General features: G+C 72.0%; 76 protein-coding genes and 1 tRNA gene (2 of these 77 cut by a window edge). 39 read left to right on the forward strand and 38 right to left on the reverse strand.

Going from position 1 to position 115,343, the window contains the following annotated elements:
- Positions 1-197, forward strand: the final stretch of a protein-coding gene (locus tag WMF29_RS12825) for a dihydrofolate reductase family protein (protein WP_437329108.1). It extends 364 nt beyond the left edge of the window; 197 of the gene's 561 nt are visible here — the last part of the coding sequence; its start codon lies off the left edge, out of view; its stop codon occupies positions 195-197.
- Between the two features lie 282 nt (positions 198-479).
- Here WMF29_RS12825 and WMF29_RS12830 read toward each other — a convergent pair whose 3' ends face one another.
- The 13 genes from WMF29_RS12830 to WMF29_RS12890 form a co-directional block, all read right to left on the reverse strand.
- Positions 480-1,118, reverse strand: coding sequence for a glutathione S-transferase family protein (locus WMF29_RS12830; RefSeq protein ID WP_437329109.1), 639 nt, complete (start codon positions 1,116-1,118; stop codon positions 480-482).
- A gap of 50 nt (positions 1,119-1,168) precedes the next feature.
- Positions 1,169-2,812 (reverse strand): cyclic peptide export ABC transporter, encoded by a 1,644-nt coding sequence (locus tag WMF29_RS12835; protein ID WP_437329110.1) that lies wholly within the window; start codon positions 2,810-2,812, stop codon positions 1,169-1,171.
- Positions 2,809-5,190 (reverse strand): carbamoyltransferase HypF, encoded by a 2,382-nt coding sequence (gene hypF / locus WMF29_RS12840; RefSeq protein WP_437329111.1) that lies wholly within the window; start codon positions 5,188-5,190, stop codon positions 2,809-2,811. The genes WMF29_RS12835 and hypF overlap by 4 nt, the downstream gene beginning before the upstream one ends.
- The gene (gene hypE, locus WMF29_RS12845) at positions 5,162-6,190 is read right to left on the reverse strand and encodes a hydrogenase expression/formation protein HypE (protein ID WP_437329112.1); all 1,029 of its coding nucleotides are present in this window, start codon (positions 6,188-6,190) and stop codon (positions 5,162-5,164) included. Before hypE ends, hypF begins: the two co-directional genes overlap by 29 nt.
- 88 nt (positions 6,191-6,278) lie before the next feature.
- Positions 6,279-6,869 carry a cysteine hydrolase family protein gene (locus tag WMF29_RS12850; protein ID WP_437329113.1) on the reverse strand — a complete coding sequence of 197 codons (591 nt, stop codon included), beginning with the start codon at positions 6,867-6,869 and terminating at the stop codon, positions 6,279-6,281.
- A gap of 106 nt (positions 6,870-6,975) precedes the next feature.
- Positions 6,976-18,453 (reverse strand): amino acid adenylation domain-containing protein, encoded by an 11,478-nt coding sequence (locus WMF29_RS12855; protein WP_437329114.1) that lies wholly within the window; start codon positions 18,451-18,453, stop codon positions 6,976-6,978.
- Positions 18,450-19,517 carry an AMP-binding protein gene (locus tag WMF29_RS12860; protein WP_437329115.1) on the reverse strand — a complete coding sequence of 356 codons (1,068 nt, stop codon included), beginning with the start codon at positions 19,515-19,517 and terminating at the stop codon, positions 18,450-18,452. Before WMF29_RS12860 ends, WMF29_RS12855 begins: the two co-directional genes overlap by 4 nt.
- A gap of 46 nt (positions 19,518-19,563) precedes the next feature.
- Positions 19,564-20,553: a 2,3-diaminopropionate biosynthesis protein SbnB gene (sbnB, locus tag WMF29_RS12865; protein ID WP_437329116.1), complete on the reverse strand. Its 990-nt coding sequence runs from the start codon at positions 20,551-20,553 to the stop codon at positions 19,564-19,566.
- Between the two features lie 15 nt (positions 20,554-20,568).
- Positions 20,569-21,534 carry a 2,3-diaminopropionate biosynthesis protein SbnA gene (gene sbnA, locus WMF29_RS12870; protein WP_437329117.1) on the reverse strand — a complete coding sequence of 322 codons (966 nt, stop codon included), beginning with the start codon at positions 21,532-21,534 and terminating at the stop codon, positions 20,569-20,571.
- Positions 21,535-21,636: 102 nt separating this feature from the next.
- Positions 21,637-23,640, reverse strand: a complete 2,004-nt coding sequence (locus WMF29_RS12875; RefSeq protein ID WP_437329118.1) for a carbamoyltransferase family protein — start codon at positions 23,638-23,640, stop codon at positions 21,637-21,639.
- Positions 23,634-24,875 (reverse strand): acyl-CoA dehydrogenase family protein, encoded by a 1,242-nt coding sequence (locus WMF29_RS12880; RefSeq protein WP_437329119.1) that lies wholly within the window; start codon positions 24,873-24,875, stop codon positions 23,634-23,636. The genes WMF29_RS12875 and WMF29_RS12880 overlap by 7 nt, the downstream gene beginning before the upstream one ends.
- A 171-nt stretch (positions 24,876-25,046) precedes the next feature.
- A complete protein-coding gene (locus WMF29_RS12885) occupies positions 25,047-27,020 on the reverse strand; it encodes a carbamoyltransferase C-terminal domain-containing protein (RefSeq protein ID WP_437329120.1) in 1,974 nt (657 codons plus the stop codon).
- Positions 27,021-27,152: 132 nt separating this feature from the next.
- Positions 27,153-28,217: a sigma 54-interacting transcriptional regulator gene (locus WMF29_RS12890; RefSeq protein ID WP_437329121.1), complete on the reverse strand. Its 1,065-nt coding sequence runs from the start codon at positions 28,215-28,217 to the stop codon at positions 27,153-27,155.
- Positions 28,218-29,087: 870 nt separating this feature from the next.
- Here WMF29_RS12890 and treY point away from each other — a divergent pair.
- From treY to WMF29_RS12925, 7 genes are all read left to right on the forward strand, one after another.
- A complete protein-coding gene (treY, locus tag WMF29_RS12895; protein ID WP_437329122.1) occupies positions 29,088-32,282 on the forward strand; it encodes a malto-oligosyltrehalose synthase in 3,195 nt (1,064 codons plus the stop codon).
- A 1-nt stretch (position 32,283) separates the two neighbouring features.
- Positions 32,284-34,128, forward strand: coding sequence for a malto-oligosyltrehalose trehalohydrolase (gene treZ, locus WMF29_RS12900; RefSeq protein WP_437329123.1), 1,845 nt, complete (start codon positions 32,284-32,286; stop codon positions 34,126-34,128).
- Entirely contained in the window at positions 34,122-34,931 is an 810-nt protein-coding gene (gene tsaA / locus WMF29_RS12905; RefSeq protein ID WP_437329124.1) for a tRNA (N6-threonylcarbamoyladenosine(37)-N6)-methyltransferase TrmO, read from the forward strand. The genes treZ and tsaA overlap by 7 nt, the downstream gene beginning before the upstream one ends.
- Before the next feature lie 235 nt (positions 34,932-35,166).
- Positions 35,167-37,548, forward strand: a complete 2,382-nt coding sequence (locus tag WMF29_RS12910; protein WP_437329125.1) for a PAS domain S-box protein — start codon at positions 35,167-35,169, stop codon at positions 37,546-37,548.
- A gap of 114 nt (positions 37,549-37,662) precedes the next feature.
- The gene (locus WMF29_RS12915; RefSeq protein WP_437329126.1) at positions 37,663-41,160 is read left to right on the forward strand and encodes an HAD-IC family P-type ATPase; all 3,498 of its coding nucleotides are present in this window, start codon (positions 37,663-37,665) and stop codon (positions 41,158-41,160) included.
- Positions 41,157-41,441, forward strand: a complete 285-nt coding sequence (locus tag WMF29_RS12920) for a hypothetical protein (RefSeq protein ID WP_437329127.1) — start codon at positions 41,157-41,159, stop codon at positions 41,439-41,441. The genes WMF29_RS12915 and WMF29_RS12920 overlap by 4 nt, the downstream gene beginning before the upstream one ends.
- Positions 41,438-42,049, forward strand: coding sequence for an HMA2 domain-containing protein (locus WMF29_RS12925; protein ID WP_437329128.1), 612 nt, complete (start codon positions 41,438-41,440; stop codon positions 42,047-42,049). The genes WMF29_RS12920 and WMF29_RS12925 overlap by 4 nt, the downstream gene beginning before the upstream one ends.
- 216 nt (positions 42,050-42,265) lie before the next feature.
- On the opposite strand, the gene WMF29_RS12930 is transcribed toward WMF29_RS12925, so the two are convergent.
- Complete coding sequence (locus tag WMF29_RS12930; RefSeq protein WP_437329129.1) at positions 42,266-42,406, reverse strand: hypothetical protein; 141 nt, start codon at positions 42,404-42,406, stop codon at positions 42,266-42,268.
- A gap of 761 nt (positions 42,407-43,167) precedes the next feature.
- On the opposite strand from WMF29_RS12930, the gene WMF29_RS12935 reads away from it, so the two are divergent.
- Positions 43,168-44,493: a collagen-like protein gene (locus WMF29_RS12935; RefSeq protein WP_437329130.1), complete on the forward strand. Its 1,326-nt coding sequence runs from the start codon at positions 43,168-43,170 to the stop codon at positions 44,491-44,493.
- 293 nt (positions 44,494-44,786) lie between these two features.
- On the opposite strand, the gene carB is transcribed toward WMF29_RS12935, so the two are convergent.
- From carB to WMF29_RS12960, 5 genes are all read right to left on the reverse strand, one after another.
- A complete protein-coding gene (gene carB, locus WMF29_RS12940) occupies positions 44,787-48,059 on the reverse strand; it encodes a carbamoyl-phosphate synthase (glutamine-hydrolyzing) large subunit (RefSeq protein WP_437329131.1) in 3,273 nt (1,090 codons plus the stop codon).
- Positions 48,060-48,061: 2 nt separating this feature from the next.
- A complete protein-coding gene (gene carA, locus WMF29_RS12945; RefSeq protein WP_437329132.1) occupies positions 48,062-49,228 on the reverse strand; it encodes a glutamine-hydrolyzing carbamoyl-phosphate synthase small subunit in 1,167 nt (388 codons plus the stop codon).
- 367 nt (positions 49,229-49,595) lie between these two features.
- On the reverse strand, positions 49,596-51,314 hold the full coding sequence (locus tag WMF29_RS12950; protein ID WP_437329133.1) for a carbamoyltransferase family protein: 1,719 nt from the start codon (positions 51,312-51,314) through the stop codon (positions 49,596-49,598).
- Between the two features lie 173 nt (positions 51,315-51,487).
- The gene (locus WMF29_RS12955) at positions 51,488-52,705 is read right to left on the reverse strand and encodes a molybdopterin molybdotransferase MoeA (RefSeq protein ID WP_437329134.1); all 1,218 of its coding nucleotides are present in this window, start codon (positions 52,703-52,705) and stop codon (positions 51,488-51,490) included.
- A complete protein-coding gene (locus WMF29_RS12960; RefSeq protein WP_437329135.1) occupies positions 52,702-53,238 on the reverse strand; it encodes a MogA/MoaB family molybdenum cofactor biosynthesis protein in 537 nt (178 codons plus the stop codon). The genes WMF29_RS12955 and WMF29_RS12960 overlap by 4 nt, the downstream gene beginning before the upstream one ends.
- A gap of 228 nt (positions 53,239-53,466) precedes the next feature.
- Between WMF29_RS12960 and WMF29_RS12965 the strand changes: the two genes are divergently transcribed.
- From WMF29_RS12965 to rodA, 8 genes are all read left to right on the forward strand, one after another.
- Positions 53,467-54,420 (forward strand): prolipoprotein diacylglyceryl transferase, encoded by a 954-nt coding sequence (locus tag WMF29_RS12965; protein WP_437329136.1) that lies wholly within the window; start codon positions 53,467-53,469, stop codon positions 54,418-54,420.
- Between the two features lie 522 nt (positions 54,421-54,942).
- Positions 54,943-55,881, forward strand: coding sequence for an RNA recognition motif domain-containing protein (locus tag WMF29_RS12970; RefSeq protein WP_437329137.1), 939 nt, complete (start codon positions 54,943-54,945; stop codon positions 55,879-55,881).
- A gap of 195 nt (positions 55,882-56,076) precedes the next feature.
- On the forward strand, positions 56,077-56,238 hold the full coding sequence (rpmG, locus tag WMF29_RS12975; RefSeq protein WP_012235039.1) for a 50S ribosomal protein L33: 162 nt from the start codon (positions 56,077-56,079) through the stop codon (positions 56,236-56,238).
- A gap of 113 nt (positions 56,239-56,351) precedes the next feature.
- Entirely contained in the window at positions 56,352-57,386 is a 1,035-nt protein-coding gene (locus tag WMF29_RS12980; RefSeq protein WP_276598056.1) for a rod shape-determining protein, read from the forward strand.
- Positions 57,387-57,535: 149 nt separating this feature from the next.
- Positions 57,536-58,393, forward strand: a complete 858-nt coding sequence (gene mreC, locus WMF29_RS12985) for a rod shape-determining protein MreC (protein WP_272103238.1) — start codon at positions 57,536-57,538, stop codon at positions 58,391-58,393.
- A 4-nt stretch (positions 58,394-58,397) separates the two neighbouring features.
- On the forward strand, positions 58,398-58,922 hold the full coding sequence (locus tag WMF29_RS12990) for a hypothetical protein (RefSeq protein WP_272103239.1): 525 nt from the start codon (positions 58,398-58,400) through the stop codon (positions 58,920-58,922).
- Entirely contained in the window at positions 58,919-60,874 is a 1,956-nt protein-coding gene (gene mrdA, locus WMF29_RS12995; protein ID WP_437329138.1) for a penicillin-binding protein 2, read from the forward strand. Before WMF29_RS12990 ends, mrdA begins: the two co-directional genes overlap by 4 nt.
- A complete protein-coding gene (gene rodA / locus WMF29_RS13000; protein WP_272103241.1) occupies positions 60,871-62,007 on the forward strand; it encodes a rod shape-determining protein RodA in 1,137 nt (378 codons plus the stop codon). The genes mrdA and rodA overlap by 4 nt, the downstream gene beginning before the upstream one ends.
- Positions 62,008-62,028: 21 nt before the next feature.
- Here rodA and WMF29_RS13005 read toward each other — a convergent pair whose 3' ends face one another.
- The 3 genes from WMF29_RS13005 to WMF29_RS13015 all read right to left on the reverse strand — a co-directional run bounded on the left by WMF29_RS13005 (position 62,029) and on the right by WMF29_RS13015 (position 65,260).
- The gene (locus WMF29_RS13005) at positions 62,029-63,330 is read right to left on the reverse strand and encodes a GTP-binding protein (RefSeq protein WP_437329139.1); all 1,302 of its coding nucleotides are present in this window, start codon (positions 63,328-63,330) and stop codon (positions 62,029-62,031) included.
- Between the two features lie 130 nt (positions 63,331-63,460).
- Positions 63,461-64,162 (reverse strand): PA14 domain-containing protein, encoded by a 702-nt coding sequence (locus WMF29_RS13010; RefSeq protein ID WP_437329140.1) that lies wholly within the window; start codon positions 64,160-64,162, stop codon positions 63,461-63,463.
- Between the two features lie 93 nt (positions 64,163-64,255).
- A complete protein-coding gene (locus WMF29_RS13015) occupies positions 64,256-65,260 on the reverse strand; it encodes a rhomboid family intramembrane serine protease (protein ID WP_437329141.1) in 1,005 nt (334 codons plus the stop codon).
- A gap of 367 nt (positions 65,261-65,627) precedes the next feature.
- On the opposite strand from WMF29_RS13015, the gene WMF29_RS13020 reads away from it, so the two are divergent.
- The 10 genes from WMF29_RS13020 to WMF29_RS13065 all read left to right on the forward strand — a co-directional run bounded on the left by WMF29_RS13020 (position 65,628) and on the right by WMF29_RS13065 (position 76,984).
- Positions 65,628-66,245, forward strand: a complete 618-nt coding sequence (locus WMF29_RS13020) for an RNA polymerase sigma factor (protein ID WP_231864806.1) — start codon at positions 65,628-65,630, stop codon at positions 66,243-66,245.
- Positions 66,242-67,096 carry a hypothetical protein gene (locus WMF29_RS13025; protein ID WP_437329142.1) on the forward strand — a complete coding sequence of 285 codons (855 nt, stop codon included), beginning with the start codon at positions 66,242-66,244 and terminating at the stop codon, positions 67,094-67,096. The genes WMF29_RS13020 and WMF29_RS13025 overlap by 4 nt, the downstream gene beginning before the upstream one ends.
- Positions 67,096-67,698 (forward strand): hypothetical protein, encoded by a 603-nt coding sequence (locus WMF29_RS13030; protein WP_437329143.1) that lies wholly within the window; start codon positions 67,096-67,098, stop codon positions 67,696-67,698. Before WMF29_RS13025 ends, WMF29_RS13030 begins: the two co-directional genes overlap by 1 nt.
- Before the next feature lie 84 nt (positions 67,699-67,782).
- The gene (locus WMF29_RS13035; protein ID WP_437329144.1) at positions 67,783-69,594 is read left to right on the forward strand and encodes a DnaJ domain-containing protein; all 1,812 of its coding nucleotides are present in this window, start codon (positions 67,783-67,785) and stop codon (positions 69,592-69,594) included.
- Between the two features lie 160 nt (positions 69,595-69,754).
- Positions 69,755-71,584, forward strand: a complete 1,830-nt coding sequence (gene dnaK, locus WMF29_RS13040; protein ID WP_272103249.1) for a molecular chaperone DnaK — start codon at positions 69,755-69,757, stop codon at positions 71,582-71,584.
- Between the two features lie 34 nt (positions 71,585-71,618).
- Positions 71,619-72,953 carry a hypothetical protein gene (locus WMF29_RS13045; protein ID WP_437329145.1) on the forward strand — a complete coding sequence of 445 codons (1,335 nt, stop codon included), beginning with the start codon at positions 71,619-71,621 and terminating at the stop codon, positions 72,951-72,953.
- A 106-nt stretch (positions 72,954-73,059) separates the two neighbouring features.
- Positions 73,060-75,087, forward strand: a complete 2,028-nt coding sequence (locus tag WMF29_RS13050; protein WP_437329146.1) for a M1 family metallopeptidase — start codon at positions 73,060-73,062, stop codon at positions 75,085-75,087.
- On the forward strand, positions 75,084-75,998 hold the full coding sequence (locus WMF29_RS13055; protein ID WP_437329147.1) for a hypothetical protein: 915 nt from the start codon (positions 75,084-75,086) through the stop codon (positions 75,996-75,998). The genes WMF29_RS13050 and WMF29_RS13055 overlap by 4 nt, the downstream gene beginning before the upstream one ends.
- 96 nt (positions 75,999-76,094) lie before the next feature.
- Positions 76,095-76,167 (forward strand) — tRNA-Phe (locus WMF29_RS13060).
- A gap of 331 nt (positions 76,168-76,498) precedes the next feature.
- A complete protein-coding gene (locus tag WMF29_RS13065; RefSeq protein WP_272103253.1) occupies positions 76,499-76,984 on the forward strand; it encodes a response regulator in 486 nt (161 codons plus the stop codon).
- 115 nt (positions 76,985-77,099) lie between these two features.
- Here WMF29_RS13065 and WMF29_RS13070 read toward each other — a convergent pair whose 3' ends face one another.
- From WMF29_RS13070 to WMF29_RS13100, 7 genes are all read right to left on the reverse strand, one after another.
- Positions 77,100-77,447 carry a hypothetical protein gene (locus tag WMF29_RS13070; RefSeq protein WP_437329148.1) on the reverse strand — a complete coding sequence of 116 codons (348 nt, stop codon included), beginning with the start codon at positions 77,445-77,447 and terminating at the stop codon, positions 77,100-77,102.
- A 345-nt stretch (positions 77,448-77,792) separates the two neighbouring features.
- Positions 77,793-78,284, reverse strand: a complete 492-nt coding sequence (locus WMF29_RS13075) for a hypothetical protein (RefSeq protein ID WP_437329149.1) — start codon at positions 78,282-78,284, stop codon at positions 77,793-77,795.
- A gap of 203 nt (positions 78,285-78,487) precedes the next feature.
- Complete coding sequence (locus WMF29_RS13080) at positions 78,488-79,402, reverse strand: SH3 domain-containing protein (RefSeq protein WP_437329150.1); 915 nt, start codon at positions 79,400-79,402, stop codon at positions 78,488-78,490.
- Between the two features lie 69 nt (positions 79,403-79,471).
- Positions 79,472-81,811: a DUF4340 domain-containing protein gene (locus WMF29_RS13085; RefSeq protein ID WP_437329151.1), complete on the reverse strand. Its 2,340-nt coding sequence runs from the start codon at positions 81,809-81,811 to the stop codon at positions 79,472-79,474.
- On the reverse strand, positions 81,811-83,505 hold the full coding sequence (locus WMF29_RS13090; RefSeq protein ID WP_437329152.1) for a GldG family protein: 1,695 nt from the start codon (positions 83,503-83,505) through the stop codon (positions 81,811-81,813). The genes WMF29_RS13085 and WMF29_RS13090 overlap by 1 nt, the downstream gene beginning before the upstream one ends.
- Positions 83,505-84,251 (reverse strand): ABC transporter permease, encoded by a 747-nt coding sequence (locus WMF29_RS13095; RefSeq protein WP_012235062.1) that lies wholly within the window; start codon positions 84,249-84,251, stop codon positions 83,505-83,507. The genes WMF29_RS13090 and WMF29_RS13095 overlap by 1 nt, the downstream gene beginning before the upstream one ends.
- Positions 84,248-85,327, reverse strand: coding sequence for an ABC transporter ATP-binding protein (locus WMF29_RS13100; protein ID WP_437329153.1), 1,080 nt, complete (start codon positions 85,325-85,327; stop codon positions 84,248-84,250). The genes WMF29_RS13095 and WMF29_RS13100 overlap by 4 nt, the downstream gene beginning before the upstream one ends.
- A 295-nt stretch (positions 85,328-85,622) precedes the next feature.
- On the opposite strand from WMF29_RS13100, the gene WMF29_RS13105 reads away from it, so the two are divergent.
- Entirely contained in the window at positions 85,623-86,090 is a 468-nt protein-coding gene (locus WMF29_RS13105; RefSeq protein WP_012235064.1) for a DUF3293 domain-containing protein, read from the forward strand.
- A 129-nt stretch (positions 86,091-86,219) separates the two neighbouring features.
- On the forward strand, positions 86,220-86,660 hold the full coding sequence (locus tag WMF29_RS13110) for a hypothetical protein (protein WP_272103261.1): 441 nt from the start codon (positions 86,220-86,222) through the stop codon (positions 86,658-86,660).
- 75 nt (positions 86,661-86,735) lie between these two features.
- Here the strand turns inward: WMF29_RS13110 and WMF29_RS13115 are convergent, their stop codons facing one another.
- The 3 genes from WMF29_RS13115 to WMF29_RS13125 are packed head-to-tail and all read right to left on the reverse strand — an operon-like array spanning position 86,736 to position 89,885.
- Positions 86,736-87,440 (reverse strand): response regulator transcription factor, encoded by a 705-nt coding sequence (locus WMF29_RS13115; protein ID WP_044968357.1) that lies wholly within the window; start codon positions 87,438-87,440, stop codon positions 86,736-86,738.
- A gap of 49 nt (positions 87,441-87,489) precedes the next feature.
- On the reverse strand, positions 87,490-88,515 hold the full coding sequence (locus WMF29_RS13120; RefSeq protein WP_437329154.1) for a sensor histidine kinase: 1,026 nt from the start codon (positions 88,513-88,515) through the stop codon (positions 87,490-87,492).
- A gap of 59 nt (positions 88,516-88,574) precedes the next feature.
- Complete coding sequence (locus tag WMF29_RS13125) at positions 88,575-89,885, reverse strand: thymidine phosphorylase (protein WP_437329155.1); 1,311 nt, start codon at positions 89,883-89,885, stop codon at positions 88,575-88,577.
- A 146-nt stretch (positions 89,886-90,031) separates the two neighbouring features.
- Between WMF29_RS13125 and WMF29_RS13130 the strand changes: the two genes are divergently transcribed.
- From WMF29_RS13130 to WMF29_RS13145, 4 genes are all read left to right on the forward strand, one after another.
- On the forward strand, positions 90,032-91,420 hold the full coding sequence (locus tag WMF29_RS13130; RefSeq protein ID WP_437329156.1) for a cytochrome ubiquinol oxidase subunit I: 1,389 nt from the start codon (positions 90,032-90,034) through the stop codon (positions 91,418-91,420).
- Positions 91,410-92,438, forward strand: a complete 1,029-nt coding sequence (locus WMF29_RS13135) for a cytochrome d ubiquinol oxidase subunit II (protein WP_437329157.1) — start codon at positions 91,410-91,412, stop codon at positions 92,436-92,438. Before WMF29_RS13130 ends, WMF29_RS13135 begins: the two co-directional genes overlap by 11 nt.
- Positions 92,439-92,738: 300 nt before the next feature.
- Positions 92,739-94,604, forward strand: coding sequence for an IgGFc-binding protein (locus tag WMF29_RS13140; protein WP_437329158.1), 1,866 nt, complete (start codon positions 92,739-92,741; stop codon positions 94,602-94,604).
- Between the two features lie 343 nt (positions 94,605-94,947).
- Positions 94,948-96,381 (forward strand): FG-GAP repeat domain-containing protein, encoded by a 1,434-nt coding sequence (locus WMF29_RS13145; protein ID WP_437329159.1) that lies wholly within the window; start codon positions 94,948-94,950, stop codon positions 96,379-96,381.
- A 205-nt stretch (positions 96,382-96,586) separates the two neighbouring features.
- Here WMF29_RS13145 and WMF29_RS13150 read toward each other — a convergent pair whose 3' ends face one another.
- A complete protein-coding gene (locus WMF29_RS13150; protein ID WP_437329160.1) occupies positions 96,587-97,366 on the reverse strand; it encodes a formylglycine-generating enzyme family protein in 780 nt (259 codons plus the stop codon).
- A 761-nt stretch (positions 97,367-98,127) separates the two neighbouring features.
- On the opposite strand from WMF29_RS13150, the gene WMF29_RS13155 reads away from it, so the two are divergent.
- Positions 98,128-99,858, forward strand: coding sequence for an OmpA family protein (locus WMF29_RS13155; RefSeq protein WP_437331114.1), 1,731 nt, complete (start codon positions 98,128-98,130; stop codon positions 99,856-99,858).
- A 154-nt stretch (positions 99,859-100,012) separates the two neighbouring features.
- Here WMF29_RS13155 and WMF29_RS13160 read toward each other — a convergent pair whose 3' ends face one another.
- Together WMF29_RS13160 and WMF29_RS13165 are read right to left on the reverse strand one after the other, a co-directional pair.
- Entirely contained in the window at positions 100,013-103,651 is a 3,639-nt protein-coding gene (locus WMF29_RS13160; protein WP_437329161.1) for a PHP domain-containing protein, read from the reverse strand.
- Positions 103,652-103,662: 11 nt separating this feature from the next.
- Positions 103,663-104,985, reverse strand: a complete 1,323-nt coding sequence (locus WMF29_RS13165; RefSeq protein ID WP_437329162.1) for a porin — start codon at positions 104,983-104,985, stop codon at positions 103,663-103,665.
- 217 nt (positions 104,986-105,202) lie between these two features.
- Here WMF29_RS13165 and WMF29_RS13170 point away from each other — a divergent pair, with 217 nt between their 5' ends.
- The 4 genes from WMF29_RS13170 (at position 105,203) to WMF29_RS13185 (ending at position 111,644) form a co-directional block, all read left to right on the forward strand.
- Positions 105,203-106,882, forward strand: coding sequence for a hypothetical protein (locus tag WMF29_RS13170; protein WP_437329163.1), 1,680 nt, complete (start codon positions 105,203-105,205; stop codon positions 106,880-106,882).
- 215 nt (positions 106,883-107,097) lie between these two features.
- Positions 107,098-109,158, forward strand: coding sequence for a MopE-related protein (locus WMF29_RS13175; RefSeq protein WP_437329164.1), 2,061 nt, complete (start codon positions 107,098-107,100; stop codon positions 109,156-109,158).
- Between the two features lie 143 nt (positions 109,159-109,301).
- Positions 109,302-109,934, forward strand: coding sequence for a hypothetical protein (locus WMF29_RS13180; protein ID WP_437329165.1), 633 nt, complete (start codon positions 109,302-109,304; stop codon positions 109,932-109,934).
- 264 nt (positions 109,935-110,198) lie between these two features.
- On the forward strand, positions 110,199-111,644 hold the full coding sequence (locus WMF29_RS13185) for a WYL domain-containing protein (protein ID WP_437329166.1): 1,446 nt from the start codon (positions 110,199-110,201) through the stop codon (positions 111,642-111,644).
- A 54-nt stretch (positions 111,645-111,698) separates the two neighbouring features.
- Here WMF29_RS13185 and WMF29_RS13190 read toward each other — a convergent pair whose 3' ends face one another.
- Both WMF29_RS13190 and WMF29_RS13195 read right to left on the reverse strand, forming a co-directional pair.
- Positions 111,699-113,084 (reverse strand): KamA family radical SAM protein, encoded by a 1,386-nt coding sequence (locus WMF29_RS13190; protein WP_437329167.1) that lies wholly within the window; start codon positions 113,082-113,084, stop codon positions 111,699-111,701.
- A gap of 227 nt (positions 113,085-113,311) precedes the next feature.
- Positions 113,312-114,013, reverse strand: a complete 702-nt coding sequence (locus tag WMF29_RS13195; protein ID WP_437329168.1) for a transglycosylase SLT domain-containing protein — start codon at positions 114,011-114,013, stop codon at positions 113,312-113,314.
- 210 nt (positions 114,014-114,223) lie between these two features.
- On the opposite strand from WMF29_RS13195, the gene WMF29_RS13200 reads away from it, so the two are divergent.
- A complete protein-coding gene (locus WMF29_RS13200; RefSeq protein ID WP_272103287.1) occupies positions 114,224-114,709 on the forward strand; it encodes a hypothetical protein in 486 nt (161 codons plus the stop codon).
- An 84-nt stretch (positions 114,710-114,793) separates the two neighbouring features.
- Here WMF29_RS13200 and WMF29_RS13205 read toward each other — a convergent pair whose 3' ends face one another.
- Positions 114,794-115,343: the 3' portion of a CPBP family glutamic-type intramembrane protease gene (locus tag WMF29_RS13205; RefSeq protein WP_437329169.1), read on the reverse strand. 464 nt of this gene lie beyond the right edge of the window; only the last 550 of its 1,014 coding nucleotides appear in the window; the start codon falls outside the window, past its right edge — the gene reads right to left on this strand; it ends in the stop codon at positions 114,794-114,796.

A 115,343-nucleotide genomic window follows, 5' to 3' on the forward strand; every position in this document is an offset into this window, starting at 1 on the left:
TGGGGAGCGGCAGCATCGTCTCCCAGCTGACCGACGCGCGTCTGGTCGACGAGTATCAGATCGTGGTGAACGCGCTCGTCCTCGGCAGCGGAAGGACGCTGTTCGAGGGGGTCAAGGAGAGGGCGGACCTCCGGCTGAAGAAGACGCGCAGCTTCAGCAACGGGAACGTCGTGCTCTGGTACGAAGCGACGGCGTGACAGGGCCTGACGGAGGCGCGCCGCGCCGGCAGGCTGCGGCCTCTAGCTCTACTGCGGGAAGTTGGTGCAACCCGACTAGGCCGGGGACAGACACCTAGTTCCGCGTGCCACAAATCCCGCCAGGGATCTGTCTCGCAAAGGAAGAGAGATTTGACGCAAAGGCGCCAAGGTCGCAAAGACGCAAAAATACAAATAATCTTCTCTTTTTTGCGACTTTGCGTCTTTGCGACTTTGCGTTGAAATCTCCCTCCGGATCCCTGGCCGGACCTCTGGCGGGCGGAACTAGCCGGCCAGCGACTCCGTCTGTGCAGCCGCGACCCACTCCGCGAGGCCAGGGTGCCGCCACATCGTCTCGGCGTACGCTGCCGCGGCGCCCGCGAGCGGGACGGCGTACGTGCGGAAGCGCGTGACCACCGGCGCGAACATGGCGTCGGCGATCGTGAAATGCCCGAAGAGGTACTCCCCCTTCTGGCCATGGGCCCGCCGGCACTCGGTCCAGATCGACGTCACACGGTCGATGTCCGCATCCACCGCGGCGTCGCGCGCGATCGGGGCGATCTCCCGGCGTAGATCCATGGACATCGCGTTGCGGAGCGCCGTGAACCCGGAGTGCATCTCGCTCGACACCGACCGGGCGAGCGCGCGCGCCGCACGATCGCCCGGCCAGAGCCGCGCCTCGGGGAAGAGCTCGGCGACATACTCGCAGATCGCGAGGGAGTCCCAGAGGACAAGGTCGCCGTGCCGCAGCGCCGGCACGCGCCCCGAGGGGGAGCGCCGGAGGAGCGCCTCGCGCGACCCCGGCTGGTAGAGGGCGATGACCTCCTCCGTGAACGGAGCGCCGGTGTGCCTCAGCGCGAGCCAGGCGCGGAGCGACCAGGTCGAATACGTCTTCGTACCAAGATACAGCACCAGCGGTTCCATGACACCTCCCGTCGGCTCGCCGTCGGACGACGAACGCGCCGGTTTCTAACTCAGGCGCTGGCGTATGTCTCGTCCGATCTCACGGTAACCTGGGCGTCGCCCACGAGCTGGCCGAAGTCCATCTTGAGGACGCGATCCGCCAGCCCGAAGTACTTGTCGTCGTGGCTGATGACGAGGATCGTCTTGCCGCTGGCCCTGAGCTCCGGGAGGATCTGGCGGTAGAAGACGTCCTTGAACACCGGATCCTGGTCCGCCGCCCACTCGTCGAACAGGTAGACCGGCCGGTCTTCCAGGTAGGCCGTGAGCAGCGCGAGGCGCTTTCTCTGCCCCTGCGACAGCGACGTCGTGGAGAGCACGCCGCCCTCGACAGAGACCTTGTGGTCGAGCTGGAGGCGAGAGAGGTAACCCCGCGCGCGCTGGGTGAGCTCGGGAGAGTCGAGCCCGATCAAGCTCTCGAACAGGTGGAAGTCGAAGAACACCACCGAGAAGAGCTCACGGTACGCCTGCCGGTTCCGATCGGTGATCGCCTCGCCGTCGAGCCGGATCTGGCCCGACTCGGGCGCGTAAAGGCCCGCGATCAGCTTCGCGAGGGTCGTCTTGCCGCTGCCGTTGCCTCCGACGAGGAAGATCAGCTCGCCGCGCCGCACGCTCAGGTGGATGGGGCCCAGCGTGAAGGTGTCGTCCTTTCCCTCGGACCTGTAGGCGTGCGTGACCCCGGCGAGCTCCAGCCGTTTCCACCTCTCGGGGAGCGGGGCCCCTGCCTCTGCCCCGCTCGCCTCGACCCGGAGGCTCGCGCCGAGGTCCTCGACCTTCTGCACGGCGATGCCCGCGCGGCTCAGGGCCGGGAGCGCGCCGATGAGGACCTGCATGGGCGTCATCAGGTAGAGCAGGACGAGGGCGTAGCCTATCGACGCCTCGGAGCTCGCCTCCTGGAAGAGCGGCACGACGAAGAGCGTCACGCCGATGATGGTGAACACCATCCCCTGTCCCCACCCGTTCGCGGCGGTGAGCGCGACCATGCCGCGCAGGTTGCTCGCCTGGACGACGCCGGCCTCCCCCTCGAGCGACGTCGCGAGGAACGCCTCGCGGCGCCGCGCGTGGAGCTTCAGCTCCTTCACGCCGCGCGTGAGCGCGCGGAAGGTCTTCATCAGCTCCTCGGTCGCCTCGCGCGCGCGGCGGAAGTGCCGTGTCGCCCGGCTCATCGGGAGCTGATACCCGACGATGCCAAGGACGATGAGCGCCAGCACCGAGGCCAGCATGACAGGAGACATCCACCCCATGTAGAGCAGGCCTCCGACCACGATGACCAGGTTGATGCAGACGATGGGGATCTGCATCAGCGCCGTGGTGATCACGGGGACGTCGTCCGTGAGCGCGGTCAGCGCCCGTGACGGGCCGATCTCCTCGATCTGGCGGAGGGGCGCGCCGAGGATCTTCCGGCAGATCTTCACCCGGAGATCGAAGAGCGCCCCCTGGCTGAGGCGCGTGAGCAGGATCTCCGAGTGGTAGCGGGCGAACGGGAGCAGCAGGCACACCGCGGCGAAGCTCCACATCACCGCGCCGCGCTTGCGCTGCAGCGCCTCGTTGATCAGCACGAGGAGCGCCGTGTTGCAGGCGCCGCAGAGCGCCCCCGCGAGGATCGCGAGGACGAGGATCCGCCGGGAGTAGCCGGCGACGAACGCGAGGAGCTTCATGGATGCTCGGTGGTGGTGGGGCGCTCCCCTCGCGCCGACGGGCCGCGGGCGGCCGCGACAAGGATCTGGCCGAGCGATATCCCGCCGTCGTTCGGCGGGACCAGCCGGTGGCAATACGGGGTGAGCCCCTCGCTCTTCAGGCGTCGGAGCGCGTTGATCAGGACGAACTCGTTCATGAAGACTCCGCCGCTCATGACCACCCGGCGCACGTCGAACTTATCGGCCAGGCGCAGGCACATCGCGGCGATCACGTCCACGATCGTCGAGTGGAACCGGCGGCTGAGGTGCGCGGGCGTGGCGTCCGGCTCGTCGAGGGCGCGCAGGAGATCCCGGACGAGAGGCCGGTAATCGACCACGAGGCGGCCGTCCCGCTCGTCTATCCCGTACTGGAGCGGCGGCGCCGTCCCGAAGTCCCTGTCGAGCAGCGCCTCCATCTCGATGGCGGCCTGCGCCTCGTACTCGACCTCGTGGCAGATGCGGAGGAGCGAGGACACGCCGTCGAACAGCCGGCCCATGCTCGTCGTGGCCGTCGCGTTCAGCCTCCGCTGCGCCATCTTCACGAAGACGTCGCGGCGCTCCTCCGCGATATCCATGAACGCCGGGACGCGGATCCCGCCGAGCTCGTCCCCGAACGTCTCCACGAGCAGCGAGATCGCGACGCGGATGGGCTCCTTGACCGCCTTGTCGCCGCCGAGGAGGTACATCGGCCGGACGTTGCCGGCGCGCACGAATTCACGGTAGTCGCCGACCAGGAACTCGCCGCCCCAGATGGTGTCGTCGAGGCCGTAGCCGGAGCCGTCGAAGATGACGCCGATCACCCGCTCGTTCAGGCCGTTCTCGGCCATGCAAGCGGCCATGTGGGCGTGGTGGTGCTGCACCGTCGCGACCTCCGCGCCGGCCTGGCGCTTCGCCGCCCGCGTGGAGCGGAACGCCGGGTGCATATCGCAAGCGACCGTGTCCGTCTGCACGGACAGGAGCCGCTGGACGTGCGACGAACAGTCGATGTGGGCGCCGAACGTCGCGTCGTTCTTGAGATCGCCGATGTGCTGGCTGATGAAGACCTGGTTGTCCTTGCCGACGGCCACGGTGGTCTTCAGCTCGCCGCCGAGGGCGACGACCGCGCCGACGTCCTGCGGGAGGTGGATCGGATACGGCGCATAGCCGCGCGAGCGGCGGATGAACGAGACGAGCGGCGCGTCGAGCCCCTCCGCCTCCGTGAGCCGGACGACGGAGTCGTCGACGCGGGTGCGGATATCGCGGTCGTGCAGGACGAAGTAATCCGCGATGTCGCGCAGCTGCGAGAGCGCCGTGTCGTTGTCGAACGCGATGGGGTGTCCGGAGAGGTTCCCGCTCGTCATGACGAGGACGTCGAGCGCAGGGTCCTCGAGCAGGAGGTAGTGCAGCGGCGTCGAGGGCAGCATGACGCCGAAGCTCGGGTTCCTCGGCGCGATCGCCTCGGACAGGGCGCCTGGCCGCCTGCGCAGGAGCACGATGGGGCGCTGCCGGCTCTCGAGCAGCGCCCGCTCCGGGTCGCTGAGCGAGACATGGCGGCTCGCCGCCTCGGCGTCGGCCACCATGATCGCGAACGGCTTGGCGTCGCGGCGCTTGCGCCGGCGCAGCTCCCGCACCGCCGCCTCGTTGCGCGCGTCCGCGACGAGGTGGAAGCCGCCGAGGCTCTTCACAGCGAAGAGCGCACCCTCGCGGAGCCGCTCGATGGCGAAGCGCACCGGATCGTCCGCTTCGATCGGCGCGCCGAGCCGATCGGTGAGCGTGAGCCGGGGGCCGCATACGGGGCACGCGTTCGGCTGAGCGTGGTAGCGCCGATCCTCGATGTCCTCGTATTCGCCCGCGCAGGCGGGGCACATCGGGAAGCTCTTCATCGTGGTCTGCGGCCGGTCGTACGGCATGTCGCAGATGATCGAGTAGCGCGGCCCGCAATGCGTGCAGTTGATGAACGGGTAGCGGTGGCGGCGGTTCGAAGGGTCCCTGAGCTCCCGCAGGCACTCGGCGCAGACGTCCGAGTCGGGCGGGATGAGCGTGTCGGTGCTGCGCAGATCCACGCTGCCGCGGATCTGGAAGTCGTCGTATCGAGGGGCGGGCTCGGCGAGCGCCTCCTCGCGGACGCCCGTGATCCGGGCGAGCGGCGGCGGCGACTCGACGAGCGCGCGCAGGAACGCCTGGATCGCCTCGTCGCCGGCCTGCAGCTCGAGCAGCACGCCGCGGGAGTCGTTGAGGACCCAGCCGCGCGCCCCGACGGCGCGGGCGAGCCGGTGCACGAAGGGCCGGAAGCCGACGCCCTGGACGATGCCCGAGACCCGGAATCGGCGGGTCACGATCACCGGCCGCGCGTCAGCAGAGTCGGGGGAGTTCGGCTCCATAAAGCTCCTCGAGCAGGGTTTGAGTCCCATCGGGCTCGGTCATGGACACGACGGGCTCCGTCGCGGCCTTGACCTCCCCGATGACCGCCGCGTTGCGGCCGTAGGGGTGCGCGCGGAGGATCCCGAGCACGTCACCCGCCTTGTCCGCCTCGACGAACAGGCAGAGGCACCCCTCGTTGGCGAGGTGGATGAGGTTGATGCCGAGCATGTCGGCGGCCATGACGGCCTCCGGCAGCACGGGCAGCGCCGCGCGCGCGAAGGAGAGCTCGGCGCCCGACGCGCGGGCGAACTCGTGGAGGACGGCGCACAGGCCGCCGCGCGTCACGTCGCGGATGGCCGCCACGGCGCCCTGGGGCACGCCCTTGAGGACCGCGTCGATGAGCCCGTTGAGCGGCGCGCAGTCGCTCTGCACCCGCTTCTCGAAGCCGAGCCCCTCGCGCACGGAGAGCAGGTGGATCGAGTGGTTGCCGAGATACCCGCTCACGATGATCTTGTGCCCCGGCCGCACTGCGCGGCTCACGAGCGGCGGGCGCTCGAAGACGCCCACGCCGGTCGTGTTCATGAAGAGCCGGTCTGCCTCGCCCTTGCCGACGACCTTGGTGTCGCCGGCGACGATCTTCACCCCGGCCTCCCTGGCCGCGTCGCGCGCCGACTCGAGGGCTCGGACGAGCAAGGGGATCGGGAAGCCCGTCTCGATGATGAGGCCCAGGGTCAGGTAGAGGGGCCTCGCGCCGCTGACCGCGAGATCGTTGACGGTGCCGCAGACGGCGACCTTGCCGATATCGCCGTTGCCGAAGAACAGCGGCGTGACCACGAACGAGTCCGTGGTGACGGCGATCCGGCCGGTGGGCACCTCCAGGATCGCGCTGTCCTCCATCGCGCCGATGTACGTGTCGCCGAGCGTCGCGGCGATCCGCTCGACGAGCTCCCGGCTCAGGCGGGCGCCCGTCCCGTGGTCGAGGACGACCTCTTCGTTCTCTTTCGCGTGTTCTTTCGTCATGTGAGGCTCCAGCGTTGGCACCGCAGAGCTGCGGTGAGGGTCGAGAAAGAGACGAGGCCGCCCGGGTCCGCGGCCTCGTCGTGCCGTGTCAGCCGAGCAGCTCTTCCCGGCTCGGCAGGTCGTCGCTCTGGCGCAGGCGCTTGATGATCTCCGCGCCGGGGGCGATCGCCGCGCAGTACGACGCCATCCACTCGAGGGAGCGCTTCTTGTCCTCCTCCTTGAGGGAGAACACGCCATCCTCGGGGACCCACACCTTGTACCCGCGGAAGAAGCCGTCCGCCGCCGTGGTCTGCACGCAGATCTGGGTCTGGATGCCCGTGACGAGGATCGTCTTGACGCCGAGCTCCTTCAGCTTGTCGTCGAGCGGCGTCTCGTAGAACCCGCTGTCGCGGTGCTTGACCATCACGATGTCGGACGGATGGACGAAGTCCTTGATCAGCTCGGCGTTGGGCGTGCCCTTGATCGCCGGGATCTCCTTCCCGCGGAAGCGGCGCTGGATCTGGGGATCGGCCGGATCATTGATGAGCTGGAGGTGGACGACGACGTGCCCCAGGGCGCGGATGGCGCCGAGGAACATGTTGAACTGCGGCGCCACCCTGGAGAGGAGCTCGCGACCTCCCGGCATCTTGTCGATGAACTCGTACTGAAGGTCGTTGGTGAGCACTGCGATGTTGGGCATGATGATCCTCTTGGATTCGGTTGATGGATTCGAGACGAGTCAGTCAAAGGCCCTTGCCTGGCAACGAGCGCGGCAGGGCGGCGAAGCGCGGCGGCGCGAGCGCCGATCACCCCGGCGGCCGCGCGGCTCCGGCGCCTTCGCGCGGGGCGCCGGGGTCCGCCTCGAGCAGCGCGGCCCGGATGCGCTCGGCGAGCGCGCCGACGTGCGGTCTGCGGAGCAGCGTGTAGTGGTCGCCGGTCGCGACGTGGCTCCGCAGGCCGGGGGCCCACTTCGCCCACGCGGGCCGCGGATCCCTGCGCGGTGAGGCCTCGGCGCGGAAGAGCTCGACCCGGGCCGAGACCTCGCCGGGGGCGTAGCGCGCGAGCAGCGCCGCGTTCCGCTGGAACGCGTCGAGCAGCGCCTCCAGCTCGCCGAGCGTCGTCCCGCGGGGCAGCGCGCCGAGCTCCTGCGCGCGTGCTAGCAGCCACGCGGCGTCGGCCGCGCCGCCGTCCGGCCCGGCGAGCGCCGCGGCGGCCGGCGCGCCCGCGATCCGCGCGAGATCCGCGGCGAACTGAGCGATCGGCGGGAGGTCGTCGCCGGGCTCGTCGAACGGGGGGAGGTACGCGTCCACGAGGACGACGGCGGCCACGCTGCGCCCGCCGCGCTCGAGGACGCGCGCCATCTCGAACGCCACCACGCCGCCCATCGACCAGCCGCCGAGCAGGTACGGCCCCTCGGGCTGGACGCGGCGGAGCTCCTCGCAGTACGCCTCGGCCATCTCGCCGACGCTGGCGAGCGGCCGCGGGGGGGTCTCCAGCCCGAACGCCTGGATGCCGTAGAAGGGCCGATCCCGCCCGAGCTCGCGCGCGAGATCCGCGTAGCAGAGGACGTTGCCGCCGATGGGGTGGACGAAGAAGAGCGGCGCGCGGGCGCCCCCTTCGTGGAGCGGGACCACGACGGAGGCGCGGCCCCGCGGCGCTCCCCGATCCTCGCGCAGGAGCGCCGCGAGGCCCTCCACGGTCGGCGCGCGGAACAGGCTGGTGAGCGGCAGATCGCGGCCGAAGCGCCCGCGGATCTCGGCCATGAGCCGCACCGCGAGCAGCGAGTGCCCGCCGAGCGAGAAGAAGTCGTCGGTCACGCCGACGCCGCCCTCGCCGAGGAGCTCCTCGAACAGCGCGCAGAGCTCCAGCTCGAGCCCGGTCCTCGGCGGGACGCGCGCTCCGCCCGCGAGCGCCGCGAGCGCCGCGGGGACGGACGCGGCGAGGGCCCGGCGATCGATCTTGCCGCTCGGGGTCTGCGGCCACCGCTCGACCGGCGCGATGACCGGCGGGACCATGTAGTCGGGCAGCCGATCGGACAGGTACCCGCGCAGCGCGTCGCTCGCCGCGGCGCGCCCGCCGCGCGGGATGAAGAAGGCCGCGAGCCGCACGTCGCCCGGGGCGTGCTCCCGCGTGACCACCGCCGCCTCGGTCACGTCGGGGTGCGACGCGAGCACCGCCTCGATCTCGCCGAGCTCGATCCGGAAGCCCCGGATCTTGACCTGCTCGTCGAGCCGGCCGAGGAAGTCGATCTCGCCGCTCGGCAGCCACCGCACGAGATCGCCCGTGCGGTAGAGCCGCGCCCCCTGCGCCTCGGGGAACGCCGCGCGCACGAAGCGCGCTGCGGTGAGGTCGTCGCGGTTCAGGTAGCCCCGCGCGAGGCCGATCCCGCCGATGTGGAGCTCGCCGGGGATGCCGACGGGCGCCGGCTGGCCCCGCGGGTCGAGCACGTACGTCTGCGTGGTCGGCAGCGGGCGGCCGATCGTTGGCCGCGCGACGTCGGGCGCGTACTCGGCCGCGGTCGCGAGCACCGTCGCCTCGGTGGGGCCGTATCCGTTGACGAACCGCCGGCCGCGCGCCCACCGCCGCGGCAGCTCCGCGGGGCACACCTCGCCGGCAACGCACAGCACGCGCAGGTCCGGGAGCGTGTCGAAGCCGACCGCCATGAGCGCCGAGGGGGTCAGCGACGCCACCTGGATCCGCTGCTCGCGCAGGAGGTCGACGAGCCCCGGCCCGGGCATCAGCGCCTCGGCGCGCGCGAGGCACACGACGCCGCCCGCGGAGAGCGGCACGAAGATCTCCATCACGGAGACGTCGAAGCTCAGCCGGGTGAACTGGAGGACGCGGGTCCCCGGCTCGACGCCGAGCAGCTTGCGCTGCGCCACGGCGAACGCGGAGAGCGAGCGGTGCTCGATGAGCACGCCCTTCGGGCGCCCTGTCGAGCCGGAGGTGTAGATGACGTACGCGAGGTCCTCGGGGAGCGACCCGGCGTCGGGGGCGTCGGCCCGCTCGTGCGGGAAGGCGGGCTCGCTCTCCCCGAGCCGCACGACAGGCGGCAGCGCCGCGGGCAGCGCGGCGAGGAGCTCCGGCTGGGCGATGAGCAGCGCGGGGCGCGCGTCCTCGATCATGAAGGCGAGCCGATCGCGCGGGTACGTCGGGTCGAGCGGCACGTACGCGCCGCCGGCCTTGAGCACCGCGAGGAGCGCGACGATCATGTTGGGCGAGCGCGGCAGGCACACGCCGACCAGCGCGCCGCGCCGCACGCCGCGGGCGCGGAGGTGGTGCGCGAGCTGGTTGGCCCGGCGGTCGAGCTCGCCGTAGCTGACCGTCGCCCCCTCGAAGAGGAGCGCGGCCCGCCCGGGCGCCTCCCTGGCCTGCGCCTCGAACAGGCGGTGCGCGCACGCGGCCTCCGGGGCGGGCTGCGCCGATCGGCCCCCGCTGAACGCGTGCACCACGAGGTCGCGCTCGTCGCGCCCGAGCAGCGGCAGGTCGCCGACGCGCAGCTCGGGCTGCGCGGCGCTCGCCGCGAGCAGCGCCTCGAGGTGGCCCCGCCAGCGCTCGATCGTGGCCCTGTCGAACAGATCGGCGCTGAACTCGATGCCGCCGGAGACGGCCTTGTCGTCCTCCTCCAGCGCGAGCAGGAGGTCGAACTTCGCTGTCGCCGTGTCGACCTCGAACGGCGAGGCATCGAGGTCGCCGAGCCTCCGCGGGCGCTCCGGCGCGCCCTGGAACGCGAAGGCCGCCTGGAAGAGCGGGGTGCGGCCGAGGTCGCGCTTGACCTGAAGGGCGTCCACGACCTGCTCGAACGGGACGTCCTGGTGCTCCTGGGCCTCGAGCGTCGCCTGCCGGACCCGCCGCACGAGCTCGACGAACGTGGGGTCGTCGTCGACGCGGACGCGCAGGACGAGCAGGTTCACGAAGAAGCCGACGAGCGGCTCCATCTCGACCTGCGTGCGGCCGCTGACCGGCGAGCCGACGGCCACGCCGGCGCGGCCCGTGTAGCGGTGCAGGAGGGCGACGAAGCCGGCGAGGAGCACCATGAACATCGTCGCGCCCTCGCGCCTGCCGAGCGCGCGGAGGGCCTCGACGAGCGGCGCGGGCAGGCTCACCGGGACGGTGTCGCCGCGGTGGGAGAGGGCGCTGCCGCGCGGCCTGTCGGTGGGGAGCTCGAGCGGCTCCAGATCGGACAGCTGCCGCTTCCAGTACTCGAGCTGCCCCCGCCACGCGTCGGCCTGGGCGCGCTGCCAGATCGCGACGTCGGCGTACTGCACCTGGAGGGGCGGCAGATCCGGCGCGTGGCCAGCCCGCGCGGCCTCGTAGAAGGCGGACAGGTCGCGGAACAGGACAGGGATCGAGCCACCGTCGCAGGCGATGTGGTGCGCCGTGACGAGCAGCACGTGCGCCTCGTCGGAGAGGCGGATCAGCGCCGCGCGGATCGGCAGGCCCGAGGCGAGGTCGAACGGCCGCCGCGCCTCCTCCTCCGCGGCGCGCTGCGCTGCCCGGTCCCGCTCGTGCCGGGGGACGGCGGACAGGTCGACGAGCCGCAGCTCGAGGCGCGCCTCGGGGAGCACGACCTGGAACGGCTGGCCGTCGCGCGCCTCGATCCGGGTGCGCAGCGCCTCGTGGCGAGCGACCAGCCGATCGAGGCTCCGCTCCAGGGCGACGCGGTTGAGCGGCCCGCGGAGCAGCACCCCGATCGGCATGTTGTAGACCGCCGTGCCCGGCTGGAGCGCCTCGATGAACCAGAGGCGCTGCTGGGCGTGGGACAGCGGCGCGTCGCCGCCGCGGGGCGCCGAGCGGAGCGGCTCGGGCGCGCCGCGGCGCCCGTCCAGCCTCGCCCGATCGATGCGCTCGGCGAGGGCCGCGATCGTCGGCGCGTCGAACGCGGCGCGCAGCGGCAGATCGACGCCGAACAGCCGCCGCGCGCGCGCGATCACCTGGACCGCGAGGAGGGAGTGCCCTCCGAGCGCGAAGAAGTCGTCGGTCGTCCCGATGGCGCCGCGGCCGAGCACCTCGCCCCAGACGCCCGCGAGGGCCTGCTCGGTCGGCGTCGCCGGCGCGCGCCGCGCCTCGCCCGCGATGTCCGGCGCGATCTCCGGGGCGATCTCCGGTCGACTGGGCGCCGGGAGCGCCTTCCTGTCCACCTTGCCGTTGGCGTTGAGCGGCCACGCGTCGAGCTCGACGAAGGCGGACGGGACGAACGGCTCCGGCAGCCGCTCGGCGACGAGCGCCCGCAGCGCCTGCGCGTCCACCGGCCGCCGGACGAGGAGGTAGGCGACGAGCCAGCGGCCCGAGGGGCCGTCGTCCCGCGCGAGCACGAGCGCCTCGCGCACGTCCGGGTGCGCCGCGAGCGCGGCCTCGGTCTCCGCCGGCTCGACGCGGAAGCCGCGGATCTTCACCTGATGATCGAGCCGCCCGAGGTACTCGAGCTCACCGCTCGCGAGCCAGCGCGCGCGGTCGCCGGTGCGGTACATCCGCGCGCCGCGGGCCTCCTCGAGCGGGCAGGGGACGAACCGCTCGGCCGTCAGCTCGTCGCGCCCCAGGTAGCCGCGCGCGACGCCCGCGCCGGCGATGTAGAGCTCCCCGGCGACGCCGACGGGCACCGGCTGCAGCCGCGCGTCGAGCACGTAGACCTGGGTGTGGTCGATGGGCCTTCCGATCGTCGGGCGCGCCGCGGCGGTCACTGTCGCGCCTGTCGAGTACGTCGTGGTCTCGCTGGGGCCGTAGAGGTTGAGGAGCCGCTCGACGTGCGGCAGCGCGAGCACGTCGCGCGCGAGCGAGGCGCGGAGCGGCTCGCCGGCGAGGCACACGGTCCGCACCGACCCGGGGATGCCCGACACCGCGAGGAGCGCCGCCGCGGCGGAGGGCACCGTGTTGACGAGCGTGACCTCGTCGCGGCGCCGGTGCGCGGGCAGCGCGAGCGCGTCGTCGGCGAGGACGATCTTGCCGCCCCAGCAGAGCGGGACGACGAGCTCGAAGACCGAGAGATCGAAGCAGGTGGACGTGGACGCGAGCACGCCCGCGAGCTCCTGGTCCGAGAACGTCCGCCTGGCCCACCACGCGAGCGCGACGGCCTGGCGGTGCTCGATCACGACGGCCTTGGGCCGGCCCGTCGAGCCGGAGGTGTAGATGAGGTATGCCGCCTGGTCCGGCCGCCCCGCCGGCAGCGCGTCGCGCGGCCCGCCCTGCGCGTCCGCTGCGTCGTCGGCGCCCGCGACGATCTCGTCGAGCAGGAGCACCTCGGCCGATCCTGCTGGCACGAGCCCCGACAGCGCGCTCTCGGTCACGAGCAGGTGCGCCGCCGCGTCCTCCAGGATCACCTGCAGCCGCTGCCGCGGGTAGCCCGGGTCGAGCGGCACGTGGACGCCGCCGGCCTTGAAGATGGCCCAGAGGGCCACGACCATGTCGAGCGTCCGCCGCACGCACAGGCCCACGCGCGTCTCCGGCCGCACGCCGAGCGCGCGCAGCCGCAAGGCGAGCGCGTCGGCGCGGCGGCGGAGCTCGTGGTACGTGAGCTCGCCGGCCTCGGACGCCACGGCCACGGCCCCGCGCGACCGCTCTGCCTGCGCGTCGAAGAGCTCGTGCAGGCACGCGGCGGGCGGCGTCGGCGCGCTCGTCGCGTTCCACGCGATGAGGAGCTCCCGCCGCTCGCTCGCCGTGAGCAGCGGGAGCTCGGCGACCCGCGCCCCCGCGTCCGAGGCCACGGCGCGGAGGATCGTCTCGTAGTGCCCCGCGAGCCGCGCGGCGGTCTCGGGGTCGAACAGATCGAGATCGAACTCGAGCGCGCCCTCGATCGCGTCGCCCGACTCGGTGAGGAAGAGCGTGAGATCGAACCGCGCCCGCTCCACGTCGAGCGGGATCGGCGACGCCTCGACGCCCGGCAGCGCGAGCGCGGGCGGGGGCACGTTCTGGAGCGCGAACATCACCTGGAACAGCGGGTTCCGGCTGAGATCACGCTCCACGGCGAGCGCGTCGACGACGGCCTCGAACGGCAGATCCTGATGGGCGTACGCCTCGAGCGCGTCCGCCTTCACGCGGCCGACGAGCTCCGCGAAGGTCGGGTCCCCGTCGAGCCGCGCGCGCAGGACAAGGGTGTTGACGAACAGCCCGATGAGCGGCTCGAGCTCGGTCCGCCCGCGGCCGGCCACCGGCGTGCCGACGCAGAAGTCCTGCTGGCCGCTGTACCGGTGGAGCAGCGCCTCGAAGGCGGCGAGGAGCGTCATGAACAGCGTGGCCCCGAGCTCCTGGCTCCGGCGCCGGAGCGCGGCGGCGAGGTCCTGCGGCAGCGCGAACCGGTGCGTGCGCCCGCGCGACGAGCGCGCCGCGGGGCGGGGGCGGTCCGTGGGGAGGTCGAGCGGCGGCGCGCCGTCGAGCCTCCGACGCCAGATCTCCCGCTCTGCCGCCAGCACCTCCGGGGTGAGCTCCTGCCGCTGCCACGCGGCGTAGTCGGCGTACTGGACCGGCAGCGGGCGGAGCGCCGGCGCCGCGTCTCTCGCGAACGCCGTGTAAGCCGCCGTGAGCTCGTGCGCGAGCACGCCGAGCGACCACCCGTCCGAGGCGATGTGGTGGAGCGTGACGACCAGCACGTGCTCGTCGCCCGCGAGCCGGAAGAGCGTCGCGCGCAGGAGCGGCCCCTTCTCCATGTCGAACGGGTTCGCGGCCTCCCGCGACGCGTCGCTTTGTAAAGTCATCTCCCGATCGCCCGCGGGGACCTCGGAGAGGTCGACGAGGGGGAGGGGCCACGCGTCGGGCGTCCGGCCCGCGCCCTGGAAGCGCTGGACAGGGCGGCCGTCGACCGCGTGGATCGTCGCGCGCAGCACCTCGTGCCGCCGCACGACCTCGGCGATCGCGCGCGCGAGCGCCGTGAGGTCGAGCGCGCCGCGCAGGCGGAGCGCCGCGGGCACGTTGTACGTGGCGCTCTCGGGATCGAGCTGATCCAAAAACCACAGCCGCTGCTGCGCGAAGGACAGCGGCGCCTCCTCGCCGACGCGCGGCGCCGGCGCGAGGGGCGCCTGCGCCCGGCGCGCCTCCCCGCGGGTCGACCGCTCGATGTGCGCGGCGAGCCGGGCGATGGTCGGCGCCTCGAAGAGCGACCGGACGCCGACGTCGACGCCGAGCACGTCGCGCAGGCGGGCCGCCGCGCGCGTGGCCGAGAGGGAGTGCCCGCCCATCGCGAAGAAGTCGTCGTGGACGCCGACCCGATCGAGGCCGAGGACGGCGCGCCACACCTCGCCGATCGCCTGTTCCAGGCCGGTGCGCGGCGCCGTCTGCGCCGCGAGCTCGCCCGGGGCGTTCCACGTGGGCGCGGGCAGCGCTTTGCGGTCCACCTTGCCGTTCGCGCTCAGCGGGAGGGCGTCGAGCGCGACGATCGCGGCCGGGATCATGTAGCCCGGCAGGCGCGACGAGAGCTGGTCCTTGAGGGCGCCCGGCTCGAAGGACGGCGCCTCGGGGACCACGTAGGCGACGAGCCGCGGCTCCCCCGGCGCGTCCTCGCGCGCGACCACGACGACATCGCGGATCCCGGCGCACCGCGCGATGACCGCCTCGATCTCGCCGAGCTCGATGCGGAAGCCGCGGAGCTTGATCTGGTGGTCGATGCGCCCCAGGAACACGAGCTCGCCGCCGGGCAGCCGGCGCACCAGATCGCCCGTCCGGTAGAGGCGCGCCCCCGCCGCGGTGGAGAACGGATCCGGAAGGAACGCCGCATCCGTGCGCTCCGGGTCGAGGAGGTACCCCCGGCCGACCCCGTCGCCGCCCACGTACAGCTCGCCGGCGACGCCGAGCGGCACGGGCTGCCGCCGTCGATCCAGCACGTAGAGCTGCGTGTTCTGGATCGCGCTGCCGATCGGCACGTACGCCGCGTCCTCCGCAGGGGGCTCGGTGATGACGTGCTGGGCCACGTCGTCCGAGCACTCCGTCGGGCCGTAGGCGTTCATCAGCGGGATCCGCGGGTAGAGCGCGAGCCACCTGCGCGCGAGATCGGGGGGGAGCGCCTCGCCGGTGAGCACGAGCCACCGCAGGCCGTCGAGGCGCGGCCGCCACGCCGGGCGCGCCTCGAGCTCGTCGAGCGCCCCGCGCAGGAGCGACGGCACGATCTCCAGGACGGTGATGCCGAGCTCCCCCACGGCGTCGAGCAGCCGCACGGGATCCGTCGCGATCTCGTCCGGCACGAGGCGGCACGTCCCGCCGGCGAGCAGCGGGGAGAGCAGCTGCCACACCGAGATGTCGAAGGTGATCGGCGCGGTCTGCGCGACGACGTCCTCGGGCCCGATGCCGAGGGAGCGCACCTTCGCGAAGAGGTGGTTGAGCATCCCCCGGTGCTCGACCATCGCGCCCTTGGGTGCGCCGGTCGATCCGGACGTGAAGATGACGTAGGCGAGGTGCTCCGCGCGCGCGGCCGGAAGCGCCCCGCGCTCCGCCGCGGCGTCGGCGAGCAGCGCGCCGGCCGGGAGCACCTCGAGCGCCCCGGCGCCCGCCGCGGCGATCTCGTCCAGCAGCGCGCCCGGGATCGCGGCACCCACGAGGAGGGGAGGGCCGCCCGCGCGCGCGAGGATGTCGGCGTTGCGCCGCGCCGGGTGCGCGGGATCGAGCGGCACGTACGCGCCCGCGGCCTTGAAGGCGCCGAGCGCGAGCAGCATGAAGTCGAGGTCGCGCCGCGTCAGCAGGGCGACAAGGCGATCGGGCCCGACGCCGCGCGCCGAGAGCGCCCGCGCCACGCGGTCGGTGGTGCTGTCGAGCTCCGCGTACGAGAGCCGCTGCTCGCCGCACGCGACGGCGATCCGCTCCGGCGTCCGGGAGGCCTGCTCCCTGAAGAGATCGTGGAAGCAGGCGTCCCGCGGGAAGGCCGCCGCGGTGTCGTTGCAGCCCGCGAGCAGGTAGCGCTCCTCCTCGGGCGGGAGCAGCCGGAGCTCGTCGATCGGGCGATCCGGCTCCGCCCCGGCCGAGCGAAGGAGCTCGCCGAGGTGGCCCGTCATGCGCTCGATCTCGTCGCGCGCGAAGCGGTCCGCGCGGAACTCCAGCGCGGCGGCGAGCTCGCCGTGGAGGCGCGCAACGCTCAGCCCCAGATCGAACTTCGCCGTGCCCTCCACGGCCCCGTCGGGGGCCCAGAGCACGGGCCGCCACAGCGCCCCCTCGACCTCCGCCGGCGGCTCCGAGGCGCTCTCCAGGACGAAGCTCGCCTGGATCAGCGCGTCCCGCTCCCCGTCCCGCCCCGCTGCCGGGGCCGCGGCGCGCGCGACCTCGTCGAACGGCAGCTCGGCGTGCTCCATCGCCTCGGCCATCGTCCGGCGCACGCGGCGGACGAGCTCGCGGTACGTCGGCCTCCCGCCGAGATCCACGCGCAGGACGACCGTGTTCGCGAAGAAGCCGACGACCCCCTGGTGCTCGGGGCGGCTCCGGTTGGCGACGACGACGCCGATCCCGAGGTCCTCCTGCCCGGTCGTGCGGTGGAGCAGCGCCGCGTAGACGGAGGCCAGCGCGACGAAGAGCGTCGCGTTCTCCGCCCGGGCGACGGCGAGCGCCGCCTCGACGTGCGGCGCCGAGAGCGCGAAGCGGACCGTCCCGCCCGCGAACGGCGACGCCGCAGCTCGCCGGCGCTCGGCGCCCAGCTCGAGCCGCGGCAGCCCCTCGAGCTTCGCCTTCCAGTAGGCCCGCGCCGCGTCCATCCGCGCGAGCGCGGCCCGCTGCGCGCGCGCGTAGTCGGCGTACCCGTACGCGTGCGGCGGCGCGTCCGCGCGGCCGGCGCCGCGCGCGGCGTAGCTCGCGGCGAGATCGCGGACGAGCACCTCGATCGACCGGCCGTCGGTCACGAGGTGGTGCTGCGCGAAGAGGAGCACGTGGTGGCGCTCGCCGAGCGAGACCAGGCACACCCGGAGGAGCGGCCCCTCCTCGAGCGAGAACGGCGCCTGGCCCCACGCCGCGGCGAGCTCGCGCAGGCGCTCCTCGCGCTCCTCCGCGCGCGCGGCGTCGTCGACAACCCGCGCGCGCGCGAGGGGCACCGCCACCTCCGGCAGCACGATCTGCCGGGGCTCCCCGGCGATCTCGCGGAACACCGTGCGCAGCGCCGGGTGCCGGCGGACGACGGCCGCGAGGCTCTCCTCGAGCCGCGCCTCGTCGAGCGCCCCGACGATCCGCGCGCCGAACACCACGTGGTAGAGCGGGCTCTCCGGAGCGAACCGGCAGAAGAACCACAGGCGGAGCTGGTGCGACGAGAGCTCCGCCGGCTCGCCGTCCGCCGCGGCGGGCGCGGGGGCCGGCCCGGCGGCCGGCGCGTCGACCGCCGCCGAGAGCGCCGCCGAGAGCTCCTCGACCGTCGTCGCCTGCCAGAGCAGCTGCGGCGGCACCGCGGCGCCGAGCAGCTCCTCGAAGCGCGCCTGGAGCTCGACGCTCGCGAGCGAGTCGAGCCCCAGCGCCATCAGCTTCGAGGTCGGGGTGACGCTCCCGAGGTCCACCCGCGCGAGCCGGGCGAGCTCCTCGCGCACCACCTCGACGAGCAGGCCCACCCGCCCCGGGGCGGGCACCGCGCGCAGCGCGAGGCGCAGCACCCGCGCCGGATCGGCCGCCGCGCGCGCGCCCTCGGCCCCCGCGGGCGCCGGCGCCTCCTGCGCCACGGACACCGCGAGCGTCTCGAGCGTCCCCTCGCGGAAGCCCTGGGCGCACGCGTGCCGCTGGACCTTGCCGCTCGACGTCTTCGGCAGGGTCCGCGGGCGGAGCAGCAGCACCGCGTGCGGCTGCACGTCGTGCTCCCTGGCGACCGCCGATCGCAGCGCCTCCACGACGTCCGGCGGCGGGTCGCCGCCGCGGCCGTCGAGCTCGGCCGCGACGCCGAGCCGCTCTTCACCGCCGACCTCGATCGAGAACGCCGCGCAGCAGCCCGGGCGAACGCGCGGGTGCGCGGCCTCCACCGTCCGCTCGATGTCGTCGGGGTACAGGTTTCGCCCCCGGATGACGATGAGGTCCTTGATGCGCCCGGTGACGAACAGCTCGCCTCCCGAGAGGAAGCCGAGATCCCCCGTCCGCAGGTACGACGCCTCGCCGTCGCCCTGGAGGCGCGCGCCGAACGCGCGCGCTGTCTCCTCGGCGCGGCCCCAGTACCCCCCGGCGACGCTCGGGCCGGCGATCCAGATCTCGCCGATCTGCCCGTCCGCGACCCGCTCTCCGCGCTCCGGCGACACGACGGCGATGCGCGCCCGGGGTGCCCCGGACGACACGAGCCGCCGCGCCCCCGCGGCGGCCGGCTCCACCGGGAGCGAGACCCCTCGCGCGAGCGCGCCGGCGTCGACGCTCACGCCGGTGGGCGGCGCGTCGCGGAGGCCCCGGAGGCGAACAGCGTCGCCTCTGCGAGCCCGTAGCACGGGTAGAACGCCTCCCGGCGGAAGCCGCAGGGCGCGAACACCGCCGCGAACCGGTCGAGCGTCTCGGCGCGGATCGGCTCCGCGCCGTTGAACGCCACCGTCCACGAGCGGAGGTCGAGCGCCGCCAGATCCTCGCGGGTCGCCTTGCGCGCGCAGAGGTCGTACGCGAAGTTCGGCCCGCCGCTCGTCGTGGCGCGGAAATGGGAGATCGCCTTGAGCCACCGGAGCGGTCTCTCCAGGAACGCGAGCGGCGACATGTGCGTGCACGGAAAGCCGACGAAGATCGGCTGCAGCACGTTCCCGATGAGCCCCATGTCGTGGAAGAGCGGCAGCCACCCCACGCCCGACGAGCCCGCGTCGTGCTCGAAGCCGGCGCGGATGGCGCGCTCGTTGGCGATCACGTTCGCGTGGCTCACCATCACCCCCTTGGGGTGCCCGGTGGAGCCCGACGTGTACTGGAGGAACGCGAGCGTCTCCCCGGAGATGTCCGGCGCGCGCCACGCCGAGGCCGCCCCGGGCTCGAGCGCGTCCGTCGCGATCCAGCGGAGCTCCGAGAGCTCGGGCGCCTGCGCCCGGAGGGCCTCCGAGAGGGAGGCGATCAGCCCGGTCGTGAGCACGAACCTCGCGCCGGCGTCGCGGGCGATCGCGCGGAGGCGCGGCAGGGTGCGATCCAGCTGCGCCGGGTTCGGCGGGTACGTCGGGACGGCGACGACGCCGGCGTAGACGCAGCCCATGAACGCCGCGATGAAGTCGAGCCCGGGCGCGTAGAGGAGCAGCGCGCGGTCCGCGGCGGCCCCCGCCGCCTGCAGCGACGCGGCGATGCCCATCGCGCGGAGGTGGAGATCGCGAAACGTCCACTCCTCGGAGCCGCCGTCCACGTCTCCGGTGGTCAGGAACCGAAAGGCGAGGGCGTCGCCCTGGGCCTCCGCGCGCAGCCGGAGGAGATCCACGAGGGTCTCGCAGCGATCCAGACCGCCCAACAACACATCACCGTTCATCGAAGCTCTCCAGCGCCCTGTCGCGCTCTGCGAAGCCCGCCTGGCGTCAGCGCGTCATGTCGAAGAAGTCGTCGATCCACACCACGTCGCCCGCCGCCTCGGCGCGCGCGTAAGCCCACCTCGCCACGGCGAGGTCGAGCGTCCCCATGCCGAACGGCGAGAACACGATCGGCTTCGTCCGCGGCGCCGCGCGCTGCCCGAGGAGCACCTGGGCGAGCGTCCCCGTCACGAACTCGCGCCCGCCGGACTCCTGCTCTGCGAGGTGCAGCGACGTCCCGGCGCTCATCACGTGCTCTACGCTGTCCACCACGTTGAACGAGGAGAGGACGACGCGCGGCGACAGGTCGCGCAGCGACAGGTGCAGCACCACCGGCGCGTGCGAGAACCAGGCCGGATCGTGGACGTGCGGCGTGGCGGCCGAGGTCGTGAAGACGAGGAGATCGCTCCGCCGCACCACCGACTCCAGGTCCTTCGCCACATGGACGTCGCGGCGCCGCTCCGGCGCGAAGGCGACCTCGCGGAACCGCTCCGGCTCCGCGGGGTTCGTGTCGAACAGGAGCACCTCCGGGATCTCCCAGCCGAGGCGCGACAGGAAGGACACCACGTACCGCGCGATGAGCCCCGTCCCGACGATGCCGAGCGTGCCCGCGCGCCGCCCCCCGGAGAGCGCCGCCGCGGCCGAGACCGCCGACGCCGCGGTGCGCGCCGCCGAGATGATCGAGCCCTCGAGGCACGCGAACGGATAGCCGTTGTCCGCCCGGTTGAGGACGATCACCGCCGACGCCCGGGGGATGCCTTGCCGGATGTTCGCCGGATAGCTGGCGATCCACTTGATCCCCGACACGGGCTCACCACCGCCGAGGTGGGCTGGAAGCGCGATGATCCGCGCGTCCGGCCGGTCGGGGAAGCGGAGGAAATAGCTGTTGGGACAGACCACCTCTCCCCGGTGGCCTGCGAGGTACACGTCCTCGACCGCCTTGACGCACTCCTCGGGGCTCTCCTCGATGAGGCGGCGGATGACATTGCCAGATACCACACCAAAGCGCATCGCTCATCCCTCGGCGTAACGCGACGCCCAAGCAGGGTTGTAAACAGTGTCCAGATAAGGCACGCCGCGGTCCGCGCAGAGGAACAGGACCTTCGGCCTCACGAGGCCGGTCGCCTTGCTGAAATAGCGCTGGATCGCGGCGTAGACCGTCCCCGTCGAGCCGCCGACGAGCAGCTTGTGGCGGTCGAGGAGGGTCCGGCACGCGGCGATCGACTCGACCTCGGGCACGATCACCACATCGTCGATCAGCGCCTCGCGGAGCAGATCCGGAACGACCCCCGCGCCGATGCCCGGGATGCGCCGCGGCCGCGGCGGGCCGCCGAAGATCACCGAGCCCTCGGCGTCCACCGCGACGATCTTCACGCCCGGGAAGTGCTCCTTCAGGCGCCGCGAGAGCCCCGCGATCGTCCCCGCCGAGCTCACGGCGACGAACACGAAATCGAGGGCCGTGAACGCCTCGCAGATCTCCCGGCCCGTCGTGTGGAAATGGGCCATCATCCCGTCAGGGTTCTTGTACTGGTTGGGCCAGTAAGAGCTCGGGAGCGCGGCGCAGAGCGACTGCACCCGGGCGAGCCGCGTCTTCAGGAATCCCCCGGTGTCGTCGCGCTCCTCCACCTTCACGACCCTCGCGCAGAGCGAGCGGAGCACGTGCTCGTTCACCGCGGAGATGTGGGGATCGATCACGGGGATGTAGTCGAGCCCGAGGAGCTGAGCGTACGCGGCGAGCGCGATCGCGAAGTTGCCTGACGACGACTCCACGACCGTCGTCCGCGGGTCGACCTCGCCGCGCTCGATCGCCGTCTTCAGGATCCAGAGCGCGGGGCGGTCCTTGATGCTCCCGACCGCGTTGCAGTACTCGAGCTTCACGGAGAGATCGAGCCGCTCGTGCTCGAGCTTCACGACCGGCGTCCCACGGAGCATGCTGACGAGCGTGGCCGCCCGCGCCAGGAGTTGCTCTTGTTTAAGCATGCAAGCTTCACCACCCTCAAGACAGCGGACAGGCGACGCGCGAGCGGACGAGGGCCCTCGCGCCAAAGGCTCATCACGAGACGACGGACAGGCGCTCTCGCTCTAGGCTCCTCGCGGGCGCAGGGAGACGAGCCGCTCCGCCCAGAGCCCCTCGAGCTCCTGGGCCGCCTTCTGCGCGCGCGCGGGCTCGTCCACGCCGGCGTCCGCGAGCAGCTCGGCCAGGGAGCGCGCCCCGTCCGCGCGCATCAGCGCCTCGCCCAGGTCGGCCGACACGCTCACCCGCGCGCCGGCGTCGTACGTGTTCCGGAGCTCGAAGGCCGTGGCCGCGCGATCCATCGCCACGAAGCGGCGGATCTGGTCCACGCGGACGTGCCTCGGGATGTCGACCGCGAGCGTCGCCACGTCCTCCCACGTCCACGCGCGCTTCTCGACGAAGAAGCCGCCGATCGCGAGGTAGTTGAGCCCGGTGGTCAGGAAGCTCGTTACCACGTCGTGCGCGGAGTCGACGATCGGCTCCACGTTGTTGTTGAACGAGGTGTTGAGCAGCACCGGCACGCCCGTCCTGTCCTTGAACGCCTTGAGGACGCCCCAGAAATGCGGGTTCGAGCCCCGCGCCACCGTCTGGACGCGGGCCGTGCCGTCCACGTGCGTCGTCGCCCCGAGGACGCTCCGCTTGTCCTCTCGGACCTTCAGCACGAAGATCATGAACGGGAACTCGCCCTCACCGGGCGGGAGCTCGAAGAACTCGCGCGCGTCCTCCGCGAGGACGGCCGGCGCGAACGGCCGGTAGGCCTCTCGCTTCTTGACCATCGCGTTCACGAGGTCCTTGTTCGCGGCCGGCCTCGGGTCGGCCAGGATGCTCCTGTGCCCGAGCGCCCGCGGCCCGAACTCCGATCCTCCCTGCGCCCAGCCGACGGCGGCCCCGGCGGCGATCACCTCGGCGACGCGCCCCGGCAGATCCTCGGCGCGCTCGTGGCGGAGGAAGCGGGACCACCCCGAGAGCTCGCGCTCGATCTCGGCCTCGCCGCCCACGTCGCGGCCCCAGAACACGTGCTCGATCCGCCTCCGCGACTTCAGCGCTCCCGCGGCGAGCGTCGTGTGCAGCGCCGCCCCGAGCGCGCAGCCCGCGTCGTGCGCCGCCGGCTGCACGAAGACGCGCTCGAACATCCCCGAATAGAGGATCTTCCCGTTCATCGTGCAGTTGTGCGCGACCCCGCCGGCCAGGCAGAGCCGCGTCTTGCCCGTGGCCTCGCGCTCGTGGCGGATCACGTGCAGCGCGAGCGCCTCCAGGGCCTCCTGCAGCGACGCCGCGACGTCGCGGTGCTGCTGGGTGAAGGGCCCGCCCTTCCTGCGCACCTCGATCGCCTGCGCCAGCGCGCCCACGCGGTCGCGGTGGATCTCGTAATCTCCGTCCGGCAAGAGCGTGTAGAGCGAGCTCATCAGCGCGCGGTACCTCGCCGGATCGCCGTAGGGCGCGAGCCCCATCACCTTGTACTCGTCGAACACCCCGTATCCGAGGAGCGCGATGACGGAGACATAGAAGTTCCCGAGCGACTTCGACTCCGGGATCGTCTTCAGCACGTCGATCCTGTCGCCCGAGCCCACGGCCACGAGCCCGGACAGGAAGTCTCCCGACCCGTCGATCGCCACGATCAGGCTGTCGTCGTACCCCGACAGCAGGTACGTGCTCGCCGCGTGCGCCTGGTGGTGCGGCACGAACACGATCTTGTCGCGGTCGATCGGGCGCCCCAGCCCCTGGCCGAGCTTCGCCGCGAGCAGCGTGCGCGCGTCGATCCGCGGCAGCGCGCCCCCGGTCAGGAGCCGCACCCGCCCGAGGAGCGCGTTGCAGTACTCCTCGCTCGCGTAGAACGCGATCCGGTCCACACGATCGATGTCGACGCCGCCCCGGGCGAGGCAGAAGCGGATCGCCTCGATGGGGAACTTGTTGGAGTGCTTGATGCGGTTGAGCCGCTCCTCCTCGATCCCCGCGATGACCTCCCCGCCGTCGACGAGCACGGCCGCGCCGTCGTGCGTGAAGCTCTTCGGGATGTCGTACATCTCCTCGTGGGCGAAGCTCAACCCGCCGGAAAGGCCCAGCGTCAGCATGTCTCCTCCTTGCCGCTCGCGCTCATCGCGCCATCGAGCCACGGCGACGACGCCGCGCCGTCGAACTCGCCCTCTCCGAGCGCTCGTCGCCCGTGGGCGCGCTCGATGACGGCGTTCACCTCCGGCCCGAGCGGGCCGAAGACGACCTCCTTGCACAGGCGCTCCAGGGCGCCGTCCCCCGCGTACGCCCGCGCGCCGACGATGCCGCGCGCCGCCGAGACGGTCTCCTCGGCGCACCTCGTCCCCGTGTACTTCGCGGCCCCGGCCAGCTCGTAGAGCCGCGGCAGCCGCTCGGCGCGGTCCCTCGCGGAGGCGATCGTGCCCATCGCCTCGCCCGCCTCGCGAACCGCCGCGCACGCGGCGCGGTAGCGGATCACGAGGCGGCCGATGTCCACGACCATGCCGTCCAGCTCGGCGAGCGGCGCCCCGTCCCGGCCGCGCACCGTACGGAGGAACCGGCGCGACTCGTCGATCGCCTGCGCCGCGGCGCCGAGGTACAGCGATGGAATCAGCACCTGGTGCCACACCATCTCGAACAGGAGGAGCTGCACCACCTCCGGCCCGGGGCCGCCGAGCAGGAGGTCCTCCTCCGGCACGAAGAGATCGTGGAACACGATCCGGCGTGTATCGGAGTCGAGCATCGCGTCCGGGAACAGGTACGGGCCTATCTCGACGGCCGGGTTGCCCCGCGGCCGCGTCATGAACACCGCGGGGAAACCCTCCTCCAGCGCCGTCGTGAAGATCAGGAGATCTCCCTCGGTCGCGAGGGACGTGTACGACGCGGCGCCGCTCACCACGTGGCCTCCGGGCACCTTCCGCGCCCGCGTCCCCACCGCGTTCACGCGGTCCGCGTGGACCCGCGAGTTCGTGTTGGCCACGAGCCGGCGCCCCTCGACGACCTCCGAGAGCAGCGCGCGCCGCCGCGCGTCGAGCCGCGCGTCGTCCGCGATGGGGAAGGTGGCTATCGCGGAGGTCACGTAGAAATGGTTCTCCACCGCGAGCGCGACAGCAGGGGAGATCCCCGCGAGCCGGTGCAGCACGTGCGCGCACGCGCGGAACAGGCCTGCTGCGTCTCCCTCGTAGATGCGCCCCAAGAAGGGCAGATCCGTCGACCGGAACACCCGGTAGAAGGCCGGCAGATCCCGCTCCGCGAGCGCCTTCTTCAGCGCTTCTGCCGCGAGCTGCGTCTGCCGATCGAGGTCGATCCTCGGGCGCGCCTTGCGTCCAGCGCTCATGGTCATGTCATCCGAGCTCACAGCGCTCTTCTCCTTGCACCCGTCGTGTCCCGAGCCCCGCGGCCGCTCCGGCCTGCGTCGTCTCTTCCCTGTGCGCCCGGCCGGCGCGCTCACTGCACGTCCGTGAGGCCGGCGCGCTCTTCACGCGCGTCTGGCTTCGGCGCCCGCTCTTCACCCGCGCTCGGCCGGCGCGAGCCGGACCAGCCGCTCCGTCCAGAGGGCCCAGAGCTCGCCCGCGACGTCGGCCCCCGCGCCGTCGAGCAGCGACGACAGCGGCCGGCTCCCGTCGGCCTTCACCAGCGCCTCGTACGCGGGGCGCGAGATCTTCCGGCGTATCCCGCGGTCGTAGCTCGTCCGCAGCTCCCACGCGTCGCCGATGCGCGTGCCGTCGAGCCACCCGCGCGTGCGGCACACCTGGGTCGAGCGCGGGATCTCCACGACCATGCCGAGCCTGGCCTCCAGCGACGGGTCCTTCTCACGGACGAGCACGTCGTCCACGAAGGCGGCCTCGAGGCGGCTCGTGAGGAGCAGCGCGACAACGTCGTCGACCGTCTCGGCGGGCGGCTCCGCCCCGTGATCGAGCGACGTCGCGAGCAGCGCCCCGACCCCGGAGATCTCCTTGAACGCGCAGAGCAGCGCGAACAGCCGGGGATCCGCCTCCTTCAGCACCACCTGCGCGCGGACCGTGCCGTCCGCGTGCAGCGCCGCGGCGAGCGCCGCGCGGCGCTCGCGCCTCACGCGGAGGGCGAAGCTCTTCCAGCGCAGCTGCTCGGCCGGGCAGGGCAGCATCAGGCACTCGGCCGCGTCCTCGGCGAGCATCGCGACCGACAGCGGCCGGTGCGGCGCGCGCCGCTTCAGCTCGTTCAGCGCCTCCCGCCGCCGCTCGTCCCGCGGATCGGCGACGATCGCGCGGCGCCCGAGCGCCACGAGCCCCATCTCCGATCGCCCGTTCGCCCAGCCCACGGCCGCGCCCCCGGCGATCAGCTCCGCGGCCTCGCGGGCCGGATCGGCCGGACGCTCCGCCGTCACGAGCGCGCCCCAGCGCCTGAGCGCCGGGATCACCGCGTCCGCGTTCCCGATGTCCGAGCCCCAGGCCACGTTGTCGAGCGGGGCGCGGCGCGGCGGCGCGTCGCTCGCGAAGAGCGCGGCCCCGAGGGCGCAGCCCGCGTCGTGCGCAGCGGGCTGCACGAACACCTCGTCGAACAGGCCGCTCGCGAGGACGCGCGAGTTGACGGCGCAGATCTGCGCCCCCCCGCCGGCCAGGCACAGCCGCCGGAGCCCGCTCTTCGTGCGGTGGTGGCGCAGCACGTGGAGCACGATCTCGGAGATCGCCTCTTCCAGCGCGGCGATCACGTCCTTGTGCGCCTGCTCCACCGGATCGCCGCGCAGCCTGCCCGGCGCCCTCGAGAGCACCGCCGCGAGGTTCTGGAAGGCGAGATCGTAGTCGCCGTCCGGCAGCAGCCTGTACACCTCGCGCATCGCGCCGCGGAGCGCGGCGGGGTCGCCCTGCGGGGCGAGCTCCATCGCCTCGGCCTCCTCGAACGGGCTGTATCCGAGCGCGCGGATCGTGCGATGGCACAGCTCGCCGAGCGACTTCTGCGGTGAGAACGCCGCGAGCGACGTGAGGCACGACCGGCTCCCGCTCGCCGACGTCCCGGCGAGGACCCCGCCCTCGTTGTCGATGACGTAGACGAGCGCCTGATCGAAGCCCGACACCGCGATGGCGCTCACCGCGTGCGTCATCATGTGCGGCACGAAGACGAGCCGCGCCGGATCGATCGCGCACCGCATCTCCCGCTGGATGGCCGCGTGCAGCAGACCGCGCGCGTCCGGCACGCCGGCGAGCTCCGGGAACGCCGCGCGCAGGCGCCCGACGAGCAGGTTGGCCGTCTCCTCGCCTGAATAATAGGCGATCCGGTCCACGTCCGAGAGCGCGACGCCTCGCTGTCTCAGGCAGGCGCGCAGCGCGTCGAACGGGAACTTGTTCGTCCGCCGGACGCGGTTCAGCCGCTCTTCCTCGATGGCGGCCACCACCTGCCCGTCCTCGACCAGCACGGCCGCCGCGTCGTACGTGAAGAACTGCGGCGAGTCGTAGCGGCAGTCGTAGACGGGATCCAAGCCTCCTGCGAGGCCCAGAGTCAGCATGCGCTCCTCCATCCTTCTCGGTCGGGACGTCCACCGCCCTCCCGGGTTCCGTCTCAGCCGTTTCGCAAGGGTCGTTCCATCGACCGGCGCGACGGTTCCGGCGGCGCCCTCGGGAGGGGGTGATCTATTTCGTTAAGATTCTTTAAGAAGCTGGAGAAATGTGGAGCGATGGGGGGCGAGCGCCGCGCGGATCTTCGCCGACGCGCGCTCGAGGATCTCGGTGCTCTGGAGATCCTTCGGCTTGATACCGAGCTTCGCGAGGCGGCTGTAAACGTACGGCAACGAGCGATCGATTCGCCGCGACAGCTCGCGCGCGTTCCTGGTCTCGCTGGCCCACGTCAGGAAAAGGAGGTCGTAGAGCTTCTCGACCTCTTGTGGGTGCACCTGGGATACCGCCGCTGTGTCGTCGTGGGGGGGCGCGCCCTGCTGGGCCAGGAGGTCGAGCGCGCACGCGGCCCGCCAGTTTTGCTCGACGGTCCGCTCCGGGTCTCGCACGAGGAAGTACCGCTCGACGGCGTTGCGGAGCTCGCGGACGTTGCCCCTGTACACTCCGTTGCTCGCGAGCTCGCCGATGGCGCTCACCTCGCGCGCGGGGAGGAGCGTGCGGTAGCGCTCCCCGAGCTCCAGGGCGAGGACCCGCGAGAGGCTGCGCAGGTCCTCCCGGCTGGGCGGCGGCACGACGATGGTGAGCACGCTGAGCCGGAAGAACAGGTCGGCTCGAAACGTCTTGTCGAGACCGGCGGCGAGGTCCCGGTTCGTGGCGGCGAGGACGCGGACGTCGACGCTCTTCTCCTCGCTGCCGCCCACGGGCCAGAACGAGCCGTCCGCGAGGAAGCGGAGGAGCTTCGCCTGCGCCTCCGCCGGCAGCTCGCCGATCTCGTCGAGGAACAGGCTGCCTCCGGACGCGAGCTCCACCACGCCGCGCTTCGATACGGTCGCCCCCGTGTACGCGCCGCGCACGTGGCCGAACAGCTCGCTCTCGAACAACGTTTGCGTGAGGGCCGCGCAGTTGACGGTGATGAGTCGGTGCTTCGAACGCTTGCTGTGCTGATGGATGTCGCGCGCGAGGATGTCTTTCCCCGCCCCGGTCGGCCCGACGATAAGGACCGAGCAGTCTGCGGACGCTGCCTGTTTCGCGAACCCGAGCGCCCTGCGCCGCGCCTCCGAGTGCGCGACGAATCTCCAAGAGCTGGTCATCAATACCTCTCCTGATCCTTCATGACGGAAACAGTTGTTGTCTCACTCCGCCCGCGAGTACGGGCATTTGGCAACATATCGTTTCCCGAGCGTGCACCTCCGGCCGCGCGCCGCCGAGCATGCGCCGGCCGAGCCATCTCGACGGCGGGCCCAGGAGACACGCGAAGAGCGGGCGCGGGCGGTGCAAACGAAAACGAACGCCGGAGCAGGAATGCGCTCGCCGTGATGTTCGCGGGGGCGGCTCCGGGGACCCGACACGGCCCGTCGTCTCAGCCCGGGCAGCGGGGCGGGGCGGGGCGGGCGACTGCGCGCTGCGTGGATGCTCTTTCGATGCCGAGAGGTTGACGTATCTGTTATCAGGACGGCGTCGCCATGGCGGCCGCCGTGTGTCACGGTCACAGCCTCACGGGATCATGACCGCATATCAGCCGATGTGCTTCAGAGCGAGGGTGCGCGCTCTTCGCAGCAAAGCTCCCACCGCGTCGAGATCGCGAAACATGCAGTCGGGCCGCCTGAACGGCGCTTGGCATTCGGGTATCGGTGCGGCCATGCACGAAGGGGTGGAACAGCAAAGGAGAACGGTGGCGATGAGGGGGTTGAGCGTTCCCATGGGAAGCGCAGCGCGCTGACGGCGACCCCTTCGACGACGGCTGAACTTGGCGACGACGGCTGAGCCTGGCGCGCGCCCGACAGCGGCTGAGCCCGTCACCCCTCCATGCCTGATGCCGGCGCTGCTGCGTTCCCCGTAGGCGCATCAGGTCTTTCCTTCGTGCCGCAGGCCGGAACGGCAGGAGCCGCGCGAGCTGCGCAGATCCGCGGATGCCTGTCGCTTCGTTCGCAGTAGATTCTGCCGCCGGAGGCAACCGAGGGATGACCGGAACGTCGGACGAACAGCAGACGAGCGGCCACGTGGACGGCGCCAACCTGCAGGCGATGGCAGCGCAGCTCGTCGACGCGGCGTGCGAGGGCGTGGCGCCTCGCCTGCCGCGCGCCACCTACCGCGTGCAGCTCAACAAGGACTTTACCTTCGAGCAGGCGCGGCAGGTCGTCGCCTACCTCGACGCCCTCGGCGTCAGCGATCTCTACTCTTCGCCGTTCTTTAAGGCGCGCCCCGAGAGCATGCACGGCTACGACCTCGTCGACCACAACGCCCTCAACCCCGCGATCGGCGAGCGCGCCGACCTCGACCGGCTCACCGGCGAGCTCGCGGCGCACGGCATGGGCCTCCTGCTCGACTTCGTGCCCAACCACATGGGCATCGGCACCTCCGAGAACGCCTGGTGGAGCGACGTCCTCCAGAACGGCCCGAGCTCGCTCTACGCGCCGTTCTTCGACATCGACTGGGCGCCGCTCAAGACGGAGCTCAAGCACAAGGTGCTGCTCCCCGTGCTCGGCGACCACTTCGGGCGCGTGCTCGAGCGCGGCGAGCTCAAGATCGAGTTCGACAGCGGCGCGTTCATGCTCCGGTACTTCGATCACGTCTTCCCGGTGAACCCGCGGACGTACGGCATGATCATCGGGCCGCTCGTGCCCGGGCTCGTCGCCGCGCTCGGCGAGGAGCACGACGCGCTCCTCGAGCTGCAGAGCATCCTCACCGGGCTCCGCAACATGCCGCCGCGGACCGAGACACAGCGGGCCAAGGTGATCGAGCGGCGCCGGGAGAAGGAGATCCTCAGGCGGCGGCTCGCGTCGCTCGTCGCGGACTCGCCCGACATCGCGGCGGCGGTGGCCGAGGGCGTCCTGCGTATCAACGGCAAGGCGGGCGATCCGCGGAGCTTCGACCCGATCGAGGCGCTGCTCGAGGAGCAGGCCTACCGCCTCAGCTTCTGGCGCACCGCCGCCGAGGAGATCAACTACCGCCGGTTCTTCGACATCAACGACCTCGCGGCGATCCGGATGGAGCACCGGCCGGTGTTCGCCGAGGCGCACCGCCTCGTCTTCGAGCTCTGCGAGCGGGGCCAGGTCACGGGGCTGCGCATCGACCACCCCGACGGCCTCTGGGACCCGATCGGCTACTTCGAGGATCTCCAGCAGGGCTACGTGCTCGAGCGCTGCCGGCGCCGCTTCCTCGCCGAGGCTGCGGGCGAGCCGGAGCTGCGGCACGACCCGCGCCGCCGCCCCGAGGCCCGCTTCGCCCGGCTGGAGCCGGCCCTCCGCGCGGCCCTCTCGGAGCGCGCCGCGCGCGGCGCGCTGAACGCGCGGCCGCTCTACGTCGTCGTCGAGAAGATCCTCGCGCGCGGCGAGACGCTGCCCGAGGCCTGGCCCGTCCACGGGACGAGCGGCTACGACTTCACCGCGCTCGTGGGCGAGCTCTTCGTCGACGCCTCGAGCGAGGGGCAGATGAACGCGATCTACGAGCGGTTCATCGGCGAGCACATACCGTTCGAGGCGCTCGTCTACGAGAAGAAGAAGGTGATCCTCCGGACGGCCCTGGCGAGCGAGCTCAACGTGCTCACCCACGCCCTGAACCGGCTCACCGAGCGCGACCGCCGCTTCCGCGACTTCACCCTGGGCTCGCTCAACGAGGCCCTGCGCGAGGTCATCGCGTGCTTCCCCGTGTACCGCACCTACATCAACGATCGGACGCCGGCGATCTCCGATCACGATCGCGTCGCCATCGGCCGCGCCGTCGCCCTCGCGCGCCGGCAGAACCCGACGATGGAGGGATCCATCTTCACGTTCGTGCGCTCGGTCCTCATGCTCGACGGCACGGATCTCTTCCGCGAGGAGGACCGACACCTCTTCTGCGACTTCGTGATGAAGTTCCAGCAGCTCACCGGGCCGGTGATGGCGAAGGGGCTCGAGGACACGTCGTTCTACATCTACAACCGGCTCGTGTCGCTGAACGAGGTCGGGGGCGAGCCCGAGCGCTACGGATCGAGCGTCCTCGCGTTCCACCGCGGCAACGTGCAGCGGCACAGGGCGTGGCCGTACTCGATGCTCGCGACGTCGACGCACGACACGAAGCGGAGCGAGGACGTGCGGGCGCGCATCAGCGTGCTCTCGGAGCTGCCGTCGGCCTGGGAGGAGGCGCTCCACCGCGCCGCCGCCGCCGCCGCGCCGCTCAAGGCCGAGATCGAGGGCCGCCTCGCGCCGGACAGCAACGAGGAGTACCTCTTCTACCAGACCCTCCTCGGCAGCCTGCCGATCGAGCCGCTGCTCGGCGGCGAACGCGAGCCACCCGGCCCGCGCGCGCCCGAGGGGGACGCGCTCTCGGCGTACGCGGACCGCCTCGTGGAGTACATGCGCAAGGCCACGAAGGAGGCGAAGGTCAACACGTCCTGGATCGACGCGCAGCCCGAGTACGACGCGGCCGTCGAGGCGTTCGTCCGCAAGGCGCTCTCGTCCGCGGAGGTCCTGGGCGCGCTCCTGCCGCTCGCGCGCGTGGCCGCGTACCACGGCATGTGGGGCTCGATCTCGCAGACGCTGCTGAAGCTCACCTCGCCGGGCGTGCCCGACATCTACCAGGGCAACGAGGTGTGGGACTTCAGCCTCGTCGACCCGGACAACCGCCGCCCGGTCGACTACGCCGTGCGCGAGCGGGCGCTCGCGGAGATCCGCGCGCGCCGGCGGCCCCGCGGAGGGGGCCGCGCGCTCGCGCGCGAGCTCTGCGCCGAGGCGCGCGACGGCCGCGTGAAGCTGTTCGTCACGCACGTCGCGCTCGAGCTGCGCCGGCGCCACCCGGAGCTCTTCGGGGCCGACGGGGACTACGCGCCGCGCGCCGTGATCGGCGAGCGCGAGGCCCACGTCGTCTCCTTCGCGCGCCGCGCGCCGGACGGGCGCTCGATCGTCGTGGTCGCGCCCCGGTTCAGCGCGCGGCTGCTCGGCGGCGCCTGCTCCCCGCCGATCGGCGCGGTGTGGGCGGGCACGTCGGTCGACGTGGAGCCCGGCCTCTACACCGATCTCTTCACGGGCGCCGAGCTCGAGGCGTCGCCCTCCGCCCCTCCGCCGCGCGGCTCGGACGCGCCGCCCGAGCCGGGCGACGGCGCGGCGCTCCCGCTCGACCGCGTGCTCTCCGACTTTCCCGTCGCCCTGCTCCTGCGGGCGGCGCAGCGAGGCCAGTGACATGAAGGCGATGCGCACGATGGGCGCGTGGATCGAGGGCGGCGCGGTCCGCTTCCGCGTCTGGGCGCCCGACCACGATCGGATCGAGATCGTCACCTACGAGGCCGACGGCCAGGAGGTCACGGGCGCGCTTCCCGCGGCCTCGACCGGCGACGGCTACTTCGAGGCGACGGCGCCGGGCCTCGGGGCCGGCGCGCTCTACAAGGTGCGGATCGACGGCGAGGGGCCGTTCCCGGACCCGTACTCCCGCGCGCAGCCGCTCGGGGTCCACGGCCCGTCGGCGATCGACGACCCCTCGTTCGCGTGGACGGACGCGGGGTGGCGGGGCGTCGCGCTCGAGGATCTCGTCCTCTACGAGGTCCACGTCGGCGCGGCGACCCCGGAGGGCACGTTCGACGCGCTCATCGGGCAGCTCGCCGATCTCCGGGAGCTCGGGATCACGGCGATCGAGCTCATGCCGGTCGCGAGCTTCCCGGGCGAGCGCGGGTGGGGGTACGACGGGGTCGACCTCTTCGCGCCGCTCGCGGCCTACGGCGGCCCGGCGGGCCTGCGCCGCCTGGTCGACGCGGCCCACGCCGCGGGGCTCGCCGTGATCCTCGACTGCGTCTACAACCACTTCGGCCCCGACGGGAACTACCTCCGCGCCTACGCGACGCGCTACTTCACCGATCGGCACAAGACGCCCTGGGGCGACGCGGTGAACTACGACGGCGCGGGCGCCGAGCAGGTCCGCGCGCTCGTCCTCGAGAACGTCGAGATGTGGATCCGCGACTTCCACATCGACGGCCTCCGCCTCGACGCGACCCACGCGATCGTCGACGACTCCGAGCCGCACATCCTCCGGGAGATCGGCGAGCGCGCGCGGGCGGCCGGCGAGGGGCGGCGCGTCCTGGTGATCGCCGAGGACAGCCACAACGACGCGCGCCTCGTGACGCCCGTCGAGCAGGGCGGGTACGGCCTCGACGCGGTGTGGTCCGACGACTTCCACCACGAGCTGCGCGTCCTGTTCGCCGGGGATCGCGACGGCTACTTCGAGGATCACACGGGCACCGCCGAGGACATCGCGGCGACGATCCGCAAGGGGTGGCTCTACGAGGGGCAGATCTCGAAGCACGCGGGCAAGCCGCGGGGCACGCCCGCGGATCCGGTGCCGCCGCCGCGCTTCGTCCACTGCATCCAGAACCACGATCAGATCGGCAACCGCGCCGTCGGCGATCGGCTCGGGGACAAGGTGAGCCCGGCGGCCTTCCGGACGATGTCGGCGCTGCTCCTGCTCACGCCGTACACGCCGCTGCTGTTCATGGGCCAGGAGTGGAACGCGCGGACGCCGTTCCAGTACTTCACCGATCACGAGGCCGAGCTCGGCCGGCTCGTGACCGAGGGCCGCCGGCGCGAGTTCCAGTACTTCGCGGCGTTCGCCGGCGAGGAGGTGCCGGATCCGCAGGACCCGCGGACGTTCCAGCGCTCGAAGCTCGAGCACGCCGAGCGGCGGCGGCCCGAGCACGCCGGCGTGCTCGCGTGGTACCGCGAGCTCCTCCGCCTCCGCGCCTCGCACCCCGCGCTGCGGAGCCGCGCGCGCGGCGCCTTCTCCGCCGACGCGCTCTCGCCGGACGCGATCTGCGTCGAGCGCCGCGGCGGCGGCGTCGCCGTGATCGCGCTCTGCGCGCTCCGGGGCGCGCTCTCGCTCGACCTCGGCCGCCCGGAGGCGCGGGCGCTCGCGTTCAGCGAGGAGCCGCGGTTCGGCGGCGCGGCGCGGCGTCCGCCGCTCGAGCGCGGCCGGGTGGAGCTCGAGGGGCCGGCGGTCCTGATCGTCGAGGTGCCCGATCCTTCCGGGGCGCCGTGCTGAAGCCCGTCACGTTCACGCCCATCGGCGTGGTGCGCACGCCGTTCTCCGACAAGGTGAGCGCGCCGCGGCAGCCCCACGCGGCGGGCAGCGCCGAGGGGACGATCGAGCTCGTGCCGGGCCTCGGTCTGGAGCACGCGCTCTCGGACATCGAGGGGTGGGACTACCTCTGGGTGGTCTTCTGGTTCCACCTCAACGAGGGCTGGCGCCCGAAGGTGCTGCCGCCGAGGAGCGCCGGCAAGCGGCGCGGCGTGCTGTCGACGCGCTCGCCGCACCGCCCGAACCCCATCGGCCTCAGCGCGGTGAGGCTCCTCGCGGTGGACGGGCTCACCCTGCGCGTCGGCGGCGTGGACATGATCGACGGCACGCCGGTGCTCGATCTCAAGCCCTACGTGCCGTACGCGGACGCCCACCCGCACGCGCGCACCGGCTGGCTCACGCCGCTCGCGGAGGAGCCGGGCGGCGGGGCGCCGGTCGACCCCGAGCCCGGCTTCGAGGTGGCGTGGTGCGCGCGCGCCGCCGAGCAGGCCGCGTGGATCGAGGAGGCGCACGGCTTCGCGCTGCGCGAGCGCGTGGACCGGGTGCTCGCGCTCGGCCCGCAGCCGCACCCCTACCGCCGGATCCGCGCCGACGGGGACGCGATGCGCCTCGCCGTGACGTCGTGGCGTGTGCGGTTCAGGGCCGAGGGGCGGCGGATCGACGTGCTGTCGGTGGCGACGGGCTACCGCGAGAAGGAGCTCGTGGGCGGCGAGGGCCCCGATCTCGAGGCGCACCGGCGGTTCGTGGAGCGGTTCGGCCGCGGCTAGCGATCGGCGATCGACCGGCGCACCGCCTGCTCGCCAGCCACGCGCAGATCGCCTGGTATTCCGCGGATCTCGCGTGACGATTCACGCGCGCGCCGCTTGCAGCATGCGCTCGAGGCGGACAAATGCTGAGTGTGCTCATCGGGGACATCTCGGGTGGTTATCGGGCCAGCGGGCCCGACGGAGACGCCTGCTGACGGTGCGGCCGGAGCGTCGTTGCAGCTCGGCTGACCAGGGGGTGAGCCCCCTTCATTGCGCGCCCTCGCCGGTTCTGTACGCGGCCTCGCCGGACGACGGCCGCGGCGACAGGGGGCAGATCGCGGGGGAGCTGCAGCTGAAGGCGGCCCTCCTGGACCGGCTCGGCGAGGCGGCCCTCGCGTGGGAGCTCGGCGGATCGAGCGCGATCGTGTACTTCGGCGCCGGGGCCGAGCAGCTCTACGGCTTCCCGGCGCGCGACGCCGTCGGGCGGTCGAGCCACGAGCTGCTGCGCACCGCCCCGCCGGCGCCGCTCGCGCAGATCGAGGCGGCGCTCCTGCGCGACGGCCTCTGGGACGGCGAGCTCCGGCGCACGACCCGCGACGGCCGGGAGATCCTCGTCGAGAGCCGCCTGCGGCTCGTGGAAGGGGTGGAGCGCCGGCGGCTCGTCCTGGAGACCGGGCGCGAGAGCACCGCCAAGCGGCGCGCCGAGGAGGCCCTGCGCGACAGCGAGGCGTGCTTCCGCAACATGGCCGATCACGCGCCCGTCATGAGCTGGATGACGGGCACCGACGGCGGGTGCAGCTACGCGAGTCGGAGCTGGCTGGACTTCTCTGGCCAGACCGAGTCGGCCGCCCTGGGCACCGGCTGGCTCGAGGCGGTGCACCCCGAGGACCGGTCGGCGGCCGAGGAGGCATTCCTGCGAGCCCACGAGCGACGCGACGCCTACAGGATGGATTTCCGCGTGCGCCGCCGCGACGGCGTGTACCGCTGGTGCATCGACTCGGCCGCTCCGCGGCTCGGCCCGGGCGGCGAGTTCCTCGGCTACGTCGGCTCGATCATCGACATCACCGAGCGCAAGGAGGCGGAGCTCCAGCTGCAGGAGCGGGAGGAGGGGCTGCGCCGCGCCATCATGGAGACCCCGTTCCCCATCATGATCCACGCCGAGGACGGGCAGGTCGTCTGCGTCAACCGCGCGTGGACGGATATCAGCGGGTACACCCACGAGCAGATCCCCACCGTGACGGCGTGGTACGACAGGGCGTACGGGGCGACGGGGGCCGCCGTCCGCGCCAGGGTGGCGTCCCTGTTCGAGCTGAAGGCGGCCTCGGACGAGAACGAGCTCACCATCATCACGGCGAGCGGCGCCAGGCGCACGTGGGTCTTCAGCGCGGCGCCGCTGGGGAAGGACGCGGCGGGCCGACGGCTCCTGGTCTCCATCGCCCACGACATCACCGAGCGGAAGCGGGCCGGCGACGCCTGGGAGGCGACGCTGAGGGAAGCGGACCAGAACAAAGATGCGTTCCTGGCGATGCTGGCGCACGAGCTGCGCAATCCGCTCGGGCCCATCCGCAATGCGGTGGAGATCCTGCGGAGCACCGGGATGGAGCAGCCATCGCTCCGGCGGGCGTGCGGCGTGATCGAGCGGCAGGTGGCGCACATGGCCCGGCTGGTGGACGACCTGCTCGACGTGTCGCGCGTGGCGCGCGGGAGGATCCAGCTGAGGAAGGAGCGCTGCGACCTGTCCCGGCTGGTCCGGCAGACCGCCGAGGACTACCGCAGCACGCTCGAGGCGAGCGGCCTGGAGCTCCAGCTGGAGCTGCCGGCCGAGCCGCTCTGGGTCTCCGGCGATCCCACGCGCCTGTCGCAGGCGGTCAGCAACGTGCTGCACAACGCCAACAAGTTCACCGACGCCGGCGGTCGGGTGACGGTCGCGCTCTCGGCGACGTCGGACGGCTCCGCCGCGATCCGCGTCCGCGATACCGGCATCGGCGTGGCGCCGGCGACGCTGGCGCGCATGTTCGAGCCGTTCAGCCAGGCCGAGCGCAGCCTGGACCGCAACCGGGGCGGGCTCGGGCTGGGGCTGGCGCTCGTGAAGGGTCTTGTCGAACTCCACGGCGGCGCGGCTTCGGCCGAGAGCGCGGGCGTCGGCCACGGGACGGAGATCGCCCTCCGCCTGCCGCTCGCGCGCGGGCCCGAGGCGTCCCCGGAGCGCGCCGCGCCGCCGCCGCGCCCCGACTCGAGGCCGGCCGGCGCCGTGAGGTCGCTGCGCGTCCTGATCATCGAGGACAACGAGGACGCCGCCGAGATGCTGCAGGTGCTCCTCACGATGAACGGCCATCAGGTCGAGGTGGCCCTGTCCGGGGTCGCGGGGGTGGAAGCGGCCCGCTCGTTCCGGCCGGAGGTCATCCTGTGCGACATCGGCCTCCCCGGCGGGATGGATGGCTGCGGCGTGGCGCGGGCCTTGAAGGCCTTGGAGGAGAGCGCGGACGTCGCCCCGTCGCTGATGATCGCGCTGACGGGTTATGGCCAGGAGCGGGACCAGCGCCGGGTCCGCGAGGCAGGCTTCGATATGCACTTCATCAAGCCGATCGATCCGGGCTCGTTGCAGAGCCTCCTGGCCTCCGTGGCGACGCGGGCGTGACGGCGACGAGGGCGCCGGCGCGCCGCCGCGCCGGCCCGGCGGCTCGATGTGGCTCGCTCGCACACAGGCGCTGGCTCGACCTTTGAAAAGGCCTCCGCCTCAGCGCGGAGGATCATGGAGCGACGGGGTACGGGCTGGATCGATCTTCGTGGCAGGCGCAGGGGCCGCAGCGGCGGCGCGCGCCGGCGCGCGCGTGCAGATCGCACGCCTGCGCGCGATCTGCACGCGCGCGCCGGGATCGCGCGGGTGCGCGCGGAGGTGGCCGGCCTCTTCGGAGACGCTGCGCGCGCCGCGCGCATCGAGCGCGACCTCGCGGCGATCCCTGGCGTCGTGTCCGCGCGGGCGAGCGCGCGCACCGGGCGGGTGCTCGTGCGCGTGGGGGAGGAGGCGGCCGACGAGGCTGCGCTCGTGCTTGGCGCCCACGCCGTGCCCGGCGCCCCGCCGCCGCCGTCCGCGCGCCGCGCCGCGCGGGCCCTGGCCGAACGCATGGGCGCGCTCGTGCACGCGGCGCGTCGCTGGGCGCGACCCCGCGAGAGCGCGGCGGGCGAGGGCGACCGCCGCGCGTGGCAGGCGCGGGCCTGGGGGAGCGAGGGCGCGGCGGCCGAGCAGGGTGAGGGCGCGCCGGCCGGGCAGGGTGAGGGCGCGCCGGCCGGGCAGGAGGAGAGCGCGCCGGCCGAGCAGGGGGAGAGCGCGCCGGCCGGGCAGGAGGAGAGCGCGCCGGCCGGGCAGGGGGAGAGCGCGCCGGCCGGGCAGGGTGAGGGCGCGCCGGCCGGGCAGGGCGGAGGCGAGCGCGCCCGCCGCGTCGACGTGGCGCTCCGCGCCCACGCGGAGGACGCGGACGAGGTCGCCCGCGCGCTCGGCGTCGATCCACGCGAGGGGCTCCCCGCCGCCGAGGCGCGCCGCCGCCTCCGCGCGGTCGGCCCGAACGAGCTCGCCGGCGTCGCGACCCGCTCGTCGATCGAGATCCTCGCCGGACAGATCTTCACGGTGCCCACGGCGATGCTCCTCGGCGCGGCGGGCCTGTCGCTCGCGCTCGGCGACCTGATCGACGCTGGCGCCGTCCTCCTCGTCGTCGGCGCGAACGCCGCGATCGGCACGTACACCGAGTCGCGCGCCGAGGAGCTCCTGCACGCGTGGGGCGAGCTCCGCGTCGGGTGGGCGCGCGTCGTGCGCGACGGGCGCGAGCAGCGGCTCGCCGCCGCGGAGCTCGTGCCGGGCGACGTGCTCGCGCTGCGCGCAGGCGAGCCGGTCGCGGCGGACGCGCGCGTCGTCGAAGCGCACGGCCTCGCCGCCGACGAGAGCACGCTGACCGGCGAGAGCGAGCCCGCCGAGAAGCGCGCCGCGAGGGTCGGCGGCGTCGCGCCGCTCGCCGAGCGCCGCAGCATGGTGTACGCGGGCACCACGATCGCCTCGGGCGAGGGGGCGGCGGTGGTCGTCGCGACGGGCCGGTGGACCGCGCTCGGGGACATCCAGCGCGCGCTCTCCCGCGAGTCCGATCGCACCCCGCCGCTCGAGCAGGAGCTCGCGTGGATCGGCCAGCGCCTCGCGACCTTCGCGCTCGCGAGCTCGTCGGCGGTGATGGTCGTCGGCCTCGCGCGCCGGAGGCCGCTCCACGCGCTCTTGCGGAGCGCCGTCGCGCTCGGCGTCGCCGCCATCCCCGAGGGGTTCCCCACCGTGGGCACCACGGCGCTCGCGCTCGCGAGCCGCCGCCTGCGCGGCTCCGGCATCGTGATCCGCCGCCTCGCCGCGGCCGAGACGCTCGGCGCGGTGAGCGTCGTCTGCGCCGACAAGACCGGCACGCTCACCGAGAACCGGATGCAGGTGGCCGAGATCTTCCTCCCCGGCGAGGGCGCGCTGCGCGTGGAGCGCGGCGCCCGCCGGGGCGACGGCGCGGGGCCTGGGCGCCGGATCGCGCTGATCGGCGAGGACGGGCGCGAGGTCGACGCCGCCGCCCCGCGCGTGCACGCGCTCGCGCGCATCGCCGCGCTGAACGCCGACGTCGAGCTGAGCGAGGCGGGCAAGGTCGTCCAGGGCAGCGGCACCGAGCGCGCCCTCGTGGAGTTCGCGCTCGCCGCCGGCTACCCCGTGTCGGCGCGGCGCATCGCGGCCCGGCGCGTGAGCGAGGCGCGACGCTCGGCCGAGCGCGCGTTCATGGTGACGGTCCACGACCACCCGGAGCTCGGGCACATCGAGCTCGTGAAGGGCGCGCCCGAGCAGGTCGTCGCGCGCTGCGACGCGCCGCCGCGGGGCGAGGCGGTCGGCGACGAGCGCGGCGAGGCGCTCCGGCACAACGACGCGATGGCCTCGCGGGGGCTGCGCGTGCTCGCGCTCGCGTGGCGGCAGAACGGCCGGCCGGACAACGACGCTCCGCTCGAGTTCGCCGGCCTCGTCGGCCTCCGCGACCCGCCGCGCCCCGGCGTGCGGGAGGCGCTCGAGGCCCTCTCCGGCGCCGGCATCCGCACCCTGATGCTCACGGGCGACCAGGAGCGGACCGCGCGCGCGATCGGCGCCGAGCTCGGCATCCCGCCGGACGCCGTGCACAGCCGGGTCACCCCGGAGGCCAAGCTCGAGATCGTGCGGGCGCTCCAGCAGGGCGGCGCGATCGTGGCGATGACGGGCGACGGCGTGAACGACGGCCCCGCGCTCAAGGCGGCCGACGTCGGCGTGGCCATGGGCAAGCGCGGCACGGACATCGCGCGGGCCGTGGCCGACGTGGTCCTCGCCGAGGACGATCTGCCGAGCCTCACCGCGGCGGTCTGCGAGGGCCGGCGGCTCCACGACAACGTCCGCCGGGCGATCGCCTACTTCGTCGCGACGAACGCGAGCGAGGTCCTCGCGATGCTGGTCGGCGCCCTCTGCGGCGCCTCGCCGCTGACGCCGCTGCAGCTGCTCTGGATCAACCTGCTCACCGACGTGGCGCCGGCGCTCGCGCTCGCGCTCGAGCCCGCCGAGCCCGGCGTCATGCGGCGCCCTCCGCGCGACCCTGCGGCGCGGCTGCTCGGCGCGGCCGATCTCCGCGCGCTGGGCGTGGACGCGGCCGCGATGTCCGGCGCGTCGCTGTCGGCGTACGCGCTCGGCGGCCGGGCCACCGCGGGGACGAGGGCGTTCACGGCGCTGGTGACCGCGCAGCTGCTCCACATGCTGGCCTGCCGCGCCGGCGCCGGGGATCTCGCGCCCGGGGCCGCGCTCCGCCGGGACAGCCCGCACGTGGCCCGCGCGCTCGCCGCCACGTCCGCGCTCCAGGCGCTCGCGCTCGGCTCCCGGTCGCTCGGCCGCCTGCTCGGGGCGCAGCGCCTAAGCGCCGGGGAGCTCGCGCTCGCCGTGGCCGTCGGCGCGCTGCCCGCGCTGCTTCGCGGCCCTCTGGGGCGCTCCGCGAGCGCCGGCCGCGAGATCGTGTTCGTCAACGGCAGGCGCGCGGCATCGGCATCGGAATCGGCATCGGAATCGGAATCGAACGTGTCAGCAGGAGCCGAAGCGAAAGCAGCAGAAGCGAGAGCAGAAGAGGCAACGGACGAGGGCACAGGCGAGGGGGCGGGGGCGGCCGAGAGACCCAAGCAAGGCGTGCGCGCCACGCGCGTCGCCGGGCTGCGCAAGGGAGACATGGCATCATGAAGTTCCATCCACCGTCGTTCGCCCTGGGGGTTGGCACTGCCGTCCTCCTGATGGGCAAGAAGCAGCACCTCCGGCCGGTGGTCGTCGAGATCGCGGCGCTCGGGCTCCACCTGGGCAAGCTGGGCCTCGGCTTGATCGAGCGCCAGCGGGAGCACGTCGAGGATCTCTTCGCCGAGGTCACCGAGCGGGTGCGCCAGAAGGCCGCGGGCGGGGCGCGCGGCCAGCCGGCTGCGCACAAGAGCAACGGCGCCTCGGGGCTCCACGGCGAGCCGTCGTCATGACGTCGCCGCCGGTCCTCGTCGTCCACGCCCTGGGGCGGCGCGTCCGCCTGCGCGCGCCGGCGCTGGCCGGCCATCGCCGCGTGTGCGAGCGGATCGCGGAGAAGCTCGCCGCCGATCCTGCGTGCGAGGTCGTCTCGATCCGTCCGATGACGGGCTCGGTGATCGTCGAGCGCTCCGAGGGCAGGCTCGAGCCGGAGCGGCTCCGCGCCCTGCTCGCCGGCCTGGTCGACGGGGCGCGCGACGACGACGGCCACCCGATCGGCGCGCCGCGGCCCGAGGGCCACCCTGGCCCGACGCGCGTCGCCCGCGCGGTCGCGCACGCCTTTGCCGGGATCAACGCCGATGTGCGCGAGGCGATGGATTACCGCGCGGATCTGGGCACCATCTTGCCGGTCGTCTTCGCGGCGGCGGGGCTCGCCGAGGTCGGGGCGACGCGCAGGCTGCCTGTGCCGGCCTGGTTCAACCTGCTCTGGTGGTCGCTCCGGTGGTTCATGACGTTCAACCCCGGGGCGATCTCGGAGGAGCTGCACAGCGGCGGGGCGGAGGGCCAGCCGGGCGTCGCGGGCGAGGGGCCCGGCGAAGCGCCCCCCGTATGCGACGATCTCTAGAGCGGCGGTCACCCGCTTCGGATACGGGAGAGCGGCGGTCACCCGCTTCGGATACGGGCCCACCTCGACGTTTTCGGTGCTCAGCGCACCGGAGTGCGCTTGCGCGCCGAAAACGTCGATCTGGGCCCGTCTCCTGTGCGGGTGACCGCCGCTCTGCTCGGCATGGGGCAGAGGGGGGCGGAAAGCGCTGTAGAGCATCGGGGGCCGCCGGGGCGGCTAGCTCGCCCCTTGGCGCTGCGCGCCGACCAGGTAGATGCCGCCCATCACGGTGAGCAGGGCGCCGGCGAGGCCCTGAGTCCAGCGCGGGTTCACCACCTCGGCGAGCGCGACGGGGATCAGCGTGCTCAGCAAGACCATGGTTCGGAAAAACATCTTCCTTACCGCGGACGCCCCTCGGTCGGGGCGCTCCGGGCGCGGTCGAAGGCGGGCCCGTCGGCTCGGCGCGCGGGGGCAGCGCTCGGCGGGAGCTCCCCCCGCGGCGCTCGCGCGGAGGGCAGGAGAGCGCGGGACGAGGGCATTCCGCCGGCGGGGCCAGGATTCTCGGCGCTCACCTCGCCTTGGACATCTCCTTCTGATCGCGGCGTGATCGTGTCGGTGCGCTTTCGAGCTCGTGGCGCCTCCTGTCGACCCCGACGTAAAGCGGCGATGTCTCACAATGGCTCGGGAATAGATTGAACCTTGGTGGCGGGGCGCGTACCCTCTTGGTCCGGATCGTAAGCCCCGGAAGCAGAGGGGAACACGTTGATGGTGCGACTGCAATTCCCGGTGTGGCTAGGCCTGACTGTTGCATCGCTCGCCGTGTTTCCGGGCTGTAGCTGTGGCAGTCCCGACGTGTCCGTGCCTGGGGCCGGGTCGGGGGGTGAGGGTCTCGGGGGTGCTGGCGGGGCTGGTGCAGGCAATCCTGTGGCTTCGGCGGGCGGGGGTGGCGCAGGTGGGCGGCCCGAGGTCGGGGAGCGGGGCATCGGTGCGGGCGAGATGGTCAGCGCGGGGAAGGTCGTGAGGAGTCCGAGCTATCGCATGGTCTTCACGCTCGGTCAGCCGACGCAGATGCAGGGAAAGGCGACCTCACCGAGTTACCGCGTGCAGGGCGGTCTGGTCGGGGCGAACGGGAGCTTGCCATGAACGGGATGGGACGGCGTGTCCTCGCGATGGGTGTTTTTCTCGCCGCCTCCGTCGGCCTCGTGCGCGGCGCGGCCGCCGCCGTGCCGATGCAGATATCGCATCAGGGGCGGCTCTTCACGGCCAACGGCGAGCCGGTCAATGACGTCCTCTCGGTGACGTTCGCCATCTACGCCGCCGAGGACGACGACGAGCCGCTCTGGAGCGAGGTGATCGCGCTCTCGTTCGATGAAGGCTATTTCTCCACGGTGCTCGACTTCACCGAGGAGCAGGCTGAGAAGGTCTTTGACGGCTCGGTCCGCTACATCGGAATCGCGGTCGGGGACGACCAGGAGATGGAGCCTCGCGCTTCGATAGGGAGCGTCCCGTATGCGATGGTCGCGAACAACGCCGTTGGTGAGATCACGCCGAAGCTGGTGAAGATCGGCGGCCGGGTCGTCATCGACGAGAGCGGCAACTGGGTGGGCGACTCGAGCGGCATCGCGGGGCCGAGGGGACCGACGGGTCCGACAGGGCCCGAGGGGCCGGCGGGTCCGACAGGGCCGAAGGGGCCTGAGGGGCCGACAGGGCCCACGGGGCCCCAGGGATCGACGGGACCCGCGGGCGCGACAGGGCCCGAGGGGCCGGCGGGGCCGGCTGGCCTGCCCGGCGAAAGGGGACCGATGGGGCCCGAGGGACCGACGGGGCCCACGGGCGCGACAGGGCCCCAGGGGCCGATGGGGCCCGAGGGGCCGATGGGCCCTGAGGGCCCGATGGGGCCTGAGGGACCGATGGGGCCTGAGGGCCCGATGGGACCCGAGGGACCGATGGGCCCTGAGGGCCCGATGGGGCTCGATGGCCCGAGGGGACCCGAGGGGCCGACGGGGCCCACGGGCGCGACAGGGCCCCAGGGGCCGACCGGGGTGGTCGCCACGATCGCGATTGCGGGCAACATTGCTCCCCTTTTTGACGGTGGCAGCTCCGCGTATGTCTTCGTCGGCCCCCCGGGGTCGGTGACCATCACCGGCAGCCAGCGCGTGACCGGATCGGCCTCTGCGCCGCTCGGGTTGCGGTCGTCCAGCGCTGCGTTCGTCGCTCCGCTCGGCCTCTGCTACCAGCGCCGCAGCGGCGGCGAGCTGGTCAACTTCTTCGGAGGCATCTTTACGAGCCACTATTTCACGCCGACCCGCACAACCTACTCGGTCTCTGCCACGACGGTGCTGACAGAGGGCGAATGGAATGTCGGCATGTGCCTCCGCAATGAGGGGACCAGCCCGATCCAGGGATCGACCTCGACGACCGGCAACGGCTTTGTGAACGGCTGGTTCATCGTCACGAACGACTGACGGCGAGCCCGCCGTCAGGGGTCGTGAGCCCGGCGCTGCTCTCAGGAAGGCAGCCGGCCCCGTGCAGGGGTGTTTTGTCGCGGGCGCGGAGGGGACCGGTGTTCGTTCTGCTGTCAGGAAGGTGACAGACCCCATGCAGGGGTGTCCGTCACGGGGCGCGGAGAGGGCCGGCGTTTGTCCTGTTCTCACGAAGGCGGCCGGCCCCGTGCGGCGGTGTCCGCCGCGGGGCCGGGCAGCTCGGCACGACGTCCCGAGCCACCCGGAGCCTCTCCTCGCCGCGCCGGCGTCTCAGGTCACCTCAGCGCGACCGGGCTCCGCGCGAGGTACTCGTCGTAGGACAGCGTCCGCAGATCCTCGATCCTCTTCGCGCGCATCGCCCCGATGACCGCCCGCGCGAGCTGGAGGTCCGTGAGGAGCGGGATGTTCGCGTCGACAGCGCGCCGCCGGATCAGGTAACCGTCCGGACGGCCGAGCTGGTCGTACTCGCGGGGGATGTTGATCACGAGATCCACCTTCCCCTGCTCGATGGCGCTCATCGCCGTCTCTCCCTCGTCGGGCTGCTTCGCGAGGCTCGTGCACGCGAGCCCGAGCGCCCGGAGCGCCTCGGCCGTGCCCGGCGTCGCGAAGATGGGGAGCTTCAGGTGCTCGGCGATGACGCGGGCCTCGTCGGCGAACCAGTACTTGTCCTCGAGGGGCCCGAGCGAGAGCAGCACGCCCTTCTTGGGGAACCTGAAGCCGGTCGCGAGCAGCGAGTGCAGGAGCGCCTCGTGCATGTCGTCGCCGAAGCAGCCGACCTCACCGGTGCTCGCCATCTCCACGCCGAGCATCGGATCGGCCCCCACGAGGCGCGAGAACGAGAACATCGGCGCCTTCACTCCGACGTAATCGAGGTCGAGCCCGCGGTTCTCGACCGGCTGCGACACGCCGAGCATCCTGCGCATCGCCTCCCGGACGAAGTTGTTCCCCGTGACCTTCGACACGAAGGGGAAGCTCCGCGACGCGCGCAGGTTGCACTCGATCACCTTGACCGTGTTGTGCTTGGCCAAGAACTGCATGTTGAACGGCCCGGTGATGGAGAGCGAGCGCGCCACCTGCTGGGCGATCTGCTTGATCCTGCGGATCGTCGCGATGTAGAGCGACTGCGGGGGCAGGACGAGCGTCGCGTCGCCGCTGTGCACGCCCGCGTTCTCGATGTGCTCGCTGATCGCCCAGAGGATGATCTCACCGCGATCGGCGACCGCGTCGATCTCCACCTCGCGGGCGTGGGTCTCGAACTTGGACACGACCACGGGGTAGGCGGGGGAGACGGCCTTCGCGCGGGCGAGGATGCGATCGAGCTCGTTGGGCTCGTGCGCCACGCTCATGGCCGCGCCGCTCAGCACGTAGCTCGGCCGCACGAGGACGGGGAAGCCGCCGAGCGCGCTCACGATCTCGCCCGCTTGGCCTGCGTCGACGACGTGCGCCCAGCGCGGCTGGTCGATCTCCAGCCGATCGAGCAGATCGCTGAACTTCTTCCGGTCCTCGGCGGTGTCGATGCTCCCCGGGCTCGTGCCGAGGATGCGCGCACCCGCCTCGTGCAGCCGGAGCGCCAGGTTGTTCGGGACCTGCCCGCCCATGCTGACCACGATGCCGTAGGGCTGCTCCCGCTCGTAGATGTCGAGCACCGTCTCGAAGCTGATCTCGTCGAAGACCAGCTTGTCGCACGTGTCGTAGTCGGTGCTGACCGTCTCCGGGTTGTAGTTCAGCATCATGGTCTCGTAGCCGAGCTCCGAGGCCGCGCGGATCGCGTTGACGCAGCACCAGTCGAACTCGACGCTCGATCCGATGCGGTAGGCGCCGGAGCCGAGCACCATGATCTTCTTCCGCCACGACGGCGCGACGTCGGTGGCCGACGCGTGGTAGCTCGAATAGAGGTAGTTCGTCTCGGCGGGGAACTCGGCCGCGAGCGTGTCGATCTGGGCGAGGTGCGGCACCACGCCGTGCCGCTTCCTGGCCTCGCGGATCGAGCCCCGCGGCGCGCCCGTCAGCGTGCCGATCATCCGGTCGCTGAAGCCGAGCTGCTTCGCCTCCCGGAGGGTGGCCTCCTCGAGCGCGGGCTGCGGCGCCGCCGCGGCCTTGTCGGCCTGCGCGGGGACGGCGACCTTGAGCGCCTTCAGGTCCCGGTGCATCCGCACGATCGGCTCGATCTGGTTCAAGAACCACCGGTCGATCTTGGTGAGGTCGTGGATCTCGTCGACCGCCATCCCCTCCTGGAGCGCGCGGGCCACGGCGAAGATCCGGAGCGGCGTCGCGTTCTTCAGCTCGTCGCGGAGGTCCTGGAAGGTGAACGCGTCGGGGTCGAGGCCCTTCACCCCGATGTCGAGCATGCGGAGCGCCTTCTGGATGACCTCGGGGAACGTCCTGCCGATGGCCATGACCTCGCCGACGCTCTTCATCTCGCTGCCGATCCGCATCGACGCGCCGCGGAACTTGCCGAGATCCCAGCGCGGGACCTTGCAGACGAGGTAGTCGAGCGCCGGCTCGAAGAACGCGGTCGTCCTGCGGGTGATCGCGTTGGCGATCTCCGGCATGGTGTAGCCGACGGCGATCTTCGCGGCGACGTAGGCGAGCGGGTAGCCCGTCGCCTTGCTGGCGAGGGCGCTCGACCGGGAGAGGCGCGCGTTCACCTCGATGACCCGGTAATCGGCGCTGTGCGGGTCGAGCGCGTACTGGATGTTGCACTCGCCCACGATGCCGAGGTGGCGGATCGTCTTCAGCGCGACCGAGCGGAGGAGCTGGTACTCCTCGTCGTTCAGCGTCTGCGACGGGGCGACGACGATCGACTCCCCGGTATGGATCCCCATCGGGTCGAGGTTCTCCATGTTGCAGACGGTGATGCAGTTGTCGCGCCCGTCGCGGACGACCTCGTACTCGATCTCCTTCCAGCCCCGGAGGCACTCCTCGACGAGCACCTGGGGCACGCCGCCGGCGAAGCCGCGGCGCACGGCGTCCTCGAGGTCGCGCTCGCTCTCGACGATGCCGCTGCCCTTGCCGCCGAGCGCGTAGCCGCCGCGGAGCATCACGGGGAACCCGATCTCGCGCGCCGCCGCCATGGCCTCGGCCGGCGAGCGGCAGGCGCGGCTGCGGGCCGTCTTCACGCCGATCTCGTCGAGGCGCTCGATGAAGAGCCGCCGGTCCTCGGTGTCGCGGATCGCCTTGATCGGCGTGCCGAGCACCCGCACGCCGTACTTGTCGAGGATGCCCGAGTCGTGGAGCTCGAGCCCGCAGTTGAGCGCGGTCTGCCCGCCGAAGGAGAGGGCGATCGCGTCGACCTCCTCCTTGACGATGATCCGCTCGACGAACTCCGGGGTGACCGCGCAGAGGTGGATGCGGTCGGCGAGCCCCTCGCTCGTCTGGATGGTGGCGATGTTGGGGTTCACGAGGACGGTGGCGATCCCCTCTTCCTTGAGGGCCTTGATCGCCTGCGACCCCGAGTAGTCGAACTCGCCGGCCTGACCGATCTGGAGCGCGCCGGAGCCGAGCACGAGGACGCGCCGGGGTTTCTTGGGGAGATAGGCGCCGTACATGCTCAGCTCCTTCCTGCGGTGGGGGTAGAGCGGGGATCCACGGCAGCGGCCCCCGCGGTCTTGAGTCGCGAATCGGAGGACCCCTTCATCGCGCCGCAGAGGCGGAGGAAGTCGTCGAAGAGGTAGCTTGCGTCCTCGGGCCCAGGCGTCGCCTCGGGGTGGAACTGGACGCTGAAGAAGGGGCGGAGCCGCGAGCGGATGCCCTCGTTGGTGCCGTCGTTGATGTTGACGAACCAGGGCTCCCACTCGGCGGGCAGCGACTCGTGCTTCACCGCGTACCCGTGGTTCTGGCTCGTGACGTAACAGCGGCGGCTCAGGAGGTCCTGCACCGGCTGGTTCACGCCGCGGTGGCCGTACGGCAGCTTGAAGGTGTCGCCGCCGGCGGCCAGCGCGAGGATCTGGTTGCCGAGGCAGATGCCGAAGATCGGCTTCGTGTACGTGCCGAGCAGGCCGCGCAGCGCGGTGACCAGCTGGCCGAGGTCCTTGGGGTCGCCGGGGCCGTTGCCGATGAGGATGCCGTCGGCGCTCTCGGCGAGCTCGGCGATGGGCGCGTGGTAGGGGGCGCGGATGACCGTGACCCCGCGCCGCAGGAGCGAGCGGACGATGTTGTCCTTCGCGCCCGCGTCGATGAGGAGCACCTTCAGGGGGCCGCCCTCGTACGTGATGGGCTCGCGGGGCGAGACGAGGCGGAACACCTCCTCGCGCATGTCCACGGCCTCGGCCGAGCGCTTCACCCGCTCGAGGTCCATCTCGGCCGGGAACAGCCAGCCCTTCATCGTCCCGACCTCCCGGAGCCGCCGCGTCAGCGTGCGCGTGTCGATCCCCGTGATCGCCGGGATGCCCTCGCTGGCGAGCCAGGCGCCGAGCGAGCGGACCGCGGCGTGGTGGCTGTACCGCTCCACGTAGCTCTGGACCACGAGGCCCTGAACCTGGATGCGGTCGGCCTCGTAGGGCCCGTCGACGCTGCCAGCTCTCCGCGGCGCGGGCACGCCGTAGCTGCCCACGAGCGGGTACGTGATCGTCAGGATCTGGCCTCTGTACGAGGGATCCGTGAGCGTCTCGACGTACCCCGTCATGCCGGTGTTGAAGACGACCTCGCCGCTCACCGCGCGCGGGGCGCCGAAGCACCGGCCCGTCATGGTCGTCCCGTCTTCGAGTACGAGCTTCATCCGATTCGCATCCATCCTCTTTGACCGCCTGGGCCGCCGCGGCGCGGACCCTTACGCAGGAGGGGCCGTGAGCGCATGCAGCGCCGTGGGCCCATGGGGTACCAGGTCCGCGCGCACGCCGCGCGGCGGGCCGGCATCATGCTCGAGGCAAGGCGTCCAAGCACCCCCGCTCGTCGGCACCGGTTGCTCCGGCGCTCCGTCGAGGTGGGGCAGGGCGCCCGGCGTCCCGTTCTTCCACATGCCGGGGACGCCCATTTGCCGTCCCCTCGCTCCACGTCAACCACGAACTTTCGGCCGAGCTTTCTCGGCCGCTTCCAGCGCGCTTTTCGCGGCCTGTCCGGAGCGCGCCGGAGCGCGCGCGGGTCTGCTAGAGGGCCGGCGCGCGCTCGAGGTAGGCCCGCTCGAGGACGAGCACGTCCATCTTGGTCCGGAGGAAGCAGTCGAGCGCTTCCTTTGGGGTGCAAACGATCGGCTCGCTCGCGTTGAACGAGGTGTTCAGGAGGACGGGCGTGCCGGTCTGCCGGCCGAACTCGCTGATGAGCGCGTGGTAGCGCGGGTTCTCCTGGGCGGTCACCGTCTGGAGGCGCCCCGTGCCGTCGACGTGGGTCACCGCGGCGATCTCCGCGCGGCGCTCGGGCTTGACCTTGTAGACCTTGACCATGAACGGATCCGGCGAGGTCTGCTCGAAGTAGTCGCCGACGCGCTCGAGGGGGAGCGCCGGCGCGAAGGGGCGGAACAGCTCGCGGCGCTTGATCCGCTCGTTCATCACGTCCTTGATGTCCAGCCGCCGCGGGTCGCAGAGGATGCTGCGGTTGCCGAGCGCGCGCGGGCCGTACTCCATCCGCCCCTGGAACCAGCCGACGACCTTGCCCTCGCTGAGCGCCCTGGCGACGCGGGGGATCAGGTCCTCGTCGGGGAGGGTCTCGAACGCGACCTGCTCCTTCCGGAGCAGCTCGTCGATGGTCTCCTGCGAGAAGGCCGGGCCGAAGTAGCTGTGCGTCTGGTGGAAGCCGCGCGGGTTGTCGAGCTTGTGGTGGTGGACGTAGAGCGCCGCGCCGAACGACGTGCCCGCGTCGCCGGCCGCGGGCTGGATGAAGACGTCGTCGAACAGCCCCTTCGGCCGGATCTTCCCGGCGGCCACGCTGTTGTAGGCGCAGCCGCCCGCGAGGGCGAGGCGCGTCGAGCCGGTGAGGTGCTTCGCCGTCGCGAGCAGCTCGAAGTACACCTCCTCGAACGCCGCCTGGGTCGAGGCCGCGATCGCCATGAAGCGATCTTCCATCCGGCTCTTCGGGCTGCGGGCGGGGCCGAGCAGGTCGATCAGGCGCTCGGAGTGGATGGGGCCGTAGCGCGGCTCGCCCTCCCACGTCATCGCGATGCCCTTCGTGTGGTGCTGGAAGTACTCGAGCCCGAGCTCGAACGCCCCGTCCTTGACGCGCACCACCTGCCGGAGCTTGTCGAGCAGATCCGGCTGGCCGTAAGCCGACAGCCCCATGACCTTGTACTCGTCGCCGAACTTCGGGAAGCCGAGGTACTGCGTCAGGCCCGAGTAGAACAGCCCGAGCGAGTGCGGGAAGCCGACGCGCCGGAGGATCTCCAGCTTGTTGCCGCGGCCGCGCGCCCACATCGTGCTGACGAAGTCGCCGAAGGCGTCGATGGACAGGACCGCCGCCTCATCGAAGCCCGAGGGGAAGAACGCGGAGGCGAGGTGCGCGCGGTGGTGCTCAACGCTGTGCGACGCGGCGCGGATGCGCTTCGGATCGACGCCGAGCGCGGCGCCGAGGTGCACCTTCGGGTCGCTCGCGCCGAGCGAGCCCTTGAGGAGCCCTGCCGGCGAGCGCCGCGTCAGCGCGTAGAGGAGCTTGTTGCCGAGGTGCGCCCTCGTGTCGCGGCTGATCGCGATGTGATCGATGTCCTCGACCCGCGCGCCGGCGGCGCCGAGGCAGTACTCGACCGCGAGCCGCGGGAAGCCCGCGCAGTGCTTGATCCTGCTGAACCGCTCCTCCTCCGCCGCCGCGACGAGCTGGCCGTCGACGAGCAGGGCGGCCGACGCATCGCCGTGATAGGCGTTGATCCCGAGGATGAGCATGGCTCCGCCATCTTCCGGCGCCCCCGCGCGAGGGTCAAGGCGAGCCCTCGGCGCGAGCGCGGCGTGATGGAGCGCGGGTTCGTGACGTAATTTCGGCGGTCGCGTGGCAATGCGGCGCGTTGCAGGCAATGCCACCCGCTGCGCGGCAATGCGGCGCGCAGCGCGGCGTGCGCTCAGATCTCCGCGAGGCGGATGGCCTCGAGGCGATCGCCCGCGTCGATGCGCTCCCGATCGGCCGGCACGAGGACGAGCGCGTCGGCCTCGGCGAAGCTCGTGACGGCGCCCGACGCCTGGTTCGCGGCGATGCGGGCGACGAGCTCGCCGCTCGAGACGTCGAGGCGGGTGCGGAGGAACTCGGCGCGACCGGTCTGGCGCCTGAGCGCGCTGTCCGCGCGGACGATCACGCGGGGGGGCCGCGGCGCCGCGTCGCCCTGGAGCGCGCGGAGCAGCGGCACGCCGAAGAGGACGAACGTGAGCGAGGCCGAGGCCGGATTGCCTGGCAGCCCGAGCACGTGGACGACGCCGCACCGCGAGAGCTCGGCGCGCCCCACCGCGAGCGGCTTGCCCGGCTTGATGGCGACGCGCCAGAAATCGAGCGACACGCCGGCTGCCTCGAGCGCGGGGCGGACGATGTCGTGGTCGCCGACGCTCACGCCGCCGACGGTCACCACGAGATCGGACCCGCGCAGCGCCGTCGACACCGCCTCGGCGGCGCGCGCCGCGTCGTCGGGGACGAACGGCGAGACGCGGACCGCAGCGCCCGCCGCGCGCGCGGTCGCGGCGATGAAGTAGCTGTTCGACTCCGGGATCGTGCCGGCGGGGCCTGGCGAGCCGGGCGCGCGCAGCTCGTCGCCGGAGCACATCACCGTGACCACGGGGCGGCGCGCGACGAGGACGCTCGGGCGATCGAGCGCGGCCGCGAGCGCGACCTTCCCCGGCGTGAGCCGCGCCCCTCGGCGCAGCGGGACGGCGCCCTCCGCGAGGTCCGCGCCACGGCGGCGCACCCAGGCGCCCGCCCGCGGCGCTTCCTGCAGGGTGATCTCGTCGCCGCTGCGCGCGGCGTCCTCCTGCGGCGCGATCGCGTCGGCGCCGGGCGGCAGCCGCGCGCCGGTGAAGATCCGACACGCCGTGCCCGGGTGGAGCGCCGGCAGCGGGCGGCCGGCCGCGCTCTCGCCGCGGACGGGCAGCCTGAAGGGCCCGCTGCCCGCGAGGTCGGCCGAGGCGACGGCGTAGCCGTCCATCGCGCTGTAGTCGAAGGCCGGCATCGCGTCGGCGGCCGCGATGTCCTCGGCAAGCACGCGCCCTGCCGCGTCGTCGAGCGGCACCCGCTCGGGGCCGACCGGGATCGCGGTCGCGAGCAGCCGATCGAGCGCCTCTTCGAAGGGGATCATCCGCGCTGCTCCTCGCCCTGCGCGGCCTGCGGGTGTCGGTGGTGGTGCCCGCCCTTGCCGGACGCCAGCGTGACCGCGTGCGCGAGGACGGGGCCGATGATCTGCGTGACGGCGAGCTCCACCGCCTTCGGGCTGCCGGGCAGCGCGATCACCACGAGCCCTCGCGCGACGCCCGCCGCGGCGCGCGACAGGATTGCGTTCGGCCCGATGGCGTCCCAGCTCAGGCGCCGGAACGCCTCGCCGAAGCCGTCGAGCGTCTTCTCGAAGAGCGGCGCGAGCGCCTCGAGGGTCCGGTCGCGCGGGGCGATCCCGGTCCCGCCTGTGGTGACGACCGCGTCGGCCGAGCCGGCGTCCGCGATCTGGACGATCGCGGCTCGCAGCAGCTCGGGCTCCTCGCGGACGACGGCGTGGGATGTCACGGAGAAGCCGGCGCGCTTCAGGAGCTCGCCGAGGAGCTGTCCGCCCTCGTCATCGTCGAGGGTGCGGGTGTCACTGAGCGTCAGCGTGGCGACGCGCACGGGGGAGCGGCTCATGCGGCAGATTTACGCCTGTCCCCGGCGGTTGGCGAACTCTTGACGACACCGGCGCGACGGCGCTACGGCGCTACGGCGCTACGGCCGATCGAGCGAAGGCGGCCTCGCTGCGTCCCTGGCGCCCCCGCCGCGCCCAGCGAGCCGTCCGCGGCGCGCGGCGCGGCCTTGTCGCTCCGACGTCATCGACGGCGGATGGCTTTCGCCCCGTCGCTGCGCTAGGGGAGCGTCGTGTCAGGCCCTCTGATCCCTTACATCGAGCTCCCCGAGATCCCGCTCGCTTTCCTGGAGCACATCCCGCTCGTGGGGCAGCTCATCGACCCGGCGAAGCCGCCGTCGATCAAGCCGTTCGGCACGCTGGTGGCGCTCGGCGTCTACATCGGCGCCATGGTCGCCACGCGGCACGCCCGCGAGCGGCGCCTCGACGAAAAGAAGATGAGCGAGTTCATCTTCTGGGTCGTGGCGGCCGGGTTCATCGGCGGGCACGTCCTCGACGCGATCTTCTATCACCCGCAGCGCGTCGCCCGGGATCCTCTCTATCTCTTCGCGCTCTGGGACGGCCTGTCGAGCTTCGGCGGCTTCACCGGCGCGCTGATCGGCGCCGTCTCGTGGCGCTTCTATCGCCGCGAGCGGATCCTGCCCTACTGCGAGGTCGTCAACAGCGCGTTTCCGCTCGCGTGGGTCTTCGGGCGCGCAGGCTGCGCGTCGGTCCACGATCATCCGGGCCGCATGTCCGACGCATGGTTCGCTGTCCAATACCCGCTCGGGACGGGGCACGTCGGCCGGTTCGATCTCGGCCTGTATGAGTGTGTGCTCGCGATCCCGCTCGCGATCGCGTTCGTGGTGCTCTGGCGCCGGAACCCCCATCGCCCGCTCGGCTTCTACACGGGGATCATGTGCACCGCGTACGCCCCGGTGCGGTTCGCGCTGGATTTCCTGCGCGAGCGGGAGGGCACGGTCGTCGGCGGCGATCCGCGCTATGGCGGTCTCACTCCGGCGCAGTGGGCCTGCTTCGGTCTGTTCGCGGTGGGGCTCTATTTCCTGCGCATGGCGGCGCGCGGCGAGCCGTCGAGCGCCGGCGCGGACCCGCTGGACGGCTCGCCGCGCGTCGCGGACGACGACCCGTCCGACGAGGACGATGAGCCCGAGGCGCCTCGGGCCTCCCGCGCCCGGGCCGAAAGGTGAGCCCGCAGCTGGGCGCCGTGGACCGGCCGTTTCGGATCTCGGGCAGATCCACGCCGCGCGATGCGCTCATGCGCTGGTCGGCGCTGGACCGCTCGGCCCTCCCGAGCGCCGGGCGTCCCGAGCGCCGGCCTGGCGACGCCCGCCTGTGACGGAGCGCGCGCGCTGCGGAGCCCCTGATCGCCTGGACCTGCGCCCCCGGTCTTCCGGCCCGGCGCTCGCGTGAGGGGCGTAAGGCCCCCGAGGCGCGTGGGGGCCCTGGGACAGCTCCTTCCGGGCCTTCATTTGGCTCGCCCGCCCGTGGCGGGTCCCTTGACGCGCCTGGGGCGCCAGATATCGTGGGGTGGAGTTTGCACCAGAGGGTCGGCCCGCCGACCTTCGCTCGATTGAGCTCGGTCGCTCCTTCCGCCGACGGAGGGGCGATCGAGGCGCGCTCGCGAAAGGCTCCGCATCATCGACATCGATCACGGAGCGAGTGGACCAAAATAAGAGGGAACGCAGGGGCCAACCCCAGGTTTTTCTACAATGGCTGAAGATTCGCGTAAGTTGTTCGTGGCGGGCTTGCCCGACTCCATCACCGAAGACGTTTTGCGGCAGCTCTTCGAGGCCACCGGCGGCAACGTCGTCGAGGTCAGTCTTCCGAAAGATCGCGCGACCGGTCGGCCGCGCGGTTTCGGTTTCGTCACACTCTCGACGACCGGCGAAGCCAACGCCGCGCGCGAGTCGCTCGACGGTTCATTTCAGGGCGGCAAGTCCATCTCGGTCCGCCCCTTCCAGGCCGAGCCGCCGCGGCGCGAGGGGCGCCCGATGGGCCCCGGCGGTGGTCCCGGCGCTGGCCCCGGTGGCCCTGGCGGCGGTGGCGGTATGGGCGGCGGCGGCCCGGCTGCAGCGCCTGATCGCACCCTCTACGTCGGCAATCTCCCCTACGACGCGAGCGTCGAGGAAGTCGAGGGGCTCATCGGCGCGACGGGCGCCGGTCCGGTGGTGCGGGTCCACCTCCCCATGGATCCTGACGGTCGCAAGCGCGGGTTCGGCTTCGTGACGATGGCGAGCGCCGAGGCGGCGCGCGCCGCGATCGATGCCCTGCGCGGCGTGGACGTGCGCGGTCGTCGGCTCGTCGTCAACCTCGCTCACCCGAAGGGTGAGCGGCCGGCGCGCGAGGACCGCCCGGGCGGCTTCGGCGGTGGTGGCGGCGGCTTCGGCGGTGGTGGTGGTGGCGGCTTCGGCGGCGGCGGCGGCGGCTTTGGTGGCGGCGGCGGCGGCTTCGCCGGTGGTGGTGGTGGTGGTGGTGGTGCTCCTCCGCCGCCTGCGCGCAAGACGTTCGATGATCGCCGGCGGCGCGGCGGTCACGACGGGGATGGTCCTCCCGGCGGCGGAGGCGGCGCCGGTGGTGGTGGCGGCCGGCGCAGCAACAACAAGAACTGGGATCGCGGCCGCGGCGGTGACGACTGGGACGACGAATGAGCGCTCCCGGTTGACAACTGCATCGTTTCTCGTAGGGTAGCGCCCTCCAGACGGGCGGTCGGGCGTCGCTGATCCGGCACACGTCCTCTGGTGCCCCCCGCCGGTTGCGGTGCTAGCGCTTCCCGTGCTGCCCGTGCCTAGGTTCAACCAGGGCCGCCTGTGGAAACAGGTCGGCCCTGTCTTCGGAGACCTCCGATGCGCGACATCATCAAGCTGACGTGCGGCAACTGCGGCCGCGCGAACTACCACACGACGAAGAACAAGCGGACGATGACGGACAAGTTCGTCATCAAGAAGTTCTGCCCGACCGAGCGCAAGCACACCGAGCACAAAGAAGGCAAGATCTCGAAGGGCTAGGCCACGCTGCACCGATGGCCGCTGCCGCCGGGCCCGCGCAAGCGGGCCTCGGGTCGGGCTGCTGCGTCCTCCGTGGTGCTCGGTTTAACCTCTTTCCTTTCTAGGGCGAAGCGATGATCTTCGACTGGCTCTACGGCCTGTTCTCGAACGATCTCGCGATCGATCTCGGCACCGCAACCACCCTCATCTACGTGAAGGGCAAGGGCATCGTGTCATGCGAGCCCTCGGTGGTCGCCGTCCAGCGCGATGCTCGCGGCGGCAAGAAGGTGCTCGCCGTCGGCCGCGAGGCGAAGGAGATGCTCGGTCGCACCCCAGGCAACATCCAGGCGGTGCGGCCTCTGCGCGACGGCGTCATCGCCGACTTCGAGATCACCGAGGCGATGCTCCGGTATTTCATCGCGCGCGCGCACAACCGCCGCACGCTCGTCAAGCCGCGCATCATCATCTGCGTCCCCTTCGGCATCACCGAGGTCGAGAAGCGGGCAGTGAAGGAGAGCGCCGAGGGCGCTGGCGCGCGCGAGGTCTACCTCATCGAGGAGCCGATGGCGGCGGCGATCGGCGCCGGGCTGCCGATCACCGAGCCGAGCGGCAACATGGTCGTCGACATCGGCGGCGGCACGACCGAGGTCGCCGTGATCTCCCTCGCCGGCATCGTCTACTCGCAGAGCGTGCGCGTCGGCGGCGACAAGATGGACGAGTCGATCATGGCGTACATGAAGCGCAAGTACAACATGGCCATCGGCGAGCAGACCGCGGAGCGCATCAAGATCACGATCGGCAACGCGTACCCGCTCGAGCAGCAGCTCACGATGGAGGTCAAGGGGCGTGACATGGTCGCGGGCATCCCCAAGACGGTCGTCGTCAACTCGGACGAGATCCGCGACTCGCTGAGCGAGCCGACGAACGCCATCGTGGACGCCGTGCTCATCGCGCTGGAGCGCACGCCGCCCGAGCTGGCGGCCGACATCGTCGACAAGGGCATCGTGCTCACCGGCGGCGGCTCGCTCCTCAAGAACCTCGACGTGCTCCTCCGCGAGGAGACGGGGTTGCCCGTGATGGTGTGCGACGACCCGATCAGCGCCGTGGTGCTCGGCAGCGGCAAGGCGCTGGATCACCTCGAGCTCTTGAAAGAGGTCACGATCAGCTGAGGGTCGTCTTCGTGTCCCGCCCGTGAGCACGCCGGCGGGGGTGTTTGCGGCGCGCGGCGAGCCGCCCCGCGCCGGGGTGGGCGCCGCGCGCGGCGTCGAGAGGGGTGGCCTCGCGGGGCGCCTCGTACTACCTGGGTCCGGGAGCCACGGTGAACCTCAAACGCTACCGCGACTTCGTGATCGTGCTGTTGGCGCTCGCGGTGCCGTTCTGGTTCCTGCGCGCCAGCATGCGCGACCCCAAGCAGAACACGGGGGCCGACCGGATCATCATCAGCATCGCGGCGCCGATCCAGTACGCGGCCGCGACGCTGGCGCGTGGGATCTCGAACCTCTGGGGCGACTACATCTACCTGGTCGACGTCAAGGAAGACAACGCCAGGCAGGCCTCGCAGGTCGCCCGCCTCCGAGAGCGGGTGCGGAAGCTCGAGGCGCTCGAGGAAGAGAACCGCCGCCTGCGCAGGCTGCTCGACCTGCGCCAGAGCCTCCGGACCGACGTGGTGAGCGCCCAGGTCGTCGGCAAGAGCACCAACGATTTCTTCCGGGTCGTTCGCGTCACGCTCGATCGCGAGGCGCGGGACATCGTCTCCAACTTGCCGGTCCTCTCCGCGGACGGCGTGGTCGGCACGACGCTGAAGAGCGCCGGCGACACGGTCGACGTGCGGCTCGTCGTCGACGGGGGCAGCGGCGTCGACGTGGTGGTCGAGCGCACCGGCGCGCGCGGCTTCGTCCGCGGCACGGGCGACGAGAGCAAGTACTCCTGCAGCGTCGAGTACGTGCAGCGCACCGACGAGATCGAGGTCGGCGACCTCCTCGTGACGAGCGGCGTCGGCCGGCGCTTCCCGAAGGGGATCCCGGTCGGGACCGTGACGCAGGTCGTCCGCCGCGACTTCGGCATTTACCAGCAGGTGTACGTCGCGCCCGCGGTCGATTTCTCGCGGCTGGAGGAGGTGCTCATCGTGACGACGACGCCGCCGGAGGAGACGCCCCCCCAGGCGCAGCGGAGGTGACGCGATGAGAAACTCCGCGTTCCTGGCGATGGGGGCCGCCCTGCTGATCCTTCAGTCGAACCTGTTCCGGCTCATCGGCAAGCTGAACATCCCCGGCTCCACGCCGAGCCTTCTCCTGCCGCTCGTCGTGTTCATGGGGGTGCACGAGTACTCGATCGCGCGGGGCGCCGCGCTCGCGTTCCTGCTCGGGTACCTGCTCGATCTCTTCACCGGCGCGCCGGTCGGGCTGTTCACCTTCATCACCGTCGCGACCTTCGTCGTGTCGCGGGCGGCCGGCGTGCGGCTCGCCGCGCAGACGCTCCTCACGAAGATCGCGCTGGCCTTCGTCTTCGGCCTCGTCGAGGGGGTGCTCATCGTGATCCTCACCGCCATCTTCGGGGGCGACGCGGCGCGCACCCGCGCGCTCGCCCGGCTCGTCGCGCCGCACGCTGTCTCCACGGCGCTGTTCGCGCCGTTCGTCTTCCGGCTGGCCGAGCGCGTGCATCAGGCGACGATCAACGTCCCGCGGCCAGGGGAGAGCCCGCGGTGAGCCTGCTCGTCCAGCGCTCCGACGTGAGCGAGTTCCGCCGGCGCTTCCGGTGGATCGCGCTCGGCATGGTCGTCGGCTTCATGGTGCTCCTCGGGCGCCTGTTCTACCTGCAGGTCCTCGAGGTCGACGAGAACAAGGCCATCGCTCGCGAGAACATCGTCCGGCGCGTGACGCTCGCGACCACGCGCGGGATCATCCGGGACAAGAACGGCAAGGTGCTCGCGGCGAGCCGGCCGTCGTACAACGTCTACGTCGTCCCGCGGCGCCTCGACATGGAGACGATCTGGCCGAAGCTCGTCGAGTACCTCGGCGTCGGGATCGAGGAGCGCGCGAGGCTGGAGGCGCTGATCACCTCGATCCGCGCCGACGAGGGCCCGCGCAAGAACCAGCAGATCCTGCTCAAGGAGGACATCTCGCGCGACGCCGTGGCGACCTTGGCGACGCACGACGCCGAGCTGCCGGGGGTCGACGTGGTGCCTGTCCCGGTGCGCTACTACCCGTACGAGGAGGTCGGCTCGCACGTCCTCGGCTACATGGCCGAGGTGGACGCCGAGCGGCTCGCGTCGCTCCGCAGCGTCGGCTACATCGAGGGCGATCGCATCGGCGTCACCGGGATCGAGCGCGCCTGGGAGAGCTACCTGCGTGGCACGCGCGGCTGGGAGAAGGTGCTCGTCGACGCCAAGGGGCGGCGCAGGGCGGGCGGCGACGGGATCATCGAGGAGCCGCGGCGGGTGGACCCGATCCCCGGCCGCGATCTCCGGCTGACGCTCGACGCCGACATCCAGAAGGCGATCGACAAGGCGATGCGCGGCGAGCTCGCCGGCGGCGTCGCGGTCATCGACGTGCGCACCGGGCGCATCCTCGGGCTGTACTCGAAGCCCGGCTACAACCCGAACGCGCTCTCCGGCGGCTCGGGGAAGCAGGTCATCCGCGACGCGTTCAGGCGGCTCTACTCCGATCCGCTGAAGCCCGCGCTCGACAAGACGCTGTCCGGGGCGTACCCGCCCGGCTCGACGTTCAAGCCGTTCACCGCGCTGGCGGCGCTCGAGAAGGGGCTCATCGATCCCCGCCAGTCCTCGCGGTGCCGGGGCGCGCTGACGTTCGGCAAGCGCACCTTCCGGTGCACGCACGTGCACGGGCCGGTCGCGATGCAGCAGGCGATCGCGGAGTCGTGCAACGTCTACTTCTACCGGCTCGCGGCGGAGTACGGCGTCGGCATGGACGTCATCGCGGAGATGGGCCAGCGCTATGGGCTCGGCGCGCGGACGGGGCTCGGCATCAACGCCGAGGCGGGGGGCAGGATGCCCACCCGGGCGTGGATGACGCTCCGGAACAAGGGCCAGTTCCGCCTCGGTTTCGGCCTGAACGCGGCGATCGGCCAGGGCGCGACGACGGTCACGGTGCTCCAGCTCGCGCTCGCGTACGCGGCGCTCGCGAACGGCGGCACGCTGTACCAGCCGCAGATCGTGCGGGCCGTCGAGACGAGCGCCGGCACGGTCGTCCAGGAGTTCACGCCGCGCGTGCGCCGCCAGATCGACATCCGGCCGGAGAACCTCTCCCTCGTGCACCGGGCGATGGTCGCCGGCGTGAACGAGGAGGGCGGCACGGCGTTCAAGGCGCGCGTCGCGGGCGTGGAGATGGCGGGCAAGACGGGGACCGCGCAGGTCTCGCACCGGCTCACCCGCGGCGTCGAGGCCGAGCGGGTCTGGTACTTCAACCGCGAGCACGCCTGGTTCGCCGGCTACGCGCCGACGCGCTCGCCCGAGGTCGCCGTGGTCGTGCTCGTCGAGCACGGCGGCACGGGCGGCAAGCACGCGGCGCCGGTCGCCTTCGAGGTCGTCCGCGCGTACCAGGAGCTCGCGAAGGAGCGTCGCGGCGGCCCGAACGAGGGGCCGCGAGCGGGCAAGAGCAGCGCGGGCCGCGCGCCCGCCGTGTCGGGGCGCACGCCATGATCCGGGGTGACTCTCTCTCTTCGCGCGATCGCGATCATTTCGACTGGCCGCTCTTCATCGCCGCGGTGTCCATCGCGGTGCTCGGCGTGGTCAACCTCTACAGCGCGACGAGCGTCTACTCCGGCGCGCGCGCGGAGCTCTACATCAGCCAGGTGTACTGGCTGTTCATGGGCGGCATCATCGGCGGCGTGCTGATCGCGCTCGACTACCGCCACCTGGAGCGCCTCGGCTACGTGCTCTACACGTTCGGCGTCTTCTCGCTGGCGCTCGTCTTCGTGCTCGCGCGCGACGTGCGCGGCTCCGCGCGGTGGATCGAGTTCGGCGCGTTCCGGTTCCAGCCCAGCGAGTTCATGAAGGTGTTCCTCGTGATCGCGCTGGCGAAGTTCCTGCACGACGATCCGCGCAACGAGGGCCGCACCCTCCGCGATCTGGCGATCCCGGCGGCGCTGACGGCGGTCCCTGCGCTCCTCGTGCTCAAGCAGCCCGATCTGGGGACGGCGCTCATCCTCGTGTTCGTCTTCCTGACGATCGCGGCGGTCACGCGCGTGCGGTGGAGGAGCGCCGCGCTGTTCGTCGTGTCCATCGCGGTGGCGATCCCGATCGTCTGGGAGTACGTGCTGCTCGACTACCAGCGCGCGCGCGTGCTCGTGTTCCTCCACCCCGAGGAAGATCTCCTGCACCGCGGCTGGCACGCCCACCACTCGCGCGTCGCGATCGGCAACGGCGGTCTGTTCGGCAGCGGGTACCTGAGGGGCACCCAGAACCAGTTCCTCTTCCTGCCGGATCAGTTCACGGACTTCCCGTTCCCCGTCTTCGCCGAGGAGTGGGGGTTCATCGGGTGCATGGTCCTCGTGTGCCTCTATGCGTTCCTGGTCGTGTGGGGGATCCGCATCGCCTCGATGGCGAAGGATCGCTTCGGCGCGGTGCTCGGCGTCGGCTGCGCGGCGATCATCTTCTGGCACGCGGTCATCAACCTCGGCATGACGTCGGGCGTGCTGCCGGTCGTCGGTGTCACGCTGCCCCTGTTCTCGTACGGCGGATCGAGCGTGACCACGGTGATGGTGGCGATCGCGCTCCTCATGAGCGTGTCGATGCGCCGCTACTCCGGCGTCGCCTCGCTCGATCGGCTGTGATGGCGCGCCGTACGGACCGCGTCAGATCGCGCTTTCGGCGAGCCGCGCTTCGACGACGAACGCGAAGGCCTTGAGCGCGTCGCGCTCGGTGATCTCGCCGCCAGCGCGCGCTCTGCGGACCACGGCGCGAAAGCCGAGGTAACGGCGCCCGTCCAGGCCGAGCAGCGCCGGCACCGTCGCGGGGTCGCGCGCCGTGCCGCTCGATCCCGCGAGCTCCGCCGCTCTGTCGAAGATCGCCGCGACGAGCGCGTCGCAGCGCTCGATCGCCACGGCATACCCCTCCGCGGCGATCGCCGCCTCGATCTCCGCGATCGCCTCCCGCTCGGCGGTCGGCCAGAGCGCGACGAACGAGAGGCCCGGCTGGGCGAGGTGCTTCGTCGCCGCGGACGGGCCGTCCGCGCGCGCGGTCGCCGGGGCGTCCGCCGGCGCGGCCAGCCTCCGGGCCGCGAGCTGCAGCGACGACGCGAGCCCGCGGCTCACCGGATCCCTGACGCCGGCGCTGCGCGGCGCGAGCTCGACGCCAGGCGATGCCTTCGCGCCGGGCGCGGCCGCGCCCTCGCTCGGATCGCCGATCGTCGAGTCCGGTGGCATCGTCGACCACGGCTTGCTGGGCGGCGCGAGCCGCGAGATCACCGCGTCGAGCGGCGCCGACGGCGGCGGCGACGCGTCGCGAAGGGCGGTGGCGAGCCCGCCCTCGATCGCGTCGAACCCGCCCAGCCCGCTCCCCATCGCGTCGGGCAGGCGGCTCTCGAACGCGCGAAGGACCGCGGCGCTGATCTCCTCGAGCCCCTCGTAGAGGCCGAGCCCCGTCTTCGCCGACGTGGCCAGCGAGGAGACGCGGGACGGGTTCAACATCGCGTCGAGCTCCGAAAGCGGCAGCAAATCAGGCAAATCGCGCTTGTTGTGCTGGAAGATGTGCGGGACGTGATCGAGCGCCCGCCCCTGCTCGGCGAGGTTTTCGCGCAGGTTCTCCATGCTCTCCAGGTTGGCGTCGGCGCGCACGGCCTGCGAATCGCTGACGAACACGATGCCGTCGGCGCCCGTGAGCACCAGCTTTCGGGTCGCGTTGAAGTAGACCTGCCCTGGCACCGTGAAGAGCTGGAGCCTCACGTTCATCCCGCGCAGCTGCGGGAGCCGGACCGGCAAGAAGTCGAAGTAGAGCGTTCGATCGACCGGCGTCGCGAGGGAGACGAGCTTGCCGCGGTACTCGGGCTTCGCCGTGGCGTGCAAGTACTCCAGCGTGGTCGTCTTCCCGCCCAGGCCGGGCCCGTAATAGACGATCTTGAAGACGAGCTCGCGCGACAGTGGGTTCACCGACGCCATGGGCGCCGGCGACGATACACGAAAAGGCGGACGAGGGCGCTGGGGCGTGCGCGGGCGCATGAAAGCCCGCCGCGCGCCCCGCGTGCCCGCCAGGGCGGATCGCCGGCGGAGCGGCCCGCGCGGCGCTCCGTCAGCGGAGCCCGACGAGCGGCTCGAACTTGTCCTTCTGGCCGATCTGGAGCAAGAGCGCGACCTGGCCCCGCTGCGCCTGGAAGTAGTCGAGCCGCAGCCGGTGCGTCCCCTCCGTGAGGCGGGCCTCGCCGTCCACGGTCTTCGCGCTGTGGACGCCGTCGTTCGCGACCACGCGCTTGTCGTCGATGTAGAGGATCGCGCCGTCGTCCGAGGTGAGCCTGAGCTGGAACACGCCTTCCTGGGGCGCCTTGAACTCGCCCTCGAACCGGATCGCGAACCACTCGTTCTGCGAGAGCGCGCCAGGGAAGCCGCCGGAGAAGTCCTGCGACTTCACCTCGAACTTGTCCGTGTACAGCACAGCGAACGGCACGAGCCCGTCGAAGCTCGGGAGCTTCTGGGTGTTCTCGGGGAGCACGTAGGCGAGCCCCCGGAAGGCGCCGCCTTCCCCGTTGCCGAACGCGTTCGGGGCGGTGATGCGCGGCGCGTTGTTCGTGGGCAGGCGCCACTTCTGGGTCCTGCGCCGCTCCGGCTCCGGGTCGGGCTTGGCCGGCTTGCGCGACCGGGAGGCTTTCTTTGCGGGCGGCGGGGGCGGCGGCGAGGCCTCTGCCGGCGTGTTGCCGCTCTGGATGGTGACATGGCAGCCGCTGAGGAGAGACGCGGCAAGCACGCACGAGGCGATGTGCGACGAGGTTCGGACCATGACGTCTCCTGGGAGGGAACGGGCGGATTGGCCCGTCCCCACGTGAATGCGAGGATGGCGCTTAGACGTTCGAGCCGTGCGCCGCAATCAGCGTCACATCGCGTCAGGGGCCCCCGGCGCGAGCGAGCCTGCCGGCCGAGGGCCGAGCGCCTCGAGCGCGTCCTCGGGAGGCCGCTTGGACTGGCCGTGCAGCGCGGGCCCAGGCGCTTCCTGCCGCGCGTTCCCGTCGAGCGATTCCGCGGCGCGCCAGACCGGCGAGCGCTGGGCGAGCACGAGCGCGGCGAGGCAGGCGAGCACGCTGGCGAGCGCGCCGGCGTTCATCACGCCCTCGTACCGGCCGCGCGCGGGGCCCGCGTAGCCCAGCCCGAGCAGCGCGCCGCTGGCCAGGCCCCCGATGTGCGCAGCGTTGTTGATGCGTACGCCCGTGCCCGATGCGTTCACGACGAAGCCGAAGAGGACGATGTAAAACACGGCCTGGAGCGCGAGGTCCTTCCATCGCGGGTCGCGGCGGCGGAGCAGCCAGCCGAGCAGGAGGCCCATCACGCCGAACACGGCGCCGCTCGCCCCCGCGGTGCACACGACCTCGGGCTGCACGACGAGGTTCCATGCGGCGCTCGCGCCGAAGCCGCACAGGCCCGTGAGCACGTAGGTGATCGCGAACCGCGCCGAGCCGACGGCGGGCTCGGCGGCGCGGGCGAGCATGCCGAGCGTCACCATGTTCATGCCGAAGTGGAGGACGCCCATGTGCACGAAGACCGCAGAGAGCAGCCGGAACGGCTCGAAGGGCGCGCCGGGCACGAGGAGGAGCGCGCCGAAGCGGAGGTAGCTCGACGCGTCCCATGGCGAGAGGAGGCCGAGATCGCGGGAGTGCGCGGCCATCAGCTGGCCGACGAACACGAACGCCGTGAGCCCGCCCAGGATCTTGGTCGCGAGCAGGCTTCGCCCGTCGAGGCGTCCTCTGGTCGGCGCGGCGTGGGCAGGAGGCGCGAGGAGCGGCGCGCCGCACCGGATGCAGCGGCTGAAGTCGCCGCCGTTGAGGGCGCCGCAGCGCGCGCAGTGCAGCGAGCGCCTCTGTTCGCCGGACGGCCCCGCCGTCACAGGGCGGTCCCGAAGCGCTGCCCGAAGCCGGGGTGTTGGGGGGACCTGAACGCTGTATCGAGGGTCACCTGGGCTCCTTTCACGTCGGACGCTCCGCGTGGAGGCCGGCACAATGTGGCGGCTCCTGGCCGTAAGGTCCACGGCTTTGGGCCGTTGTCGAGGGGTGAATGCCGTGGCCCTCCCGCGCTCGGTTTCGCCTGCGGTTCCGCCTGCCGGTGCGCGCGCCCTCCTCGCCGGGGGCGCGCGGCGGCCCGACGGCGGCGCGCGGGGGCTCCTCGACCGCGGGGCGCGCCGGCCCGAGAGGGGCGCGAGGCGGACACCGGTGCGCTCCGTTCTGCGTCCGGGTATCGTCGCCGCTGTGACGGCGGTGGCAGCAGCGAGGCCCGATCTCGAGGCGGAGCGCCTGCTGTGCGAGCGCGCCGCGCAGGGCGATCGCCTCGCGCTCGGGCAGCTGCTCCGCAAGTACGGGCCAGCGCTGTACCGCGCGGTGCTGTTGCCCCGCCTCGGCTCCGACGCGGCCGCGCAGGACGCTCTGGCCGAGACGTACGCGCGCGTGATCGAGCGATTCTACCAGTTCCAGTGGCAGAGCTGCGGCATCTATCCCTGGCTCCGCGTCATCGCGCTGCGCATCGCGCTCGACATGCTCCGCGCGCGCCGCCGCGAGGCGCTCTTCGAGCCCGAGGATCTTCAGCGCGAGATCGACGCCGCGGAGACCGACCTCACCGCGCGTGGAGAGGCCGAGCTCTGCGAGAAGCGCGATCTCGCCGACGCGCGGGCGCGTGTCGAGGACGCGCTCGGGCGCCTCAACCCCCGTTACGCCGAGGCCATCCGGCTACGCGTGCTCGACGAGCGGCCTCGCGACGAGGTGGCCCTCGCGCTCGGCGTCAGCGTGGCGACGTTCGATGTCGTCCTGCACCGCGCCATGACCGCGCTGAAGAAGGCGCTCGCCGCGCCGCGCGCGGAGCGCAAGGAAGGAGCGCGATGAAGCCGCGGCCGCCCTCGGATCCGCGCTCGCCGCCGACCGGCGACGGCCCCCTGGAGCGCCGCGCCGGCGCGGATCGCGGCCGGCGGCTCGCGCTCGTCGCGCCTGCCGCGGAGCCCTTCGCGCCTGCGTCCGACGACGAGCAGCGCGCGGCGCGCGAGCTCGCGGAGGCGCTCGATCGCGGCGAGGTGCCGCTCGCGGACGCGCTCAGGGCGGCGGCCCGCCCCGCCGGGCTCGACAGGGCGGACCACGAGGCGCTGCTCGCGCGCGCGCTCGGTGACGAGGGCGCGCCGCCGACCAAGGCCGAGCTGCGCGCCGCCGAGCGCCTGCGGGAGGCGATCGAGCCCCGCGCCGCGTTCGGCGGTCGGCCGGGGCACGGCGGAGGCTCCGGGGGCGAGGGGGCGCTCGGCTCGCCTGACGCGCGCGACGAGCTCGCGGAGCTCGCTGTTGCGCTCCGAGCCGCGTGGCGTCCCGCGGCGCTCCCGGAGCTCCGGGGGCGCGCGCTCATCGACCAGGCCTTCCGCGCCTCGCCCGCGCGCGGCCCCCGGCGCATCGCGCCTGTGACGATGGCGGCGCTCTCGACCCTCGCCGCGGCCGCGGCGGCCGTGGCGCTGATCTTCGGCCAGAGCAGGGAGGAGCGCGCCTCCGTCGCGCGCGCGCCCGCGGCCGCTGCTCCGGCCGCGGCGGTCGCCGCGCGGCCCCTGCTGATCGAGGCGCGCTCGACCGCCGCGCTCTTCGATCCGGCCGCGCCCTTTCCTCGGGAGGGCGGTCAGACGGAGCGGATCGACCGCATCGCCGCCGCGCGCGCGTCGGATCTGCGCCAGAACCGCTACGCGGCGTGGGGGGTGCGCTGATGCGGGGCTCGCACCTGGTCGCCCTCTGCCTGGGGCTCCTCGCAGCGGCGCACCTCGGGTGCGCCCCGGGCGACGAGCGGGCGCGCGCTGCCGGGGACCCGGGCGATCCGGCGTGCGCATGCGCCTCGGCCCAGGTCGTCGATCCCACGCTCCTCGCCTTCCTCTCGAGGGCGCGCGCAGCGCACCATGCCGCCGACGTCGCGCTCGGCGCGGGCGAGCGCGCCGCTGCGCTCCGCGCCCTGGAGGGGATCATCGCCGCGCCGAGGCCGCCGGGGGCGCCGCCGGAGGTCGCCGAGGTGACGGCGGATACGTACGCCCGGCTGGCGGAGCTCCGGAGCGAGGCCGGCGAGTTCGACGCCGCGGCGCGCGACATCGACGCGGGCCTCCGGTTGGCGCCGGCGCCTTCTCATTATCAGGGCCACCTCTACGAGGTCGCGGGCGTTGTCGAGGAGCGCCGCGCGAAGGCGCTCGAGGCCAAGGGGGATCGCGAGGCGGCGACGCAGGCCCGCGCGCGGGCGGTCGGGCTGCTGGAGCGGGCGATCTCGATCCAGGACCAGGTGATCACCGAGGCCCTGAAGGGCCCCGGGGAAAAGCCGCGCTGAAGGGCGCGCTCACCGTGGTCTGCAATTGCGACGGGCGCGCGTTCGTCGTTAGACTCGAGCGGGAGGGGGCCGCTGCTCGACCCGATGACGTTGCGTGTTCCAAGGCCGAAGCCCGGGTACGATCTCAAATCGCTCCCGCTGAAACCCGCGGAGGCGTTCCTCCTGTCCCGGATCGACGGCGTCCTGACGGATCGGGATCTGTCCTTGATCACGGGAATGTCGCACGGCGATACCGTCGAGGCGCTGCGCCGCCTGCGGGACCTCGGCGCGATCCTCCTGGACGGGGAGCCCTCCGGACAGCCTCCGCCGCGGGACGCCGCGCGGCGCGCGGCCGCGGTGGATCCGGAGAAGACGATGCCGTCCGGGTCCGAGGCCGCCCCGCTCGGCCGGGACGCGCTGCAGCACATGGAGTCCCTGCCGCTCTACGATCCCGCCGAGCTCGACGAGCCGGTCGAGCTCGCCCCCGACCGGAAGCGGCGCATCCTCGACCTCTACTACCGCCTCGAGGATCTCAGCTATTACGCGCTGCTCGGCGTCGCGGATCAGGCGGACAAGAAGCAGATCAAGAGCGCCTACTACCAGCTCGCGCCGGAGTTCCATCCGGACACCTACTTCCGGAAGCAGCTCGGCTCCTACAAGCCGAAGATCGAGGCCATCTTCACGCGCATCACGCTGGCGCACGACGCGCTGACGTCGAAGCAGCGGCGCGCCGAGTACGACGCGTACCTCGAGCAGACCCACAAGAACCGGACGATGGCGGCGCTGATCGAGCAGACGCCGCGCGACATCGCCACGATCACGACCGCCGTCGACGCCACGGTGCGCGCCGCGTTCGCCGATCCCCGCGACATGGGCGCGTCGCCCGGGCGTTATTCCTCCGAGCGCGCGCCCGCAGAGCAGGGCGCGTCCGCTGCGTCCTCCGGCGCCGCCGCGCCGGTTCAGCCGTCGCCGGCGCAGCCGCCCGCAGGAGGCTCGCCCGACAACGGAGGCGCGCCGGCGCGGAGCGCAGCGCCGGCCTCGCCTGTCGCGCCTGCTCCCACCGCCAAGGACCGGCGTGAGACGTTCGCGCGCAAGCTCACCGGAGGCCTGAGGCGCCATCCGCCGGGGGCGCCCTCTGCCTCGGCGGCCGCTGCGTCCGGGGCGGCTTCAGCGCCGGCCGCTGCGACCGCTGCGCCTCGGGCGGCCACCCCGCCGGCTGCGTCGACCGTTGCGCCTGGAACGGCCGTCGCGCCAGCTGCCTCGGCAGGCGCCCCTGCGGCGCCGCAGAAGACCCCTTCCGGCGTGCGTTCGCCGGAGTCGATACGGGCGGTCGAGGCGCTCAAGGCGCGTTACGAGAACGCCCGCAAGGATGCGCTCCGGAGCCAGATCGCGCGGTACTCCGAGGTGGCTCGGGCCGCGCTCGAGCGGAGCGAGTTCGCGAGCGCGGCCAACGCCTACCGGATCGCCGCGTCGCTGGCTCCGGAGGACGCCGAGCTCCAGAGGGCGTCGGCCGAGGTGGAGCGCCTCGCGGCGGTGGCGCTGGCGGACGGCTACCTCAAGCAGGCCGAGTACGAGGCACAGAACGGCCGCTGGGTCGATGCGGCGCTGAGCTATGTGAAGGTGTGCAACGGCCGCCCGGACGACGCCGGCGCGCACGAGCGAGTCGCGTACGCGACGCTCCAGGCCGGGGAGAGCACGCGGCGGGCGGTGGAGTTTGCGCGGCGGGCGGTGGAGCTCGTGCCCGCCTCCGTGGAGTACCGGCTCACGCTCGCGCTGTCGTACGCGGCCGCGGGGCTCGCGAAGAGCGCGGCCGGCGAGCTCGAACGCGCCGCCGAGCTCGCAGGGAACGATGGTAGGCTGCGCGGCCTCGTCGCGCAGGCGCGCGAGCAGGCCAAACAGCAGGGGAAGCAAGTCTAGCGCCGGCCCTTACAGAAGGCGCGCCGGCCTCGGGCAGGCCCGGGGCGGCGCCTTCCGCAGGGACGGCGCACGATTGGCCCGCTCGGCTCCGCGAAACGGTCTAGCATCGTGGCCTCAGCGGCCGTTCGGGCCGAAGATCACAAGAGGAGCAGCGGCATCGATGGAGCGTGTCATCGGCATTGACCTTGGCACCACGAACTCGTGCGTTGCCATCGTCGAGGAGGGCGTCCCGACCGTCATCCCGAATCGCGGTGGGTACAAGACGACGCCGTCCATGGTCGCGATCACCGAGGCCGGCAAGCGGCTCTGCGGGCACATCGCGAAGCGGCAGGCGATCACCAACGCCGAGAACACGGTCTACGCCGCGAAGCGGCTGATCGGCCGCAAGTGGTCGTCCCCGCAGGTGAAGAACGCGATCCTGACCGCCTCGTACAAGATCGTCGAGGGGCCGCACGGCGACGTCCGCATCCAGCTGCGCGACAAGACGTACTCGGTCCCCGAGATCAGCGCGATGGTCCTCCAGGAGATGAAGCTGTTCGCCGAGGACTACCTCAACGAGCCGGTCTCGAAGGCGGTGATCACCGTCCCCGCCTACTTCAACGACAACCAGCGGCAGGCGACGAAGGACGCGGGCCAGATCGCGGGGCTCGACGTCATCCGCATCGTCAACGAGCCGACGGCGGCGGCGCTAGCGTACGGGTTCGGCAAGAACGTCGAGAAGACGATCGCCGTCTTCGACCTCGGCGGCGGCACGTTCGACATCTCCGTGCTCGAGATCGGCGCGGGCGGGGTCTTCAAGGTCATCGCCACGGCGGGGGACACGTTCCTCGGCGGGGAGGACTTCGACGCCCGCGTCATCGACTGGCTGGTGCAGGGCTTCAAGGAGCAGCACGACGTCGATCTGCGGCAGGACCGGATGGCGCTCCAGCGGCTCAAGGACGCTGCCGAGAAGGCGAAGTGCGAGCTGTCCAGCGTCCTGGAGACCGAGATCAACCTTCCGTTCATCATCTCGAGCGCGCGGAACGAGGCGTTGCACCTCCAGCGGACGCTCTCGCGGGCCACGCTGCAGGAGCTGTGCGAGGACCTCGTCGAGCGGTGCATCGAGATCTGCAGCCAGACGCTCGAGGACGCGCGGCTCGATCGCGACGAGATCGAGGACGTCGTGCTCGTCGGCGGCATGACGCGCATGCCGAGGGTGCAGGAGGCGGTGCGCGACTTCTTCGAGCGCGAGCCGTGCAAGGGGGTGCACCCCGACGAGGTGGTCGCGCTCGGCGCGGCGGTGCAGGGCGCGGCGCTCGTGGACGAGACGAAGCAGATGATCCTGCTCGACGTCACGCCGCACGCGCTCGGCATCATGACGTTCGGGTCGAACTTCGAGGAGCTCATCCCGCAGAACACCACGGTGCCCACGAGCCGGTCGAAGATCTTCACGACGAGCCGCGACAACCAGACCGCCGTGAAGATCCTCGTCATGCAAGGCGAGCACCAGAAGGCGACGGACAACGAGCTGCTCGGCGAGTTCATCCTCACGGGCCTGCGCCGCGCGCCGAAGGGGCAGGTCGAGATCGAGGTCACGTTCGAGATCAACAGCGACGGCATCGTCTCGGTGAGCGCGAAGGATCTGGAGACGGGCCAGCAGCAGTCGATCCAGGTGACCGCGTCGAGCGGCCTCACGAAGGAGGAGGTCGGCGAGATGATGGAGGCGGCGAAGGAGTACCTCGTCGATCGCCGCGCGAGCGACCAGTTCGAGGGCGTCCGGCAGGAGGCCGAGAAGCTCATCGCCGAGATCGAGCGGATGTTCCCGCAGGTCGAGCAGATCGTGGCGTCCAGCGACTTCGGCCGCGACGCCATCGGCAAGGCGCGCGGGATCGTGGATCGCTCGCGGCAGGCCATCGGCCGGCGCGACGCCGCCGCGGTCAAGGAGCAGATGGAGGCGCTCTCGCGCACCCACCGGATGTTCAAGGGCGTCGTAGCCAGGCCACAGGGGTGATGGGTGACCGCGATGAGGGAAGACGATGCGGTCGGTGCCGCCTGACTCCAAGACCCTGGACTCCTCCTGGGGGCTCGACGAGGTGGACGAGCTCGAGGACACCCAACCGGTCGCCTCGGAGGAGCTCCTCGCGCTCGCCGCGCTCGCCCGCGAGGAGAATGGCTCACCGCGCATGGAAACCCCGCCCGCCGGCACGCCCCTGCTGCCGGACGGCGAGGGCAAGATCACGCTCCCGCCGCCGATCCCGGTCAGCGACTACGTGGCAAAGATGATGACCCGCCGCTCCCACTCGAGCTCCGAGATCACCGCACAGCGGCAGCGCCCTCCGGAGTCCTTTCCGCCGGAGGGGTACCCGCCCGTCCCGCCGCCGCGCAGGACGATCCCCTGGGAGCCGCCGCCCGGCTCCTCGTTCTCGAGCAAACACGGCGCTCCCGGCCGAGAGGCGGCGAGGCTCGGCCTGGAGTGCGACGAGCCCGGGGTCCCGTCGCGGCCCGGCGGGCGGATGGGGTTCGGATCGCTCGACGCCGAGCGCGACTTCGGGGCGGAGCTCGACGACGATCTCCTGCGCGAGCCGAGCCAGCCGTACCCGCGCAGCTTTGGCGAGATCGACGTCTTCGGTGGCCCGCCGGTCGACGCGCGGGACGTCCACGTCCCCCCGGCCGCGAAGGGGCGCGTCCCTCGTCCGGACGACGGCGGGCCGCTGGGCATCGATTTCCGCCTCGATCTCGGGTTCGAGGAGCCGGGCCCGCCGATGGACGAGCCGCCGATCACGCCGCCGCCCGGCACGCTCCGTTACGGCCTGCTCGTGGAGGATGACGAGTCCGCGTTCCGCGGCGGGACGGGGGCGCTCGCCGGTTCGACCTCGTACAGGGTCTCGGGCGAGGCGCAGGGCGCGGCGCGCGCTCCGCGCCGATCCGAGACCGAGCGCGCGCCTGCGGCCGTCGCGAAGGCCGACAAGGGGGTTCATTCACGCGCGACCGAGCCCCAGCTGAGCGCCCAGGGGCCGCGGGAGCAGATGCAGCACCGGTTCGATCAGGGCGATTTCGGCGGAGCGCTCGTCCTCGCGGAGGGCCTGCTCGAGGAGAACCCGAAGGACTGGATGGCGCGGCAGTACGCGGACAGCTGCGTCGAGACGCTCCGGCAGATGTACCAGTCGCGCCTCGGAGACGGCTCGCGCGTGCTGCGGCTCGCGGTGCCCCCGGATCAGCTCCGCTCGCTGAACCTCGATCACCGCGCGGGCTTCCTGCTCTCGTGCATCGACGGCTACAGCTCGATCGACGAGATCCTCGACGTGTCGGGCATGCAGACGCTCGAGGCCTTGCGGCTCCTGTACGAGCTCGTGCAGGAGGGGATCGTCTGCAGCGTCTAGGCGCCGGCCTCGCCTGACGTCGCGGCGTCGCCTCATCGTTCCGAGCGGGCCGCCGCGTCCCCAGAGCCGCCTTTCCGCGACGGCGCAAGCTCGCTAGGTTGCACCGGTGCGCACGGCTCTTCAGGCCGCTGTCGGTCTCCTCCTCGCGCTGCTCGCCGGCCGCATGGGCGCGTCGCTCCTCTCGACGATCCAGCCGATCGAGCCCGACGCTCCGGCGCGGCGGTCCCCGTCCGCCCCCTCCGGCGCCAGCGCCGCGCCGGCGCTGGCAGCTCCGGCGCCCGCGCCTCCGCCGGACGCCGAGCTCGCGGCGCACGCCGATCCTGTCGCGAGCTACACGCTGCGCGCGAGCCTCGATCCGGCGCAGCACACGATGCACGGCGAGGGCACGCTGGTCTGGCGGAACGCGTCGCGCGAGCCGCAGCGCGAGCTGTTCGTCCACCTCTACCTGAACGCCTTCAAGGACCAGCGCACCGTGTTCCTCCGCTCGTCCATCGACGGCTTTCGCGGTGGCGAAATGCTGTACGATTACGGGCATATCCAGGTGAATCGCTTCGCGGTTCGCGAGATGGAAGGCGCGGACGTCTGGCCCAAGGGGAAGCCCACGACGCCCGGTGATCAGGACGACGAGACCGACATCCGGGTGGAGCTGCCGCGGGCCGTCGCTCCGGGCGAGACGATCACGATCGATCTCGCGTGGGACGCCGACCTGCCGTCGCTCGCGCTCAGGACGGGTCACTACGGGAGCTTCCACATGGTGGCGCAGTGGTTCCCGAAGATCGCGCGCCTCGAGCCCGACGGGAGCTGGGCGCACTTCCCACACCACCGGCTCTCGGAGTTCTACGCCGACTTCGGGGCGTACGACGTGACGGTCGACGTCCCGGAGCGCTTCGCGGTCGGGGCGACCGGCCGGCTCGTGGAGGAGCGGCGGGCCGACGGGCGAGCGATCCGCCGGTTCGTGCAGGAGGACGTGCACGACTTTGCCTTCGCCGCGTGGGACCACTTCCGCGAGCTGCGCGCCACGACGGGCGACGGCGTCGCGATCCGGTGCCTCTTCCCCGAAGGAAGCGAGCGCGAGGCGGCGCTAGAGATCGACCTTGTCCGGTTCGGCCTCGAGCGCTTCGGCGCGGCGTTCGGCCGCTACCCGTACGGCACGCTCACGATCGTGCACCCGCCGGAGGGCGCCGAGGAGGCGGGCGGGATGGAGTATCCGACGCTCATCACGACCGGCGGCAGCTGGCTCTGGCCCGTCGTGGGCGTGCGCTACGTCGAGGCGGTCACGGTGCACGAGCTCGCGCACCAGTGGTTCTACGGCCTCGTCGCGACGAACGAGCACCGCTACCCGTTCCTCGACGAGGGCCTCACCACCTACGCGGAAGCGGACGCGCTGCGCGCGCGCTACGGCGACGGCTCGGCGGCGCGCCTCCTCGGGCTCGAGATCGACCTCCGCACGCAGTACCGCGCCGACGCGCTCAGGTCGGGCCACAACGGCGCCGTCGCCCAGTCGGCCGCCGGCTTCGTCGACGGGACGGACTACCTCGGGCTGGTGTACGGGAGGCCCGCGGTGCTCCTCGCGACCCTCGCCGGCGTGTACGGCGAGGATCTCGTGCGGCGGGCCGTCGGCCGCTATTCGCGCGAGAACCGGTTCCGGCACCCCGGCCCCGAGGCGCTGCTCGACGCGGTGCGGCGGGAGGTGGGCGACGAGGCGGCCGAGGCGCTCCGCGCCGGGCTCTTCGAGCGCGCCTGGGTCGACTACACGGTCGGGGCGTTCGACGCGTGGCCCGCGGACGGCGCGGCGCCCGCGCCAGGCGAGGCCGGGATCGACGCGGCGGGTTACCGCGGCCGCGCCGTCGTGCGGCGCCGCGGCTCGCTCGTGCTCCCCGTCGACGTCGCGCTGCACGGCAAGGACGGGACCGTGCAGCGGGCGCGGTGGGATGCGCGCGAGAGCGTCGCCGAGATCCCTTACGCCGGCGCCTCCCCGCTCGTCGCCGTGGTGATCGACCCCGACCACCGGGTGCTGCTCGACGAGGACCTCGCGAACAACGCGCGCCGATCGCGCCCCGACCTGCTCGCGCCTGGCATGCTCTCGCGCGCGAGCTTCGCCGTGGGGCTCGCGCTCACGCTCCTCGGGCCATGAGCGCGCCGGCGGAGCAGGGCGCGAGCGATCCGGGCTCGCAGGGGGCCGCGGTGGCCGAGCCAGGGTGCGCGCGGCGTGCGGTGGGGCGCCCCGCCGCGCACGAGCGGCCAGCCGCTGTCGCGCTGTACTTCGGCTACCGGGCGCTCGCCTCGTTCCTCGTCGCGGCGCCGCTGTCCGTCTTCGTGGCCCAGGTCGTCGGCGAGTACCCGCGCGGCGACGCGATCCTCTTCGATCCCGGCGGCCTGATGCTCGGCGAGCTCACGCGTCTCTCGGCGCATGTCGCCGCTGCCCTCGCCGCGCAGCTCGGCCTGGGCACCCTGCTGGCAGCCGCGCTCGGCCTGCTCCCGCTCGCGGTGCTCCTCGTCGCGCTGAGCCAGGAGGGACCGCTCTCCGCGCAGGACCTGGGAGGCCGCGCGGCGCGCGCCCTGGGTCCGCTCGCGCTGCTCTGGGGCGTCGCGCTCGCGGCGCAGGTCGCCGCCGCGGCGCTCGTCCTGCTCCCCGGGACGAAGCTCTGCGCGGAGCTCCCGGTCCTGCCGCGCGGCCGCGACCTCGCGGCGATCGCCGTCGCCGCGGCCGCGCTGGTACCTGTCGCGGCCATCGGCCTGCTTCACGATGTCGCGCGGGTCGCTGTGGTCGGCGAGCAGCGCGGCTTCTACACCGCCGTCTCCAGAGGGCTCGACGCGCTGCGTGCTGCTCCGCTCGCGGCCGCCTGGGCCTATGCGTCCAGGGGCGTCCTCGCTGCCGTCGCGCTCGCCGGCGGGGCGTGGGTCATGCACCTCGCCGGGGTCAGCACGGGCCTGCGCGTCGCGGCCGCGCTCGCCGTGCAGCTCGCGGCGTTCGCCGTCGCGGCCTACCTGCGCGCCTCGTGGCTCGCGGCCGCCCTCCGGCTGCTCGATCGCTCCGCGCCCTGACGCGCCCTGAAGAATTCCTTGACATTCGGCCACATCCACGTAACGTAGCCCGCCCGTGACCGACGCTTCTGGCGTAAGCGCGGGGCCCGCAGCAAAGCCCAGGTAGCTCAGTTGGTAGAGCAGAGGATTGAAAATCCTCGTGTGGGCGGTTCGATTCCGTCCCTGGGCACTACTGTTTTCTTCCTTGGACCGGCGAGCAAACGCCGCCGCACCGTCTTCACACGCTAGCGTGAGCAGCCGTTCCGCACGGCGCAGCCGCTTGTCGTGGGTTCACGGGTAACTCCGCCTCTCGCCAGCTGGCCTCGTCGGCTCGCTGCGGAAGAGGGCAGGGCGCAGCGGTCTGTTCAGGAGTACTTTCGCGGGTTTGGCCACATCGGGTGACAGTGGAACTTGGTTCCGGTGCGGTAGCGATCCTGATAAGGTGACGGGGGGATCACTCGTTGCAACCTGAACACTCCGGAGGCGCCCCAGGGAACGCGCCTCCTCATGGAGGCTCCCTCATGGCCGATCGTCGTGTCGACTCCTCGCGAAAGAGCTCTCCGGAAACGGCCTCCGCTTCCGACTCGGCGCCGCGGAGCCGGCCGTCCGCGCCAAGTAGCCAGCCCAGCGAGACCGCTCGAAAGAAGAAGATCCTCGTCGTCGACGACTCGCTGACTTCGCTGCTGTCACAGCAGCTGACGCTCGGCGTGGACGACTACGACATTGTCATCGCGCGCAACGGCAAGGAGGCCATCGCGAAGGCGATTGCGGAGCGCCCCGATCTCATCCTGATGGATGTCGTCATGCCGGCGATGGACGGCTTCCAGGCCTGCAGATGGCTCCGCGCGTTCGATGCGACGAAGACCGTCCCGATCATCATGATGACGACGAGGAGCGATCAGACGAGCATCAAGATCGGCTTCGCGAACGGGTGTACCGACTACCTCATCAAGCCTTTCGACAGCAATACGCTGCTCACGAAGGTCCGCACCCACCTAGGCGAATAAGGGATCTCGCCCCCTCGGCGCGCGCGGGGCGCGCGGGCCGCCAGAGGCTGGGCTCCGGGAGCCGAGCCGAGCCTCCGCCCGCACAGGCGCCCGGCGCCCGTCACGCGGTCAACCCTCAGTTAAGATTGAAGGCGGCCCAGAACTTGAGCCCGGTCGCCAGATCGGCGCAGCCGCTCAGGTTGTCGACCTGTTCGCGGCACCCATCGACGTCGACCGCGCCGCTGCGGCACGCGAACTCGTCATCCACGCAGGAGAGGGCCTCGTCGAACTGCTCCTCGCAGCCCTGCGAAGCCGCCTCGCGCTCGGCGTCTTCGAGGTTGTCCACGCAGTCATCTTCGTCGTCCGGGCTGCAGTCTCCGGTGCAATCGCACCTGTCCTCGCACAGACCCGAGATGGAGGGCCCGCAGCCGGGAAGCATGGCGAGCGCGAGGACGACCGTGAACGAGCAAGCGAGCTTCAACATTGTACCTCCGACTGGTCGCGCGTCGCGCGAGCTACGATGTTGTGGCCTGTCTATCGCGTCCGCGGAGGGGGTACAAGCCGCACGTTCGGCGTCCTGGACGCGCGCGGCGGCGCGTCAAGCCGGGCGCCTCCTGGCGCCTTTGCAGCCCTCGGCGTGCCACGCCGGGGGCGCGGCGCGCGACTCGGTTGCTGCCAGGCATCATGAGCCCGATCCGGGCGTCTACGGCCGAGCTCGCGCCGAAAACCAGCGGTGTTGGCCACGGGCCCCTTCTCACGCAGGCATTTCCGGAGCCGCCCTCCCTCGTTTCGTTCTGCTCGACTCTCGCGCGGCTCCGTTCAGCTCCGTTCAGTTCCTCGCGGCACCATCGGCCTGCGCTGGCCAGAGCCGGCGGAAGCCGACGCCGAGGAGCGCGCCGTCGTCGCGCTGCACCAGGCCGCCGAAGCGGCACTTCTCCATCAGCGTACCTTCGGCGAGATCGTCGCCGTCCTGAAACCGGATGCGCTGGCCCTCGCTCAGGGCCGCAAACACGCGCGCGTCGGCCGCGACGGCAACGAGCGAGTCCGGCGCGCCGGCGCGCAACGGCGCGAGGTTGGCAGAGCGCGCTCGGTGAACCACGCCCCGACCGGTCACGGCCTGAGCATGAGCCGAGCTTCGAGCTTCGTCCCGGGTGGATGATGTGGTTGTTGTGGTGTCAATCCACACATCGACGGTGGTGCCACGCCTGTACAGGACCACCCCGGGGAGCGCCTCGCCCGCGGCGGTGGTCAGCAAGACCAGCTCGCCCACGCCGGGCTCGGTCGACGCGCGCCCGCCCAGGCGCTCACGCACCGCGTCCACCGTGGGCGTGGTCGACGCAGGCGCCGTGGCGCGATCGGCGCGGCCCAGGTGGAGCAGGGGGAGCGAAAACTTGCGCGTCATCGGCCCCGACCATTCTACGCGAACCGACGCGCCCTCGCTCGGATGCAGCCCTGGAATCCGCGCCTGAAGCCGCCTGCGTGTTTCCAGGCAGGCCGGCGCTCGCGGCCCTCGGTAACCGTCGGTTACATGCCGATGGCGCCGCGGTACATCCACCCCGTCTTGCCGCGGTGCTCGACCTTGTACCAGTCGTTCTGCCGGCCAACGAGCTTGACCCGAGTGCCACGCACCAGCCGCATCACCACATCTCCCTCCTTGGGCGCACCGCGGACGAGCGCAGTATCCCAGCTCACCGTGGCCAGGCCGCTGGCGGCGGTCTCGCTCGTGGTCGTGCCGGCGGCCTGCTCCTGTTCGCCGCCGCCGGCCTCTGCCTTCGCGGTGTCGGCCTGGGCGCCGGGGGGATAGAAGGTGGCAGTGTAAACGAGGGAGTATCGGCGGTACTTGTGCGGGACTTCCTCGAGGGACACGTTCGAGAACTCGCGGGCTGCGCACTGGAGAATGCCGCTGACCGTCGAGGCGGGCAGGCTCGTCTTCTTCCCCTTGACGACCTGGACCTCCTTCTTCTCGAAGTTGAGCTCGAAGCCGATCGGGAGCTTGCCGTCCACGCCGAGCGCCGCCGGACACTGGGCGAGCTCCTTCAGCCGGGGGAGCGCGATCGGATCGAACTGGAGCTCTCCGCAGTCCTCGACCTTCTTGTTCTTCTTGTCGGAGCAGCGCGTGATCCTGCCGGGGCCGACCACGATCTGCTGCTGGTTCTTCGCGGCGGCCTCCGGAGGCTTGGCCTCGGGCTCCGCGGTCCCGGGCGCGGCCGCCGCGGGGGGAGGGGACGCGGGCGCCGCCGTGGCCTCGGCCGTCGCCTTGACGTCGGAGGGCACGCTCGGGCCGATGCGGACGCCGGCGAGCTTGGGCCACGCGACGCCGACGACAAACCCCACCAGCGCGATCACCCCGACCCGTGACCAGACCGGCTGCTCATCGCCGGGACGGGGGATGTCGACCGTCAGCGGGCGCTGCCTCTTCGCCATGTCCGCCTTCGCCATGTCCAGCACGTCGCCTAGCACAGGTGAGCCATCGGAACGAAATAGTCCGTTCGATCGGGCCGCGGCCGCTCAGTCGCCCGCGATGCCCGCCGCCTCGAGGAGCGGCCGCACCCGGGACTGCGCGATGGCGTAGACCGCGCGCACGCCGTCGCGCCGAGCATAGACGACGTTCGTGCCGCGGAAGGCATCGCCCGCGCCGATCGCGATCGTGAACGACCCCGCCGGCGCCCGCGGCGGGACCGCGTCGCCGTCCTCCGCCGGGGCGGCCTGCGGCCGGGAAAGCTCGACGGTGATCCGGAGGCGCGGCGGGCTGAGGCCATGGTGCCGCTCCGGCTCGCCCAGCGCGACGGCGCCCTCGGCCCGAAGATCGGCGAGCGCGTCCCGGACGCCCGCGGCCAGCGCGGTGGCGCGCGCCCGATCGGCCGCTCCCGCGATCGTGAAGCCCTCCGGCGTGCGCTCGATCACGACCGGCTTCGCGCCCCGAGGGGCCAGCGTCACCCGCGCGATCTCGTGAGGCGGGACGAGGAAGACGTCGCGGCGGAGCAGCAGGCGACCGGCCGCGGCCTCCAGCGACGGCGGCGCGACGAACACCGCAGCGCCGTCCCCGGCGTGAGCGAAGGAGCCCGCGCCGGCGCGCGCGCCGAGCTCCACCCGGGCCGCGCGCGTCGCCGCGCCGGTGCTCCCGGCGCCGGACTCCCTCGCGGGATCGAGCTCGGCCTCGACCGTGAGCCGGGGCGCGCCGAGCCCGTAGCTCTGGTCAGCGTCCGCGGCGATCCAGCGCTCGGCCTGGAGGCCGGCGAGCAGCTCGGCGAGCTCGTCGGCCAGCCCGCCGTCGGCCTCGAGGCCGTCGCCGCTCGGCTCGATGAGCCGCCAGGCGCCCTCGTCCGTCCGGCGGAGCCGCTGGACCAGGCCGGGGCGCTCGATCCGCAGCGCGCTGACCTGATCGGGGGTGAAATCGAACACCTTCATGGAGCGCAGCGACACCTCGGAAGGGAGGAGCGCGCCGGCGGCAAGGGCAGGGATCTCGGCGATCGCTCCGTCCTCGAGCCGCCGGACGTGCACCACACCGGCCTGCTCGGCGCCGATCTCGAGCGTCTCGATCCGCTCCTGCGGCTCGCCCTCGGTTGCCGCGCCCGGCGGCGTCGAGACGACGCGGAGGGTGGCCCGAGGCGAGGCGAGACCGAGCGCCGCGAGATCGCTCGCCCCGGGCAGGAGGCGCGCGGCGCGGACGTCCAGGATCGCCTGGACCAGGGCGCGGCCCGTCTCCGTCGGGACAGGACGGTCCTGCGGGGCCCGCAGGTGCCACTCGCTGCCGGCGCGCGCGAGCTCCAGCGAGCGCTGGCCGGCGGCGAGCTTCACCTCGGCGACCTCGTCGAGCGGCGCGGCGACGAGCGCGAGATCGACGAAGCGCGGCGCCTCCTCGGTGAGCGGATCGAGCACGCTCGCGGGCACGCAGGCGGCCGCGCGCGTGGGCTCGCGCCGCACCGCGACGACGTGGTCGGGCCGGCCCGGGCAGGCGCCGCCCACGTCGATCACGCCTCGCTTCGCCGCAGGATCGCTCGGCTCCAGCGTCAGCGTGACCCGGGGGCCGCCGGACGCCGCGGCCTGCTGCGCTTCCTCCTCGGAGAGGAACGCGTCGGCCTGCATGCGGCCGAGCGCCGAGAGCACGAGGTCGAGCGCCGGCGCGCTGACCCGGACGCCGCTGCCCTCGGGCGAGCCCTCCGCGAAGCGGAAGCCGGCCCCGCGGCCGCCGCCCCAGGGGGCGCGCGAGAACCGCCGCGATCCGCCGTCGCCGTCGAGCGTGAGGCCCGAGAGCTCCGCGGCGACGTAGGGGACGAAGCTCCGCGAGCGGAAGCGATCCGGCGGCACATTGAGGGCCGAGGCGAGCTGCTTCGTGATGACGAAGACGCCTCGGCCCGCGACCTCGGCGTAGACCGCGCCGGGCGGCGTCGGGGCGCCGCCGCCTAGCAGCAGGCGCTCGCGGCGCGGGCCCATCGCGAGCGCGATCGAGAGCCTGGGCGAGGCCAGGCCGAGGGCGGCCGGGTCGCTCGCCTCCGCGGAGACGCGCCGCTCCGCTGTCGCGAACTCCAGCGTGCCGAGGAGCTGGTCGACCGTGGGCTCGTCGGCCGGGTAGCGCTGCCCGTCGATCTCGACGTTCCAGGGGCGCTGGCCAGCGTCGTCGACCTCGCCGCGGGTGAGCCGCGCTGTCTGCGGCGCGCCGGGCGAGGCCATCGTCACGGTGAGCTCGGTGATCTCGTCGGGCCGCCACGCCTCGAAGAGGTGCTTCTTGCGGCGCTCGGCCTCGTCGGTGGACACCGAGCCCCGGTCGAGGACGAGCAGCGCGACGGCCGCCGCGGCGGCGAGCGCGACCAGGAGCAACGTCGTCGCGTGCCGGCGCAGGGGCCGCATCACGGCGATCCTTCGCGCTCGGCCTCGGCCGACGCGCCGCGTCCGGCCGGCGCGCCGGGGCCCCCCTTGTCGCCGGGGCGGCGCTCGGAGCCGCGCCGGGCCAGGTACACGGCGAGGCCGAGGAGGGCCGCGGCGAGCGGCATGTACACGATGACGTAGCGGAAGATCCCGGCGAGCGAGTCCTCGCTGATCCGGAGGCCCGCCGTGGACGCCGGCTTGTCCGGGATGTCGAGCATGGGCGGGCTCGCGGCGAGCCAGGACAGCGCGCTCTCGACGAACACGGCTGTCCCGCGGAGCTCGGGGCTCTGCCAGTTCGCGCCGTAGAGCACGCCGGGTGAGCCGACCACCACGACGCGCGGCCCGTGCGCGGCGCTGGACCCCGCGGGCTTCGGCAGCTCCGAGGCGCAGGCGACCGTGAGCGGCCCCGGGTGATCGCCGTCGCGCGGCTTCGGCTCGGACGGGTCCCGGGCCCAGCCGAAGAAATCGACCATGCCGAAGGCCTGGTCGCTCGTCACGAGCAGGGGCGCCGGGGCCACCGGCCCGCTCGCCGTGGGCGCGAGCGAGCTCGCCACCGTGAGCACCGGGCCGAGCCCCTGATCGGCCGCCTTGATGAGCCCTTCGGTGATCGGATGCGGCCTGACGATCGGCGCGAAGGTCTCGCCGAAGCCCTGCGTCGACCGGAGCTTCGGGTCGAGCTCGAACACGAAGTCCGACCGGAGCTCGACCCCCGCCACGGCGAGCAGGCCCGAGAGCCCGAGGTCGACGTACCGCTGATCGCTCTCGTCCGGCACGGGGCCGAGCGCGATCAGCGCGCTGCCGCCCTTCTCGATGAACGCGCGGTAGCGGGCCACGTCGCTGGCCGGCACCGGCTGGCTCGGCCCGGCGAGGACGAGCACCCGGCACCGGTCGAGATCGACCTCCGGCGCGGGCTCCGACGGCGCGGCGCCGGCCTCCTCCTCGTCGCCGTGGCCGTCGTCATCGCGGCCGCCGCCGCTGCGGCCGCCGCCGAGCTCCACGACCTCGTAGTTGTTCTTGTTGAGCCGGTCCTTGAGCGCCGCGAGCCCGCCGGCGCCGCCGGCCTCGATCGACCTCTCGCCGTGCCCGGCCGCGAAGCAGACCATCGGCCGCTCGCTGCGCAGGACGCTCCGGATCGCGCCGGTCAGCGCCTGCTCGAGCCGCGGGCGCGACCGCAGGTCGTCCTCCTCCTCGACCTCGACCAGGTCGCTCGCGGTCAGGAAATGGGGCCGATCGCCGCGCGCGACGATGATCGCCGCGTCCGTGACGATGCGCCCGTCGTCCGTCTTGCCCGCGACGACGCCGTAGCGCTGCTGCACCGCCAGGAACTCCGCCGGGCGCCGGTCGGGATCGGTCACCTCGACCTCGATCCGCGGGTTCTCGGCCCGGTACGCGTCGAGCAGGTGCCGCACCGAGAGCGTCAGGGGGTCGCCCTCCGAGAGCAGGACGTAGACGCGGATCGGCTCCTCGATCGAGCGCAGCGTCGAGACGGTCGCGTCGCTCAGCGTGTACAGCCCGCCCTGCGTCCAGTCCCAGCGCCTGTAGTGCCGGGCGACGAGCAAGTTGACGAGCACCGCGAGCACCATCGCCGCGATGATCCCGACGCTCGTCGAGAGCTTCTCGCCGAGCGAGGTGCCCGGCGGCGGAGCTCCGGCTTGCGCGGGCCGCTCTCCGGACATCAGCCCCACCTCCACGCGTCCACCGCGCGCACGGTCACGAACAGCGGCAGCGCGACCACCGTCCCGTCGAACACGAGGCGGCGCAGATCGACGATCCCGCGGGAGAAGTCGTTCATCTGCGTCCACACCGAGACGTAGGCGCAGAGGTCGTGCGCCGGGCCGTCCGGGAAGATGAACTCGCCGATGCCGAGGATGAACATGCCCATCACCGCCATCGTGCTGAGCACCGCGGCCATGAGCTGGCTCTTCGTGAGCGCGCTGGTCATCGTCCCGATCGCGAGGTAGCCGGCGCCGACCGCGAAGACGGCGAGGTAGCTCGACCCCACGACCCGCCAGTCGAGCTCGCCGGTCCTGCCGATGAGGACGACGTAGAGCAGCGTCGGCGCCCACATCGCGACGTACGTCACGAGCGCCGCGGCGTACTTCGCCAGCACCACGCCGGCGGAGCCGACCGGCGCCGTGAGGAGCGCCTCGATGGTGCCGCTCCTGCGCTCCTCCGCGAAGAGGCGCATCGTGAGCAGCGGGCAGACGAAGAGCAGCGGCAGGTAGATCAGGATCGTCTGGCCGAAGAAGACCTGCACCGGCCCCGTGTCGGCGGAGAGCTCCACCTCGCCGGCGAACTGCGTCGCGATCAGGAAGAAGTGCACGCCCTGCACCAGCAGGAACGTGGTGATCAGCACCCACGCGAGCGGCGTCACGAAGAGCGAGAAGAGCTCTCGCTTGAAGATCGGCCAGAAGCCCCTCACCGCCGCTCCTTCACCGCGCCGCCCTCGCCGCGCCGAGCCGCGCTGCCCTTCTTCTTCCGGCTCCCGGCCGCCGGCCGAGGCGCCTCGCCGCCCTCCGCCCCGGGCTCGGCCGTCTCTCCGGCGGGGCCCCGCGACTCAGCGTCGTCGGCCGCGGTCAGCTCGGAGAAGACCTGCTCCAGCGAAGGGGCGCAGGGGACGAGCTCGCGCACCCCGAAGCCCGCGGCGACCAGCGCGGCGACGAGGCGCTCGGCGGCCTCGCCCGCGTCGGCCCCGGCGTCGAACTCGACCGTGAGCCGCGCCGCCTCGCCGGCGTCCTCCGCCTCGGCCGAGCGGACCTGCGCCGCGCCGCGCGCCACCGCGAGCGCCGCGTCCGCCGCCCCGCGCACGACGACGCGCGCGCCGGACGACCGGCGCATCGCGCGGATCTCGTCGATCGAGCCCTCCGCGACGAGCCTCCCGCGGGCGATCACGAGCGCCCGCGTGCACGTCGTCTCGACCTCGGAGAGGATGTGCGTCGAGAGGAGCACCGTGCGGTCGCGGCCGAGCCGGCGCACGAGCGCGCGCACCTCGCGGATCTGGTTCGGATCGAGGCCCGCCGTCGGCTCGTCCAGGATGAGCAGCGGCGGGTCGCCGACGAGCGCGTCCGCGAGGCCGACCCGCTGGCGGTAGCCCTTCGAGAGGTGGCCGATCAGGACGCTCGCGACGTCCTCGACGCGCGCGTCGCGGAGGGCGCGCGCGACCGCCTCGCCGCGCGCGCGCCGCGGCACGAGCTTCAGCTCGGCGCGGAACGCGAGGTACTCCGAGACGCGCATCTCCGGGTAGAGCGGCGAGGTCTCGGGCATGTACCCGAGCGAGGCCCGCGCGCGCATCGGCTCCTCGGCGATGTCGTGGCCGGCGATCCGCACCCGGCCGGACGTCGCGCCGAGGAACCCCGCGAGGATGCGGAGGGTCGTGCTCTTGCCTGCGCCGTTCGGCCCGAGGAACCCGACGATCTCCCCCTGGCTCACCTGGAACGAGAGGTCGCTCACCGCCTGGTGGGGGCCGTAGGACTTGGAGAGGTGCTCGACCTCGATCATCGTGGCATCGGGCGCAGGGGGTCAGGGCCGCCGGCGCGGTGCGCGCGGGCAGGCCGGTCGATCGCGCGGAACGCTTAGCGCACCGGGCGGGTCAGGGGAAGCGCGCGCCGGGCTCTGGCGTGGTCCGGCGGTGGTCTGGCGACGAGCGGCGCCGGCGAGTAGCCAGAGCCGCGCGTCTCTGGTAACCCTGCGCCGTCGCGCCCGGCGGCCCGGGCGCTCACGCCACGGGCCCCTCTGCAAGGCGACGCACCCGGTACGCCGAGCGCCGCGGCCCCCTCACACCCACCGCTGCACGATGGATCAGACGCTCCTCCGGTCGTATTTCTCGACCATCTACGAGTTCCCCACCCCGGCGGGGACGCTGCGCGTCTCGCTGGACGGCGAGATCGTCCAGGATCAGGCCGGGCTCCCCGAGCTCCTGACCCGCAAGTTCGCGGTGCTCACCGCCTACAACCCGCGCTCGATGCTCATCCCTCGCCGGGTCAACGATCAGCGCCACCACGTCCTCCGCGATCTCCTGATCCTCGGCTGTTACCGGGTGGAGCCGTGCGTCGGCTCCGAGGCGGAGCCGGAGGGCATCTGGCGCGAGCCGGCGTGGCTCGTCCACGGCATGGACCGGGACGAGGCGATCGCCTTCGGCCGGGTCTTCCGGCAGAACACGATCGTGTTCGCGCAAGGCGGCCGGCCGGAGCTCATCATCACCGATCCGACAGCAGACGACATCGGCCGAACTTTCCAGGGGAACTGGCGGGTGCGGTCCTGACCCACGCGGCGGCCGCGGACGCCGAACGCCGATTCCATGTTGAAACGTACCCGCAAAATGTGGGTTCATGCCTAGGCGTTTAGGGATGGGCGGACCGGCCTCGCTCACCACATGAGGAGACACAGCAGAATGCGCACCCAGGTCACCCGCGCAGCGCTCGTCGCTGCGCTCGGGCTCGTCGCCGGCGCTGGCGGCTGCGGCCAGAACAAGGTCTCGGAGTGCAACGCGCTCATCGAGGTCATCAACAAGGGCGTTCAGAGCATCGAGAAAGGCACAAAGGCCGGCACCGACCAGGGCGGGTCGAGCGAGCTGAAGACGATGGCCGACGCGATGGACAAGGTGGCGGCCGACGCGGCGCAGGTGAAGCTGACCACCCCGGAGCTGCAGAAGTTCTCGGGCGAGTACCAGGCCATGGCGAAGGACGTCGCCAAGGCGGCGCGCGATCTCGCGACCGCGGCGGACGCCAACGACGCGGAGAAGAGCAACGCCGCCCAGGCGGCGATCGAGAAGGCGATCAAGCAGGAAGATCCCCTCGTCGACAACATCAACAAGTTCTGTCAGGCCCCCTGACGGGGCGCGCCCCCGAGGCGCTCGCCCTCCGATCGCTGCGGGCTCGGGCCGTCCCGCCTGCAGCGCGGCGCAGCCCTAGGGGACGAAGCGATAGCCGACGCCGCGCACCGTCAGCAGGTGGCGCGGCGTCGTCGCGTTCTCTTCCAGCTTGTTGCGCAGCTGGAGGATGAAATTGTCGATGGTGCGCGGGGTCCCGTGGTGCGTCGGGCCCCAGACCTTGGCCTGGATCTGCTCCCTCGACAGGACCCGGCCGCCCGCCTCGGCGAGGCAGAGCAGCACGTCGAACTCGGTCGCAGTGAGCTCGATCAGCGCGTCGCCGCGGCGGACCTCGCGCGTCGCCGCGTTGATGACGATGTCGCCGGCGCGCAGCTGCGCCCCGTCGGCGCGCGCGATCGCGTCGCGCCGGAGCACGGCCTTCACGCGCGCGAGCAGCTCGGCCAGGCTGAACGGCTTCGTGATGTAGTCCTCGGCGCCGAGCTCGAGGCCCATCACCTTGTCCATCTCGGCGCCGCGCGCGGACAGCATGATCACCGGCAGGGTGCGCCGCTCGTTCCGGAGGATGCGGAGCAGCTCGAAGCCGTTCAGCCGGGGGAGCATGACGTCGATGATGATGAGATCGATCCCGCCGGCGCGGGCGAGCGCGAGCCCGCGCTCACCGTCCTCCGCCACGAGGACGCGGTAGCCCTCGGCGGTCAGGTTCATCTCGAGACCCATCGCGATGCTGGGGTCGTCCTCCACGAGCAGGACGGTCCGCGCCGGTGTCTGAGGGGTTCGGGTCATGCTGAGGAGGTCCTCTAGCATGTTCATGTCCTGACCGGCGGCGGCCGCGCTACGGCGGCGCGCTCGCGTCGGCGCCGTGATCCGACGCGTCGTTGTGCGCCGCGGCGACCGCGGGCGCCGCGACCTGCGGGCGTCGCTCCGCGGCGCTCGCCTTGGGCGTGCTCCGGAGCGGGAGCACGAGGGTGAACGTGCTGCCCTTCCCGGGCTCGCTGTCGACGAGGATCTTGCCGCCGTGCGCCCGGATGACATGCTTGACGATCGACAGCCCGAGCCCCGAGCCCTCCTGCTGCCGGGCCAGGAGATCGTCGACCCGGTAGAACTTCTCGAAGATCCGCTTGTGCTCCGCGCGGGCGATGCCCTTGCCGTTGTCGCGGACCGTGAGCATCGCCGACCGGTTGAGGACATGGGCGGAGACGCTGATCTTCCTCGGCTGACCGCCGTACTTGTAGGCGTTCGAGAGGAGGTTCACGATCGCGTCGACGAGCGCGCTGCGATCGCAGAGCACGGGCGGGAGGTTCGCGTCGATGGAGACGTCGAGGTCGACGCTCCGCTTCTCGCGGGTCGGCTCGAAGGCGTGGATCGCCTCGTCGGCGATCTCCCCGAGGTGGTGCTCCGAGAGCTCGTAGACGCGCCGGCCGCTCTCCATTCGCCCCCAGTCGAGCAGCCGATCGATGAGCTGCTGGAGGCGGGCGCTCTCCTTGGTGAGCGCCTCGATGCAGCGATCCTCGCTGATCGTGTCGCCGCGCCGGAGCGTGAGGGTCTCGGTGAACATCCGGATCGACGTGAGCGGGGTGCGCAGCTCGTGCGAGACCTTGGACACGAAATCGGCCTGGAGCTCGGACAGGTTGCGCTCGCGCCGGAGGAAGACCCACACGAGGATGACCCCGGTCGCGAGCGTCCCGCAGAACGTGAGGACGATGATCCCCATGATGAGGTTGTACTGGGCCTCGCCGAGGACGAGCAGGAGGAAGCCGACGCCCGACAGGAGCACGCCGGGGATGATCACCAGGTAGACGAGGAGCTGGATGATCCGCCGGTAGCCGAGCGTGGTGAGGTCGCGCCTCGGGGTCCGCATGCCGGCAGCTTAGTGGGGCCCCGCGCCGGCGGCGACCGTCCGCGAGCGCCCGCGCGCGGCTACGCCTCGATCCGCTCCAGCACGAGCGCGGGCGCCTCGGCGGGCGCCGGGCCGAGCCGGAAGGCGGCGCGGACGCGATCGGCCGCGGCCCGCGCGTCGTCCGCCCGGCGCGCGTGGATGCGGGCGAGGGGCGCGCCGCGGTCCACGCGATCGCCGCGCACCGCGGCGAGCTCGATCCCCACGGCGGGGTCCACGCGCTGGTCGGCGCGCGTCCTCCCGGCGCCGAGCGCGACCGCCGACAGGCCGATCTCGAGCGGATCGACGGCGGCGACGTACCCCTCGTCCTGGGCGGCGACCTCGACAACGACGGGGGCGCGGGGCAGCCGGCCGGCGTCGTGCACCACGGCCGGATCGCCCTTCTGCGCCGCGATCATCCGCGCGAAGACCTCGGCCGCCGCGCCGCTCGCGATGGCGGCCTCGAGCTTCGGCCGCGCCTCGGCCGCGCTCGCCGCCGCGCCGCCGGCGATCAGCATCTCCTCGCCGAGGGCGAGCGTGCACGCGACGAGGTCGCCCGGCCCGCGGCCGTGCAGCACCTCGATCGCCTCGCGGGTCTCGATGGCGTTGCCGACGGCGCGCCCGAGCGGGGCGCTCATGTCGGTGAGCAGCGCGGAGACGCGCTTGCCGGCCGCGGTCCCGACGCGCACGAGCGCGGTCGCGAGGGCGCGGGCGTCGCCGAGGGTCTTCATGAACGCGCCGCGCCCCACCTTGACGTCGAGCACGAGCGCGTCGATGCCCTCCGCGAGCTTCTTCGAGAGGATGCTGGCGACGATGAGCGGGATCGACTCGACCGTGGCGGTCACGTCGCGCAGCGCGTAGATGCGCTTGTCCGCGGGCGCGATCCGCGCGGTCTGCCCGATCATGCACGCCCCCACCTCGCGGACGATGCGCGCGAACGCGTCGACGTCGAGGGCGACGTCGAACCCCGGGATCGCCTCGAGCTTGTCGAGGGTGCCGCCTGTGTGGCCGAGGCCGCGGCCGGACACCATCGGGACGGGGACGCCGCAGGCGGCGACGAGGGGGGCGAGGCAGATCGAGACCTTGTCGCCGACGCCCCCGGTCGAGTGCTTGTCGACCTTCCGTCCGGGCACGCTGGACAGGTCGAGGACGTCGCCCGAGTGGAGCATCGCGCGCGTGAGGGCGACGGTCTCGGCGTCGTCCATGCCGCGGAAGAAGATCGCCATGAGCAGCGCGGCCATCTGGTAATCGGCCAGCTCGCCGTCGCTGTGGGCGCGGATGATCCGCGCGATCTCGTCCTCGGCCAGCCGCCCGCCGTCGCGCTTCTTCGCGACGAGCTCGACAAGGGTCTGCATCGGCGTCGAGCTTAGCCGGGTTCGCCCCTATTTGTCCCAGGCGCGGGCCCCCCTATGGTCGGCGGGAGCGCGCGGACCGTCCCCGCAGGAGAGCGGACACGGCGCCGGTCACGGTCGCGCGGGAGAAGGGAGCCGCACTGGGCCTCATGAACAGCCTCCTCTATGCCCGGGCCCAGATGGGCCTGTCGCTGGCATTTCACATGATCTTCGCCGCCGCCGGGGTGGCGCTGCCGCTGATCATGGTCATCGCGGACGCGCTCTGGCACCGGACGGGCGATCGAGACTACCTCGAGTTCTCGAAGCGCATGGCGAAGGGGACGGCGATCCTGTTCGCGGTGGGCGCCGTGTCGGGGACGGTGCTCTCGTTCGAGCTCGGGCTCCTGTGGCCGAGCTTCATGGGGACGTTCGGAGAGGTGATAGGGCTCCCGTTCTCGCTCGAGGGGTTCGCGTTCTTCACGGAGGCGATCTTCCTCGGCATCTACCTCTACGGGCGCGGCAAGCTCTCGCCGAGGCTGCACCTGCTCTCGGGCGCGCTGGTCGCGCTGAGCGGCGCGCTCTCGGCGTTCTTCGTCATCCTGGTGAACGCGTGCATGAACCACCCTGCCGGCTTCACGATGGTCGACGGGCGCCCCGCGGACATCGACCCGGTCGCGGCGATGTTCAGCCCGCCGTGGAAGCACGAGACGCTGCACGGCATCCTCGCGTGTTATCAGGCGACGGCGTTCGTGATGACGGGGATCCACGCGCTGGTGCTCCTGCGGCACCCGTCGAGCCCGCTGTTCCGCAAGGCGTTCGCGGTGACGCTCGCGGTCGCCGGGGTGACGGCGCTGGCGCAGCCGCTCGTCGGTCACTATGCGGCGGTGGAGGTCGGGACGGGGCAGCCCGCCAAGCTCGCGGCGATGGAGGCGCACTTCGAGACCTCGGCGCGCGCGCCGCTCCTCGTCGGCGGCCTGCCCGACGTGGAGCGGGGCGAGGTCGACTACGCGATCGAGATCCCGGCGGGGCTCTCGGTGTTCCTGCACGCGGATCCTGACGCGGTGGTGCCCGGGCTGGATGCGGTCCCTCGGGACGAGTGGCCGCCGGTCACGGCGACGCACCTCTCGTTTCAGGTGATGGTGGGCGCGGGCTCCGCGATGGCGCTGCTCGCGGTCGTCGGGGCGGTGCTCGCGTGGCGCCGCAGGGGGATCCCGGATCAGCGCCCGTTCCTCTGGGCGGTGATCCTGGCGAGCCCGCTCGGCATCGTGGCGATGGAGGCCGGCTGGCTGGTGACGGAGCTCGGTCGCCAGCCGTGGATCGTGCGGGGCGCGATGCGCACGCGCGACGCGGTGACCCCGTTCCCGCACCTCGCGGCGCCCTTCTGGACGTTCACGGCGCTCTATGTCTTCCTCGGCGTGGTGGTGGTCTACCTGCTGGTGCGCCAGCTGCGCGCGGCGCCGCTCGGGGTGACGGGCGGCGGCGGCGGCGCGCCGCTCGGGGGGCCGGGAGGCGGCGGCGCGCCGCGCGCGTCCGGCGGAGGCGAGGCCGATGCGCACTGAGTGGTTCCTCGGCGGGGTGATGATGGCGGCGCTCGTGCTGTACGCGCTGCTCGGGGGCGCCGATTTCGGCGGCGGCGTGTGGGATCTGCTCGCCTCCGGCCCGCGGAAGCGGGAGCAGCGCGCGCTCATCGAGCGGGTCATCGGCCCGATCTGGGAGGCCAACCACGTGTGGCTCATCCTGGTCGTGGTGCTGCTCTTCACAGCGTTTCCTCCCGCGTTCGCGGCGATCTCGATCGCGCTGCACGTCCCCATCACGCTGTTCCTCGTGGGCGTCGTGTTTCGCGGCTCGGCGTTCAGCTTCCGCAGCTACGACTCCCGGGGGGATCGGCGGCAGAAGCGCTGGGGGTTCGTCTTCTCGCTCGCGAGCGTGATCGCGCCGGTGCTGCTCGGCATGATCGTCGGCGCGGTGGCGTCCGGGCGGATCCGGGTGGCGTCGGGGGTGGTGACGAGCGGCTTCTTCGCGCCGTGGCTCTCGCTGTTTCCGTTCGTGGTGGGGCTGTTCGCGCTGGCCCTGTTCGCGTTCCTCGCGGCGGTGTACCTGACGAACGAGGCGAGCGAGCCTGCGCTCGTCGACGATTTCCGGCGGCGCGCGCTCGCCTCCGGCTGCGTGGTGGCGGCGCTCGCGCTGGCGTCGTTCGCGGCGTCGTTCCGGGGCGCCCCGCTCATTCGAGAGGGGCTGATGGATCATCCGATCACGTGGCCGCTCCACGTCACGACGGGCCTCGCGGCCACCGCGGCGTTCTTCGGGCTGTGGACCCGCCGTTTCCGTCTGGCGCGCTTGGCGGCGGCGGCCCAGGTCACCCTGATCCTGCTCGGCTGGGCGGCCTCGCAGTACCCGTTCCTTGTGGTGCCGGACGTGACGCTCGAGGGCGCGGCGGCGAACCCGAGGACGTTGCGATTGCTTGTCTGGGTGCTCGGCGTCGGATCCGTGCTTCTGTTCCCTTCGCTGTACGTGCTCTTCCGCGTCTTCGGCAGCGGCCGGGCGGGGGCGGCGTCGGACGGCGACGACGAGCATTGAGCGGGAGTGGGGACGACGTACGTGGAAGTCGCGGTGGCCAAATTTGATGCACCACCTCACCTACCCGCACGAGAGGCGTGAGGACGGCTGGCTGAACAGTGGCTGTGTGTCCGTCCCGGCGCTAGGGGGCGATGGCGCGATGCCGGCGGCCCATTGCATTCCTGGGACCTGCAACCCGCTCTCGCGGCTCCCTCGAAAAAATGCGAACGCTTTCGCGGGCCTCCCCACGGCGGGCGAACCGTGTTACGCTCGCACGCGCGAAGTTTTCAGGATGCTTGTGGGGGAAGGAGCCCTGTAGAGATGGCGAACATGGCTAGATACCGTCGACACGCGATTGTGGGGTTACTTGCAGCGACAGCCGGTGTGACGGGCTCGTTCGCCGCGTGCACAGACTCGTACCGTCACGGGCTCACCGGCTCCGGCTCGGGCCCCACCGGGACCGGCGGCAGCAGCGGCACCGGCGGCGCGGGCGGGGAGGCGGGGAGCACGGGGACGTTCGGGGAGGGGGGGCGGTGCGATTCGACGTGCTCCAACGATCTGAAGAAGGTCATCAGCTGCAACGGGGTGACGCTGGAGACTTGCGAGCCGGAGGAGGGATGCCTCAATGCGCAGTGCGTACCGGACCCGTGCAAGGCGGCGCGGGAGTCGAAGAGCTCGTACGGATGCGATTACTGGGCGCTGAAGACGGCGCTGCGGCCGACCACGCAGGGCGCATGTTTCGCTGCAATTGTTGCGAATACGTGGAACTTGCCGGTTCACATCAACGTTGAGCGCGGTGGAGAGCAGCTTCCGGTTAACACCTTCGCCTACATTCCCGAATGGAACGAGCAGACAAAGAGCGTTTCTTACAAAAAGTATGCTGACACCAATGAGCTCGCCGCAGGGAAAGTTGCTGTCCTGTTCCTGTCGAGGTTGTCTGCTGGCGGCGGTATTGAGGACTGCCCAGCGCCCGGTGCGCTGGATGAGGAAACCGGCGTCCCGGAGTTTCCGGGCGAGCCAGTCACCGGTCGCGGAAAGGCCTTTCATATCACGACCGATTTCCCAGTCGTAGCCTACCAGATCCTTCCGTACGGCGGAGGTAAGGCGGCATTTACCTCGGCTACGCTTCTGCTTCCGACGAGTGCGTGGGATAGCAACTACGTCGCCATAAATGGTTACTCGGAGTCAGAGTCGCAGTCTCCGGCGTATAATGGAGCCTATCCTTCGTTGGCTATCGTTGCCCATGAGGATGATACTGCGGTTACTATCCTGCCCAAGGTGAGCGTAGAGGCGGGGGACGGCGTTGAGCCCGCGAACGCGGGGGAAGCGAAGACGTATGCGCTGAATGCTGGCGAATTCCTGCAGATTACACAGCGGGCTGAGCTGACCGGGAGTCCAATTCAATCCACCAAGCCTGTTGGCCTGTTCGGAGCGCATGCTTGCATGCTCGTGCCTGCGGGCAGTGATGTTCGTGATTGTGACTCTGGACAGCAGCAAATCGCGCCCGTTAGAGCTACCGGGAGCGAGTACGTCGCGGTTCGACACCGGAACCGAACGCAACAGGATGAGTCGCCGCCGTACCGAATTGTGGGCATGGTTGACGGCACGCGGCTCACCTGGGAGCCATCGAGGCCAGATAATGCACCTGAGGAGCTGCGGCTGGGCGAAGTGTATGAGTTTGCGACAGGTGAGCCTTTTGTTGTCAAGAGTCAGGATGCTAACCATCCGTTCTATGTCGGTCAGTATATGACGGGTGGTTCTCTCTTCGGGGGTATTGGGGATCCAGAGTGGGTCAATGTAATCCCGCCGTCTCAGTACCTCGATTATTATGCATTTTTCACCGATCCGACTTACCCGGAGACGAGTCTCGTCGTCGTCCGTACCCGATCGAGGGTGAATGGTGAATTTGCCGATGTTGAGCTGGATTGTGCTGGAAAGCTCACGGGGTGGACTCCTGTCGGTGACGGTAGCTACGAATATACTGTTGTTGATTTGATGACCGGGGAGTGGCAGTCGGTGAATGGGTGCGTGAACGGTCGACACGAGATGCGGAGTGAACTCCCCTTCGGCGTCACGGTTTGGGGATGGGGTGCAATTCAGCAAAATTATCGTGTTTCCTACGCATACCCCGCCGGTGCCGGATTCCTGCCCATCAACAATGTCGAGATCCCTCCCGTGGCAAACTAGTGCCGTCCCTTGACATCGGTGTGTTCGGTACGATTTTGTCAATGTCATGAGAACTCGTCGGTCCAATGTGGTCTTCGGGCCTGAAGTGGGATGGTTCGCCGTAGTCGTTTTTCTCACGGGCTGCAGCAAGATCCTCGGCCTCGACGAGTTCGTCGACACTCCTACCGATCCGGTGGCTGGCAGCGGCGGGGGGGTGGCGTCTGGCAGCGGTGGTAGTGGGGAGGCGACGTCTGGCGGTGGCGACGGATCGAGGGCACCGCCGACAGTACCCGTCCTGCGGCTCCCGAGGAACGACGCCTATCTGGGGGCCCAACGGAAGGCTGGTTCGCGTAGGCCCAGGTTTGTGTGGGAGGCGTCGACGTCGCCGTCCGGCGCTCCCATCGAGTACGAATTGCAGTATGGCACCGATCTAGGGGCGAATGATGCAGTCTCGGTCATTACCGAGCTTACGGAGCACCAGCCGGCAGAGGATCTGGAGATAGCTCTGCTTCCGCCCGTTGGGCGGCGATACTACTGGCGTGTACGCGCCTGCGTGCAGGGGAGCTGCTCAGATTTTTCGCGCGAGCGATGGGTCAATGTTGGCCGGACCAAGTGCGACTACAATGCAGATGGCTATGACGATGTCGCCATCAGTGCCTACGGTCGCAGTCCTACCAGAGGCGCCATATATTTCTACTACGGAACCTCCGGTGCGCAATTCAATCTGGATAACGATGGAGTCGTCTCCAGTCCCATCGGGGCCAACGATGGCTTCGGGACGTCTTTGTCGTGCGCCGGTGACGTCGATGGAGACGGGTATGCCGATGTGCTGGTTGCGGCGCCTTATAGAGATAAGGCGTTCGTGTATCGTGGCAGCAGTAGGGATCGGTTCGATTCGGATAGTTTTGATATCGATGGTAATTCGGTAGAGGGGTATATCGGGCCCTATATGGCACCTGCCGGCGACGTTAATGGTGACGGATTCGCGGATGTTATCGTCGGAACAACTGAGCGCTCTTGGGTGATTGCGTCTCTGTATCTGGGTGGCCCGTCGGGGCTCGATGCGCCGATCGAACTCGAGCTCGGCGAGCGCGTAGAGAACCGGGAGAACGCGATTTCTCTCGTTTCATCGGCCGGTGACGTCAACGGAGACGGGTTTTCCGACGCGATGGTGGTGTTTCACACATTGGATCGTGACATCGTGCGCGTCTATCAAGGAAACCCGGGCCGCGGGTTCGATTCCACGCCGAAGGCAGAGCTCGTAGACCCCTCCGGTCAATCCAGGTTTGTTACCTCGTTCGGTGCCGCTGGTGATGTCAATGGCGATGGATTTGATGACGTCATCATTGGAGTCGATAGAGATAATCGTGCGTATGTCTACCTCGGTGGATCCCAGGGGCTGGAGACGACGCCGAGCGTGACCCTCACGGGAAGTGACTCGTTTGGCGTGACGGTTGCGGCGGTTGGTGATGTCAATAATGATGGGTTCGATGATGTTGCGGTTGTCGACCGATCGCCCAAGGTGCTTCTGTATCTGGGTGAAGGTGAATCGAATCTGAGCGAGCCGGATGCCGCAATCTACAGGGATGCTATTGAAGACCGGACAGGGCAGCGTCTGGGGTCGCCTGGAGATGTCAATGGGGACGGCTACTCGGATTTCACGGTCGCCATGACGGAGCAGAATGTCGTCTACCTCTATTTCGGGCGCTCTGTGGTAGAAAGTCCTATGACTGAGGATGCCGTGATTTCGCAACCTTCGGATGATAGAGAGTTCGGCTTCGCCGTGGCGCACCGGTGAAGCCGACGTGCGCGCCGCGCTCGCCACCTTCCGCAGCGCTCCTCGGGTCTCGTGGTTCGACGCGCGAGACGTCTGCCGCCGGTGTGAGCAGCCTCCCGCCGGGGGCGGATCCGCAGGCGGCGGAACGTTCGCATCAACCTCTATTTACGGTCCTCGTACGCGTCTGTCAGCGCTGGCGCCCAAGGTCTCGGCCTTGGCGGTTTCGTTACTCACTCTGCATTTTTCTGGCGCAGCGCACGCCCTGGGTCCGGTTTGTGGGATCTTCGCTGTTTCTGAACGTCGTATCATAGAGCGTTACGATGGCATTCCCACCGCGAACCACGTATCCTGTTGAGCCCGAGCAGCCCTGGTTCGAGCAGTCCTCGCACGGCATCGGATAGTCTCCGCTGCAATCCAAGGTCCACTCCGAGACGTTTCCTAGCATATCGGCATGGCCCCACCTCGCATCGCCGGACGGCGAGAACGAGCCAACAGGCAGGAACGCGGCGACGCTGCATCCGCTGGAGGAGCCGTCTCCTCTGCACTCGTTGGCGGCGAACCCGCGCTCCCTCGAGGCGCCCCACGGATACACCCGCTGCTCCGCGCCGCCAGCGGCGGCGTAGTTCCACTCGGCCTCGGTGGGCAAGTAGCCCCCGTCCCATGCGCAGAATGCGAAGGCCTCGTACCACGTGACGCAATGCATCGGCCGGTGTTCGTTGGGGCCCCGCTCGGCGGTCCATGTCGGGTAGTACTGGCATTCTAGCTGTGCTTTGAGCTGCTCGGTGTTTGCGGTGAGCGAGGATGTCCAATCGAACTGCCACCCGCTATCGGTCACACCGGGACGCTCCCCGGCTCCCAGCGCCGGGGGATCTCTGCGCGTCCCCTTCAGCGCCTCCACGAACGCCCGAAATCGTCCTACCGTGACCTCGTATCTGTCGAGCCTGAAGTCGCCGACGGTGGCTGGGTAGCTCTCATCATTGCTCCTGTAGAACGTGCCTCCCGGCACGATGTCAGCGGCGCAGCAATCCGCGTCTCCGTCGGGCCCGCAGCTCACTCCCGTGCCAGGCGCGTCGCCGCCCTGGCAGCTCGTCGGGACGCACACGCCGCCGCGGCACCCCGGGAAGGGCGGCGCGCACGGCGCCTCCTCGACCCACGCGCCCCCTTCGCATTTCCGCGGCTTGTCGCCTGAGCACCCGCGCTCGCCCTCGGTGCATGGGACACATCGGCCCTTTGCACAGACTGGCGCCTCTCCGCTGCAAGGCCGCTGGGGAATCCACTCCCCATCCGCGCACTGCCGCGGCGTATCGCCGACGCAGTCGCGCTTGCCGTGCTCGCAACCTCCTGCGCCGGAGCTCGAGTCGCTGTGGCCGCCGGCTCCTTCTCCTCCAGCACTCGCCCGCGGAGCGTCCTTGAAGTCGTCGAGCCCGAGCACCAGGCCGCAGCTCGTCATCCCGGCCGCAATCGCCAGCGGAGCCATCCGCGCGCCCGCGGCGTGGCCCGTGCGCCGCCTTTTCACCGTCGACATGCGGCCCACGCTACACACCGTGCCGAGGCCGCGGAAGCACCGCGCGCCAGCTCGCCGCCTCAACTCCGCGCGCCCCGGACACAGCCGGCGGCTTGGGCGGCGGTCCTCGCACCTCCTGGTTCGACCCAGGAGACATCCTCCCCCGGCCCGAGTAGTCTCCCGCCCGGACGCCGGCCCGCATGCGGCGGAACGCCCGCGTCAACCTCGTTTTTCGAGCGTTGCTTGGAGGACAGCTCACCGTGATGGATCGACGAAACCTGCCGGGCCGTGCGCCGCGACGCCCGTCGCGCCTTCGCTGCGCGCTGACCGCAGCGGCCCTGGCCGCACCGGCCCTCGCCGCGCTGGCGCCCTCCGCCGCCCTCGCGCAGGACCGGACCTTCTACCTCGATCGCCTCAGGATGGCCGGCGCCCCCGACGACGGGATCGGCGTCTGGCGCCCGCACATGGGGGAACGGACGCGCTTCTTCGGGCAGCTCGGGCTGGGGATGTCGGTCCACCCGCTCCGCGACGACAACTACGTCGACAACCTCGCCGTCGAGGAGCGGATCGAGGGCGACGGGCCCGTCACCTCCCAGCTCATCACCTACCTGAACGCGGGCGTCGAGATCCTCGGCCGCGGCGCCCTCCAGGTCTCGTTCCCCATCGTCCTCTTCCAGGACGGCAACCAGACCTACCACCGCGAGATCGGCCTCAACCAGAGCGTCGACCTGAAGACCGCCACCCCGATGGACCTCCGGATCGACGCGCGCTTCGTCGCCCTGGAGCTCGACGAGCGCCGCTTCCGGCTGGGCCTCACCGGCGCGGTCTTCGTGCCCATCGGCAACAACTACTCCTTCGCCGGCGACCGGGGCGTGAGCAGCTCGTTCGGCCTCGGCGCCGAGTACGACTTCAAGGATTTCGTCGTCACCCTGAACACCGGCGTCGCCATCCGGCCGCGCGTGCAGCTCCACGAGCTCGTCGTCGGCAGCGAGCTCACGTACGGCGTCGGCGGCTACGTCCCGCTCCTCGACGGCAAGCTCCGCCTCGGGGCCGAGATCTTCGGCTCGTTCGGCCTCCTCAAGGAGACCGCGGGCGAGCTCGATGCCTCGCCCATCGAGTGGCAGCTCAACAGCAAGATGTTCCTCACCAAGGACAAGGCGGTCTACGTCGGCGCCGGCGTCGGCACCCGCATGAGCGGCGGCTACGCGCCCGATTTCCGGGGGGTCGCCCTCGTCGGCGGCTCGTTCGGCATCGCCGACTCCGACGCCCGCTCGCCCGGCTTCAACTACGTGATCACGGCGGAGAAAGACACCGACGGCGACGGCTACCCCGACGTCATCGACCTCTGCCCGGAGGATCCCGAGGACGGCAAGCAGCCCAAGCCGAGCGACGGATGTCCGGACATGCCCGATCGCGACGGCGACGGCATCCCCGACGTCGTCGACAAGTGCCCGGACGATCCCGAGGACAAGGACGGCATCGACGATCGCGACGGCTGCCCCGAGGAGGACGCGGACCAGGACGGCATCCCCGACGCCGAGGACAAGTGCCCGAAGGAGCCGGGGCAGGTCGTCGTCGAAGACCCGGAGAAGAACGGCTGCCCCTTCTACATCCGCAGGATCACGGGCTCCGCCGAGATCGAGATCATGAAGCAGGTCGAGTTCGAGTTCGACAGCTCCAGGATCCTCCCGCAGAGCTATCCGATCCTCGACGAGGTGGTGCGACTGCTCAAGGCGAACCCCGAGATCAAGCTGCTCAGCATCGAGGGGCACACCGACAACCAGGGCACCATCGACTACAACGACCGGCTCGCGCACAACCGCGCCATCGCGGTCAGGGTCTACCTGATCAACAAGGGCATTCAGTCGGAGCGGCTCACCTCCGTCGGCTACGGCTCCCGCCGGCCGCTCGTGTCCAACGACACGCCGGACGGCCGGCAGCGCAACCGGCGCGTCGAGTTCCACATCAAGTCGCAGTCGATCGAGGGCCGCTAAGCTCCGGCCGGAGCGGCCGGCCGACCCTCCCCCGAGATCAAGCGACGTTTGCGTGCACGTGCCCCGTCATGTGCACGCAAACGTCATCTCCTGAGCGCCGGCCGAGTTCGGCCCGGCCACGCGGGCGCGCGTCGGCGCTCCTGGGGACCGGCGTTCAGTCGTCGCGGTGCGCGAGCGCCGGGCGACGATGGTCGCACTTGCCGGGGATCGGAAAGCCGCAGACCGCCTCTTCCGTCAGGCAAACCTGCTGGGCGGGGCACTGCTCCGGATCGAGGACGTCCGGATCGCAGGGGCGAGAGCAGAAATCGGGCCTCGCCAGCGGGGCGTCGTAGCGGCCGTCGCCGTCGACATCGATGTAGATCGGGTTGGTGATCGCATAGGGCGGGACCGGCGACCAGTCGGGCACCGTCGGCGTGGGCGCGAACAGGGCGCTGAGCGCGGGGATCCTGCCGAACGCGTCGCCGGCCAACCGGGACAGCTGGATCTCACCGAAGGGGACGTCCAGGGAGACAGGGCTCATGAGGTTCCTGTCCTCGAGCCCCATGGCGATGATCACCACCCAGGAGTCGCGATCCGGCGCCGTGAAGGTGACCTTGCCGCGCACGTCCACGATCGCGCTCGGCGGCATGGCCGGCTCCAGCAAGCGGACCATCCGGCCGTTCAGGTAGATCTCCACCCGATCGACGCCGAACCAGCTCGCCGTCTGGACGTCGAACAGGAGCTCGAGCGACTCCCCGGCGCTCGCCGCCGCCACCTCACCATACGTCTTGCCGCGGATCGTCGCGCGGATGAAGGGGCCGTACGTCGCGAAGGCGTGCGCGCCCCGCAAGCTCTCGACCGCAGCCGGCGCCTCGAGGGCGGCAGGGGAGTCGGTCGCGCTCCGGAAATAGGTCCGCGGGAAGCCCGGCTCCTTCGACCCGTCGTGGCTGTCGCTGCTGGCGATCTGCGCCGGCGCGAAGCCCCGCTCGAGGTAGCGGAAATAGTCGTCCACCTGGCCCGCGCGGTACGTGCACGGCGCGTCGCGCGCGTCCTCGGGGACCGGATCGCCGCCGAGCGCCGCGGGCCCGCAGAGCTCCTGGCTGTCGGAGGTCGTTCCGGAGAAGCCCCAGTTCTTCGCCTGCTCGTCGGGCGTCCGGGCGAGGATGCGCTTCATCAGCGCCCAGGCGAGCTCGGTGCGGGCGCGGCGCTTGCAATCGGAGAAGGCGACAGCGGCGGCAGCCGCGCCTGCGCCGGAAGCGCCGCCCGGCGCGGACGCCGCCGCGCACGGCGCGCGCAGCCAGCCCGCCACCTCGGGGCACGCCGCCTCGATCTCGGCGGCGCTCCCGGCGGCGTTCAGCCGCGCGAGGCAGCGGTTCCAGTCGACGACCTCGGCCACGCTCGGCGTGCGCACCAGATCGAACCGCTTGCCGTTGATGACCTCCATCGCGTCGAACGCGCAGCTGGCGGTCCGGAAGACGGGGTTGTTCTCCTCGAGGAACGTCGGCGTCCGGCCCATCGTGTACGTGTCGACGCCGAGCTGGTCGATGTAGCCGAAGAAGCCGTCGCGCGGGTGCGCGACGATGGTCAGCGGCGCCACCGTGCCGTCGCCGGAGGTCCGGATGGCGTCGAGGATCCCCCCGCCGGGCTCGCACGTCCAGTCGTGCGCCCCGTGGCCCGGGACGTCGAGCTCGTCGTACTCGAGCGGGAACCCGATGAAATGCCCCTGCTCCAGCGTGGTGATCTCCGCCCCGACCGCCGTGGCGAGGTGAGGCGCGAGACCGAGCGCGCGCGCGGTCGGCCGGTAGTCCGTCTCGACGTCGTGGTCGGTCGACACCGCGAGCTCCACGCCCTCCGCCGCCACGGTGGCCACCCGCCGCGGCAGCGCCATGCCGCTGTCGAAGCTCGGCTCGGAGTGGAGGTGCATGTCGGCCGACATCCACCCGCTCGTGTCGACCTCGCGCACGAGCGTTGCGTCGAGCTGGAACGTGCGGCCCGGCGCGAGCGTGACGTCGCGCTCCACGTAGATGCCGTACTCGATGCCTCGCGACACCGTGATCCGGTATCGCCCCGGCTCGATCTCGACCTCGCCTTCGCCGGTGGCCGTGACCTCGACGGCGCGGTTGCCGTTCCCGAGCCGCCCGTCGCCGAGGTAGACCCTGCGCCGGCCGTCGCCCGGGAGCCTCCGCCCCGCCTCGTCGAGCGAGGCGAAGGCGAGCTTGGCCGGCACCCGCTGGCCTGCCTCGTCCGCGACGCGGTAGCGCACCCTCGCCGGCGCGGGGAGGCGCGGCGACACAGCGACCTCCTGTCCGGCCCGCAGGCTCACCCGGGCGGGCGCCGACATCGCTGTCCCCGCCGCGTTCCTCGCCACGAGCAGGTAGCTGCCGGGCGGCAGGGCGCCGCGGAAATCACCGTCCTCGGACGGGTCGAGGCCGAGATCCGCGTCGATCTCGTCGATGAGGCCCACGTCGCCGCGCGCCTCGCGGTTGGCCGCCACGAGCTCGTCCAGCGAGGCGAACGGCCGCGCGGGATCGGGATCGGCGAAGACGAACACGCGGGCGTTCGGCGCGGCCTCGAGGGTGTCCTCCCAGAGCACGTGGCCGCTGACCGCGCCCGTCGCGGTCCCGCGGAGCCGGTGCATCACGCCCGTCACGCTCGAGACGTCGCCGTCGCCCACGGCGAGGTAGCGCTCGTAGCTGAACGCGCGGTGGGCGTCGCACGCCGCGTCGTCCTCCTCGCTGAACAGGCACGATCGGCTGGCGGACACGAACGCCGTCGCCGCGCTCGCGAAGAGGGGCACGTTGACCACCGATGGCGCCGCGCCCTCCTCGGCCTTCGTGAAGTAGCCGTAGCTGACGTCGCCGCCCGCCGCGGCCACGAAATCGAAGGTGAGCGGCGCCTGGAAGGAGTTTCGCCCCGCGTTCCACGCGTCCTGGACCGCCGTGTCCTCGTCGAAGCCCGCCCCGGGCGCGAAGACGTCGTTCTGGTTGCCGAAGAACACGAAATCTCCCGCGACGATGCCGGCGCGGCGCGACGACGCCTCCTGCGCGGCCTCCGGCGGATCGCCGAGGATGCCGCCGAACACCGAGACAGGGGCCGTGGCGTTGTCCAGCGGCAGGACGTCGCTGCACGCGCAGGTCAGGCAGCCGCCCGGATCCTGCCGAACCCCGTTCGGGCACGGCGCGCAGCTCCTCTGGGGCTCGCAGCCGGGCGGCGGCCTGTCGTCGAGCAGGAGCACCGTGCGCACCGTCACGAACCGATCGCCCGGGTGAAGGAGGTAGTCTGTCCGGAAGCGGATCCTGGAGCGGACGTCGGGGAAGAAGAGGCCGAGAAGATCCTCCTGCGCCCGGAGCAGGCCTATCGCCTCGAACAGGAACTCCCCGTCTCCCTCGACGCGGATCCCGGCCTCTGCGCCGTCGGAGCCGTCCGCGAGCACGGAGACGTCGGTCGCCGTGGGGTCGGGCACGATGAGGTTGGCGAGCGAGAACATCTCCGCGAACCGGTCCCGCCCCTGGCCGCCCTCCTCACCGATCCGGCCGCGCCGCCGGTCGACGTCGACGATGGCCCCGCCGAAGATCCCCGGCCCAGGCGAGTCCCGCCCGCCAAGGATCGCCACGCGGATCTGGTCGTTCTCGAGGAGGAAGTCGCCGATGTCCGCCATCGCCACCGGGCCGCCGACGAGCTCGGCGCGCTGCTCTATCCGCTTGGCGCGGAGCAGCCGATCGCCCCCGCAGCTCGGCAGCGCGGGGGCGGCGAGCGCGGCGGCGGCGAGCGGGACGAGCGCTACCCGGGTGAGCGAGCGGTGGGTTCGCCGCACAGAGATCTCCCCTACAGCGAGAGCTGGAGTTGCAGGAGGAGCGCGTCGTTCGAGAGCGACAGCCCGCCGAGCTCCTCACGATGCGTGTATTCGAGCTGCGCCTTCACCAGATCGTCGTACGCGTGGTAGCTGACGCCGCCGGTGAGCACGAGGTTGTCCCCTTCATCGTCGATATCCAGGTTGGGGTCGATCCACTCCACCCGACCCGAGACACCGAGCCTCCGGGCGATGAGCATGTAGCCTGCCTCGAAGACGAGCGCGAGCGACGAGACCGAGGTGATCTGGGCGATCGGCTGGGTGGGCACCGCCTTGGGGCTCGCCCCGGTCCAGAGCACCTCGCCGAGCGCGTGCAGCCCCGCGGCGTGCACCAGGACGTCGGCGCTCGCGCCATAGAGCGCGCGCGCGCCGCCGTCGCTGAAGAAGCCGTCGGCGCCGACCCCGAGGCGGAAGGGCGAGCGGGCGACGTCCTGGAGCGTACGGCCGAGCGATCCCTGCGGCTCGGTGGCGACCCGGCCGGCGACGGCGATCCCCTCGAAGCGGTTGCCGAGGGGAGCGAGGCTCTCGGAGGGGCCTGCGTAGAACTGATCCGAGCGCTGGAAGGCGTTGTAGACGCCCGCGTGACAGCTGAAGGCGCGGTCCTGGAAGTGCCCTTCGGCCTGGATCCCGACCTGCGTGAACGGGGCGATCGCGCGGACGGCGAGCGGCCGCTCGGCGAGGGCGCCGTCGCCGGCGCCGGTCATCGCCGAGCGCGAGAAGGGCACGGTGCGCGCGCCCGCGATCACCTCGAACGCGCGCGCCGCCGTGACGCCGGCCCACGCCTCGTGGATTCGCGCCGTCCCCTCGTCGTCCCCGGCGAGCTCCGTGGAGATGGCGAACCGCACGAGCCCCGCGACGTCGCCGCGCAGCCCGGCGCGGACCCGGCGCAGCCGGAAGCCGGGCCGCTCGGCGCTGTCGCCGGCCTGGCTCAGCGCGTCCTCGCCCACGTAGGGCGCGGCTTGCAGCGCGAGCAGCGCGATCGGCGCGATCTCCAGCGGCCCGAGCGCGACCCGCACCCGCTCCCGGAAGCCCGGCGGCAAGAGGTCGCCGCGGTCGCCGCTCGCGGGCGCCGGCGCCTCGCGCGGCCGCGGCTCCTGCGCGGGCGCGCTCGCCCGAGCGGCCGGCGCCGCTGCGCCTTCCGGCTCGCCGGCCGCCTCGACCCCTCCTGCCTGCGCGTCGCCCGGGCTCGCGACCGCGGCGGCGGGCTCCTCCGCCGCGGGCTCGGGCTCCTGCGCGCGCGGCGTCGCGGCGGCGAGCAGGACTGCGGCGCCGCCTGCGACGCGAGCGAGGTGCCTCATGGATTCAGGTCTCCTGGAGGGCTGCCTGGAGCGCCCCGTGCCGCTCCGGATGGCCAGTGGTCGTCACCTCGCGCCGTGTCCACGCGGCGAGGTGCCCGGGAAACTAGAGGAAGACACGCGGCGCTGCAATCCGCGTGGCGCGCTGTGCTAACGCTCGCGGCCTACCCGCTCCTCGTGCAGCAGCGGAGGGAAGGGGAGCGCCACACTTCTTATGGAAATGCCCGGTTCGAGCCCGCCCGACAGCGATCCCGCGCCGCGGGCCGACGCGTCCGCCGCCCCACCACCCCGACCTCCCGGCGCGGCGGCGCCTCCCGCGGTCGGGAGCGAGGAGCGCTGGTCGAGCGACAGGGCGTTCGTCGCGACGTTCGTGCTCCTCGCCGTCGCGGCCGTCGTGCCGATATGGCGGGTGCGGTTCCTGCCGCTGCTCGATCTGCCGAACCACCTCGCGGCCGTCCATATCTGGCACAGCTTCGATGAGCCGTGGACGCGCTTCAGGGACTTCTACGAGCTCAGCCTCCGCCCGGCCCCGTACGGCGCCTATCACATCCTGACGCACGTGATCGCCTATGCCGTCGGCCTCGAGAACGCGAATCGCGTCGTGCTCTCCGGTTATGTGCTCGCCATCCCCGCGGCCGCGCTCGGCTGGGCGCGCCGGACGCGGCGCAGCCCCTGGCTCTCGGTCCTCACCTTCCCGCTGGCCTTCAGCCTCTCCTGGGCGTGCGGCTTCCTGCCGTTCCTCGTCGGGGTCGCGCTGCTGCTCGTCGGCGTCGTCGCGCTGGACACCTACCTCGATCGGCCGAGCCCCGGGCGCGGGGTCGCCGTCGCGCTGCTCAGCGTCGGCTGCGGCCTCAGCCATCCGCTCATCCTCTTCGGCTATTACGTCTGCGTCGCCGTGCTGATGCTCTGCCACCTGCCCCGGTGGTCGCGGATCGCCGTCGCGCTGCCGCTCTTCGCGCCCGCCGTCGCGCTCGTCCTCTGGCAGCTCGTCGCCTTCAAGAGCCCCATGGTCGATCTGCGGAGCGGCCCGCGGTTCCAGGGCGTCTGGGTGCCATGGCACGAGATGCTCCGATCGTTCCCCGAGTACACGCTCGACTCGGTATCGGGTGATCTCGACACCCGGCTCTTCTGGGTGCTCGTCGCGGTGGCGTCGCTGCTGGGCGTCTCCGGCGTCGCGCGCGTCGCGCGCGTCGCTCGGCGCTTCTTCCCTGGCCGCAGCCTTCCCGCGCGCGAGCCGGCCCCGCCTGCCGGCTCGTTCCTCGACCGGTTGCACCGCCATCGCTCTCTCGCCCTCTGCGCGGCGATGGCGCTCTGCTATTTCCTCGTGCCGCTGCACCTGGCTCGCCCCTTCGACTGGTGGTTCGTGAGCGGGCGTTTCTCGCCGTTCATCTGCTTCTTCGGCTTCCTGGCCATCACGGCGCCGCTCCAGGGCCGCTCGCGCCTCCTGATGGCCCCCGCCGCGGCGGCGGCGCTCGTGCTGCCGCTCCACCTCTCGGAGAAATATGCGCGCTTCGACGAGCGGGTCGAGCCGTTCGCCCGGATGGTGGAGCGGATCCCGCCGGGCGCCGAGGTCCTCTTCTTGACCCTGCCTCCGCGGACCGATGAATCGCTGATCATCGAGGGCACGAACCACTTCTCGTCGTGGGTGCAGATCCTGCACGGGGGCTTCAGCGCGGACGGCTGGCACAACGTGGGTTTCCCCTTCACGCTGAAGCGTCGTCTCCCCGCGCCGCCGTCGAACCGCGGTGAGTGGTTCAAGCCGGATGTCCATGGCGTTGCGTACGATTACGTGATCCTCCGGAACGAGCGACCGGATAAACCGCTGTTCACCGCGGCGCACCCCTCATTTCGCCGGATCGAGCGCGATGGCGCCTTCACGCTGTACCAGCACACGCGCTGAGCGACGCCCCGGTCGCACCTCCGCTCGGCGCGGTCGAGCGCGTCGCGGCCGTGTGTCGCGTGTTGCCGAACACCCGGCGCGCATCGGTGATGTCCAGGCGAGGCGCCTCATCCCCGCCGATCTGCCGTCGTTCCAGGCACCGACAGGGTAGTCTACGATCCTTGCGGTCGGCCACCCCTCGGGTGCGTCGCGCCGAGGAGGGGAGCCGCTTGCCGATGTCGACAAGAACCCGCGCAGTCCGTCGCCGCCCGCTGGCCTGGAGCGGAGGGCTCGCCGCCGCGGTCGGGCTCGCGCTGGCGTCCGGTGTCGCGCCGTCCTGCGCCGGCGCGGCAGGCCCCGACATGCCGCGAGGAGGCGGAGGCGAGGGCGCTGCCGATTGTCCGGCCGACTGCGCCGCGGACCCGACCGCCCCGCTGTGCGACAGGGAGACGGGCGCCTGCGTGGCCTGTCTGCCCGGCCCCGTCGCGTGCCCGCCCGGTCATTATTGCGATCCCGAGGCGAAGCGCTGCCTGGCCGGCTGTGAAGCCGAGTCCGACTGCGCTGCTCCGCTCACCTGCGATCCAGCGAAGCACGCCTGTGTTGCCTGTATCGTCGACGGCGACTGTCCCCTGGGCGCGCTGTGCACCGGAGAGGGCGAGTGCGTTCAGGGCTGCTCGGCGGCGCACCCGTGCGAGAGCGGCGCGGCGTGCTGCGATGGAGTCTGCCGGGACCTCCAGACGGACGCGCTGAGCTGCGGCATGTGCGGTCGCGCCTGTCCGGAGCTCTCGCACGCCGGGATCGGCTGCGTCTCGGGCGCGTGCGCGCTCACCGCCTGCGAGGACGGGTTCCTCGACTGCAACCACGACCCGGCGGACGGGTGCGAGCACGATGAAGCAGAGCGCGGGCGCTGCTCGTGCACGCCGGGCGACACGAGGGCGTGTTACGAAGGACCGCCCGGCACCGAGGGGGTCGCCCCCTGTGCCCCCGGGATCTCCACGTGCAGGCCGAGCGGCCTCTCGTGGGGGCCGTGCCTCCACCAGGTGCTGCCGGCGCTCGACGTATGCGCCGACGGCGTCGACAACGACTGCGACGGTACCGTCGACAACACACCCGATCAGGACGGCGACGGGTGGACGATCTGCGATGGCGATTGCTGCGACTCGCCGTCGGACGGCTGCAGCGCCCCGGCCCTCGTGAACCGGGGCGCGTTCGAGGTGGCGGGCAACGGGATCGACGACGACTGCGACGGCGTGGCGGACAACACCGCGCCTTGCGACGCCGGGCTCACGAGCGACTCGGCGACCGCGCTCGATTACGCGAAGGCGATCGACCTCTGCGTCACCACGACGGCGAACCCGCCGTCGCGCTCGCAGCGCACGTGGGGTGTCCTCTCCGCGAGCTTCCACCGCGCCGACGGCGCCGGCGCGCCGGTCGCGGCCCAGCGGTCGATCCGCCAGGGCTTCGGCTCCGGCATCGCTCCGCTCCGGGGCGCGCGGCTCGCTGTGCTCTCGACCGGCGTCGCCGCGGCCGAGGCGGCGCCGAACAACACGAGGCCGAGCTTCGCCCCGTTCCAGGGCGGCCAGGACATGGGGACGTCGAGCACGGTGCCCGCGGACTGGCTCGACGCGAACGGCGACAACCTCCCGAACGCGCCCGGGTGCCCTGACCCGCAGGGCGGCGCGACGGCCCACGATCCCGTGATGCTGAAGCTGCGCGTCCGCGTGCCGACCAACGCGAGCGCGTTCAGCGTCTCGACGTTCTTCCTCTCGTCCGAGTACCCCGAGTGGGTGTGCAGCCGCTTCAACGACTTCTTTCTGGCGCTCCTCGACTCGACGTTCGAGCCCTTTCCAGGCGAGACGGCGAACCCGGCGGACGGCAACCTCGCCTTCTATGACCCGCCGCCCGCCGGGGCGCCGGTCTACCCGCTGGGCACGAACCTCGCGTTCGGTGGCACCGGGCTCTTCACCCAGTGCGTGAACGGACCGACCGGGTGCGGCGGCGGCGCCATCCCCGGCACGACGACCACCTGCACGAGCATCGCCCAGCTCCGGGGGACGGGGTTCGATGCCACGAGGCCGCCCGCCCAGTTCGACGGTGAGCCCGGCTGGTGCGGATCGAGCGAGCGCGCGGGGGGCGGGACCGGATGGCTGGTCATGCACGGCAATGTCACCCCAGGTGAGATCATGGAGCTGCGCTTCGCACTTTGGGACACCGGCGATCCCTGGAACGATTCCGTGGCCCTCCTCGACAACTTCCAGTGGTCGACGTTCGCCTCGACGCCCGGCACGCGCGAGTGAAGCGCCGCGCAGCGCGGGGGCGCGCGACCGCAGCGGACGGACGGCGACCCGATTACACTGCGCGGCGCACCGAGGACCGCGGCACGCATCCCTCGGCCTCGCGCTCGTCAGGAGCGCTTCCGTTCATCACCCAAGGAGACTGCATGAGGAGAACGATCACGCCGCTCGCGCTGTTGCTCGCGAGCCTGTCTTTCGCCACGCTCGGCTGCGATAGCAAGGGGAGCGACGCGACCCCGGGGGCGGTGGCCGAGGGCAAGCCGACCGAGAGCGCCGCCCCTGCGGCGACGACGGCCGCGCCGGCGGCGACGGCGGCCGTGCCGGCCGCGGCGACCGCCGAGCCGACGGCCGCTGCGTCGGCCGCGCCGGCGGAGACGGCCGCGGCGACCGCCGAGCCGGCGGAGACGGCCGCGCCGAAGGCGACGGCCGCTGCGTCTGCCGGCGCGGCCGCGGGACCAGCGTCGACCGGCGCTGCGCAGGCGGGCGAGAAGAAGTTCGAGTGCGGCGCGAAGGGCCAGAAGCTCTGTCCGATGCAGGCCTGGATGAAGAGCACGATGGCCTCCGCGACCTCGAGCGGCGACGCCGCGAAGATCGCGTCGGCGCTGCAGTACGTGGCAAGCAAGCCGCCGCCCGGCATGGGCAGCTGGGTGGGCATCTCGAAGGCCGGCATCGCCAAGGCGAAGGCCGGCGACGTCGACGGCGCGAAGGCGAGCTGCAAGCAGTGCCACGACCTCTACAAGGAGCAGTACAAGAAGACGATGCGCGATCGCCCCTGGTGAGCCGCCCGCAGGCGGCGCGGCGGACCCGCTCCGGTTCGCGCCGCTCGCCGCAACGCCCCCGCGGCTCAACGCAGCGAAGTTCCCGTAACCGAACGACATTTCGCGGTCTCACGGCGCCCTCGCGAGCGCTGCGCGCCGCTTCCGCGAACGCCGCGAGCGGCGAGCGTCGCAGCCGCGCGCCCGGCCCGCGATCGCTGCTGGGCCGGCAGGGCGCGGGACAAACATCTTGGACGGGCGGGGGTGATGCGATAGAGCGCTGATCTGATGGCGCGCGCTGCTCGCACAGGCCCCGGGGGTGCCCATGCGCCTGCCACCTCGTCGACTCGCGCGCGGGGGGCCGGCAGATCGAGCGGTGCAGCGGCTGGTCCGCGCCCGCGCGTCGGCCAGGCCGCCGACCCGTTCTCGAGCGGCGCGACGCCGCCCTCGAAGCCGCGCGCGGGCGCGGCGCCGCGGCTCACGGGGGACACGGCCCTCGACGTCAGGTCGAGCACGGCGGCCCCGCCCGCGCCGAGCGTGCGCCCTCCAGCGGCGCCGAGCGTGCGCCCTCCAGCGGCGCCGAGCGTGCGCCCTCCAGCGGCCCCTGCGCGGGCGGACGCGGGTGCTCCAGCGGCCGCCTCGAAGAGGCCTCCTCCGCCGGAGGACGACGATGACGACGACGATGACGTGCGGGGCGGCGCGCAGCGCGGCCGGCCGCGAGGCCCGTTCACGCAGCACCGGCGCCTCGACTCGCTGCGCAGCCTGCTGCAGAAGCACCCTGCCGGCCTGACGATCTACGATCTCGCGCGCGAGCTCAACGTCACGCCGCGCTCGCTCCGGCGCTACCTCGTCGAGGTCAAGCGCGAGCTCGATCTCGTGTCGGTCGCCACGCGCCCCGGGGGCCCTCGTCTCTGGCGGCTGTCTCCGAGCGAGGCGCCCCGGCGCGTCGAGGTGCGGCGGACGCAGGCGTACGCCCTGCTCGCCGCCCGCCGGCTGTTCGAGCCGATGCGCGGCTCGACCCTGTTCGAGGAGATCGACCTCGCCGCGCAGCGCCTGCTCGGCGTCGCGCGCAGGCCTGGGCGCGGCCCGAACGCCGGCGTCGCCGACGCGCGGCTGGAGGAGCGCTTCCTCTATCTCCCGTTCGCCCCGAAGGACTACGCCGCGCGCACCGAGGAGCTCGACGACCTGTTCCAGTCCGTCGCCGACCTGCGACCCCTGCGGTGCCGCTACCGCCGCTCGCGGGACGGGCGCGAGGAGCGGGTGCTCATCCACCCGTACGCGCTCGTCCTCTACAAGGACGCGATCTACTGCGTGGGCCTCCACGTGGGGCGCGGCGAGGTGCGCACGTTCCTGCTCGATCGCATGCGCGACACGGAGTGCGCGGTCACCGAGCGCTTCGAGCTGCCCCCGGATTTCTCGATCGACGACTACTTCCAGGGCCAGTTCGGCATCTGGCGCGGGGGCGAGCCCCGGCGCGTCGTGATCGACTTCGACGAGCGCGTGACCGAGTTCGTGCGGACGCGCAAGGTGCATCCCTCTCAGGAGATCACGCCGCTGTCCGGCGGCGGCGTGCGGCTCACGATGCTCATCGGCGACATGACGGAGCTCGCGACGTGGGTCCTCGGCTTCGGCGAGACCGCGCGCGTGGTCGAGCCGCCCGACCTCGTGGACCGCGTGAAGCGCGAGCTCGCCGGCGCGCTCGCCCGCTACGAGGAGCCGCCGGCCGAGGTCTAGCTCCGCGGTCCAGCGATCCCCTGGCAGATCGCTGACCCACGGAGCCGACCCGCCTCAGCGCGAGGCGTTGAGCGCCTCATCGATCATCTTCTGGTGCTCCGCCGGATCCGCCCAGCGGGCGCGCCCCTCGGGCGGGAGCTGATCGATCGGATCGAAGTACGTGTACCGCTGCCCCGGCTTCACGCTCGGCGCCTCGAACACCGAGATCCCGGTCGTGCGGTCGTAGTGCTCGAACGAGTGCGCGTCGCGCTTGCCCCCGCCGCCGGGCGCGTCGACGACGAACGTCGGGGTGTTGAACCCGGCGGTCGACCCGCGCACGTGCTTCTCGATCGTGAGCCCTGTCGCCAGCGTGGTCCGGAGGTCCTCCACGCCCCGGACGAGGTCGTGGATGTAGACGTAATAGGGGTGCACGTGCACGTGCCCCAGGCGCTTCACGAGCAGCTTCATCGTCTCGGGCGTGTCGTTCACCCCGCGCTGCAGCACGGACTGGTTCCTGACCGTGATCCCCCGCTCGAAGAGCTTGTTCATCGCGTCGCGGGTGATGCCCGTGATCTCGTTCGGGTGGTTGAAGTGCGTGTGGATCACGACCTCCTTGTGCAGCTTCCGGCCGAGCTCGACCGTGCGCGTGACCGCGTCGATCCACTCGTCGTCGGTCAGGATCTTCTGCGGCATCACGGCCGGGCCCTTCGTGGCGAGGCGGATGCGCTGGATGTTCGGCATCCTGAGGAGCGTCTCGCCGATCGCGCCGAGCTGCTCGGGCCGCAGGTTGTACGCGTCGCCCCCGGAGACGACGATGTCCTCCAGCTCGGGGCGTGACGCGATGTACGCGTAGGCCCGCTTCCAGCGCTCCTCGTCGACCTTGAAGTGGGTCTTCTCGACCTCCTCCGTGTCGATGCCCACCGCGTAGCTGCGCGTACAGAAGCGGCAGTACACGGGGCACGTGTCGAGCGGCAGGAAGAGCGCCTTGTCGGCGTACCGGTGCGTCAGCCCGGGGACGGGCGCGTCCGCGCGCTCGTGCAGCGAGTCGAGCCCGAGCTTCGGGTGATCCGGCAGGAAGCGCGAGGCCAGCGGGATGAACTGCGTACGGAGCGGATCGCCGTACGGATCGTTCCAGTCGATCAGAGAGAGCATGTACGGCGAGACCCGGACGCTCATCGGCGCGCGCGCGAAGCCCTCGGTCGCGTCCCGGATGAAGTCGTCCGACACCATCCCGCGCAGCGTGTCGAGGAGCTTGTCGGGGCGGGTGATCGACTTCTTCGCCTGCCACCGGTGGTCCATGAACTGCTCGTCGGTCACGTCGGCGTAGGCCGGGATCCTCCGGAAATCGGGCAGCTCGAGCAGGTTCGCGTGATGGAGGGACGCCGGGTCCACCGGCGGCTTGAGGGGCGCGATGTCGTGGCTTCGCTTGGTGAGTTCGATGAGGCTCGAGGTGGTCGTCATGTCGTGGACCCTTGCTCGCGCGGAGCAAAGAGAGCGTCGAGGGATGGCCGCGTGCCTGCGCCTGCGCGTCTCGGGGCCTGCCCGGGAGAGGCTGCGGCAGCGGTTCCTGGGAGCGTAGCATCGCGGTACCCCGTCGGGGGCGATGTGCGCCGCTCGTCGCCGAAGGCGTCTCCGGCGGGCAGGCGGGCGGTTGGTTGGCGTGTATACGCGCGCGGCGGGCGAGCCGGTCAGGGCTCGATCGATGCGACCGTGGTGTCCCGGGTCGTGCGGTAGCGCGCGTAGTAGGTCCGAACGCGCGTCACGTAGGCCTGGGTCTCTGCGTACGGCGGGATGCCGCCGTGCCTCATGACCGCCCCTTCACCGGCGTTGTAGCCGGCGATGGTGAGATCGAGATCTCCGTTGAAGAGGTTGGCCAGGATGCGCAGGTACCGCGTTCCCCCGAAGATGTTCTCTCGCGCGTCGAACGCGTCGCGCACCTGCATGCGGAGCGCGGTCTCTGGCATCAGCTGCATCAGCCCCCGCGCGCCGACGGGCGAGACGGCCCGTGGATCGTAGTCGCTCTCGCACTTGATCACCGCGCGGACGAGCTCCTCGGGGATCTGGTAGAGCGCCGCGGCCTGCCGGATCCACGCGTCGTAGCGGCTGAAGCGCTCGAGCGATTTGTCGCTCGGCGCGACGGGCGTCACGCCGGCGCGCGCCGAGGAGCGGCGCCCGTCGCCCTTGATGTACAGCTTGAACCGCGCGTCGCCGGTGGGGCGGTTCGCGAAGTGCACCGTCCCATCCGCGTCGGTGTACGTGAAGATGTCCGCGAGCGCGCTGCCCGGGTGCAGCGCGAGGACGGCGAGCCCGAGCGCGGCGGCGAGGGCGCGCAGGGGCACGCGAAGGGAAGGCCCGGAGGTCGGCGGGGCAGGCATCTCTCGGTTCAGCATAGGTTGCGATCGTCCGCTCGCGCAAACCGCACCGTATCGGCGGAAATCGTCGTGCCGGTGGAATCGGAGGAAGCCGAATTGGAGAGCAACGCCGCGGGCCCACGCCGTCATTCCGAGGACCCCGTCGTGAGGCCATCCGGCGCGCCGCGCCCCAGTCGTAGAAGCTCGGTCTGGTGAGCACGTCCCGGGCGCTGTAGTAAGGCGGGCGCCATGGAGATCGGCTGGCGGCACGTGCTCGCGGGGGTTGCGGCCCTCTTCATCCTGTTCCTCGTCGTCAAGATGCGCCCTGCCCGGCGGCGCCGGGACGCGCTGAGCGCCGAGGTGCAGGCCGCGCGGGAGCGCGCGCGGCGCGCCGCGACCCCGCGCGAGCGAGCCGAGGCCCTGTGCGACGCTGGCGTACAGGCGATGCACGGCGGCCGCCGCGTCACGGCGGCCGTGGGCTTCTTCGTGCGCGCGATGCGCGCCGACCCGACCTCGGCCCGGGTCATCGAGCTCGCGAGCGGCGCGCTGGCCAAGCGCAAGCCCCGGCTCCTCGAGAAGATCCTCTGGCGGAGGCTCGCGGTGCTCCCCTGGGACGGCGAGCACCGCGACGCGGTGCGCGCGGCCGCCGGCGGGCTGGAGGCGCTCTACCGGCGCGGGATCCGTGACCGCAGCCGGGCGGAGATCATGCGCAAGCTGACCCGGACGCTCGGCTGAGCCCGCGGCGCGGGGGCGCGTCATCGGGCGCGCAGCCGGCCGGCCGCGAAGACGTGCGAAGATGTGCGAAGATGTCAGGAGACGTCACGTCCCCCAGAACGATCGCGGCAGCGCGCCCCGGTTCGACAGCGCGACGAGGTCCATGAGCAGCGCGATCGTCACGTGGACAAGGAAGCCCGAGTAGATGCTCTTCGTGCGCATCGCGAGCGAGCCGAGCGCGATCCCGGCGACCACGGCGCCGGCCGCCTCCAGGTACGGCTTGCCGAAGTGGATCATGCAGTAGGGGACGATCATCGCGAAGATCGCGCCGGAGCCCAGCGTGTGCCGCAGGCCGGCGAGCCAGAAGCCGCGGAAGAAGATCTCCAGCGCGAAGAACTGGGCGAAATACATCGTCTCCCACGCGATGAGGTCGAACCAGGAGCGGGAGGACTGCTTGTAGAACGGGTAATAGGTCCCGAAGTCGGGCGCGCTCGCGACGACGAACACCGCCGGGACCACGACGGCGAGGCAGAGCAGGTAGATCCACGCGTGCTTCGCGAGCCCCCGGACGCGCAGCCCCATGTCGAGCAGGCTGTCCTTCGGGAAGCAGGCCTTCCACGCGACCATCGGGATGGCGACGTAGCCGAAGACGCGG

The organism is Sorangium sp. So ce381 (assembly GCF_051473845.1).
Taxonomy (GTDB): Bacteria; Myxococcota_A; Polyangia; order Polyangiales; family Polyangiaceae; genus Sorangium; species Sorangium atrum.

Excerpts from the sequence above, each read along its gene's own strand:
- WMF29_RS13085 (WP_437329151.1), bottom strand. The coding sequence starts at position 81,811 with ATGCGGCCCCTGCGCCGGCACGCGACGACGTTGCTCCTGGTCGCGCTC.
- WMF29_RS13025 (WP_437329142.1), top strand. The coding sequence starts at position 66,242 with ATGAAGCCGCGGCCGCCCTCGGATCCGCGCTCGCCGCCGACCGGCGAC.
- hypE (WP_437329112.1), bottom strand. The coding sequence starts at position 6,190 with ATGACGAAAGAACACGCGAAAGAGAACGAAGAGGTCGTCCTCGACCAC.
- WMF29_RS13115 (WP_044968357.1), bottom strand. The coding sequence starts at position 87,440 with ATGACCCGAACCCCTCAGACACCGGCGCGGACCGTCCTGCTCGTGGAG.
- WMF29_RS12960 (WP_437329135.1), bottom strand. The coding sequence starts at position 53,238 with ATGAGCCGCTCCCCCGTGCGCGTCGCCACGCTGACGCTCAGTGACACC.
- WMF29_RS12875 (WP_437329118.1), bottom strand. The coding sequence starts at position 23,640 with ATGCTGACGCTGGGCCTTTCCGGCGGGTTGAGCTTCGCCCACGAGGAG.
- WMF29_RS13070 (WP_437329148.1), bottom strand. The coding sequence starts at position 77,447 with ATGTTGAAGCTCGCTTGCTCGTTCACGGTCGTCCTCGCGCTCGCCATG.
- WMF29_RS13090 (WP_437329152.1), bottom strand. The coding sequence starts at position 83,505 with ATGTCCGGAGAGCGGCCCGCGCAAGCCGGAGCTCCGCCGCCGGGCACC.
- WMF29_RS13005 (WP_437329139.1), bottom strand. The coding sequence starts at position 63,330 with ATGGCGTCGGTGAACCCACTGTCGCGCGAGCTCGTCTTCAAGATCGTC.
- WMF29_RS12915 (WP_437329126.1), top strand. The coding sequence starts at position 37,663 with ATGGAGCGACGGGGTACGGGCTGGATCGATCTTCGTGGCAGGCGCAGG.
- WMF29_RS13065 (WP_272103253.1), top strand. The coding sequence starts at position 76,499 with ATGGCCGATCGTCGTGTCGACTCCTCGCGAAAGAGCTCTCCGGAAACG.
- dnaK (WP_272103249.1), top strand. The coding sequence starts at position 69,755 with ATGGAGCGTGTCATCGGCATTGACCTTGGCACCACGAACTCGTGCGTT.
- WMF29_RS13140 (WP_437329158.1), top strand. The coding sequence starts at position 92,739 with ATGGCGAACATGGCTAGATACCGTCGACACGCGATTGTGGGGTTACTT.
- WMF29_RS12980 (WP_276598056.1), top strand. The coding sequence starts at position 56,352 with ATGATCTTCGACTGGCTCTACGGCCTGTTCTCGAACGATCTCGCGATC.
- WMF29_RS12880 (WP_437329119.1), bottom strand. The coding sequence starts at position 24,875 with ATGAGCGCTGGACGCAAGGCGCGCCCGAGGATCGACCTCGATCGGCAG.
- carB (WP_437329131.1), bottom strand. The coding sequence starts at position 48,059 with ATGTACGGCGCCTATCTCCCCAAGAAACCCCGGCGCGTCCTCGTGCTC.
- WMF29_RS13120 (WP_437329154.1), bottom strand. The coding sequence starts at position 88,515 with ATGCGGACCCCGAGGCGCGACCTCACCACGCTCGGCTACCGGCGGATC.
- WMF29_RS13135 (WP_437329157.1), top strand. The coding sequence starts at position 91,410 with ATGCGCACTGAGTGGTTCCTCGGCGGGGTGATGATGGCGGCGCTCGTG.
- WMF29_RS12860 (WP_437329115.1), bottom strand. The coding sequence starts at position 19,517 with ATGAACGGTGATGTGTTGTTGGGCGGTCTGGATCGCTGCGAGACCCTC.
- WMF29_RS12955 (WP_437329134.1), bottom strand. The coding sequence starts at position 52,705 with ATGATCCCCTTCGAAGAGGCGCTCGATCGGCTGCTCGCGACCGCGATC.
- carA (WP_437329132.1), bottom strand. The coding sequence starts at position 49,228 with ATGAAGCTCGTACTCGAAGACGGGACGACCATGACGGGCCGGTGCTTC.
- WMF29_RS13180 (WP_437329165.1), top strand. The coding sequence starts at position 109,302 with ATGAGGAGAACGATCACGCCGCTCGCGCTGTTGCTCGCGAGCCTGTCT.
- WMF29_RS13110 (WP_272103261.1), top strand. The coding sequence starts at position 86,220 with ATGCGCACCCAGGTCACCCGCGCAGCGCTCGTCGCTGCGCTCGGGCTC.
- WMF29_RS12950 (WP_437329133.1), bottom strand. The coding sequence starts at position 51,314 with ATGCTCATCCTCGGGATCAACGCCTATCACGGCGATGCGTCGGCCGCC.
- WMF29_RS12990 (WP_272103239.1), top strand. The coding sequence starts at position 58,398 with ATGAGAAACTCCGCGTTCCTGGCGATGGGGGCCGCCCTGCTGATCCTT.
- treZ (WP_437329123.1), top strand. The coding sequence starts at position 32,284 with ATGAAGGCGATGCGCACGATGGGCGCGTGGATCGAGGGCGGCGCGGTC.
- WMF29_RS13165 (WP_437329162.1), bottom strand. The coding sequence starts at position 104,985 with ATGAGGCACCTCGCTCGCGTCGCAGGCGGCGCCGCAGTCCTGCTCGCC.
- WMF29_RS13100 (WP_437329153.1), bottom strand. The coding sequence starts at position 85,327 with ATGATCGAGGTCGAGCACCTCTCCAAGTCCTACGGCCCCCACCAGGCG.
- treY (WP_437329122.1), top strand. The coding sequence starts at position 29,088 with ATGACCGGAACGTCGGACGAACAGCAGACGAGCGGCCACGTGGACGGC.
- WMF29_RS13055 (WP_437329147.1), top strand. The coding sequence starts at position 75,084 with ATGAGCGCGCCGGCGGAGCAGGGCGCGAGCGATCCGGGCTCGCAGGGG.
- WMF29_RS13130 (WP_437329156.1), top strand. The coding sequence starts at position 90,032 with ATGAACAGCCTCCTCTATGCCCGGGCCCAGATGGGCCTGTCGCTGGCA.
- WMF29_RS12885 (WP_437329120.1), bottom strand. The coding sequence starts at position 27,020 with ATGCTGACTCTGGGCCTCGCAGGAGGCTTGGATCCCGTCTACGACTGC.
- WMF29_RS12925 (WP_437329128.1), top strand. The coding sequence starts at position 41,438 with ATGACGTCGCCGCCGGTCCTCGTCGTCCACGCCCTGGGGCGGCGCGTC.
- WMF29_RS13080 (WP_437329150.1), bottom strand. The coding sequence starts at position 79,402 with ATGGCGAAGGCGGACATGGCGAAGAGGCAGCGCCCGCTGACGGTCGAC.
- WMF29_RS12935 (WP_437329130.1), top strand. The coding sequence starts at position 43,168 with ATGAACGGGATGGGACGGCGTGTCCTCGCGATGGGTGTTTTTCTCGCC.
- WMF29_RS13155 (WP_437331114.1), top strand. The coding sequence starts at position 98,128 with ATGGATCGACGAAACCTGCCGGGCCGTGCGCCGCGACGCCCGTCGCGC.
- WMF29_RS13190 (WP_437329167.1), bottom strand. The coding sequence starts at position 113,084 with ATGACGACCACCTCGAGCCTCATCGAACTCACCAAGCGAAGCCACGAC.
- hypF (WP_437329111.1), bottom strand. The coding sequence starts at position 5,190 with ATGGAGCCGAACTCCCCCGACTCTGCTGACGCGCGGCCGGTGATCGTG.
- rpmG (WP_012235039.1), top strand. The coding sequence starts at position 56,077 with ATGCGCGACATCATCAAGCTGACGTGCGGCAACTGCGGCCGCGCGAAC.
- WMF29_RS13170 (WP_437329163.1), top strand. The coding sequence starts at position 105,203 with ATGCCCGGTTCGAGCCCGCCCGACAGCGATCCCGCGCCGCGGGCCGAC.
- WMF29_RS13035 (WP_437329144.1), top strand. The coding sequence starts at position 67,783 with ATGACGTTGCGTGTTCCAAGGCCGAAGCCCGGGTACGATCTCAAATCG.
- sbnA (WP_437329117.1), bottom strand. The coding sequence starts at position 21,534 with ATGCTTAAACAAGAGCAACTCCTGGCGCGGGCGGCCACGCTCGTCAGC.
- WMF29_RS12830 (WP_437329109.1), bottom strand. The coding sequence starts at position 1,118 with ATGGAACCGCTGGTGCTGTATCTTGGTACGAAGACGTATTCGACCTGG.
- WMF29_RS12835 (WP_437329110.1), bottom strand. The coding sequence starts at position 2,812 with ATGAAGCTCCTCGCGTTCGTCGCCGGCTACTCCCGGCGGATCCTCGTC.
- rodA (WP_272103241.1), top strand. The coding sequence starts at position 60,871 with ATGATCCGGGGTGACTCTCTCTCTTCGCGCGATCGCGATCATTTCGAC.
- WMF29_RS13105 (WP_012235064.1), top strand. The coding sequence starts at position 85,623 with ATGGATCAGACGCTCCTCCGGTCGTATTTCTCGACCATCTACGAGTTC.
- WMF29_RS13195 (WP_437329168.1), bottom strand. The coding sequence starts at position 114,013 with ATGCTGAACCGAGAGATGCCTGCCCCGCCGACCTCCGGGCCTTCCCTT.
- WMF29_RS13010 (WP_437329140.1), bottom strand. The coding sequence starts at position 64,162 with ATGGTCCGAACCTCGTCGCACATCGCCTCGTGCGTGCTTGCCGCGTCT.
- WMF29_RS12850 (WP_437329113.1), bottom strand. The coding sequence starts at position 6,869 with ATGCCCAACATCGCAGTGCTCACCAACGACCTTCAGTACGAGTTCATC.
- WMF29_RS13125 (WP_437329155.1), bottom strand. The coding sequence starts at position 89,885 with ATGCAGACCCTTGTCGAGCTCGTCGCGAAGAAGCGCGACGGCGGGCGG.
- WMF29_RS12930 (WP_437329129.1), bottom strand. The coding sequence starts at position 42,406 with ATGGTCTTGCTGAGCACGCTGATCCCCGTCGCGCTCGCCGAGGTGGTG.
- WMF29_RS13175 (WP_437329164.1), top strand. The coding sequence starts at position 107,098 with ATGTCGACAAGAACCCGCGCAGTCCGTCGCCGCCCGCTGGCCTGGAGC.
- WMF29_RS13185 (WP_437329166.1), top strand. The coding sequence starts at position 110,199 with ATGGCGCGCGCTGCTCGCACAGGCCCCGGGGGTGCCCATGCGCCTGCC.
- WMF29_RS13200 (WP_272103287.1), top strand. The coding sequence starts at position 114,224 with ATGGAGATCGGCTGGCGGCACGTGCTCGCGGGGGTTGCGGCCCTCTTC.
- WMF29_RS12970 (WP_437329137.1), top strand. The coding sequence starts at position 54,943 with ATGGCTGAAGATTCGCGTAAGTTGTTCGTGGCGGGCTTGCCCGACTCC.
- WMF29_RS13030 (WP_437329143.1), top strand. The coding sequence starts at position 67,096 with ATGCGGGGCTCGCACCTGGTCGCCCTCTGCCTGGGGCTCCTCGCAGCG.
- WMF29_RS12920 (WP_437329127.1), top strand. The coding sequence starts at position 41,157 with ATGAAGTTCCATCCACCGTCGTTCGCCCTGGGGGTTGGCACTGCCGTC.
- WMF29_RS12890 (WP_437329121.1), bottom strand. The coding sequence starts at position 28,217 with ATGACCAGCTCTTGGAGATTCGTCGCGCACTCGGAGGCGCGGCGCAGG.